Annotated in this window: 71 protein-coding genes, 1 pseudogene and 1 riboswitch; of the genes and pseudogenes, 39 read left to right on the top strand and 33 right to left on the bottom strand. The window is 69.2% G+C overall.

What is annotated here, in order from left to right; all coding sequences use genetic code 11:
• Positions 1–158: 158 nt before the first annotated feature.
• Entirely contained in the window at positions 159–3,827 is a 3,669-nt protein-coding gene (locus ACIRGA_RS27580; protein ID WP_400945998.1) for a hypothetical protein, read from the bottom strand.
• A gap of 93 nt (positions 3,828–3,920) precedes the next feature.
• Here ACIRGA_RS27580 and ACIRGA_RS27575 point away from each other — a divergent pair, with 93 nt between their 5' ends.
• Positions 3,921–4,550, top strand: coding sequence for a response regulator (locus ACIRGA_RS27575; protein WP_400945996.1), 630 nt, complete (start codon positions 3,921–3,923; stop codon positions 4,548–4,550).
• On the opposite strand, the gene ACIRGA_RS27570 is transcribed toward ACIRGA_RS27575, so the two are convergent.
• The 3 genes from ACIRGA_RS27570 to ACIRGA_RS27560 are packed head-to-tail and all read right to left on the bottom strand — an operon-like array spanning position 4,541 to position 7,742.
• Positions 4,541–6,046, bottom strand: a complete 1,506-nt coding sequence (locus tag ACIRGA_RS27570) for a precorrin-2 C(20)-methyltransferase (RefSeq protein ID WP_400945993.1) — start codon at positions 6,044–6,046, stop codon at positions 4,541–4,543. The genes ACIRGA_RS27575 and ACIRGA_RS27570 overlap by 10 nt on opposite strands.
• Positions 6,043–6,666, bottom strand: a complete 624-nt coding sequence (locus tag ACIRGA_RS27565) for a precorrin-8X methylmutase (protein ID WP_016332061.1) — start codon at positions 6,664–6,666, stop codon at positions 6,043–6,045. Before ACIRGA_RS27565 ends, ACIRGA_RS27570 begins: the two co-directional genes overlap by 4 nt.
• Positions 6,663–7,742: a precorrin-3B synthase gene (locus ACIRGA_RS27560; RefSeq protein ID WP_400945991.1), complete on the bottom strand. Its 1,080-nt coding sequence runs from the start codon at positions 7,740–7,742 to the stop codon at positions 6,663–6,665. Before ACIRGA_RS27560 ends, ACIRGA_RS27565 begins: the two co-directional genes overlap by 4 nt.
• Positions 7,743–7,840: 98 nt before the next feature.
• Here ACIRGA_RS27560 and ACIRGA_RS27555 point away from each other — a divergent pair, with 98 nt between their 5' ends.
• From ACIRGA_RS27555 to cobN, 13 genes and pseudogenes are all read left to right on the top strand, one after another.
• Complete coding sequence (locus ACIRGA_RS27555) at positions 7,841–8,746, top strand: ABC transporter ATP-binding protein (protein WP_400945989.1); 906 nt, start codon at positions 7,841–7,843, stop codon at positions 8,744–8,746.
• Entirely contained in the window at positions 8,743–9,594 is an 852-nt protein-coding gene (locus ACIRGA_RS27550; protein ID WP_400945987.1) for an ABC transporter permease, read from the top strand. The genes ACIRGA_RS27555 and ACIRGA_RS27550 overlap by 4 nt, the downstream gene beginning before the upstream one ends.
• A 3-nt stretch (positions 9,595–9,597) precedes the next feature.
• Positions 9,598–9,843, top strand: coding sequence for a helix-turn-helix transcriptional regulator (locus ACIRGA_RS27545; RefSeq protein ID WP_400945985.1), 246 nt, complete (start codon positions 9,598–9,600; stop codon positions 9,841–9,843).
• Positions 9,840–10,499, top strand: a complete 660-nt coding sequence (locus tag ACIRGA_RS27540) for a Clp protease N-terminal domain-containing protein (RefSeq protein ID WP_400945983.1) — start codon at positions 9,840–9,842, stop codon at positions 10,497–10,499. Before ACIRGA_RS27545 ends, ACIRGA_RS27540 begins: the two co-directional genes overlap by 4 nt.
• A gap of 247 nt (positions 10,500–10,746) precedes the next feature.
• On the top strand, positions 10,747–12,000 hold the full coding sequence (locus ACIRGA_RS27535) for a DUF222 domain-containing protein (protein WP_400945980.1): 1,254 nt from the start codon (positions 10,747–10,749) through the stop codon (positions 11,998–12,000).
• Between the two features lie 173 nt (positions 12,001–12,173).
• Positions 12,174–12,281, top strand: a pseudogene (locus tag ACIRGA_RS27530) (transposase); the annotation flags it as partial.
• 16 nt (positions 12,282–12,297) lie between these two features.
• A complete protein-coding gene (locus tag ACIRGA_RS27525) occupies positions 12,298–12,480 on the top strand; it encodes a hypothetical protein (protein WP_400946009.1) in 183 nt (60 codons plus the stop codon).
• A gap of 92 nt (positions 12,481–12,572) precedes the next feature.
• Positions 12,573–14,018 carry an SLC13 family permease gene (locus ACIRGA_RS27520; RefSeq protein WP_400945978.1) on the top strand — a complete coding sequence of 482 codons (1,446 nt, stop codon included), beginning with the start codon at positions 12,573–12,575 and terminating at the stop codon, positions 14,016–14,018.
• A gap of 17 nt (positions 14,019–14,035) precedes the next feature.
• Positions 14,036–15,190 carry a glycerate kinase gene (locus ACIRGA_RS27515; RefSeq protein ID WP_400945976.1) on the top strand — a complete coding sequence of 385 codons (1,155 nt, stop codon included), beginning with the start codon at positions 14,036–14,038 and terminating at the stop codon, positions 15,188–15,190.
• Positions 15,191–15,246: 56 nt separating this feature from the next.
• A complete protein-coding gene (locus ACIRGA_RS27510) occupies positions 15,247–15,492 on the top strand; it encodes a hypothetical protein (RefSeq protein WP_400945973.1) in 246 nt (81 codons plus the stop codon).
• Complete coding sequence (locus ACIRGA_RS27505; protein ID WP_400945971.1) at positions 15,476–16,918, top strand: sensor histidine kinase; 1,443 nt, start codon at positions 15,476–15,478, stop codon at positions 16,916–16,918. Before ACIRGA_RS27510 ends, ACIRGA_RS27505 begins: the two co-directional genes overlap by 17 nt.
• Positions 16,903–17,580, top strand: a complete 678-nt coding sequence (locus ACIRGA_RS27500; RefSeq protein WP_400945968.1) for a response regulator transcription factor — start codon at positions 16,903–16,905, stop codon at positions 17,578–17,580. Before ACIRGA_RS27505 ends, ACIRGA_RS27500 begins: the two co-directional genes overlap by 16 nt.
• A gap of 52 nt (positions 17,581–17,632) precedes the next feature.
• Positions 17,633–17,705: riboswitch (cobalamin riboswitch) on the top strand.
• A 53-nt stretch (positions 17,706–17,758) separates the two neighbouring features.
• Positions 17,759–21,340 (top strand): cobaltochelatase subunit CobN, encoded by a 3,582-nt coding sequence (cobN, locus tag ACIRGA_RS27495; protein ID WP_400945966.1) that lies wholly within the window; start codon positions 17,759–17,761, stop codon positions 21,338–21,340.
• 204 nt (positions 21,341–21,544) lie between these two features.
• Here the strand turns inward: cobN and ACIRGA_RS27490 are convergent, their stop codons facing one another.
• Entirely contained in the window at positions 21,545–22,633 is a 1,089-nt protein-coding gene (locus tag ACIRGA_RS27490) for a dihydrofolate reductase family protein (RefSeq protein WP_400945964.1), read from the bottom strand.
• Between the two features lie 410 nt (positions 22,634–23,043).
• Between ACIRGA_RS27490 and ACIRGA_RS27485 the strand changes: the two genes are divergently transcribed.
• A complete protein-coding gene (locus ACIRGA_RS27485; protein ID WP_400945962.1) occupies positions 23,044–24,282 on the top strand; it encodes a DUF222 domain-containing protein in 1,239 nt (412 codons plus the stop codon).
• A gap of 128 nt (positions 24,283–24,410) precedes the next feature.
• On the top strand, positions 24,411–25,976 hold the full coding sequence (locus ACIRGA_RS27480; RefSeq protein ID WP_400945959.1) for an ABC-F family ATP-binding cassette domain-containing protein: 1,566 nt from the start codon (positions 24,411–24,413) through the stop codon (positions 25,974–25,976).
• Between the two features lie 4 nt (positions 25,977–25,980).
• On the opposite strand, the gene paaE is transcribed toward ACIRGA_RS27480, so the two are convergent.
• Genes paaE through paaZ form a run of 6 tightly spaced genes read right to left on the bottom strand, consistent with a single transcriptional unit; the run spans position 25,981 to position 31,658 of the window.
• The gene (paaE, locus tag ACIRGA_RS27475; RefSeq protein WP_400945956.1) at positions 25,981–27,066 is read right to left on the bottom strand and encodes a 1,2-phenylacetyl-CoA epoxidase subunit PaaE; all 1,086 of its coding nucleotides are present in this window, start codon (positions 27,064–27,066) and stop codon (positions 25,981–25,983) included.
• A 1-nt stretch (position 27,067) separates the two neighbouring features.
• Positions 27,068–27,556 (bottom strand): 1,2-phenylacetyl-CoA epoxidase subunit PaaD, encoded by a 489-nt coding sequence (paaD, locus tag ACIRGA_RS27470; protein ID WP_400945953.1) that lies wholly within the window; start codon positions 27,554–27,556, stop codon positions 27,068–27,070.
• The gene (gene paaC / locus ACIRGA_RS27465) at positions 27,550–28,407 is read right to left on the bottom strand and encodes a 1,2-phenylacetyl-CoA epoxidase subunit PaaC (RefSeq protein ID WP_400945950.1); all 858 of its coding nucleotides are present in this window, start codon (positions 28,405–28,407) and stop codon (positions 27,550–27,552) included. The genes paaD and paaC overlap by 7 nt, the downstream gene beginning before the upstream one ends.
• A 1-nt stretch (position 28,408) precedes the next feature.
• Complete coding sequence (paaB, locus tag ACIRGA_RS27460) at positions 28,409–28,693, bottom strand: 1,2-phenylacetyl-CoA epoxidase subunit PaaB (RefSeq protein ID WP_005168080.1); 285 nt, start codon at positions 28,691–28,693, stop codon at positions 28,409–28,411.
• The gene (gene paaA, locus ACIRGA_RS27455) at positions 28,693–29,631 is read right to left on the bottom strand and encodes a 1,2-phenylacetyl-CoA epoxidase subunit PaaA (protein WP_400945948.1); all 939 of its coding nucleotides are present in this window, start codon (positions 29,629–29,631) and stop codon (positions 28,693–28,695) included. Before paaA ends, paaB begins: the two co-directional genes overlap by 1 nt.
• Entirely contained in the window at positions 29,628–31,658 is a 2,031-nt protein-coding gene (gene paaZ, locus ACIRGA_RS27450; RefSeq protein WP_400945946.1) for a phenylacetic acid degradation bifunctional protein PaaZ, read from the bottom strand. Before paaZ ends, paaA begins: the two co-directional genes overlap by 4 nt.
• A gap of 206 nt (positions 31,659–31,864) precedes the next feature.
• Here paaZ and paaI point away from each other — a divergent pair, with 206 nt between their 5' ends.
• From paaI to ACIRGA_RS27435, 3 genes are read left to right on the top strand one after another with little or no spacing between them, the layout of a single operon-like run.
• Entirely contained in the window at positions 31,865–32,248 is a 384-nt protein-coding gene (gene paaI / locus ACIRGA_RS27445) for a hydroxyphenylacetyl-CoA thioesterase PaaI (RefSeq protein WP_400946005.1), read from the top strand.
• Positions 32,245–33,534 (top strand): phenylacetate--CoA ligase PaaK, encoded by a 1,290-nt coding sequence (gene paaK / locus ACIRGA_RS27440; protein ID WP_400945944.1) that lies wholly within the window; start codon positions 32,245–32,247, stop codon positions 33,532–33,534. Before paaI ends, paaK begins: the two co-directional genes overlap by 4 nt.
• Positions 33,531–34,124, top strand: coding sequence for a TetR/AcrR family transcriptional regulator (locus ACIRGA_RS27435; protein WP_400945941.1), 594 nt, complete (start codon positions 33,531–33,533; stop codon positions 34,122–34,124). Before paaK ends, ACIRGA_RS27435 begins: the two co-directional genes overlap by 4 nt.
• Positions 34,125–34,223: 99 nt before the next feature.
• On the opposite strand, the gene ACIRGA_RS27430 is transcribed toward ACIRGA_RS27435, so the two are convergent.
• Positions 34,224–34,502 carry a hypothetical protein gene (locus ACIRGA_RS27430; protein ID WP_400945938.1) on the bottom strand — a complete coding sequence of 93 codons (279 nt, stop codon included), beginning with the start codon at positions 34,500–34,502 and terminating at the stop codon, positions 34,224–34,226.
• Between the two features lie 125 nt (positions 34,503–34,627).
• Between ACIRGA_RS27430 and ACIRGA_RS27425 the strand changes: the two genes are divergently transcribed.
• Positions 34,628–35,293 (top strand): TetR/AcrR family transcriptional regulator, encoded by a 666-nt coding sequence (locus ACIRGA_RS27425; protein ID WP_400945935.1) that lies wholly within the window; start codon positions 34,628–34,630, stop codon positions 35,291–35,293.
• On the opposite strand, the gene ACIRGA_RS27420 is transcribed toward ACIRGA_RS27425, so the two are convergent.
• Positions 35,220–36,248 (bottom strand): AraC family transcriptional regulator, encoded by a 1,029-nt coding sequence (locus ACIRGA_RS27420; protein ID WP_400945933.1) that lies wholly within the window; start codon positions 36,246–36,248, stop codon positions 35,220–35,222. The two genes, ACIRGA_RS27425 and ACIRGA_RS27420, sit on opposite strands and share 74 nt — an antisense overlap.
• 80 nt (positions 36,249–36,328) lie before the next feature.
• On the opposite strand from ACIRGA_RS27420, the gene ACIRGA_RS27415 reads away from it, so the two are divergent.
• The 4 genes from ACIRGA_RS27415 (at position 36,329) to ACIRGA_RS27400 (ending at position 45,625) form a co-directional block, all read left to right on the top strand.
• Complete coding sequence (locus tag ACIRGA_RS27415) at positions 36,329–37,432, top strand: winged helix DNA-binding domain-containing protein (protein ID WP_400945931.1); 1,104 nt, start codon at positions 36,329–36,331, stop codon at positions 37,430–37,432.
• Positions 37,433–37,554: 122 nt separating this feature from the next.
• The gene (locus ACIRGA_RS27410; protein ID WP_400945929.1) at positions 37,555–42,423 is read left to right on the top strand and encodes a tetratricopeptide repeat protein; all 4,869 of its coding nucleotides are present in this window, start codon (positions 37,555–37,557) and stop codon (positions 42,421–42,423) included.
• A gap of 80 nt (positions 42,424–42,503) precedes the next feature.
• Positions 42,504–43,961: a flavin-containing monooxygenase gene (locus ACIRGA_RS27405; RefSeq protein WP_400945926.1), complete on the top strand. Its 1,458-nt coding sequence runs from the start codon at positions 42,504–42,506 to the stop codon at positions 43,959–43,961.
• Positions 43,958–45,625 (top strand): GMC oxidoreductase, encoded by a 1,668-nt coding sequence (locus tag ACIRGA_RS27400; protein ID WP_400945924.1) that lies wholly within the window; start codon positions 43,958–43,960, stop codon positions 45,623–45,625. Before ACIRGA_RS27405 ends, ACIRGA_RS27400 begins: the two co-directional genes overlap by 4 nt.
• Before the next feature lie 137 nt (positions 45,626–45,762).
• On the opposite strand, the gene ACIRGA_RS27395 is transcribed toward ACIRGA_RS27400, so the two are convergent.
• Positions 45,763–47,259 (bottom strand): chitinase, encoded by a 1,497-nt coding sequence (locus tag ACIRGA_RS27395; RefSeq protein ID WP_400945922.1) that lies wholly within the window; start codon positions 47,257–47,259, stop codon positions 45,763–45,765.
• Positions 47,260–47,420: 161 nt separating this feature from the next.
• Here ACIRGA_RS27395 and ACIRGA_RS27390 point away from each other — a divergent pair, with 161 nt between their 5' ends.
• Complete coding sequence (locus ACIRGA_RS27390; RefSeq protein WP_400945919.1) at positions 47,421–49,799, top strand: Tex family protein; 2,379 nt, start codon at positions 47,421–47,423, stop codon at positions 49,797–49,799.
• Between the two features lie 66 nt (positions 49,800–49,865).
• Here ACIRGA_RS27390 and ACIRGA_RS27385 read toward each other — a convergent pair whose 3' ends face one another.
• Both ACIRGA_RS27385 and ACIRGA_RS27380 read right to left on the bottom strand, forming a co-directional pair.
• Positions 49,866–51,596: an acyl-CoA dehydrogenase gene (locus ACIRGA_RS27385; RefSeq protein WP_400945917.1), complete on the bottom strand. Its 1,731-nt coding sequence runs from the start codon at positions 51,594–51,596 to the stop codon at positions 49,866–49,868.
• A gap of 25 nt (positions 51,597–51,621) precedes the next feature.
• Positions 51,622–52,959 carry a serine hydrolase domain-containing protein gene (locus ACIRGA_RS27380; RefSeq protein WP_400945914.1) on the bottom strand — a complete coding sequence of 446 codons (1,338 nt, stop codon included), beginning with the start codon at positions 52,957–52,959 and terminating at the stop codon, positions 51,622–51,624.
• Positions 52,960–53,231: 272 nt separating this feature from the next.
• On the opposite strand from ACIRGA_RS27380, the gene ACIRGA_RS27375 reads away from it, so the two are divergent.
• Positions 53,232–54,872, top strand: a complete 1,641-nt coding sequence (locus tag ACIRGA_RS27375; protein ID WP_400945912.1) for a DEAD/DEAH box helicase — start codon at positions 53,232–53,234, stop codon at positions 54,870–54,872.
• Between the two features lie 182 nt (positions 54,873–55,054).
• On the opposite strand, the gene ACIRGA_RS27370 is transcribed toward ACIRGA_RS27375, so the two are convergent.
• The 4 genes from ACIRGA_RS27370 to ACIRGA_RS27355 form a co-directional block, all read right to left on the bottom strand.
• Positions 55,055–55,987 carry an acyl-ACP desaturase gene (locus ACIRGA_RS27370; protein WP_400945910.1) on the bottom strand — a complete coding sequence of 311 codons (933 nt, stop codon included), beginning with the start codon at positions 55,985–55,987 and terminating at the stop codon, positions 55,055–55,057.
• Between the two features lie 90 nt (positions 55,988–56,077).
• The gene (locus tag ACIRGA_RS27365) at positions 56,078–56,962 is read right to left on the bottom strand and encodes an ABC transporter permease (RefSeq protein WP_400945908.1); all 885 of its coding nucleotides are present in this window, start codon (positions 56,960–56,962) and stop codon (positions 56,078–56,080) included.
• A complete protein-coding gene (locus ACIRGA_RS27360; RefSeq protein ID WP_340685061.1) occupies positions 56,949–57,731 on the bottom strand; it encodes an ABC transporter ATP-binding protein in 783 nt (260 codons plus the stop codon). The genes ACIRGA_RS27365 and ACIRGA_RS27360 overlap by 14 nt, the downstream gene beginning before the upstream one ends.
• A 16-nt stretch (positions 57,732–57,747) precedes the next feature.
• Positions 57,748–58,809: an ABC transporter substrate-binding protein gene (locus ACIRGA_RS27355; RefSeq protein WP_400945905.1), complete on the bottom strand. Its 1,062-nt coding sequence runs from the start codon at positions 58,807–58,809 to the stop codon at positions 57,748–57,750.
• A 216-nt stretch (positions 58,810–59,025) separates the two neighbouring features.
• Here ACIRGA_RS27355 and ACIRGA_RS27350 point away from each other — a divergent pair, with 216 nt between their 5' ends.
• Complete coding sequence (locus ACIRGA_RS27350) at positions 59,026–60,546, top strand: sensor histidine kinase (protein ID WP_400946002.1); 1,521 nt, start codon at positions 59,026–59,028, stop codon at positions 60,544–60,546.
• Here the strand turns inward: ACIRGA_RS27350 and folP are convergent.
• Complete coding sequence (gene folP / locus ACIRGA_RS27345) at positions 60,543–61,409, bottom strand: dihydropteroate synthase (protein WP_400945902.1); 867 nt, start codon at positions 61,407–61,409, stop codon at positions 60,543–60,545. The genes ACIRGA_RS27350 and folP overlap by 4 nt on opposite strands.
• Before the next feature lie 236 nt (positions 61,410–61,645).
• On the opposite strand from folP, the gene ACIRGA_RS27340 reads away from it, so the two are divergent.
• Positions 61,646–62,806 carry a glycoside hydrolase family 105 protein gene (locus ACIRGA_RS27340; RefSeq protein ID WP_400945899.1) on the top strand — a complete coding sequence of 387 codons (1,161 nt, stop codon included), beginning with the start codon at positions 61,646–61,648 and terminating at the stop codon, positions 62,804–62,806.
• Positions 62,807–62,950: 144 nt separating this feature from the next.
• Positions 62,951–63,955, top strand: coding sequence for a winged helix-turn-helix domain-containing protein (locus tag ACIRGA_RS27335; protein ID WP_400945897.1), 1,005 nt, complete (start codon positions 62,951–62,953; stop codon positions 63,953–63,955).
• Between the two features lie 98 nt (positions 63,956–64,053).
• Here ACIRGA_RS27335 and ACIRGA_RS27330 read toward each other — a convergent pair whose 3' ends face one another.
• Together ACIRGA_RS27330 and ACIRGA_RS27325 are read right to left on the bottom strand one after the other, a co-directional pair.
• Complete coding sequence (locus tag ACIRGA_RS27330; protein ID WP_400945894.1) at positions 64,054–65,625, bottom strand: alkaline phosphatase D family protein; 1,572 nt, start codon at positions 65,623–65,625, stop codon at positions 64,054–64,056.
• A gap of 43 nt (positions 65,626–65,668) precedes the next feature.
• Positions 65,669–66,325 carry a hypothetical protein gene (locus ACIRGA_RS27325; RefSeq protein ID WP_400945892.1) on the bottom strand — a complete coding sequence of 219 codons (657 nt, stop codon included), beginning with the start codon at positions 66,323–66,325 and terminating at the stop codon, positions 65,669–65,671.
• 142 nt (positions 66,326–66,467) lie between these two features.
• Here ACIRGA_RS27325 and ACIRGA_RS27320 point away from each other — a divergent pair, with 142 nt between their 5' ends.
• From ACIRGA_RS27320 to ACIRGA_RS27310, 3 genes are all read left to right on the top strand, one after another.
• Positions 66,468–69,419, top strand: coding sequence for a BTAD domain-containing putative transcriptional regulator (locus ACIRGA_RS27320; RefSeq protein WP_400945890.1), 2,952 nt, complete (start codon positions 66,468–66,470; stop codon positions 69,417–69,419).
• 134 nt (positions 69,420–69,553) lie between these two features.
• Positions 69,554–70,780 (top strand): hypothetical protein, encoded by a 1,227-nt coding sequence (locus ACIRGA_RS27315; RefSeq protein WP_400945888.1) that lies wholly within the window; start codon positions 69,554–69,556, stop codon positions 70,778–70,780.
• 159 nt (positions 70,781–70,939) lie between these two features.
• On the top strand, positions 70,940–72,160 hold the full coding sequence (locus ACIRGA_RS27310; RefSeq protein ID WP_400946000.1) for a glycoside hydrolase family 88 protein: 1,221 nt from the start codon (positions 70,940–70,942) through the stop codon (positions 72,158–72,160).
• A gap of 127 nt (positions 72,161–72,287) precedes the next feature.
• Here ACIRGA_RS27310 and ACIRGA_RS27305 read toward each other — a convergent pair whose 3' ends face one another.
• Complete coding sequence (locus tag ACIRGA_RS27305) at positions 72,288–72,767, bottom strand: DUF4396 domain-containing protein (protein WP_400945886.1); 480 nt, start codon at positions 72,765–72,767, stop codon at positions 72,288–72,290.
• Positions 72,768–73,005: 238 nt separating this feature from the next.
• Here ACIRGA_RS27305 and ACIRGA_RS27300 point away from each other — a divergent pair, with 238 nt between their 5' ends.
• Complete coding sequence (locus tag ACIRGA_RS27300; protein WP_400945884.1) at positions 73,006–74,022, top strand: autoinducer 2 ABC transporter substrate-binding protein; 1,017 nt, start codon at positions 73,006–73,008, stop codon at positions 74,020–74,022.
• Position 74,023: 1 nt separating this feature from the next.
• Here ACIRGA_RS27300 and ACIRGA_RS27295 read toward each other — a convergent pair whose 3' ends face one another.
• Together ACIRGA_RS27295 and ACIRGA_RS27290 are read right to left on the bottom strand one after the other, a co-directional pair.
• Positions 74,024–75,238 carry a DUF6923 family protein gene (locus ACIRGA_RS27295; protein WP_400945881.1) on the bottom strand — a complete coding sequence of 405 codons (1,215 nt, stop codon included), beginning with the start codon at positions 75,236–75,238 and terminating at the stop codon, positions 74,024–74,026.
• A 4-nt stretch (positions 75,239–75,242) separates the two neighbouring features.
• Entirely contained in the window at positions 75,243–76,007 is a 765-nt protein-coding gene (locus ACIRGA_RS27290) for a hypothetical protein (RefSeq protein WP_400945879.1), read from the bottom strand.
• Between the two features lie 455 nt (positions 76,008–76,462).
• On the opposite strand from ACIRGA_RS27290, the gene ACIRGA_RS27285 reads away from it, so the two are divergent.
• Positions 76,463–77,488: a family 2 encapsulin nanocompartment cargo protein polyprenyl transferase gene (locus tag ACIRGA_RS27285; RefSeq protein WP_400945877.1), complete on the top strand. Its 1,026-nt coding sequence runs from the start codon at positions 76,463–76,465 to the stop codon at positions 77,486–77,488.
• A 57-nt stretch (positions 77,489–77,545) separates the two neighbouring features.
• On the opposite strand, the gene ACIRGA_RS27280 is transcribed toward ACIRGA_RS27285, so the two are convergent.
• Complete coding sequence (locus ACIRGA_RS27280; protein ID WP_400945875.1) at positions 77,546–78,676, bottom strand: CapA family protein; 1,131 nt, start codon at positions 78,674–78,676, stop codon at positions 77,546–77,548.
• A gap of 297 nt (positions 78,677–78,973) precedes the next feature.
• Here ACIRGA_RS27280 and ACIRGA_RS27275 point away from each other — a divergent pair, with 297 nt between their 5' ends.
• The 4 genes from ACIRGA_RS27275 to ACIRGA_RS27260 are packed head-to-tail and all read left to right on the top strand — an operon-like array spanning position 78,974 to position 83,149.
• The gene (locus ACIRGA_RS27275) at positions 78,974–79,948 is read left to right on the top strand and encodes a substrate-binding domain-containing protein (protein ID WP_400945872.1); all 975 of its coding nucleotides are present in this window, start codon (positions 78,974–78,976) and stop codon (positions 79,946–79,948) included.
• A gap of 20 nt (positions 79,949–79,968) precedes the next feature.
• Positions 79,969–81,510, top strand: a complete 1,542-nt coding sequence (locus tag ACIRGA_RS27270; RefSeq protein ID WP_400945869.1) for a sugar ABC transporter ATP-binding protein — start codon at positions 79,969–79,971, stop codon at positions 81,508–81,510.
• A complete protein-coding gene (locus tag ACIRGA_RS27265; protein ID WP_400945867.1) occupies positions 81,507–82,505 on the top strand; it encodes an ABC transporter permease in 999 nt (332 codons plus the stop codon). The genes ACIRGA_RS27270 and ACIRGA_RS27265 overlap by 4 nt, the downstream gene beginning before the upstream one ends.
• A complete protein-coding gene (locus ACIRGA_RS27260) occupies positions 82,502–83,149 on the top strand; it encodes a FadR/GntR family transcriptional regulator (protein ID WP_400945865.1) in 648 nt (215 codons plus the stop codon). Before ACIRGA_RS27265 ends, ACIRGA_RS27260 begins: the two co-directional genes overlap by 4 nt.
• Here ACIRGA_RS27260 and ACIRGA_RS27255 read toward each other — a convergent pair whose 3' ends face one another.
• The 6 genes from ACIRGA_RS27255 to ACIRGA_RS27230 all read right to left on the bottom strand — a co-directional run bounded on the left by ACIRGA_RS27255 (position 83,150) and on the right by ACIRGA_RS27230 (position 88,762).
• A complete protein-coding gene (locus tag ACIRGA_RS27255) occupies positions 83,150–84,466 on the bottom strand; it encodes a DNA polymerase IV (RefSeq protein WP_400945863.1) in 1,317 nt (438 codons plus the stop codon).
• Positions 84,453–84,776, bottom strand: a complete 324-nt coding sequence (locus ACIRGA_RS27250) for a transcriptional regulator (protein ID WP_034320046.1) — start codon at positions 84,774–84,776, stop codon at positions 84,453–84,455. The genes ACIRGA_RS27255 and ACIRGA_RS27250 overlap by 14 nt, the downstream gene beginning before the upstream one ends.
• Positions 84,773–85,399, bottom strand: coding sequence for a hypothetical protein (locus ACIRGA_RS27245; RefSeq protein WP_400945861.1), 627 nt, complete (start codon positions 85,397–85,399; stop codon positions 84,773–84,775). The genes ACIRGA_RS27250 and ACIRGA_RS27245 overlap by 4 nt, the downstream gene beginning before the upstream one ends.
• Positions 85,400–85,419: 20 nt before the next feature.
• Positions 85,420–86,151: an ABC transporter permease gene (locus ACIRGA_RS27240; protein ID WP_400945859.1), complete on the bottom strand. Its 732-nt coding sequence runs from the start codon at positions 86,149–86,151 to the stop codon at positions 85,420–85,422.
• Positions 86,148–87,050 carry an ABC transporter ATP-binding protein gene (locus ACIRGA_RS27235; protein WP_400945856.1) on the bottom strand — a complete coding sequence of 301 codons (903 nt, stop codon included), beginning with the start codon at positions 87,048–87,050 and terminating at the stop codon, positions 86,148–86,150. The genes ACIRGA_RS27240 and ACIRGA_RS27235 overlap by 4 nt, the downstream gene beginning before the upstream one ends.
• 143 nt (positions 87,051–87,193) lie before the next feature.
• The gene (locus ACIRGA_RS27230; RefSeq protein ID WP_400945854.1) at positions 87,194–88,762 is read right to left on the bottom strand and encodes an alpha/beta hydrolase; all 1,569 of its coding nucleotides are present in this window, start codon (positions 88,760–88,762) and stop codon (positions 87,194–87,196) included.
• Between the two features lie 290 nt (positions 88,763–89,052).
• On the opposite strand from ACIRGA_RS27230, the gene ACIRGA_RS27225 reads away from it, so the two are divergent.
• Positions 89,053–90,225, top strand: a complete 1,173-nt coding sequence (locus ACIRGA_RS27225; RefSeq protein ID WP_400945851.1) for a macrolide family glycosyltransferase — start codon at positions 89,053–89,055, stop codon at positions 90,223–90,225.
• Positions 90,226–90,400 lie beyond the last annotated feature (175 nt).

The following is a 90,400-nucleotide window of genomic DNA, read 5'->3' as shown; positions in this document are numbered from 1 at the left end:
AAACACGCCCCCGTTTCTGTAGTGGTGGGCGGCGGGGTCGAGGGTGTGGTCCCTCAAACCCTTTTTGGGCCTGGGCCGCCCCCCCTTGTGGTGGTCCCCCCACGCCGTACCCTGCCGTCCTTCGTGGACTGTTCCGGGCGAGCCTTCGCGGCAGTCGCTCATCCACACGGTGGCGCGTATTCGAGCCCCGGGAAGTACCTCTCCCACTCTTCCCTGGTGATCCTCGGCGTCGCCAGCGCGCAGATCTCCTCGCTCACCCGCGCGGTGTCCGTCTGCCACAGCTGGACGCCACTGCTCCCTATCGCGAGCGTATGCCCGTCGTCCCGGTACGCCAGCGAGTTGACCGTCGCGGCGAAGCCGGTGAGCTGCGCCGTCTCCACCGGTTTCCGCGGGTCGGCCAGCGCCCAGACCCGCACCGTCCGGAAGGCCGACGCCGCCAGCTCCCGGCCGTCCGGGCCGAACGCGAGCGGTCCGACGCCCTCGGGATTGCCGCCCAGTTTCGCCAGCCGCACGGCGTGCGCGGGATCGGCGACGTCCCAGAGATAGACGTTCCGATCGCTGCTGCCCGCGGCGATCGTGTGGCCGTCGGGGCTGAGCGCCAGCTTGAACAGGGCGCCGCCGTCGGGTCGCAGGGTCGAAGCCAGGCTCGGCCGCCGAGGGTCGGCGACGTTCCACAGGGTCACCGCGGACGAACCCAAGCCCTGGCTCGCGACCAGCGTCCGCCCATCGGGGGTGAACGCGAGCGACCACACGGTGCCGTCGCCGACCGGGAGGACCCGGGGCTCGGCGAACCGCGTGGGATCGCTGACGTCCCAGAGCTGGATCGGCCCGTCGTCGTGGCCGGAGGCGAAGGTCTTCCCGTCCGGGCTGAACGCGAGCGAGTAGGTCGGCCAGACACCGGTCGACGCGAGCAGTTTCGGCGTCTTCGGATCGCTGATGTCCCAGCGCTGGAGCACGAACGTCCCGGCGACACCGGCGCCGTCGTGCGCGGCCAGCGCGAGACTTCGCCGGTCCGGGCTCACCGCGACCGCGGTGACGGTCGCGGGGCCGGGAAGCTTCGCGAGCTGCCTCGGCGCGCGGAGATCGTCCATCGCCCAGAGCCGCACGTCGTCCCCCGCGGTGACGAGGATCCGCCCCTGTTCGAGGAACGTGCCGACGGTCCAGCCCGCGCTCGAGGCCAGCGCGAGTTCGCCGACGTCCTGCAGCCGGACGGTGTGGTCGGCGCTGGTGGACACGATGGTCTTGCCGTCCGGGGAGAACGCCGTCCACCAGATGGCGTTCGTGTGCCCGGACAACGGCGGCAGTTCCTTCGCCTGCCCCGTGACGTCCCAGATACGCACGGACTGGTCGTCCCCCGCGGTCACCACCAGCCTCCCGCTCGGGCTGAACCCGGCCGCCCAGACCACGGCCGGGGTGGTCAACGTCGACAGCGGCCGCGGCGCCGCCGGATCGGCGACGTCCCACAGCTTCGCGGTGCGATCCCAGCTGGTGGTGAGCAGCCGCCGCCCGTCCGGGCTCCACGACGGGGTGAGCTGAAGGTCCTGGTGTCCGGAAAGGACGGAGCGCCGTCGTGGTGCGGAAAGTGTGGTGACGTCCCAGAGCTCCGCCGTCCAGTTCGTGTTCGTGATCGCGAGCAGCCGGCCGTCGGGGCTGAACGCGGCTCGCGCGAGCTGCCCGTCCGGCGTCCCGCCGAGCACCACGAGTGGTTTCGGCGCGCCGAGATCGGCGACGTCGGTGAGCCGCACGGTGCGGTCGTCGGATCCGGTGACGAGCGTGCGGCCGTCGGGGCTGAAGTCTGCGGAGATCACGACCTCCCGGTGCCCGGTGACGTCCGCCTTCCGCACCGGACGCCGCGGATCGGTCAGATCCCAGAGCCGGACGCGGTGGTCCTGGGTGGTCGTCCCCAAAGCGCGCCCGTCGCGGCTGAACGCCAGCGGCCCGCGGACCTCCTCCGAACCGGGCAGCGTCGACAGGAGCGCCGGATGCCGCGAGTCGGCGATGGACCACACCTGCGTCGCGCGGTAGGAATCGGAAGTGATCATGAGCTGGCCGCTCAGCGCGACGGTGACGTCACCGGGGTCGAAGGTCATCCGCGTGGCGAACGGCGCCGCCATGGACGTGAGCAGGCCGTCGTGGGTCTCCTGGATCGGCGCGAGCCGGTACGCGGCGAGACTGAGCTGGGTCGACAGCGCCGGATTCGACTCCCGCAACGTTTTCGCCTCGACGACGGCCTTGCGCGCGAGCGCCTCGTTCCGCTGGTCGGTCGCGGACCGGCCGGCGTCGACGGCGTACCCGACGGCGACACCCGCCAGGAGCAACAGGACGCCGAGGAGCGCGACAAGTCTTCGCAGCCTCCGCGTCCGTTTGCGGCCGACAGCGGTCTCCTCGGCTTCGGCGTCGAGCCCGGCCTGAAGGAACCGCCGCTCGCGCGCGCTCAGCGCGTCCGGCTCCCGGTCCGCCCATTCCGCCGCGAGCCCCAGCCGCGTGCCGCGATAGAGACTGCCCTTGTCGCGATCGAGCGACTCCCACAGCTCGGTCGCCTCGGCCAGTTGCCGGTGCAGGCGGTGTCCTTCGCGGTCCTCCGCGAGCCAGTCGCGCAGCCGCGGCCAGCCGCGGATCAAAGCCTCGTGGGCGATCTCGACGCCGTCGCGATCGAGGACGAGCAGACGCGCGTCGGCAAGACGTTCGAGAACCTCCGTCGTCGCCGGGTCGTCGTCGAGTTCGCGCCGGTTGAGACGGCGCTTCGTGTCTTCGGTGCCTTCGCCGAGCGCGGTCAGGCGCAGGAAGATCTGCCGCACGACGCGCTGTCTGTCCGGCTCCAGATCCGTGTAGACGGTCTCCGCGGTCCGCGCGATCGCGTCGAGGATCCCGCCCGCCGCCTCGTACGCCGCGCTGGTCAGCGTGATCCCCTGGCGCCGCCGCCAGGTCTCCAGCAACGCGTGCGACACCAGCGGCAGTATCGCGGGCTGACCGGTGGCGTCGGCGACGAGCGTCGTGACCAGCGCCGCCTCGACCCGGCAGCCCGCGCGGACGGCGGGTTCGACGATCGCGGTCCGGAGTTCGTCGGCGGTCATCGGGCCCACCATCACCTGCGCGTCGGTGAGCGCCTCGACCAGACCGGCGTGACGGCAGAGGTGACCGTAGAAATCCGCGCGGACACCGAGGACGACCCGCGTGCCGTGCTCGTCGCGGGAGAGTTCGAGCAGCGCGTCGACGAACTTCTCGCGTTCGGCCTGGTCCCGGCAGAGCGTGTAGACCTCCTCGAACTGATCGACGATCAGCAGCCGTCCCTCGGCGTCGAGGTCCTCTTCGAGCGGATGCGCCCCTGGGGTGCGAAGGACGACAGGGCGTTCGCTCGCCGCGGCCAGCCCGGCCCGCAGGACGGACGACTTTCCCGAGCCCGAAGCGCCGAAGACACCCACGAGCCGTCGTTCCGCGAGCTTGCCGGTCAGCTCGGCGACCAGCCGCTCGCGCCCGAAGAAGCGGGCGGCGTCGGCCGTCTGGAACGCGGCCAGCCCGAGGTACGGGAGTTCGGTCTCGTCGCGTTCGCCCGCGGTCGCGGCGAGCCCGGCGGCGACCGTGCGCCAGCGTTCCTCCCACGCCGGGACGTCGCCGCCGCACGCGGCGACGTACGCGGTCGTCACCGCGAGCCCCGGGAGCTTTCGTCCGCCCGCGGCTTCGGAGAGCGCGGCGGCCGAGTAACCCGCGCGGGTCGAAAGCTCGCGGTACGTCGGCCCGCCGGCCTTCTCGCGCAGCAGGCGAAGATCCGCCGCGAAGCTCACGACGACGTCGTCGCCCGGCCCCAGCGGTCGCTCGCGTCTCGGCACCAGGCCCCCCTGATCGTCAAGCGTTATCGAATGGACATTGTTCACCGAAAACGGCCGGACACTGTACAAAAGTTCTGCGCTACAACCGATGGCGTGCCGATTCGAACCCCAGTGGTGAGCGTGGTCTTCGCCGGCGTCCCCGCACCGCCCGCGTCCGCGGACCTCGAAGTGGTCGCCCATACCCCCGACGAACGCGAAGCGGTCTGGCACGCCACCGTGCTGCGGCCGGACGTCCTCGTCCTGTCCGTTCACCCGCCCGCGCTGGACGGGCTCGCCATCACGCGCGAAGTGGCTTCACGCGTTCCGGGCACCGCTGTCCTGGTGCTGACGCCGCCAGGCGACGGCGAACTCGTGGTCGCCGCGATGCTCGCGGGCGCACGCGGCGTCCTGTCCCGGAGCGCGGGCCACGACGATCTGGTCCGCTTCATCCGCGGGGTGGCGGCGGGCGCGGTCGTGTTCGGCGAGCGCGCCGCGGATCGGCTTTACGGCCTGCTGGCCACTTCGCAGCCGATGCGGGCGTTCCCGCGGCTGACCCCACGGGAGCACGAGGTGCTCGACCACCTGGCGGGCGGCCTGGCGATCCCGGCCGTCGCGCGACAGCTGGGGTTGGCGCCCAAGACCGTGCGCAACATCGTCACGTCGATCCACGCCAAAGCCGGCACGGACGACCGGGAGGTGCTGCTCGCCCAAGCCCGCAACGCGGGCCTCGGGCATCACTCGTAAGTGCGCGGCGTCCAGACGATCCCGTTCTCGGCGCGGGTCTTCGACGAGCCCACGATCAGCAGGCAGCGCATGTCGACACTGGCCGGATCGAGCGTGCCGAGGGTGACCACGCGGATGTCCTCCTCGGGTCCGCCGACGTCCCGGGCGACGACCACCGGCGTCTCCGGCGCGCGGTGCCTGAGCAGGACGTCGCGGGCCTGCGCGAGCTGCGTGGTGCGCGTGCGGGACGCCGGGTTGTAGAGCGCGAGCACGAGATCCGCCGCGCCCGCCGCGTCGAGCCGTCGTTCGATGATCTCCCACGGCTTGAGCCGGTCGGACAGCGAAAGCACGCAGTAGTCGTGGCCCAGCGGCGCGCCGACCCGGGACGCGGCCGCCTGCGCGGCGGTCACGCCCGGCACGATCCGCACCCGTGCGCCCGCGCCGTGTCCGGCCGCGACCTGCTCCAGCACCGCCGACGCCATCGCGAAGACGCCGGGATCACCCGAAGAGACCACCGCGACCTTCGCGCCGTTCGCGGCCAGCTCGAGCGCTTCGACGGCGCGGTCGGCCTCGACGCGGTTGCCCGACGCGTGCCGCTGCTGGCCCGCGCGCTGCGGCACCCGCGCGACGTACGGGCCGTAGCCGACGATGTGCTCGGCCGCGGCCAGTTCCTCGGTCGCTTCGGGGGTCAGCCAGCCCGGACCCGCCGGGCCGAGGCCGACGACCACGACTTCGCCGCCGGTGTGCGTTTCCTGCTCACGGGTGACTTCGGGTTCGTCGGCGAGCCGGGACGCGTAGGCCGGGCTCGGCAGCAGCGCCAGCGAGAAATACGGCACCGATTCCGGATCGACGTCGGCGAACGGCTCGACTCGCTGCGCCTGCCAGGTCGCGCGTTCGATGTAGAAGGCGTCGTCCAGTTTCCCGGCCTCGGCCAGCGCCTCGCGGACGTTGCCGAACGTGCGGCCGAGTTTGAGCACCGCCGCGGCCTGTGTGTCGGCCAGTCGTCGCGCGAGCTCCGGCGCGGGCAGCGTGCCGGGCAGGATGGTGAGGACCTCGTCGCGCTGCACGAGCGGGCGGCCGAGCACCGAGGACGCCGCGCTGACCGACGTCACGCCCGGCACCACGGTCGCCTCGTAGCGGTCGGCGAGCCGTTCGTGCATGTACATGTAGGAGCCGTAGAAGAACGGGTCGCCTTCGCAGAGCACGACCACGTCGCGTCCGGCGTCGAGGTGCTCGGCGAGCCGCTTCGCGCTCAGCTCGTAGAAATCGGCGATCGCGCCTTCGTAACCGCCGGGATGGTCGGTGGTCTCGGTGGTGACCGGGTAGACCAGCTTCTCCTCGATCTGCCCGTCCCGCAGGTACGGCTCGGCGACCGAACGCGCGATGCTCCGGCCGTGCCGCGCGCTGTGATACGCGATGACGTCGGCCTCGCCGATCAGGCGCGCGGCCTTGACCGTCATCAGCTCGGGGTCACCCGGTCCGAGCCCGACACCCCAGAGTTTTCCGAGCCCGCTCATTCGACCTCACTCGCCATCGCGTTGATCGCGGCGACGGCCATCGCGCTGCCGCCGCGTCGTCCGTGCACCACCAGGTACGGGGCCGGGGCCCGCTTCGCGAGCTCCACTTTGGACTCGGCGGCGCCGATGAAGCCCACCGGGACACCGATGATCGCCGCCGGCGCGCCGACCCCTTCTTCGAGCAGTTCCAGCAGCCGGAACAACGCGGTGGGCGCGTTGCCGATCGCCACCACGGAACCGGGCAGCTTGTCGCGCCACAGCTCCAGCGCGGCCGCGGACCGGGTGGTGCCCATCCGCTCGGCCAGGCCGGGCACCTTCGGGTCGGACAGCGTGCACAGCACCTCGTTGGCGGCAGGCAAACGTTTGCGGGTGACCCCGGAGGCGATCATGTTCGCGTCGCACAGGATCGGCGCGCCCGCTTCGAGCGCGGCGCGGCCGGATTCCACCACGTCCAGGCTGTAGCGGAGGTCGTCGACCAGGTCGACCATCCCGCAGGCGTGGATCATCCGCACGGCCAGCACCGCGACGTCGTCGGGCAGGATCGCGAGATCCGCCTCCTCACGGATGGTGGCGAACGAATGCCGGTAGATCTCGGCCCCGTCCCGGATGTAGTCGATCACTGTGTTCCTTTCTCCGCCAACGTTCTCGTCAGCTCGCCGACCGGGACGAACGCCCCGTCGACCAGATAACCGTCCTCCGTCGCGAGCACGTCGACGTGCTCGCGCGCGGGTTTGCCGCAACGCCGTTCACAACCGGCGAAATGGACTCTCGGGGTCCGCCCGACCCGCGCCGCGTCGGCCCGCACGTCGGCGAGCGACTTCGCGCAGCCCGGATACCCGATGCAGGCACTGATCCCGAGCGACGGCGCGCCCGGATCGGTGATCAGTCCCGTGTCCGCCGCCAGGGGGCCGAGGACCAGGATCGATCGCCACGGGGTGACCACGGCGTTCCCGGCCGTCGCGATCGCGCGGGCCTGAGCCGAGGTGAGCCTGCCGAAGACCGGGGCGACTCCGATCGCTTCCCCGATCGGTCCGATCGGAAGGCCGGGGTTCACTTCGAACCTCTGCGGCTCCCTTGTTTCGCCTGGGATGCCCCTGAGCAGCGGTTCCGTGTCGGGCAGTTCGCTGACCCGCCAAGCTGTTCCTCGCGTTCGGAGAAACGCTTGCGCGACCGCGAGCAGCGTCTCGACGGCGTGCTCGGCGGTGACGCGCAGGCCGGTGTCGTCGCCGGCGAGCAGCACGGCGCCGTCCCGCCAGCAGACGTCGGCGCCCTCTCCGGCGACATCGCCGCGGCCTCCGTCGAGGGCGAACAGGAAGCGTCCCGGAAGTTCGGCCAGCCCGGGAACCGCGCACAGCGCCTTGTCGAGAGCCGAAGCCAGCTTTTGCGCGGTGTCGCTCAGTGGCGAAGCGAGGATGTTGCGGACGCGTTCGTGCGACGGCGAAGGCAGGAGCCCGGCCGCGGCGAGCCTGCCCGCGAGACCCGGCCGGGTGACGCCGCGCAGCTGCACGTTGCCGCGGGAGGTCAGGTGGAGGGCGCCGTCCCCGAGGTCGTCGGCGGCGTCGGCGAGTGCCCTGAGCTGGTCCGCGGTGATGGCGCCGCCGGGCAGCCGGACCCGGGCGAGCGGACCGTCGGCGGCGTCGTGCGTGGCGAAAACACCAGGGCACGCGTCGGCTCGGACACGTGCGCTCGTGGACATGCGCTCACTGTAGATGGCCGTCTCACGCCAGAGTATGTCTCAGATCATATGTAGTAGGTGTGCTACATTCGATCGCAGCACTGAGATGGGGGTGACCAATGAGAGATCCACACGACGTGATGATCTCCGTCCAAGATCTCCGGATGCGGTACGGGACGAACGACGTCCTCCACGGCGTCGACTTCACCGCGCACCGCGGCGAGGTGATCTGCCTGCTCGGTCCGAACGGGGCGGGCAAGACCACGACGATCGAAATCCTCGAAGGCTTCCGGATGCGCTCGGAAGGCGAGGTCAGCGTGCTGGGCGTCGACCCGGCACACGCCGACGAGGACTGGAGGGCGCGACTGGGGGTCGTCCTCCAGGCCTGGCGCGACCACGCGAAATGGCGGGTGCGTGAGCTGCTGGAGCACCTGGGCGGCTACTACGCGCCGTACTCCACGGATCGCATCGAGCGGCCGTGGGATCCGGACGAACTGGTGGCCGCGGTCGGCCTGACCGAGCACGCGAACAAGAAGGTCCGGATGCTCTCGGGCGGGCAGCGGCGACGGCTCGACGTCGCGATCGGCATCGTCGGCCGTCCGGAGCTGTTGTTCCTCGACGAGCCGACCGCCGGGCTGGACCCGGAGGCGCGGCGCGAGTTCCACGAGCTCGTGCACCGGCTGACCGACGACGACGGCACGACGATCCTGCTGACCACGCACGACCTCGACGAGGCCGAGAAACTGGCCGACCGGATCCTGATCCTGAACCACGGCCGCATCGTGGCCGACGGTTCGGCCGACGCGCTGAGCAGGCAGATCGCCGGCGAGGCCGAGGTGCGCTGGACGCTGGACGGCCAACGGTTCGTCCACTCGACCACGGAATCGACGAAGTACGTGCACGAGCTGTTCAAACAGCACGGGGACGCCGTCGGCGACCTGGAGGTCCGGCGGGCGTCGCTCGAAGACACCTACATGACCCTGGTCCGCAAGGCCGAATCCCTCGAGGCGGTGGGCGCGCGATGAACGCGATTCAGCACAGTGTCCGGCTGGGTGTCCGGCGCGGCTGGCTCGAAGGCCGCCAGATGATGACCAACCGGGAAGACCTCTTCAACACCTTCCTGTTCCCGGCGATCTTCGTGGTCGTCATGTTCTTCATGCGCGGCGCGAAACTGCCGGGCACGGAGTTCTCGCTCGGCGCCGCCACCGTGCCGAGCGTGCTGGGCGCGTCGATCGTGTTCAGCGGCATGCTCGGGATGGCGGGCGTCCTCGCCGTCGAACGCGAAGACGGCACACTCCTGCGTGCCAAGGCCACGCCGAACGGCATGATGGGCTACCTCGTCGGCAAGGTCGTCACGGTGTCGATGAACACCGTCATCGGGATAGTGCTGGTGCTGATTCCCAGCCTGTTCCTGTTCGACGGCATCGCGCCCGGCGGGCTGACGTCCTGGCTGGGCCTGCTGTGGGTGCTGGTGCTCGGCCTGCTCGCCACCATGCCGATCGGCGCGATCTTCGGCTCGCTGACCACGAACGCGCGCAGCCTCGGCCTGATCATGCTGCCCACCATGGGAATCGGCGCGATCTCCGGGATCTTCTACCCGATCACCGCGCTGCCCGAATGGCTGCAGTACATCGGACAGGTGTTCCCGATGTACTGGCTCGGACTCGGCATGCGGTCGGCGCTGCTGCCGGACTCGACGGTGATGGTGGAGATCGGGCAGTCCTGGCGGCCTTGGGAGACCCTCGGCGTGCTGAGCGTCTGGGCCGTGATCGGATTGACGCTGGCCCCGGTCGTCCTGCGGCGCATGGCGCGGCGCGAGTCCGGGTCCTCGGTGGCGGCACGACGGGAAAAGGCGATGCAGCGAATTGGCTAGTTCATGAGCGAGGTCGTTTACAACCGGATCGCGATGTTGCGGGCGGAGCGGGGCATTTCCCGCCGCGAACTCGCCGATGCGCTGGGCGTGCATTACCAGACCATCGGCTACCTCGAACGCGGCGAGTACAGCCCGAGCCTCTACCTCGCACTGCGGATCGCGAAGTTCTTCGAGGTGGCGGTGGAGATCATCTTCTCCACCGCGCCTTTCCCGCGGATCGGGGACACTTCGTCGGAGCGATCGGCGTGAGCCTGCTGGAGCAGGCGCACGCCCACGCGGTCCGGCTGGGACACGATCGCGTCGGAGGCGAGGAACTCCTGCTCGCCGTTCTCGACGACGGCGTCGGGCACGCACTCCCTGACGCCCTGGGATTCTCTCGCGATGTCCTCGTGTGGCAACTGGAGAAAGCGGCTTCGTCGCCAGCCGCCGGAAGCATCGACGGCTATCCGGTCACGGCCGAAGTCCTTGACGTTCCCCGATTCTCCGGCTTGGTGGAAGTGGTCGTCGGCCTCTTGGCCGCCGGGGGCGGAGCGGCTCGTGTCCTGGGCGAACACGGCGTGACCGAGGAGCGGATACGGGAGGCCCATGCCCGGATTCTGGCTCCCTTCCTCGACGAGAACGCCGTCTGGGGAGGTTCCGTTGTACGCGGTGTCGTTGGCCCTGCCGACCCGCCTGTCGAGATCGACGTGCTGACTTCCCAGATCGCCGATTTACGGCGACGCAAGGAAGCGGCCATCGATGCGCAGGAGTTCACGCGGGCGGGCCTCATCCGCAACGAGGAGAAAGAGGTCGTCCGGCGGCGGTCCGAGCTCATCCGGGAATGGGCCGCGACCGTCGATCCGGTGGATCTCGCGGAAGCGGTCGTTTCACTGCGAGAGCAGATTACCGCCCTTCGCCGCCATTAGTCGACTAATTGCGACGACACCCGGGATGAATCGGCTTGGCGACCGGTTCGACCTTTGACCAACTGTGGCGCCGCCTCCGATCCGCGGCGAAGCTCAGGCAGTGAGGACAGGTCTGCGCCTGGCTCTCTCGACTCACTCAGGGCGAATCAGCTTTGCGGCCGATTCACCCTTCAGTGTTGTTGGCGCATTTCGCCGGTCGCTTAAAATTACGAACACATGTTCGACTGGATTGCGGTATTATTGAGGGGTGCCCGAGACCTTCCTCCCCGAACTGCCGCAGGAACTGTGGCGCGCTGGCAAGCTGGAGCTTGCCCAGGGCGTGCAGCAGTCCCTGCAGGTGATCAGGATGGCCACCGCTGCTTTGGGGCAGTTTCTGGCGGAGATCGAGGCTCGGGGCGCGAAAGACTTGTACGGCTACGGGCGGACGGCTGCCTGGTTCGCCGATATAGCGGGATTGTCGGCCGGCGAGGCGGGTGCGGTGGTGAAGCGGGCCCTTGCCCTGAACCCCACCCGCGCCTTGGACGGCACCGAGCTTCCACCTGTCGCTCCCGCCACCGCCGCGGTCGCCGCCGAGGGGTTGGTCGGGAACGAACGGATCGATCAGATCCTGGAGATCTTGAAGAGACTTCCCGCCGACACCTCTGCTGAGGATCGGGAGAGTGCGGAGAAGATCCTCGCCGACCTGGCCCCGAATGCCGGTCCCCGCCAGCTCGCCGACGCCGAGGCGAACCTGCTGGGCTGGCTCGACCCGGACGGCAAGGAACCCAAAGACCCCGAACCCAAAGAGCCGCGCCGCGAGATCACCCTGGAGCGCCGCAAGGACGGCTTCTGGAAACTCACCGGCCTCCTCGACGACGAAACCGGTGCCCGGACGGCGGCTGCTCTGGAGGCGTACGCCCAGCCACGGCCGGTCGACGAGTTCGGCCAGGCCGATCTGCGGATGAAGTGCGAACGCATGGGCGACGCCTGGGTCGACATCCTCGATCTGGCGATCGCGTGTCCCGATCAGCCGGGCACCAGCGGCTACCGCACCCTCCTGCATGTGACCATCGGGCTCGACGAGTTGAAGTCCGGTCTCGGGACCGCGTGCCTGGATTTCGTGGGGACGATGACCGCGCGGGAAGCCCGGCTCGCGGCCTGCGACTGCTTGATGTTGCCCGTGGTGATGAGCACCGCCGGTGAACCCCTCGACGTGGGACGGCTCCGACGGTTCGTCACCCCCGGCCAGCGACGCGCGTTGAACATCCGCGACGGAGGCTGCGCCTTCCCCGGATGTCACCGGAAGCCCAAGAATTGCCACGCCCACCACATTCACCATTGGGCGGATGGTGGACCCACGGATCTTCGGAATCTCGTGCTGCTGTGCGGTTTCCACCATAGGTTGATTCATCACGGTGACTGGGAAGTCTGCATGGCGGCAGATGGGCTACCGGAGTTCATCCCACCCCAATACCGGGATCCGCTTCGAAAACCCCGCCGCAACACCCTGCACCACGTCTGAACACCGAGGAGCCCGCCAGCCACCCAGGCGACGGGCCCCTCGTCATGCCCGCAGGCCCCGCGCCCCAAGAAGCCCACCGGCGAAGAGCCCGACATGACTTAGCCCCTGTCGAACCCATGATCCGGGTCGCCGGGTTCGATGGCATCGAAGGACCGCTGACAGGGACACGGCCTGTCCTGCTCGGGATCGGCGACGCGTCCGGCTTCGAGTCCTCCGGACACCTCGCCGCCTACGCCGGGACCGACCCGGCCACCCGACGCTCCGGCAGCAGCAGCTACGGCGGCATAGCATCGCCAGGTGATGGAGCTCGACCTCGCCCAGTTCGTCGCGGCCGTCCATGCCTACGCACCGAAGTGGGAAGCTGCCGCGATTCAACGGCAACTCACTCTCGGCCCTGACAACGAGAAGAGTGCGGCCTGGGTTGTCTGCGAGACGCAGAAGAACTCAATGCCCGCCTGGACGATCTCACCCGCGGGCTGACCGAGCAGACCTGACCAATCCCCAAGCCAACATGAAGACCTCCTCATCCGTCCTTAACGGACGATTCAGGAGCACGCCACAGGCTGATCACCGTGACCGCCTACACCTACACGACCAGCCCGCCCAGAAAGCCCAGCAAGCCCAGCAAGCCCGGAAAACCCAAGCACACCAAGGCTTGGCTGATCCCCGCCGCAGCCATCCCAGCGCTCACCACCGCGCTCGTACCTGGCGGACCGGGCTGGCAGGGCGCACTGGTACTGGCCGTCTTCACCGCGGCCGTAGGCGCATGGGTCCTGACGAGCCTCGACGACACGTGGATCGCGCTGGCGGCGGTGGCCGTCCTTGCCGTGGCTGGGGTTCTGGCGCCCTCCGATCTCTTCGCCACCCTCGGCGCGGATCTCGTGTGGCTGCTGATCGCGGCGTTCGTGCTGGCGGCCGGGCTGACCGGTTCGGGGCTGGTCGACCGGTTCGTGGCCATGGTCCCCGCGCGGGCGCGATCGGTGCGGGGGCTGGCGCATCTGTCGACGGTCGCGTTGGTGGTCTCGTCGCTGGTGGTTCCGTCGACGTCGGGCCGGGCGGCGCTGGCGGTGCCGGTGTTCACCGCCTTGGCAGGCGCGCTCCCGCGGATGGCCAAGGCGCTCTCGGTGCTGTTCCCGACTGTGGTGCTGCTGTCCGCGGTCTCGACGCTCATCGGCGCCGGCGCGCATCTGGTGGCCGACCAGCTCCTGCGTGAAGCGACCGGCGACGGAATCGGCTTCCTGCGCTGGTTATTGCTGGGCCTGCCGCTGGCGGTGGTCTCGTGCCATCTCGCGGCCGAGGTCGTCTTGTGGCTGTTCACCACCCGTGACGACCGCCGTGAACGGTTCGATCTGCGCACACGGTTCCCGCCGCGAGGGCCGTGGACGCGGACGGAGCGGTTCGCGGCGGTCACCACCGGGGTCGTGCTGGTGCTGTGGTGCACCGAGCCGTGGCACGGTCTGCCGCCCGCGCTCGTCGGGCTCGTCGGCGCCTTGGCGATGTGCGTGCCGCCGCACCGGGTCACCACGGGTACGGCGCTGAGGACCGTGCCGGGGTCGTTGCTGCTGTTCACCGCCGCGACTGCCGCGCTGGGCGGCGCGCTGGTGGCGTCGGGCGCGGCGGCGTGGCTGGCGGACGTGGCCTTGGGGCCTGCCCGGAACGCGCCGGCGTGGGTGGTGCTGGTGGTGGTGATCGTGGTGAGCACGGCCGCGCATCTGGCGGTGCAGTCCCGGTCCGCGCGGTCTTCGGTGCTGGTGCCGGTGGTGATCCCGCTCGCGGCGGCCACCGGGCTGGCCCCGGCCGCGGCGGTGTTCGCCTCCACCGCGGCGGCGGGCTTCTGCCACACCCTCACCTCGTCCGCCAAACCTGTCGCGCTGTTCTCCGGCATCGACGGTGTGCCGACCTATTCGTCCCGGGACCTGCTCCGGCTTTCGAGAGTGCTCGCGCCGCTGCACGTGGTCGTCGTCGCCGTCTTCGCCTTGCTCGTCTGGCCGTGCCTCGGCCTTTCGCTCGTGCCGTGAACCATCAGGAGGAAGTCATGCGGATCGTCGTCGCCCCCAGTGGGTTCAAGGAAAGTCTCGGCGCCGAAGCCGCCGCCGACGCCATCGCCGAGGGTGTGCTGCGGGTCGTCCCGTTCGCGGAGATCGACCGCGTCCCGCTGGTGGACGGCGGCGAGGGTTCGGCCGCGGCCCTGGCCGGGAGCACCGGAGGGAAGATCGTGGACACCGTCGTCACCGGTCCGGTCGGGCTGCCGGTGCGCTCGCATTTCGCGATTCTCGGCGACGGGTCGACGGCGGTGGTCGAGATGGCGGCGGCCGCGGGGCTGCGCCTGGTGCCCGCCGACCGCCGCGATCCCGGTCGCACCACCAGCCGGGGCGTCGGCGAGCTGATGATCGCCGCGCTCGACTCGGGCTGTTCCTCGGTGCTCGTCGGCTGCGGCGATTCCGGGGTGTCCGACGGCGGCGCCGGGGCGCTCCAGGCGCTGGGCGCTCGGGTGCTCGATCGCGCCGGTCAGGAGGTGGGCCCCGGAGGGGCGGAGCTGGCGCGGGCCCGGCACATCGACGTGTCCGGGCTGGATCCGAGGCTCGCGGACACCGAGCTCCGGCTGGCGGTCAACCCGCACAACGTCCTGTGCGGCCCGCGCGGCGTGGCCAGGGTGTTCGGCCCGCAGAAGGGCGCCACTCCCGAGCAGGTGGAGCGGCTGGCGGCGGCGCTGGACAACTGGGCCGACGTACTGCGCCGCGACCTGGGCGACGACGTCGCGCTCGTCCCCGGATCCGGCGCGTCCGGCGGTCTCGGCGCGGGACTGTGCGCGGCGCTGGGCGCCCGGCTGCTGCCGCGGTTCGAGGTGCTCCTGGACCACGTCGACCTCGACGCCAGGCTGGCGGCGGCCGACCTCGTGGTCACCGCCGAGGGCACGATCGACGCCCAGACCCCGCACGGGAAGGTGCCCGCCGAAGTCGCGCGCCGGGCCAAGGCGCATGGCAAGCCGGTGGTCGCGCTCGCCGGGCGGATCGGCATGGACGCCGACAGCACCTACGCGGTCGGCATCGACGCCTTCCAGGCCATCCAGCCCGGTCCGGTGGCTCTGGACGAGGCGATCCTGCGCGGCGCCGAGTTCCTTACCGACGCCGCCGAGCGGATGCTGCGGATCGTGCTGGTCGGCACCCGGCTGTCCGCATCCGTTATGTGAAGATTGCTTCATCTTGTCCTCATCTTCGCCACATCGACGACCAGGAGGGTGGAGCCATGGCCCGCTCGCGTATCGCCCTGCTCGCCGCCGCCGTGGCGCTCCCGCTCGGCGCGGCGGCGGTCACCTGGGCCTGGCCGGAACCGCCGGCACCGCGGGCTCCGATCGAGGTGAAGCTGAGAGAGCACCCGACGCCGGCCACCCAGCCCCCACCGCCGAGCGGTTCCACACCGGTGGTCGTGCCACCACCCCCGGTGGTCCCGCCGGGAGACGACCAGGACGACGACGGTGCCGACGACGACTGAATCCAGGACGCGGGCGATCCCCGCGCGGATCCGGATCATGGGCTGGCTGCTGCTGCTCGTCGCCGTGGTGACGGTGTCGACGACGCTGGTCACGTACAACCTGCTGCTGCGCGAGGTCGACAGCGACGTCAACGCCGCGCTCGAACAGGAGGCCGCCGAGCTGGGCCAGGTGCTGGCCGAGGGTGTCGACCGCGCGACCGGGCAGCCGTTCCCGGACGTCCGGTCCGCGCTGTCGGCGCATCTGCGGCGCCAGTACGTCGACGACGACGAGGTCGTGCTGGCCTGGACGCCGTCCTCCGGGCCGATCCTGCAGGACCGCGAGGAACCCTTCCGGCTGGGCGAGAGCCCGGCGATCCTGGATCCGATCCTCGCCGACCCGGCGCGCAGCGGGACCGCGCGGACGCCCGCCGGGGAGATGCGCTGGATCCGCGTCGACGCGTCCGGCACCCGCGAGGGTGACAGGGGTTCCTTCGTCGTCGGCTACTTCGTGGACCGCGACCGGGCAGAGATCGCCGCCACCGTGCGGACTCTGCTGTTCGTCGGATTGCTCGGGCTCGTCCTGGCCGGGGCCTCGGCGTGGCTGGTCGCCGGGCAGATCCTCGCGCCGGTGCGGCTGGTGCGCCGCGCCGCCGCCGAGATCACCGAACACGATTTGACCCGCCGCATCCCCGTGGACGGCTGCGACGACGTCGCCGCGCTCGCCGAACAGTTCAACGCCATGCTCGACCGGCTCGACCTCGCGTTCGCCACACAGCGGCGCTTCCTCGACGACGCCGGTCACGAACTGCGGACGCCCATCACGATCGTGCTCGGCCACCTCGAACTGCTCGACGACGATCCGATCGCGCGGGCCGAGGCGATCCGGCTGTGCGTCGACGAACTGGACCGGATGAACCGCATCGTCGGCGATCTCCTGCTGCTGGCCAAGGCCGAGCAGCCCGATTTCGTCGCACTCGCCCCCACCGACGTCACCGAGCTGACCAGCGATCTCTACGCCAAGGTCCGCACCATCGGCGATCGCCGCTGGCGGCTGGAGGCGCTCGGCGAAGGCCAGGTGCCGCTCGACGAGCAGCGCACGACCCAGGCCGTGGTGCAGCTGGCGCAGAACGCCGTCCAGCACACCGAAGACGGCGACGAAATCCTGATCGGCTCGGCCGTCTCCGAGGACACCGTGTCGTTCTGGGTGGCCGACCACGGCCCAGGGGTGCCGCGCGAAGAGGCCGAGCGGATCTTCCAGCGGTTCAACCGGGGCCGGCAGGGCGGACATCGGAGCGGGGCCGGGCTCGGGCTGGCGATCGTGCGCGCCATCGCCGAGGCCCAGCACGGCCTGGTGCGCCTGGAATCGGCCCCCGGCCACGGCGCCCGGTTCGCCATCGAAATCCCTGTTCACGCCGTCGAAGGAGACACGCCGTGGCCCGTATCCTGATCGCCGAAGACGAGGAGCGCATCGCCTCGTTCGTCCGCAAAGGACTTACCGCAAACGGCTTCACCACCACCGTGGTCGCGGACGGTGAACAGGCCCTCCAGTACGCCCTCGGTGACGGCTACGACCTGCTGGTGCTCGACCTCGGCCTGCCGTCCCGCGACGGCCTGTCCGTGCTGCGGACGCTGCGCGAACACCACAACACCACCCCGGTGGTCATCCTCACCGCGCACGATTCGCCGCAGACCACCCTGGCCGGTCTGGAGGGCGGCGCGGACGACTACATGGCCAAACCGTTCCGCTTCGACGAGCTGCTGGCCAGGATCCGGCTCCGGCTGCGCCGCACCGAGCTCGTCGCCGAGACCACCGTGCTGCACGCGGGCCCGCTGTCGCTGGATCTGCGCACGCGCCGCGCGGACGTCGACGGCGCCGGGGTCGACCTGACCTCGCGCGAGTTCGCCCTCCTGGAGCTGTTCATCCGCCACCAGGGACAGGTGCTGACCCGCGAGCAGATCCTCTCCCACGTCTGGGGGTACGACTTCGACCCGGGTTCCAACATCGTCGACGTCTACGTCCGCACCCTGCGCCGCAAGATCGGGGCGGGCCACATCCGCACCGCGCGCGGCATGGGTTACGCGTTCGACCCCGGTCGCACATCACCTTGACTCCCGCCGGACCGCACCGGAGAGTGAACTCCGACCCATGCGACGGCAGAGGGAGGAACCCGGTGAGAGTCCGGGGCGGTCCCGCCACTGTCACCCTCCCGGCCAGGGAGGGGAGCCAGGAACTCCGGCCGTCGCGACCACACGACCCGGGGCGCGGACACCCCGAGTGAGGACTGCCGTGATCCTGCTTCTGTCCACTTCGGACACCGACCTGCTCAGCGCCCGTGCCGGCGAGGCCGAGTACCGGCTGGCCAACCCGGCCCGCCTCGACCTCGCCGAGCTGCCCGCCCTGCTCGACGGCGCCCCGATCGTCGTCGTCCGGATCCTCGGCTCCGAACGCAGCTGGCAGGAAGGGCTCGACACGGTCCGCGCGAGCGGCGCGCACGTGGTGGTCCTCGGTGGTGAGCAGACGCCGGACGCGCAGCTCATGAAGCTGTCCACGGTCCCGGCGGGCACGGCGGCCGAAGCGCACGCGTACCTCGCGCAGGGCGGGCCGGAGAACCTCACCCAGCTGCACCGCTTCCTGAGCGACACGCTCCTTCTGACGGGTGACGGCTTCGAGCCGCCCGCCGTGCAGCCGCTGTGGGGTGTCCTGGAGCGCGAGCCGAAGAGCACCGAGGGTCCGGTCGTCGCGATCCTCTACTACCGGGCGCATCACCTGTCCGGGAACACCGAGTTCGTCCACGCCCTCTCCGACGCGGTCGAGGACGCCGGGGGCCGCGCGCTCCCGATCCACTGCGCCTCCCTGCGCACCCGCGAGCCCGAGATGATGGCCGAGCTGGCCAAGGCCGACGCGCTCCTGGTCACCGTGCTGGCCGCCGGCGGCACCCGGCCGTCCGAGGTCGGCGCGGGCGGCGACGACGAGGCGTGGGACGTCGCCGAGATGGCCGCGCTCGACATCCCGATCCTGCAGGCGCTCTGCCTCACCAGCGACCGCGAGACCTGGTCGGCCAACGACGACGGCCTGTCCCCTCTCGACGCGGGCAACCAGATGGCCGTCCCCGAGTTCGACGGCCGCCTGATCACCGTCCCGTTCTCGTTCAAGGAGATCGACGACGACGGGCTCCCCAAGTACGTGCCGGACGCCGAACGCGCGTCGCGGGTCGCCAAGATCGCGCTCGCGCACGCCCGCCTGCGCCACACTCCCCCGCCGGAGCGCCGTATCGCGCTGATGCTGTCCGCGTACCCGACGAAGCACTCGCGCGTCGGCAACGCCGTCGGCCTCGACACGCCCGCGTCCGCGATCGAACTGCTGCGCCGCATGCGTGACCAGGGCTACGACCTCGGCGAGGACCCGTTCCCCGGCGTCGAGCCCACCGGCACCGACCAGCCCGACGGAGACGCGCTGATCCACGCGCTCATCGCCGCGGGCGGCCAGGATCCGGAGTGGCTCACCGAGGAACAGCTGTCCGGCAACCCGATCCGTGTCCCCGCCGACAAGTACCGCCAGTGGTTCGCCGAGCTGCCCGCGGAACTGCGCGAGGGGATGGAGGAGCACTGGGGCCCCGCGCCCGGCGAGCTCTACGTCGACAACGGCGACATCGTCCTGGCGTCCCTGCAATCGGGCAACGTCATCCTGATGATCCAGCCGCCGCGCGGCTTCGGCGAGAACCCGGTGGCGATCTACCACAACCCGGATCTCCCGCCGAGCCACCACTACCTGGCCGCGTACCGCTGGCTGGAGGAGGAATTCGGCGCGCACGCCGTCGTCCACCTCGGCAAACACGGTTCGCTGGAATGGCTTCCCGGCAAGACCGCGGGTCTGTCGGATTCCTGCGCGCCGGACGCCGTCCTGGGCAATCTGCCGCTGATCTACCCGTTCCTGATCAACGACCCCGGCGAGGGCGCGCAGGCGAAACGGCGCGCGCACGCCACGATCGTCGACCATCTGATCCCGCCGATGGCCCGCGCCGAGAGCTACGGCGACATGGCGCGCCTGGAGCAGCTTCTCGACGAGCACGCCAACATCGCCGCGATGGACCCGGCGAAGCTGCCCGCCGTCCGCGCGCAGATCTGGACGCTGATCCAGGCCGCGAAACTGGACCACGACCTCGGTGTCGAAGAACGCCCGCACGACGCGGAATTCGACGACTTCCTGCTGCACATCGACGGCTGGCTGTGCGAGGTCAAGGACGCGCAGATCCGCGACGGCCTGCACATCCTCGGTGCCGCGCCGGAAGGCGAGGCGCGGATCAACCTCGTGCTCGCGATGCTGCGTGCCCAGCAGATGTGGGGCGGCAAGCAGGGCGCCGTCCCCGGTCTGCGTTCCGCGTTGGGGCTCAAGGAGAACAGTGACGCACCACTGTCCGAAGTGGACGCCATCGAGCAGACTGCCCGGTCGCTCGTCGAGGCGATGGAGGCCAGGGGCTGGTCCCCCGCCGCCGTCGCCGAAGTCGTCGCCGAAGTGCCGGAGCATCAGGAGGTCGCCCGCGTGCTGACCTTCGCCGCCACCGAGATCGTGCCGCGCCTGGCCGGCACCGGTGCCGAGATCGACGCCGTGCTCCACGCGCTCGACGGCGGCTACATCCCGGCCGGGCCCAGCGGTTCTCCCCTGCGTGGCCTGATCAACGTGCTGCCGACCGGCCGCAACTTCTACACCGTCGACCCGAAGGCCATCCCGAGCCGTCTCGCGTGGGAGACCGGGCAGGCACTCGCGGACTCGCTTCTCCGCCGCTACAAGGAGGACACGGGCGACTGGCCGCGTTCGGTCGGTCTCTCGGTCTGGGGCACGTCGGCCATGCGCACATCGGGTGACGACGCGGCGGAAGTCCTTGCCCTGCTGGGTGTCCAGCCGGTCTGGGACGAGGCGTCGCGACGGGTCACCGGGATCGAAGCCATCCCGCTCGCCGAGCTCGGCCGTCCGCGGATCGACGTCACCGTGCGGATCAGCGGGTTCTTCCGCGACGCCTTCCCGCACGTGATCACCCTGCTGGACGACGCCGTGCGCCTGGTGGCGAACCTCGACGAACCGGACGAGCAGAACTTCGTGCGCGCCCACACCCGCGCGGATCTGGCCGCGCACGGTGACGAACGCCGGGCCACCACGAGGATCTTCGGCTCCAAGCCCGGCGCGTACGGCGCGGGCCTGCTGCCGCTGATGGATTCCGGGAACTGGCGTGACGACAAGGATCTCGCCGAGGTCTACGCGGTCTGGGGCGGCTTCGCCTACGGCCGCGACCTCGACGGCAGGCCGGCGCGCGAGGACATGGAGAACTCGTACAAGCGGATCGTGGTCGCGGCCAAGAACACCGACACCCGCGAGCACGACATCGCCGACTCCGACGACTACTTCCAGTACCACGGCGGGATGATCGCGACGGTCCGCGCGCTGACCGGCACGGCGCCCGCGTCCTACGTGGGCGACAGCACCACCCCGGACGCCGTCCGCACCCGCACCCTCGGCGAGGAGACCGCCCGCGTGTTCCGGGCCCGCGTGGTGAACCCGCGCTGGCTGGCGGCGATGCGCAAGCACGGGTACAAGGGCGCCTTCGAGCTGGCGGCGACCGTCGACTACCTGTTCGGGTTCGACGCCACCGCGGGCGTGGTCGGCGACTGGATGTACGAAAAGCTCAGCGAGTCCTACGTGCTCGACGAGGTGAATCAGGAGTTCCTGCGCCAGGCCAACCCGTGGGCGCTGCGCGGCATCATCGAGCGCCTGAACGAGGCGGCCGATCGGGGGCTCTGGGCCGAGCCGGACGCCGATCTTTTGGCTCAGCTGCGCGAGGTCTACCTATCGCTGGAGGGCGACCTCGAATCGTGACGTCACCCGCTGGAGCGGCGCCATGGCACTCCCGGCGGTACCACTGTCGTATGCGCAGAACTTAGCGTGACAAGGGCGGTGGGATGGAAACGATCGGGAGGACAGCGATGATCAAGCGTCTGTTGAAGGTCGTGCTTCGCCACGGTTGCTGCTCGGCGTGCACCGGTCAGGGCTGCGGCTGCTGCGACGCCTGCAAGTAAGGATTCAGAGGTGGACACCCGGTATGTGGGTGTTCGCGCGGCGGACGTCGGCGGCGAGGGCGGGTACCTCGATCACCCGGCGTCCGGCCGCCTCCAGTGTCTCGGCGCCGACGCAGTCGACGAACACCGACGGCTCGCGCCAGGCGAATACGACGCGCGGGATGCCGGCGTCGAGGATGAGCTGGGTGCAGCTTCGCGGATGTGACGTCCGCGAGCTGCACGGCTCCAGCGACGTGTACATCGTCGCCTCCGCCAGCCTCGGATCTCCCGGTTCGAGCTTGGCGAGGGCGGCTTCTTCGGCATGGTTGGCGGGATCGCCGTCGCCTGAGAAACCGGTGGAGAGCACTTCGCCGTCGGCGGCGGTGATCACCGCGCCGACGCGGAAAGTGCGCGGCGGGCACTTCTCCGCCAGCGCGATGGCCTCACGCAGCCGCAGGATGTCCACATCGGACGGTTCCGGCGTCGCGTGGTACTCCAGGACGGCGATGTCCCCCAGCCGTGTGTTTTCGACCAAGGTCAGCGCTCTGGGGAAAGCGCCCGGGCCGACGAAGCGCGGCGCGCGCGGGTCGCCGACGAAGAACGGCGCGACGGCCAGATGCAGTTCGTCGACCAGGCCTTCGGTGAGAAACTGCGTGTGGATCGCGCCGCCGCCTTCGACCATCAGCCGCCGGACGCCCCGCGTGTGCAGGTCGGCCAGCATTTCGCTCAGGCCGGACAGTTCGACGACGGTCGCCTTCACTCCCGTGACGACGCCGGGCGGGGCGTAGACCAGCTTCTCCGCGTCACCGACGGTGAAGAACTGAGCCGCCGGATCGAGTGACCCGCTCCGCGTGAGGGTGACCTTGACCGGTTGCTCAGGGCGTCCCTCCGCGACCCTTTTCGCGACGAGCTCCGGCGAGCGGACCAGAAGGCGCGGATTGTCCGCGCGCACCGTGTTCGCGCCGACGAGGATCGCGTCCGACGCGGCGCGCAGCCCGTCCACGCGTGCCCAGTCCTCCTCGTTGGACAGCACCAGCCGGGTGTCACTCGCGTCGTCGAGGTAGCCGTCGAGGGAGACCGCGGCGGACAGCAGGACATGAGGGCGTTCGGTCACGCCCGCCAGTATGCCCCGGCCGGTCGGGGGTCGCCGAGGTGATGGGCGTGGCTGGGGGTGGGGGGTTGGGGTGGGGGTTGTTGTGCTCGTTGCCGGAATTCGGCGACGGTTGCCTGTGGGATCCGAAGAACGACCCGAAGCCACGTGACCGCACTCGACACACCCCCGCAAGCCACGGTGCACCCACACCGCGCGACAACGTTCGACACACCGACGACCATTACCCGGCAATACGAGGACCCTGATTCCAAGGCCGGCGATCAAAGATCCTGTCAGCGCACCGCTTACCGCTACCGAGCGAACACGCACACCCGAGATTTCCCTTGCCACACCGGCATTACCGAATATCGGCGACGGTTCCTGCAGCCACATGATCCAGAATTGTCGGTGGGTCGTTGTAGGTTCGTCGGGTGGACACTTACCGAGCCACCGCAGTGGCGCTACTCGAAGAAATCACCAGCCCCGACAACCTTAAGACCATCAATGCCGCCACGGATTCGTTGGACGACAACGAATCCGTCGCGCTCGCGAAAGCGGCGTCAGCGGGGATCGCCCGGCTGGAAGCGATCCGTTACCGTGCCTTGTCCCAGCTGAACCGGCATCGCGAAGGCGCGCGTAGCGTCGCTCAGGAAGTCGCGTTCGCGCTGTCGGTGGGCGACAAGTACGCGGCCGGGCTGGTGGCCGCCGCCGACGCGCTGACCACCAGGCTGCCCCGCACCCTTGGTTTGATGGACAAGGGCCAAGTGGACGGGTTCGGCGCGATGAAAGTCGTGACGGCCACAGCGTGGCTGTCCGACGAGAACGCGCTCGCCGCCGACGCCTTGCTGGAGGACCGATTGCCCGGTAAGAACGCCGAACAGATCCGCAAGGCGGCGAACCACGCGGCGTCGACCGTCGATCGTGAGGGCGCGGACAAGCGCTGCGAGCAGGCCCGCGAAGGCCGACGGCTCGTGGTAAGCCAGGGTGAGGCGGGCGTGGCCTCGCTGGAGATCGAGGACGGCCCGGTGGAGAAGGTCGCCGCCGCCTACAACCGGATCAACCGGGAGGCCCGCGCGCTCAAGACCGGCGACGAGACCCGCACGCTGGACCAGCTTCGCGCCGACGTCGCCCTCGACCTCCTGTTGGGCGGCAGCGGCGGGAAAGGTGAACGCGCCGAAGTATTCCTCTATATGGACCTCTTCACCTACCTCGGCCTCAACGACGACCCGGCGGAAATGGCCGGACACGGCCACATCCCGGCGTCACTGGCGCGGCACATCGCGAGCGGACCGAACACTGTGCTGCGGCGGATCATCACCGACCCGCTGTCAGGTCAGGTCGCAGATCTCGGCCGGGACCGATATCGCCCGACGGCCGGTCTCGACGAGTTCGTCCGGGTCCGTGACCGCGAATGCCGAAGACCTGGTTGCCACCGGCCCGCTCAGGCCTGCGATCTCGACCATTCCATCCCGTGGCAGTTCCAGGGGAACACCGACGCCGGCGACCTCATCGACTTCTGCCGCCGCGACCATCGGCTCAAGGACGAACCCGGGTGGATCTACCGGCTGGCACCGGACGGCACCCTGACGATCACCACACCGACCGGCCAGACCTACGACAGCACGCCTCCGCCGCTGCACACACCCCGAACCGAGGAACCACCGTTCTGACCCCGTTGCCACGAAACGGCGACCGGCCGGAAAATCGATCGCCACGCGGCCACGCACGGGCTAGCCTGTCGCGGTGATCTTCTGAGACGAACCTGCGCCCTCATCCCACCTCCTTCGCAGGGAGTCTCATGTCTTCTTCCTTGACGCTGTCCGACGTCACCTTCACCTGGCCCGACGGCGCCGGAGTGTTCGAGCGCCTTTCGCTCACCCTCGGCACGGGCCGCACCGGCTTGGTCGGCACCAACGGGTCCGGTAAGTCCACGCTGCTCAGGCTGCTCGCCGGCGAGCTGCGGACCACCACGGGCTCCATCACCACACCGGCTGAACTCGGCCACCTGCCGCAGAACCTCGTCCTCGACACCGGCCGCCGCGTCGACGACGTGCTCGGCGTCACCGCGATCCGCGCGGCGATCAGGGCCGTCGAGAACGGTTCCGCCGCCGAAGAGCACTTCGCCACCATCGGCGACAACTGGGATGTCGAGGAACGCATCCGTGCGATCCTCGACCGGCTCGGCCTGAGCTCCGTTCGCCTCGACCAGCGGGCGGGCGAGCTGTCCGGCGGCGAGCTCACGCTGCTCGGGCTTGCCGCGCTGCTCCTGCGGCGTCCCGCCGCGCTGCTGCTCGACGAACCGACGAACAACCTCGACCTGCGGGCGCGTGAACTCGTGCACCGCGAGGTGGCGAGTTGGGGCGGGATCCTCGTGGTCGTCTCGCACGATCGCGAGCTGCTCCAGCTGGTCGACCGGATCGCCGAGGTCCGCGACCGCGAGGTCACCCTGTACGGCGGCAACCTCGCGGACTACGAGCACGCCGTCGAGGTCGCTCAAGAGGCCGCGCGGCGGCACGTGCGCGCGGCGGAATCCGATGTCAAACGGCAGAAGCGCGAGCTGGTCGAGGCGGGGATCAAGCTTGCCCGGCGCGCCCGTTACGGCCAGAAGATGTGGGACACGAAACGCGAACCCAAGGGGCGGATGCGCAAACGTCAGGAGGACGCGCAGATCGCCGCGGGCAAGTACCGGAACCTGCACACCGATCGGCTGGAAGGTGCCGTCGAGGCGCTGAAAGCCGCCGAGGAACTGGTGCGGGAGGACGCCGAGATCCGCGTCGAGCTGCCGGAGACGACCGTCGCCCGGGGCACGGACGTGCTCCGGATCGACGCCGTTCCCCACTTCGGCCCGCCGGTGGACCTGCACGTCATGGGCCCCGAACGGATCGCGCTCGTCGGCCCGAACGGTTCGGGCAAGACCACCCTGCTGCGGACGATCACCGGCGAGCTCCCGCCGAAATCGGGCGAGGTGGGGCTGTTCGTGCCCGCGCGGCTGCTCCCCCAGCGGATCGACGTGCTCGACGACACACTGTCCATTGTGGACAACGTACGGCTCGTCGCGCCGTCGCTCACGGACAACGAGATCCGCGCGAGGCTGGCCCGGTTCCTGTTCCGGGGCAAGACGGCCGACCGTGACGTGGCGTCGTTGTCCGGCGGGGAACGGTTTCGGGCGGCGCTGGCGACGTTGCTGCTGACCGAGCCCACGCCTCGGCTCCTGCTGCTCGACGAGCCGACGAACAACCTCGACCTGGCGAGCGTCCGCCGGCTCACCGAGGCACTGCTGGCCTACCGGGGCACGCTGATCGTCGCGAGCCACGACCGGCCGTTCCTGAAGGACATCGGCATCACAAGGTGGCTGGAGCTGTGAGTCCCTAGGCGTCGAAGTCGACGGTGACCTCGTCGGAAACCGGCACCGACTGGCAGGTGAGGACGAAACCGGCGTCGACTTCGGCCTTCTCCAGGGCGAAGTTGCGCCGCATGTCCACCTTGCCGTCGCAGATCTTCGCCCGGCAGGTGCCGCACACGCCGCCCTTGCAGGCGAACGGCAGGTCCGGACGGTACTTCTGCGCGCCGTCGAGCAGGGAGGAACCACGCGGCAGCGTCATCGTGGTCGACCGGCCGTCGAGGACCAGCGTGACCTCGCTGGACGCCCCCACCACGGCCGGGTCGATGTGGTGCACCGGCTCCGGCGGAGTGTCCACATAGAACAGTTCCTGATGGACGCGCTCGTCGGCGACGTCCAGCGAGCGCAGGAGTTCCTGCGCGCCGGTCACCATTTCGAACGGCCCGCACAGCCACCAGTGCGAGACGTCCTCGACCGGGATCAGCACGGTGCACAGGCGCCGCAGCTTCTCGACGTCGAGCCGCCCGGTGAACAGTTCGGCCTCGCGCGGTTCGCGGGAGAGCACGTGGACGAGCTCGAGCCGGGCGGGGTAACGGTCTTTGAGATCCGCGAGATCGTCGGCGAACATGACGGTATCCGTGCGGCGGTTGCCGTAGAGCACGGTCACCGTGGCCTCGGAGTCGCTGAGCAGCGAGGACGCGATCGACAGCACCGGCGTGATCCCGGATCCGGCCGCGATCAGCACATGATGCCCGGCAGCTGCCAAATCGGGACTGAAGCTGCCAGTCGGCGGCGCGACCTCGATCTCGTCGCCGGGTTGCACGTCGCGCACCAGCCACGACGAGAACAGCCCGCCCGGCACCTCCCGGACGCCGACCCGCGGCGCCGCGCCGGCGGGCGCGCAGATCGAGTACGAACGGCGTTCGTCACGGCCATCGATCTCGCGGCGCAGGGTCAGCGACTGACCGGGCTTGAAGCGGAAGGTGTCCGCGAGGTCTTCGGGGACGTCGAAGGTCACCGCGACGGCGTCGTCGCACAGGCGCTGGACGTCGGACACCGTGAGAGTGTGGAAGCCCGTGCGGCGCTGCGTTGTGACAAGAGATGTGGCGGTCACGCTAGATCTCCTTGACGTGTTCGAACGGTTCGAGGCAGTACCGGCAGCGGCGCAAGGCCTTGCACGCCGTCGCGCTGAACCGGGACTGTTCCTCGGTGTCCGCGGAGCCGCAGTGCGGGCAGCGCACGGACGACACCGGCGGGCTCAGCGTGAGCGGGATCGGACCGGTCCGCCGCGGCGCGGCACCCGGAGGCGCGATCCCCGCCTCGGCCAGTTTCCGTTTGCCGTCCTCGGTGATCCAGTCGGTGGACCAGGCGGGCTGGAGCACCGTGCGGACTTCGACCTCGCCGTACCCCGCGCCGGTCAGCGCGTGCACGAGGTCGTCGCGCATGGTGTCCATCGCCGGGCAGCCGGTGTAGGTCGGGGTGATCGCGACGACCACCCGACCGTCCTCTTCGGACACTTCACGCAGCACGCCGAGGTCCGCGAGCGTCAGCATCGGCAGTTCCGGATCGGTGACCGTGGCCGCCACGGCGTACGCGGTCACCATGTCGCGTCCGGATGTTCCCTGGCGACGCTCTGCAGGGTCGCCAGCAGGAAGCCCATCCGCTCGGTGTGCACGCCGTCGCGGCCCATCCGGCCGGAAACCCCGGCGATGGCACCGATTTCGGGCCGCTTCAACTTCGCGACGGCCAGCACCTGGTCCAGGATCGCGTCGAACTCCGGTCGCAGCGACGGCGACTCGACGAACTCGGCCTCGTGCGCGGCGAACAGCTCGTCGACGTACGGCCAGACCGAGTCGAGACCTTCCTGCATCCGCTCATGCGAAAGTTCGGTGCCGTCGCCGAGACGTACGGCCCACTGGGCGGCGTAGTCGCGGTGGTACGCGACCTCCTTGACGCCCTTGTCCGCGATGGCCGCGAGCACGGGGTCCACAGAAGACTGAAGGCGCTGCAACAAAGCGAGCCGCCAGATCGAGAACACCAGCAGCCGCGCGATCAAGTGCCCGAAGTGGCCGCCTTCGAGCTCGGCCAGGCGGACGTTCCGGTACTCCTGCTCGCTTCGGAAGAACGCGTAGGAATCCTCCGAACGCTCGCTTCCGTCGGCCTTGCCCGCACGAGCCAGCAGCAGCCGGGCCTGCCCGAGCAGGTCGAGCGCGATGTTCGCGATCGCGACCTCGTCTTCGAGTTCGGGCGCGTTCGTGCACCATTCCTGCAGCCGGTGCGAGAAGATCAGCGCGTCGTCGCCGAGCATCAGGCAGTAGGCCGCGAGCCGGGCACCGTCCACACCGGACGGGACCGTCGTGTCCACACCGGACAGTGGATCCTCGAACCCGGTGCCGAAGGCCCAGCGGGAGTCGTTCTCCTCGGTGATCGCCTCATAGGCGTTGTCGAAGCTCATGTCAGATGTGGGGAACGTTGTCGGGGATGTCGTAGAACGTCGGGTGCCGGTACACCTTGTCGCCGCTGGGCGCGAAGAACGGGTCCTTCTCGTCCGGCGAAGACGCCGTGATGTCCGACGCGCGCACGACCCAGATCGACACGCCCTCGTTGCGGCGGGTGTACAGATCCCGCGCGTGGTGCAGCGCCATGTCGTCGTCGGCGGCGTGCAGCGATCCCACGTGCACGTGGTTCAGGCCGCGCTTGCCCCGGACGAACACCTCGTACAACGGCCAGTCGTGTTTCATCACGAACCCTTCTTCGCTGCGTGCGCGGCGGCGGCTTCCCGCACCCACGCGCCGTCTTCCTGTGCCCGCCGCCGGTGCGCGATGCGCTGGGCGTTGCAGGGGCCGTTGCCCTTCAACACGTTCTTGAACTCGTCCCAGTCGACGGCGCCGAAGTCGTAGTGCCCGCGCTCGGCGTTCCACTTCAGGTCCGGGTCCGGGAAGGTGACGCCCAGCGCCTCGGCCTGCGGAATGGACATGTCGACAAAACGCTGGCGCAGTTCGTCGTTGGTGTGCCGCTTGACCTTCCACGCCATCGACTGCGCGGTGTTCGGCGAATCCGCGTCCGGCGGGCCGAACATCATCAGCGACGGCCACCACCAGCGGTTCACCGCCTCCTGCACCATTTCCCGCTGCTTCTCCGTGCCGCGCATCATCGTCATCAGCAGCTCGAAACCCTGCCGCTGGTGGAAGGACTCCTCCTTGCAGATACGGATCATGGCGCGCGCGTACGGCCCATAAGAGCTGCGGCACAAGGGAACCTGATTGCAGATCGCCGCGCCGTCGACCAGCCAGCCGATCACGCCGACGTCCGCGAAGGTCAGCGTCGGGTAGTTGAAGATCGACGAGTACTTCTGCTTGCCGTTGATCAGCTTGTCGGTCAGATCCGCGCGGTCGGCGCCGAGCGTGGCCGCCGCCGAGTACAGATACAGCCCGTGCCCGGCCTCGTCCTGCACCTTGGCGAGCAGGATCGCCTTACGCCGCAAGGAAGGCGCGCGGGTGATCCAGTTGCCTTCCGGCTGCATGCCGATGATCTCCGAATGCGCGTGCTGCGCGATCTGGCGGATCATCGTCTTGCGGTAGCCCTCGGGCACCCAGTCGCGCGGCTCGATGCGCTGATCACGCGCGATGGTCGCCTCGAAATGCCGTTCGAGGTCTTCTTCGGGCAACGTAGCCGTCATGACTGCTCCTTCGCCACCAGGGTGAGCACGTCGTACTTGGCGACCGAGTCGCCGTCGGCGTTGGTCACGTCGGCGTCCCAGCGGACCTCGCCGTACTCCTGGTCGATGCGCGGGGTGATCTGCTTGGCGGTCAGCGTCACGGTCAGCGAGTCGCCGACCTTGACCGGGGTGAGGAACCGCAGGTTCTCCAGGCCGTAGTTCGCCAGCACCGGGCCGGGCTCCGGCGAGACGAACAGGCCCGCCGCGAACGAGACCACGAGGTACCCGTGCGCCACGATCCCGCCGAACAGCGGGTTCGCCGCCGCTGCCTCGGGATCGGTGTGGGCGTAGAAGGTGTCGCCGGTGAACTCGGCGAAGTGATCGACGTCGGACTGCAGGACCTCGCGCGGCCCGGCGACCACGGAGTCACCGATCTTCAGCTCCGCCAAGGACTTCCGGAACGGGTGGACGTCACCCTCGGCGCGCGGCGCTCCGGTGACCCAGCGGCCGGTGACCGTGCTGAGCACCTTCGGGCTGCCCTGGACGGCGGTGCGCTGCATGTGGTGCAGCACGCCGCGGACGCCGCCCATCTCCTCGCCGCCGCCGGCGCGGCCGGGGCCGCCGTGCACCAGCTGCGGCATCGGCGAACCGTGGCCGGTGGACTCCTTGGCGTCTTCGGCGTCCAGCACCAGCAGGCGACCGTGATACGGCGCGACGCCGAGGACGACCTCGCGCACGAACTCCTGGTCCGCCGAGACGACGGAACCCACGAGGCTGCCGCCACCGCGGGCGGCGAGCTCGATGACCTGCTCGGTGGAGGTGTAGGGCAGCAGCGTCGACACCGGGCCGAACGCCTCGACCTCGTGCGGCTCGGAGCGCTCCGGGTCGGCCTTCAGCAGGACGGGTGAGATGAACGCGCCGCGTTCGGCGTCCGCGCCGACGACCTCGACCTGCTCCGGGTCGCCGAAGACGACCGTGCCGACGTCCAGCAGCGCCTTGAGCGATCGCCGGACCTCCTCACGCTGCTCCAGGCTTGCCAAGGCGCCCATCCGGACACCCTCGGCGGTGGGGTTGCCGATGGTGGTCTTCGCCAGCCGCGCGCTCGCGGCCTCAGCGACGTCGTCCAGCAGGTCGGCGGGCACGAAGGCGCGGCGGATGGCGGTGCACTTCTGGCCGGCCTTGACCGTCATCTCGGTGGTCAGCTGCTTGACGAAGAGATCGAACTCGGTGGTGCCGGGTTTGGCGTCCGGGCCGAGGATCGACAGGTTCAGCGAGTCGGCCTCGGCGTTGAACCGGACGGAGTTGCGCACGATCGCCGGATGCGCGCGCAACTTCTGCGCGGTCGACGCCGAGCCCGTGAACGAAACGAGGTCCTGCGCGGTGACGTGGTCGAGCAGGTCGCCGACGCTGCCCGCGACGAACTGCAGCGTGCCCTCGGGCAGGATGCCGGATTCGATGATGAGCTCGACCAGCCGCGCGGTGAGGTACGCGGTCTGGCTGGCGGGCTTGATCAGGCTCGGGACCCCGGCGAGGAACGCGGGCGCGAACTTCTCCAGCGGACCCCAGACGGGGAAGTTGAACGCGTTGATCTGGACGGCGACGCCGCGCAGCGGGACGGCGATGTGCTGGGCGACGAAGGTGCCGCCCTTGCTCAGCGGCTCGACGTTGCCGTCGACGTAGACGGTGTCGTTCGGCAGTTCGCGTTTGCCCTTGCTGGAGTAGGCGAACAGGACGCCGATGCCGCCGTCGATGTCGACCATCGAGTCGCCCTTGGTGGCGCCTGTCCTCGCCGAGAGCGCGTACAGCTCTTCGCGGTGTTCGCGCAGGTGGGAGGCCAGCGCCTTCAGCAGCGCGGCACGCTGGTGGAAGGTCAGCTCGCGCAGCGCGGGGCCGCCGACGCGGCGGCCGTACTCCAGGGCGGCGGCGAAGTCGATGCCCTCGGACGAGACCCGGGCGACCTCCTCGCCGGTCGAGGCGTCGTGCAGCGGCACTCCGTCACTTTCCGCCGTGTGCCACCCGCCGGAGACGTAGCTGCGCAGCAATGCCATGAGTCGACCCTTCACCATGGTGGATTAACAGACCGTCCGTTCAGTAATTCACTGTAGCTCGCGTCCGGGGTCTTGCAAACCCCCGGACGGCGGCGGATCCTTGACATCCACCCGGAAGCGCGCTTTTACTTGCGGCACCCTTTAACAACCGTCCATTCGGTCAGTAACCAGGTGGTCTCGTAATGACTGGCAACGCCGCGCACACGATGTTCGCCGACGACCGGGCGTCGAAGGCTCTGGGCATCGAGCTGATCGAGGCCGCCGAAGGGCACGCCGTCGCCACCATGCGGATCACCGAGACGATGGTGAACGGCCACGACATCGCCCACGGCGGCTACGTCTTCCTGCTGGCCGACACGACGTTCGCCTGCGCCTGCAACAGTCATGGCCCGGTCACCGTCGCGTCCGGCGCAGAGATCTCCTTCGTCACCGCCGGCAAACTCGGCGACCACCTCATCGCCACCGCCACCGAGCGGACCCGCTACGGCCGCAACGGCATCTACGACGTCACCGTGCACCGGGAGACCCCCGACGGGCCGGAGGTCGTCGCCGAATTCCGCGGCCGCAGCCGCACCATCCAGAAGGCATGACGATGACTTTCAGCGACGACGCCGAGAACCTGACCATCGACGAGCTCCAGGCGCTGCAACTGAAGCGCCTTCGGTGGACGCTGCGGCACGCGTACGACAACGTGCCGTTCTACACCAGGAAGTTCGACGAGGCGGGCGTTCACCCGGACGACTGCAAGGCGCTGGAAGATCTGGCGAAGTTCCCCTTCACCACCAAACAGGATCTGCGCGACAACTACCCGTTCGGCATGTTCGCCGTGCCGGAAGCGCAGGTGAGCCGCATCCACGCGTCCAGCGGCACCACCGGGAAACCGACCGTCGTCGGCTATACGTCCGAAGACATCGACACCTGGGCGACGGTGATGGCGCGCTCGATCCGCGCCGCGGGCGGGCGACCGGGCGACAAGGTCCACGTGGCCTACGGCTACGGCCTGTTCACCGGCGGGCTCGGCGCGCACTACGGCGCCGAAAAGCTCGGCTGCACGGTGATCCCGGCGTCCGGCGGCATGACCGCGCGCCAGGTGCAGATCATCACCGACTTCAAACCCGAGATCATCATGGTCACGCCGTCGTACATGCTGACGCTGCTCGACGAGTTCGAGCGGCAGGGCATCGACCCGCAGACGAGCTCGCTCAAGGTCGGCATCTTCGGCGCCGAGCCGTGGACCGAGCAGATGCGCGCCGAGATCGAGGACCGCGTCGGCATCGACGCCGTCGACATCTACGGCCTGTCCGAGGTGATGGGCCCCGGCGTCGCGCAGGAATGCGTCGAGACCAAGGACGGGCTGCACATCTGGGAGGACCACTTCTTCCCCGAGGTGATCGACCCGTTCACCGAGAAACCCACCGATGCCGAGGGTGAACTGCTGTTCACCTCGCTCACCAAGCAGGCGCTGCCGATCATCCGGTACCGCACGCGCGACCTCACCCGGCTGCTGCCGGGCACCGCGCGGCCGGCGTTCCGGCGGATGGAGAAGGTGACCGGGCGCAGCGATGACATGATCATCCTGCGTGGCGTCAACGTCTTCCCCACGCAGATCGAGGAAGTCGTGCTGGTGACCCCCGCGCTCACGCCGCATTTCCAGCTGATCCGGTCCACGAAGGGCCGGATGGACCATCTGACCGTCCGCGTCGAAGCGCGTCCTGACGCGACCACCGAGCAGCGCGCCGAGGCCGCCGCCCGGCTGATCGCCGGGGTCAAGGACGGGGTCGGCGTGAGCGTCGGCGTCGAGGTCGTCGATCCGGACACGCTGGAACGCTCGCTCGGCAAGATGCGCCGCGTCCTCGACGAACGGGACCGCGGTTGAGCACCCCCGCGCGCCGGGGCCGCCCCGGCTACGACCTCGAGTCGCTGCTGCAGGTCGCGGTCAAACTGTTCAACGAGCGCGGCTACGACGGCACCAGCATGGAGGATCTCTCCCGCAAGCTCGGCATCACGAAATCCGCGATCTACCACCACGTGCCGAGCAAGGAGGAGCTGCTGCGGCTCGCCGTCGACCGCGCGCTGAACGGCCTGTTCGCCGTCGCCGCCGAGACGGAATCCTTCGAGGGCAGGGCGATCGAGAAGCTGGAGCACCTGGTGCGGGGCAGTGTGCTCGTGCTGGTCGACCAGCTGCCGTTCGTGACGCTGCTGCTGCGGGTGCGCGGCAACACGAAGATCGAGCGGGCGGCGCTCGCGCGGCGGCGCGAATTCGACCGGCTCGTCACGGAACTGGTGAAACAGGCCGAAACCGAGGGCGACGTGCGGCCGGACATCGATCCCGCGGTCACCGCGCGGCTCCTGTACGGCATGGTGAACTCGCTGATCGAGTGGTACCGGCCGCGGCGAGGCTCGGCGGGGACGGAACTCGCGGACGCGGTGTGCAAGATCGCCTTCGACGGCCTGCGGACCCCCTAACCGGATCTCGCGTGATTGGAGCCGTAACTCACGTGTCTGGAGGCGTATCTCGCGTGTCTGGAGCCGGTCCGGCTTCAATCACGCGAGTTACGCCTCCAATCACGTGTGTTCAGTCTTCGGCGGTCGCCGCGCCTGCCAGATCAGCGCGTCGCGCAGCTGCTGGATGAGCTGTTCGTCGTCGGCCTCCGACGGATCGACCCCGAGCGGGATCCAGCGTTCGCCGACCTCGGCGCCGTTCTCGAAACTCGTGATCACGATCCCCGCGTAGGAGACGGATTCGGCCCCGCTGTCACCTTGGATCCGGACGTCACGATGCTGCAGCCGCACACTGACCCACCGTCCGGTACGGCACACCGGCTCGCGTTCGGCACTGGCCATTCGTCCCTACCCATGACGCCCGGTCCCCCCGCCCCGAACGTCGCCTTGAAGGCCCCAGGGGTTACCGAGCGGTTGTTCCGAATGAGTAACGGCAGGTGGTCGCGTGAAACGGTTACGCTCGGCCCATGAGCACCGATCCGGAAGCCCCGCGGCGCCGCCTCGAACCGGCCGCCCGGCGCGCCGAGATCCTGACCGCGGCCCGGCGGCTGTTCGGCGCGGGCACGTACGCCTCGGTTTCGACCTCGGACATCGCGAAGGCCGCCGGCGTGGCCAGGCCGCTGATCAACCACTACTTCGGCGGCAAACGGGAGCTGTACCTGGAAGTCGTCCGGCAGATGATGATCGTCCCGGCGCCGGTGATCGAGAACCTGCCGGAAACGACCGCCGAGGAGCGGCTCGAGATCAGCGTCCGGCACTGGATCGAGGTCGTCGAGCGCAACGAGCAGGCGTGGCTGACGGCGATCGGCCCGGAGGCGGTGGGCCGCGACCCGGAGATCGAGCGGATCATGCTGGAGGGTGACGAGATCGCCGCCGATCGCGTGCTCGCGGCCGCGCTGATGAGCGACGTCACCGAGGGTCGCGAGGAACTCCGCGCGATGATCCGTTCGTACGGCGGGATGCTGCGCGCGGCGTCGCGCGAATGGCTGATCCGCGGCACGCTCGGCCGGGAGGAACTGCGGGTGTTCCTCACCGAGTCGATCCTGCACCTGCTGCGGGTCACCTACCCGGCCGTGCTCGCAACGCGTTCCGCCGGGCGTAGGCCGCCGGCGTCATCCCCTTCCAGCGTTTGAAGGCGTAGATGAAACTCGACGCCTCCGCGTAGCCCAGCCGCAGCGCGACGTCCTCCACGCTGAGCGCGCCGGTGTCGAGCATCTCCTCCGCCAGCGCCTGGCGGACCTCGTCGAGCAGGGCACGGTAGCCGGTCCCGGCCTCGAACAGCCGTCGCCGCAGGGTCCGCGGGCTGACGGCGAGCTGCCGCGCGACCTCCTCCATGCCCGCGTCGACCCCGCCGAGCCGCACCAGCCTTTCCCGGACCTGCTGGGCGATCCCGGACCGCTCCCGTTTCCGCGACACCAGCAGCTCGCATTGCGCGGCGCAGACCGCGACGGTCTGGTCGTTGGCCTGCGGCAGCGGTCTGTCGAGGAGGAGCGAGTCCAGGGTGGCGACGTGCGACGGCGCGGAGAACGACGGCGCCAGGCCGAAGGTCCGCACGTATTCGTCCACAGTGGAGGGTTTCTCGTGCCGGAAGGCCAAGGAGCGCAAGGAGATGTCCGGCAGGATGTCACGCATGACGGTGTGGATGGCGCCGAGGTCGCGCAGCAGCAGGAAGCGCGCGACGTCGCCCGGCACACGGCTGTCGTCCATGGCGAGCGCGAGCCGTCCCGCCTCGACGGCCACGTGCGGGATGCAGAAGGTGAAGCTCAGGTCCAGGTAGCGCAGGGCGAACCGCATCGCGTCCCCCAGCGTCGGGCTGCTGATGCACGCGAAGCCGAAGATGCCGAACGCGCTGACGCGGTATCGCCTGCTCAGCCGTAGCGCGAGGGCGTCCTCGCCGCCGAGACCGCGGACCAGGGCCCGGACCACCGCGAGTTCCTGACGCGCGTCCACCTGGCCGTCCACGGGGGCGTGCTCGTAGGACTCCAGCCCCTTGACGCCGTTCTCGGCGGCGAAGCGGGCCATGAGCACGATGCTCGCCGTGCCGCGCGGGTAGTCCCAGTCCCGGATCACCGGCGGCGGTATTTCCATGGCCGGGATTATGGATCCCTGGGCGCCGATCGGCGCATTGAGGACCGTAACTGTCCTTGATCCCGTTTAAGGTGAGCGGCATGTCCGACACGTTGAGCAGGCGCGCGCTGAACCGCGCCATGCTGGACCGGCAGCTGCTGCTCCGGCGTTCGAAGATGACCGCGCTCGAAGCGGTCGAACATCTGGCGGGGCTGCAAGCACAGGCGCCGAACCCGCCGTACTTCGCGCTGTGGACCCGGCTGGACGGCTTCCGCCAGGAAGACCTGGCGAACCTCTTGCTGGACAAGAGCGTCGTGCGGATCGCGCTCATGCGCGGCACGGTCCACCTGGTGACGCCGTCGGACGCGCTGGCCTGGCGGCCGATCGTGCAGCCGCTCTACGACCGCGCGGTCACCGGCAACACCCAGTTCGGCCCGGACATCAAGGGCCTCGACCATCAGGAGATCGCCCGCACCGCCCGCAAGCTGCTCGGCGAGCGGCCGCTTTCGGCGGCGGGCCTCGGCGCGGAACTCGCGAAGTGCTGGGAGGGCGTCGCGCCGTCGTCGCTGATGCACGTCGCGCGGGCGATGCTGCCGCTGGTGCAGATCCCGCCGCGCGGCGTCTGGGGCAAGTCCGGGCAGCCGACGTACCAGACCACCGGGGATTGGCTGGGCGCGGAACCGGACGCCACGCCGTCGCCGGAAGCGATGTTCCGGCGCTATCTGGCCGCGTTCGGGCCCGCCAGCGTGCAGGACGCGCAGGCGTGGGCCGGCATCACGAAACTCGGCGACGTCGCCGAGCGGCTGCGGCCGGAACTGCGGACGTTCCGCGACGAGAACGGCCGGGAACTCTTCGACCTCGAAGACGCCCCGCGGCCGGACCCGGACACCCCGGCGCCCGCCCGGCTGCTGGGACCGTTCGACCAGACCGTCCTGTCCTACGCCGACCGCACCCGGGTGATCAGCGACGAGCACCGCAAGGTCGTCATCACCCAGAACGGCCTGGTCAAGGGCACCATCCTGATCGGCGGGTTCGTGAAGGGCTTCTGGGAGCTCAAGACGGTGAAAAAGGCCGCTTCGGTCGTGATCACGCCGTTCGAGCGCGTCCCGAAGCGCGATCTGGACGCCCTCGAGAGCTCCGCCCACCGGCTCCTGACCTGGGCTCACCCGAAGGCCGAGTCGCACTCGGTGCGTTTCGTCCTCTGAATGCGAGACGAAAGGGCACCGCCTGAAGCCCTTTAGGGCGCCCGGACGCGATAGCGGCGCGTAGACCGAACGGACCACTGTGATCCCTGCACGACACAACCGGGGACAGGGTGGCGAAACGCATGACGATCTCAGCGGCAAGAGGAATCACGTCCGACGTCCCGGTGCCGGCCGACTACGACGGCGACGGAACGGTCGACGAGGCGACCTGGCAACCCGCCGCCGGTATCTGGCGGATCACCCCGTCCTCATCCGGGCGCCCGGTCGAGGAACAGTGGGGTCAAGTGGGCGATCTGCCGGTACCCGCGGCCTACGACGGGAAGTTCGACCTCGCCGTCCTTCGGCCCGCCGACGGGCTGTTGTACGCCCGGCCCTTCTCCGGCGGGCCGGGCTGGCAGCGCCCGTGGGGCGGCACCGGTGGCACCCCGCCGCCGGAGGATCACCCCGGGATGTCCGCCGTGGTCTCGGCACTCGACGGCTTGGCCTCCCGGCTCTCCCAAGCGGGCCGGTACGCCGAGGCGGTCGAACCGGCGCGGCACGCCCGCGACGTCGCGCGGCGGCTGGCGACCGCGGATCCGACCTCGTTCAGGCCGTCGGCGGCGTTCAGAGCGGTGATGCTCGGCGCGCACGCGGTCAACGCCAAGCTGTTCGACGAAGCCATCACCGCGACCATCGAAGGCGCCGACATCTACCGCGCGATCGGCGACCAGGCCCAGCTCGCCTGGGCACTCGACAACCTGGCCATGCGCTACTCCGCCGCCGGCCGCTACCCCGAAGCCGTCATACCCGCAAGGGAAAGCCGCGACATCTCCCGTGGACTGGCCGAGACCGATCCGGCACAGCGGACAGGCTGGGCACATGCCGCGGTCATGCTCGGCGCGCACGCGGTCAACGCCAAGCTGTTCGACGAAGCCATCACCGCGACCATCGAAGGCGCCGACATCTACCGCGCGATCGGCGACCAGGCCCAGCTCGCCTGGGCACTGGAGAACCTGGCCATGCGCTACTCCGCCGCCGGCCGCTACCCCGAAGCCGTCATACCCGCAAGGGAAAGCCGCGACATCTCCCGCGACCTCGCCGAGCACGACGCGGCTCATCAGGTCTCTTGGGGCCGTGCGGCGGTCATGCTCGGAGCACACGCGGTCAACGCGAAACTCTTCGACGAAGCCATCGAGGCGACCAAGGAGGGCGCGCAGGTCTTCCGGCGGATCGATGACCGGCCGAATCTGGCCTGGGCGCTGGAAAACCTCGCGATGCGGTATTCCGGCGCGGGCGAGTACACCGAAGCGGTCCGGCCCGCCCGCGAATGCCGGGACATCTACCGCGAACTCGCCGAGACACATCCGGCTCACAAGCCATCGTGGGGGCACGCGGCGGTCATGCTCGGAGCACACGCGTCCAACGCGAAACTTCCCGACGAAGCCATCCTCGCGACACAGGAAGGCGTAGCCGTCTTCCGCGAACTGGACAATCAGCCGTCACTCGCTTGGGCGCTCGACAATCTGTCCATCCGGTTCGCCGGCGCGGGCCACGCCGCGGAAGCCGTCGCCCCGCAACGGGAATGCCGCGACATCTACCGGAAACTCGCCGAAGCCGAAGGCGGCGCCGCACACAAACCTTCCTGGGCGTACGCGGCGTTCATCCTCGCGCACCGGCTCATCGCGGCGGACCGGCGTGGGGAAGCGCTCAACGCCGCGTTGGAAGCCGTGCGGCTGTACGAACTGCTTGTCCGGCTCGACCCGGTTCGCTTCACCAGCTTGCTCGAGGCCGCGAAACAGCTGCTCGCTTCGTTGCAGGGCCTCGCCGAGCCGGGAGCGCTGATCGCGACGGTGACCGCCCCGGCCACGACCACGCCGGGCGGTGCCGTTCAGGTGACCGTCACGCTGAAGCCGGACGCCGAAGCCGGGACGAGGGTGACGATCAACGGGTTGGAGGGTTTCGACCTCCGGCTCCAGTCGTCACCCAAACCCGGCGTCTGGCGCGTACCGGTCACAGCGACCTCGGGAACGCTGCGGGAGGAAAGGGCGCTGCTGATCGAGATCGCCGGAACGCCCGCGGTCCCCCTGCTCGACATCGCACAGAACCCGTTCAACCCGCTCGCCGTATTCATCCGCGCCGTCGAGGTCGATGACGCGAATCCCGTTCTGCGGCAAGGAGATTCCTTCCGGTGGCAGATCGGGTCGGCCGGGTACACCACCTCGGAACCGGTGTTCGGCGGCGAACTGGGCTCCGATGTCGACCATGCGCGGGCGTGGACGCCGGTCCGCGTCCGGCTCGATGTCACCCACGCGGACGGTACTTCCCTTTCCGTGGAACGGACCCTGGTGCTGGGCAGCTCGTACCGGGTGCTCCGCGACGAACTGGCGCAGATCCGCCCGCCCGTGCGGACCGACGGGCAGGCGGTGCAGATCGCCGATCGCGACTCGCACTACCGCGGTGCGTTCACCGTGACCAATCTCGAGCCGGTGGAGATCGCGTTCGATCGCCGCCGGATCGAATGGACCGCCGACGACGACGAAACGACCCCGCTCGGGCCGGACGAGGCCATCGACGTCACGGTCCTGCCCGGTGCCTCGGTGTCCGTCGACGTGACCCTCGATCGGAGTCTCGGCCACGGAGCACACGGCGCGGTCGTCCATCTCTTCGGGAAGACGCTGGACGGCACCGATGTCCATACGAGTGCGGCGTTCTCCCTGGTCCGGCCGCCGAGAGCGCAGCTGACGCAGCATCCCGGCTTCCTCTTCGCCGAGGCGGGAACCGGTGACTGGCGAGAGCGGTTCGCGACGATCGTCAACGACCGGCCTACCGGCCCGGTGTCCGTCCGCGTCGAGGATTCCGGCGCTGTCAAGGTCCTCGCGCCGCAGGGTCTCACCCAAGAGCACCTCTGGGACCTGCGCTACGCCGCCCGGGTGGCGCGGGACGGGGAAGACCGCACCGTGGCGGGCCGGAACTGGTACTCGGGGCTCGAAGTCACCCCGCTGGCGGCGCCGGGGCCGGTCGTCCAGGACGGCTTGTGCGACCCGGACGATCTGCCGGCTGAGATCCCGGAGAACTTCGCCTGCCAGTTCACCGGCGACTTCGGCCACGAACGGATCCCGCCGAGGATCGCGAACGCGCGCAAGGGCGACCTCGTCCTGGTACCCGGCGGGAACGGCGTCATCGGCGGCCTCCTCTCCCAGGTGAGCCCGGCCCAGCGCTACGCGCACTGCGGGATCATGACGAAGAACCACACCGAGATCTCCCATTCCACCGCGTCCGAGGAATGGCTCTCGAAGGGACACCCTCGCGGCGTCCATCCCGCCGGAGCCGATCAGGAGGCGCCGACGGACGGTTTCGAACCCGACTCCGCACGGTTCCAATGGCCGGGCGGCATCACCCAGAGCGTCGAGGACGCCTACGGTTCCGACGCCGACGAGGCCAAGTTCGTCGACGCGGAGCAGAAGAAGTACAAGATCTCGGCGTTCAACCTGGTCGATTCGGCCATGCTCGACGGGCGGTGGCAGATCATCGAACCGATGGTGATCAAACCGCATCCGCTGGCCGAACAGGCGGATCCGACCATCCGGCAGCGTCTGCACAAAGTGGCAGACGAGGCCAGGAGCCTTTGTGTCACAGCGCAGGACACCCGCGAGGGACGCCAGTCGAAAGTGCACTACCGGTTCTACTGCTACACCGACTCGGCGGTCGCGATCCGCCCAGGACCGGGCGGCGTGCTCGGCCCCGCGCCCGACAGCGCGGGCTGGGCGGCCGGGACCCTGCCGACGCAATGCGCGTCGTTCCTCTGGTTGGCCGCGAGGCGGGCCGGGATCAAGCTGGAGGGCCCGGACGTCGTCACGAAGCAGGCCGACCTCGAACTGACCGATCTGCAGGCCGGAGCGCAGACCGACGACCAGACGCTGGACGGGCTGTACTTCTACAGCGAGGACGAGCGCCGCACAGCGGCGAGATGGTTCGTTCCGTTCCTCGAAGAGAAGATCTTCCGCACCGCGCGGGACGAAGGCAACAGCTGGGTGGAGGTCTCGTTCAACGAACTCTTCTCCGACATGGGCGACGACTGCGCCAACCAGCTCGCCAACACCTTCGCCTTCGACTGGGCCGACGGCGACGCGAAGAACTCCGACCGCTGGGAGAACCCCGGCCCCGGACGCGCGGTCAGTCCCGACAACCTGCTCCTCTGGGATCGGCCGGAGGAGACCGGCTTCGGCCTGTGGGGCTACGCCGAACCGCTGGTACACCACCTCGCCCGCCTGGAACCGGTCCCGGTCACCAAATGGCGCAAGACGGACGGGCCGGCGCTGCTCAAGGGAACGGTGACCTTCGACGGCACCCCGGTGGCCGGGGCGCAGGTGAACGCGGGTTCGGTGGTCTTCACCGATGGGCAGGGACGCTTCGAAGTGGACATCTTCGAGGGGCGATATCTCGTCAAGGCGTCGAAGTTCATCAACCGGGAGGTGGGCATCGCGGCGGGGGAAGTGGAGCTCCTCGCGGAGAAGGGGAAGGTGTACACCATCGAGGTCGGGCTCAAACCGCCGCCGGAACGGTATCGGCTGGTCCGGATCGAGGCGCGGATCGAGATGCGTGACGACGAATTCAGCGCCAACCCGTTCGAGGACGACCCCGACGAGTACTTCCACGACCGCAAGTACTGGGAACTACGGGTGGACCCGGTCAATCCGGTGGACGGCACCGGATACAAGAACGGCTGGGGTGGCGAACTCCGGGTCGACGCGACGATCAACGCGAAGTTCCTTCCCGACGACCTGAGCGTCGAGCTCGAGATCTTCGGCACGCTGTTCGAAGGGGACAGCGACCAGACCAACGACTACGGCGGCATGGGCTCGGACAAGTTCGTCATCCCCGCGGGCGCGGCGGGCGTGGTCAAGGACAAGTACGGCCGGGACCTGAAGCTCTTGATCTGGAACAGCCAGGACGACACCCCGGACGACAAGATCGAGTTCTTCCTGACCGTCACCAACCGGGCCCAGCTGTAGTAGCTCGTGGCCGAAAATCTCGATTGAATGGCCGGTCGTGTACTTCCACCCCGGGTGACCGCTGGGTAACTTCGCTCGGCATGGGCGATACGAGCGTGCTGATCGTAGGGACGGGCTTCGGCGGGGTCGGGACGGCGATCGAGCTCAAACGCGCCGGGTTCGACGACTTCACCATCCTGGAGAGCGCCGGCGAACCCGGCGGCGTCTGGCGGGAGAACACGTATCCCGGCGCGGGCTGCGACATCCCGTCGCCGCTGTACTCGTTCTCCTACGAGCCCAATCCCGACTGGCCGAAGCGGTTCTCGCTGCAACCGGACATCCACGAATACCTCAAGCGCGTGGTGCGCCGCTATGGCCTCGAACCGCATATCCGGTTCGGCACCCGCGTCACCGGCGCGGCCTTCGACGAGGAGCGCGGACTCTGGCGGGTGGAGACCGCGGGCGGCGAGACCTACGAAGCGAACGTCTTCGTGCCCGCCGTCGGCCAGCTTTCGCGGCCGGTCCAGCCGGACATCCCCGGCCAGGAGACCTTCGAAGGCGCCAGTTTCCACTCCGCGCGCTGGGATCACGACGTCGACCTGCGCGGTAAGAAGGTCGCGGTGATCGGCACCGGCGCGAGCGCGATCCAGTTCGTGCCCGAACTCCAGCGCCAGGCGGGCGAACTGACCGTGTTCCAGCGCACCGCGCCGTACATCATGGCCAAACGGGACACCCGCTACCGGCGCTGGCAGCAGCGGCTGTTCCGGCATCTTCCGGCCACCCAGCTGCTCGGCAGGCTCCGGATCTTCCTGCTCGCCGAATACGCGACCTACGCGATGACGAAGCATCCGTTGCTGGCCAAGGTGTTCGAACTGCGGACGGCCCAGCTGCGCCGCCGCCACATCAAGGACCCGGCACTGCGCGAGAAGCTCACCCCGGACTATCCGCTGGGCTGCAAACGGATCCTGTTCACCAACGAGTACCTGCCCGCGCTGGCGCAGCACAACGTCGCCGTGGAGACGCGGCGCATCAGCGCGATCACCCCGTCCGGCGTGCGCACCGAGGACGGCGTCGAACACGAGGCCGACGTCATCGTCTACGGAACCGGTTTCGCGGCGACGGACTTCCTCGGCGAACTCAAGGTGGAGGGGCTCGGCGGAAAGTCGCTGTCCGACGCGTGGAAGGGCGGCGCGCGGGCGTACCTCGGCATGACCGTGCCGGGTTTCCCGAACCTGTTCTGCGTCTACGGCCCCAACACGAACCTCGGCGCGGGCTCCATCATCTACATGATCGAACGGCAGGCCCGGTACATCCGCCAGGCCGTCGAACACCTCGCCAAACCGGAAGTGTCCTATATGGACGTCGTCCCGGAAGTCGAGCAACGGTACGACGACGAGATCCAGCGGCGGCTCGGGCGCAGTGTCTGGACGACCTGTGCCAGCTGGTACCGCCAGGAGAACGGCCGCGTGAGCACGAACTGGCCCGGTCTGGTCACCGAATACGACCGGCGGACGAAGACGCTCGACCTCGGCGACTACCGGACGGCGGGAGTGCGATGAACTACGACGTGCTGGTGATCGGCTCCGGCTTCGGCGGCAGCGTGACCGCGTTGCGGCTCACCGAAAAAGGCTATCGCGTCGGTGTGCTGGAGACGGGCCGCCGGTTCGCCGACGACGAGTTCGCGAAGACCTCGTGGCGGCTGCGGAAGTACCTGTGGGCACCGAAACTGGGCTGCTACGGCATCCAGCGGCTCACCCTGCTGAAGAACACGTTCGTCTTGAGCGGCGCGGGCGTCGGCGGCGGCTCGCTCGTCTACGCGAACACGCTCTACGAACCCCCGGACACCTTCTACGAAGACCCGCAGTGGGCGCACATCACCGACTGGAAGGCCGAACTCGCCCCGCAGTACGACCAGGCGAAACGGATGCTGGGCGTGGTGGAGAACCCGCTGGTCACCCCGGCCGACCAGGTGCTGCGCGAGGTCGCCGAGGACATGGGCATCGCGGACACCTACCGGCCGACCCCGGTCGGCGTCCACTTCGGCAAGCGCGACGTCGACCCGTTCTTCGGCGGCGAAGGCCCGCTGCGGAAGCCGTGCACGCACTGCGGCGAATGCATGACCGGCTGCCGGGTCGGCGCGAAGAACACGACCGTCAAGAACTACCTGTACCTGGCGGAGAAGGCGGGCGCGGAGGTCCATCCGCTGACCACCGCCGTGTCGGTCCGGCCGATCGACGGCGGTTACGCGGTCGACACCGTCCAAACAGGACGGTGGGTCCGCAAGCGCAAGCGGACCTTCACCGCTTCCGAGGTCGTGTTCGCCGCCGCTTCCCTGGGCACGCAACGGCTTCTGCATTCGCTGAAGGACTCGGGCACACTGCCAGAGCTGTCACCGCGCTTGGGCTTGCTCGCCAGGACTAACTCCGAGGCCGTGCTCGCCGCGCGGTCCCTGCGGAAGGACACCGACTTCACCCGCGGTGTCGCGATCACGTCGTCGATCCACCCCGACGCCGTCACGCACGTCGAACCGGTGCGCTATGGCAAGGGCAGCAACTTCATGGGCCTGCTGACGACGGTGCTCGTCGACGCCGAGCCGGGCAAACGCCGGTGGGTGCTGGGCGCGCGGGAACTGTGGCGGAACCGGCGGCGGCTGGTGCGGCTGCACAACCCGCGGCGCTGGTCGGAGCGGATGGTCGGGCTGCTGGTGATGCAGACGCTGAACAATTCGGTGACCACATATACGAAACGCGGCCTCTTCGGCCGCCGGATGACCACGAAACAGGGCGTCGGCGAACCGAACCCCGAGTGGATCCCGGCCGGGCACGAGGTCACGCGGCGCGTGGCGGACAAGATCGGCGGGCTGGCGCAGGGCGCGTGGACGGATCTGGCGAACATCCCGATCACCGGGCATTTCATCGGCGGCTGCGCGATCGGCGACAGCGCCGAGACCGGCGTCGTCGATCCGTACCAGCGGGTGCACGGCTACCCCGGGCTGCACATCGCCGATGGCTCGGCGATCTCGGCGAACCTCGGGGTGAACCCTTCGCTGACCATCACCGCGCAGGCGGAACGCGCGATGTCGTTGTGGCCCAACAAAGGCGAGCCCGACCCGCGGCCGCCGCTCGGCTCCCCCTACCGGCGCCTGTCCCCCGTCGCCCCGCTCAAGCCCGTCGTCCCGCCGCATGCCCCCGGCGCCCTGCGCCTCCCCCTCACCCCGCTCTGACCCCCTGCGTTCAGTCCTCTGGATGCGGTAGTTCGCCCTGCCAACTACCGCATCCAGAGGACTGAATGCGGGCAATGGAAAGGGCGGGGCACCGTCGCCCGCGCGACGACGGTGCCCCGCCCCGGTCTAGCGGGTCATCACGGGAGGCCGGCCAGGCCCGCGCTCACCGTGTTCGACCAGGCGTAGCCCTGCGAGGCGTCCCAGTTGATCGACCAGGTCATCGCGCCCCGGATCGCCGGGTACGTCGTCGAAGGCTTGAACGAGCCGCAGCTCGTGCCCTTCGCGAGGCAGTTCAGCGCGTTGACCGTGTTGCCGGGCGCCTGGTAGCCGCCGCCCGCGGCCGAACCGGAGGCCGGCAGGCCGAGACCGACCTGGTCGGCCCGCAGCCCGCTCTGCAGCTGGATGCACGCCAGCGCGGTGAGGAAGTCGACCGTGCCCTGCGAGTAGACCTTCTGGTCGCAGCCGAGCATCGAACCGCTGTTGTAGTACTGCATGTTGACGATGGTCAGGATGTCCTTGACGTTCAGCGCCAGCTTGAAGTACTCCGCCGCCGGGCTCTGCATGTCGATCGTCTGCGGCGCCATGGTGATGACCGTGCCGCCCGCCGCGTGGATGCTGCGCAGCGCCTGCGCCATGTACGTCGAGTTGACGCCGTTCTCCAGGTCGATGTCGACGCCGTCGAAGCCGTAGCTCGCGATGAGCGACTTCATGCTGTTGGAGAAGTTCGTCGCCGCGGCCGAGGAGTCGACGCGGATCGTGCCCTTCTCACCGCCGACGGAAAGGATCACCTTCTGCCCGCGTGCCTGCGCCGTCTTGATGTCGGCCTTGAACTGCGCGTCGGTGTAGCCGCCGAGCTGGCTCGACAGCCCCGAGTCGAGGGTGAAGGTGACCGCGCCCGGCGTAGCCGTCGCGTCGGCGAAGGACACCGCGATGATGTTGTACTTCGTCGGGACGTCGGCGAGCTTGAGCGCCTTCGCGCCGTTGTAGAAGTTCTGCCAGTAGCCGGTGATCACGTGCTTCGGCAGGTTCCCGGTCGGCGGGGTGCTCGTCGTGGTCGTCGGCGGGTTGCTGGTGGTGGTCGTCGGGCTCGTGGACGTCGGTGTGGTCGGGGTGGTCGGCGTCGTGGTCGGCGAGCCGCCGGGGCCGTCGAGGTTGACGTCGTCGGCGAAGTACGCGGGCTGGCCGTACCAGCCGTGCAGGTAGATCTCGACGCTCGTCGTGGACGCGCCGGTGGTGAAGCTCAGCGAGAGCTGCGACCAGCTGCCGCCACCCGGGGTCCAGGTGTTCTTGTCACCCGTCCCGGTGCCGGTGACACCGAGGTAGGTGTAGCTGCCCTGCACCCACGCCGAAAGCGTGTACGCGGTGTTGGCCTTGACCGGCACGCTCTGCGAGCAGCGGGCGTTGTCCTGACCCGCCGGGGTGGCACTGAGCGCGCGGCTGCCGGAGTGGACCGGCGTGGTGACCACCGAGGACGCGCCGGAGCAGGTCCAGCCACTCGTGGTCCCGAGTTCGAAGCCCGGATTGGTCAGGATATTGGCGGCCGAGGCGTTCCCCGAGACCGCGAAAGTCACCCCCAGGCACACGGCCAGTGACGACAGCAGGGCGAGGAACGCGTGTTTCGGCTTCACTTTCACGACTGGCCTCCACGAACGGGTGATGTCGGCCACATCAAAATGGTACAGACCAATACAACTGTCAAGGGTTCGGTTAGGGGAGGCCATACGAAAGTCGGCTCGGCGCGAGCGGCAGAATGCAGGGTCCGAGAGCACCCGAGGGCGGATTCAGGAGCGTGGGAGTGAGCGTGCAGGGCCTGCAGACAGTCGAGCAGAAGATCGCCGAAGAACTCGGTGTGCGCGAAGGGCAGGTCAAGGCGGCCGTCGACCTGCTGGACGGCGGATCGACCGTGCCGTTCATCGCCCGGTACCGCAAAGAGGTCACCGGGATGCTGGACGACACCCAGCTCCGCACCCTCGAAGAACGCCTCCGTTACCTGCGGGAACTCGGCGAGCGCAAGGTCGCGGTGCTGGAGTCGATCCGCAGCCAGGGCAAGCTGGACGAGGCGCTCGAAGCGTCGATCATGGCGGCCGACACCAAGTCCCGCCTCGAGGACATCTACCTGCCGTACAAGCCCAAGCGGCGGACGAAGGCGATGATCGCCCGCGAGGCCGGTCTGGAGCCGCTCGCCGACGGGCTGCTGAGCGACCCGAACACCGACCCGCAGGCCGCGGCCGCGGTGTTCGTCGACGCCGACAAGGGTGTGGCGGACGCGCAGGCCGCGCTGGACGGCGCCCGCGCGATCCTCGTCGAGCGCTTCGCCGAGGACGCCGACCTGATCGGCGAACTGCGCGAGAAGATGTGGGCGGAAGGTCGCCTGGCCTCGAAGGTCCGCGACGGCAAGGCCGAAGAGGGCGCGAAGTTCTCCGACTACTTCGACTTCTCCGAGCCCTACACCAAGCTTCCCTCGCACCGGATCCTCGCGATGTTCCGCGGTGAGAAGGAGGAGATCCTCGACCTCACGATGGAGTCCGAGGAGCCTTCGGAAGAGCCGAGGACCGGGCCGACCGAGTACGAGAACCGCATCGCGCACAAGTTCGGCATCTCCAACGAAGGCCGCCCGGCCGACAAGTGGCTCGGTGACACCGTCCGCTGGGCGTGGCGCACGAAGATCCTGCTGCACCTGGGCATCGACCTGCGGATGCGGCTGCGCCAGTCGGCCGAGGACGACGCCGTCCGCGTGTTCGCCGCGAACCTGCGCGACCTGCTGCTCGCCGCCCCGGCCGGCACCCGCGCCACGATGGGCCTCGACCCGGGTTTCCGCACCGGCGTCAAGGTCGCCGTCGTCGACGCCACCGGCAAGGTCGTCGGCACCCACGTGATCTACCCGCACCAGCCCGCGAACAAGTGGGACCAGTCCATCGCCGAACTCGCCGCGCTGTGCGCCCGGCACAAGGTGGACCTGATCTCGATCGGCAACGGCACCGCGTCGCGCGAAACCGACAAGCTGGCCGGTGAGCTGATCAAGAAGCACCCGGAACTCAAGCTGACCAAGGCCGTCGTTTCGGAGGCGGGCGCGTCGGTCTACTCGGCGTCGGCGTTCGCTTCGCAGGAACTGCCCGGCATGGACGTCTCGCTGCGCGGCGCGGTCTCGATCGCGCGACGGCTGCAGGACCCGCTGGCGGAACTGGTGAAGATCGACCCGAAGTCGATCGGCGTCGGGCAGTACCAGCACGACCTGTCGGAGATCTCGCTGTCGCGGTCACTCGACGCGGTGGTCGAGGACTGTGTGAACGCCGTCGGCGTGGACGTCAACACCGCGTCGGCGCCGCTGCTGACCCGCGTTTCGGGTATCACGACGACGCTGGCGGAGAACATCGTCGCACACCGTGACGAGAACGGGCCGTTCAAGACGCGCAGCGGGCTCAAGGAGGTCGCGCGGCTCGGCCCCAAGGCGTTCGAGCAGTGCGCGGGCTTCCTCCGGATCCCGGACGGCGACGACCCGCTCGACTCGTCCTCGGTGCACCCCGAGGCCTACCCGGTGGTGCGGCGGATCCTGTCCTCGACCGGCACGGACATCCGCTCGCTGATCGGCAACGCGCGGACCTTGCAGGCGCTGAAGCCCACGGAGTTCGTCGACGAAACCTTCGGTCTCCCGACGGTGACCGACATCCTCGCCGAACTCGAAAAGCCGGGCCGCGACCCGCGTCCGGCGTTCAAGACCGCGACCTTCGCCGACGGCGTCGAGAAGATCGGCGACCTCAAGCCGGGCATGCGGCTGGAAGGTGTCGTGACGAACGTGGCCGCGTTCGGCGCGTTCATCGACGTCGGCGTGCACCAGGACGGGCTCGCGCACGTCTCGGCGTTGTCGAAGAACTTCGTCAAGGACCCGCGTGAGGTCGTGAAACCGGGCGACATCGTCAAGGTGAAGGTGCTGGAGGTCGACGTGCCGCGCAAGCGGATCTCGCTGACCCTGCGCCTCGACGACGAACCCGGCAAGCCTGCTCGCGAGCAGGGCGGTGGCGGTGGCGGTCGCGACCGCGGCCAGGGCGGTCAGCGTCAAGGCGGCGGTCAGCGTGGCGGCCAGGGCGGTCGCGGCGGCGGCCGGGACCGCGGCGGCAACTCCGGTGGCGGCGGCGCCATGGCGGACGCGCTCCGGAAGGCCGGTTTCGGCAAGTAGGACTCAGAAGTCCGTGAAGGCCTCCTTCCCTACCTTGAGGGTAGGGAAGGAGGCCTTCACGGATCTTTACGGGTTCATCGCGTAGGCGCCGGAGAGGTCCCGGACGAGGGACCACACGTGGTCGAAGCGGGCCGCGTCGACGACCGGCTTCCGGATCGAAGCCAGCGCGAGCGCCTGCTGTGCCTCGGTCGAGGACGACTTCCCGTGCAGATCGATCGCGGTGAGGCTGAAGTCCTGCACCAGGATGGCGAAGATCTGGTCGACGACCTCGGTCTCGATCCCGGTGATCTCCGCCTGCTCCAGCACCAGCTGCCCGTAGACGACCAGCGTGAACAGCTCGGTCAGCGCGAGGCCGAAGTCGATGTCCTGCTGCTGCGCCTCGTCCGGGGCCGCGTCGGTGAACAGCTTCACCAGCGCCTCGGCCTGCTCGGTGAACCGCGCGACGTTCGGGATCGCGGACGCCTTGGCGTAGGCCTCACGCCAGTCGTGGAACCGCACCTTCGACAGGCCGCGCGCGGGGCCCTGGCGGAACAGGAACTCGTCGTCGGCCGCGTCGGACCGGGTCGGTACCGGCTCGTAGGCCTGCGGCGCGAACAGGTACGCGGGCACGAACTTCGCGATCAGCGCGAGGTTCACCGCCACCGTGCCTTCCAGTTTCGGCAGGCCGTCGATGTCGTTCTTGGACATCGCGAGATAGGTGTCGGCCTCGAAACCCTTGGCCGCCACCACATCCGCGACCAGGCCGATGACCTTCTGCGCCTCGGTGGTCACCTTCATCTTGGTGATCGGGTTGAACAGCAGGTACCGGCGGTCGTCCGCGTTCGCGCTGCGGAAGTAGTCCACGGCGCGGTCGGAGAACAGCTTCATCGCGACGAGCCGCGCGTACGCCTCGACGAATTCCCGGCGCACGTGCGGGAAATCGGTGACCTTCTTGCCGTAGAGCACCCGGTTGTGCGCGTGCGTGATCGCCTCGTACAGCGAGTGCGTCGACATGCCGATGCCGCCGAAGCACAGGTTGAACTTGCCGATGTTGACCGTGTTCAGCGCCGCGGAGAACGCGTCGGCGCCGACGTGCAGAATGTCCTCTTCGGACACCGGGTAGTCGTTGAGCTCGAACTCGGCGACGTACATCTGCGACGGCACGACGTTCTTCACCACGCGGTAGTTCGGGTGTTCCGAGTCCGCGTAGAAGAAGACGTACTGGTCCGGGCCCTCGACACCGTCGATACGGCCGAACACCGACACGGTCCGCGCGCAGTTCCCGTTGCCGATGTAGTACTTCGACCCGTTCGCGCGGTAACCGCCCTCGCCGTCCGGGGTGAGCACGAGGTCCGACGAGTAGATGTCGGCCCCGTGCTCCTTTTCGGACAGTCCGAACGCGGCGACGCCGCCGGCCGCGAGCGAGTCCGCCGCGCGTTTGCGGGCGGCCTCGTTCGCGCTCTGCCACACCGGGCCGAGGCCCAAGATCGTGACCTGCCAGGGATACCAATAATTCAGCCCATAGAAACCGAGGATTTCCGAGAGGGCAGCGACCCGCGCGGTGTCCCAGCGCTTGTCGGGATTCCCGTCGGCGTTGGCGCCGGGAGTGAGGAACGTCGAGAACAGGCCTTCCTTGCCCGCGAACTCGATGAAGTCCGCGTAGAAGGTCCGGTCGTGGTAGTCCTCGACGAGCTTGCGCTTGCCACGCTGTTCGAACCACTCGATGGTGGCACGCAACAGGCGACGCGTCTCCGGGTCGAACTGCTGGGGGTCGTACCCACCCGGGTTCAGCAACAACGCGGTCGCCTTTTCGCTCATGGTCACTCCTGGTCAGCCGAAGTTACTACCCGGTAACCGTAGCGCCTCGCTTCGCCGTCCGGCCACCGAACTCGATCGAAGTCACCTCCCCGTGGTCGTTCCGCAGGAAGCGTCCGGTGGGTTTGCGGGTGTCCGCGGCCGGCGCGATCGCGTCCGCGCCGACGAAAACGGCTTCGAACGGCGGCGGCGACGGGAAGTCCTCGATCTCGGCGACGAGCTGGGCCCAGAGCACACCGTCCCGGTCGCTGATCACGAACGTCAGGTCACCGGTCCGGTAGTGACCCAGGTACTCGGCGAGGTCCGGCTGGGGCACCGGCTGCGGGCTCGCGAGCGGAGGCAGCCCGACCAGGTGCTCCAGGCACCAATCGACGATCTCGGCGCCCAGCGCGGACCCGCCCGCGCTGTTGGTCAGCACCGTGACGGCGAAATCCTCCTCCGGCACGGTCACGAACTCCGACAGCTGCAGGTTGCTCACGTTGCCGCCGTGCCGGACCAGCCGGGCCGCGCCGTGCGTCGTGTGCAGCCAGCTCAGCCCGACCTCCTCGAACCGCAGCGCGGCCCTGCGCTGCGGCGCGCGCATGAGGTCACGGGTGGCTTCGCTGATCGGCGGCTCGCCCTCGGCCTCGCCGGTCAGGAAGAACCGCGCCCACTTCAGCTGGTCGCCCGCCGTCGACCACAGCCCGCCGCTCGCGCTGTCCGCGCGGGTCAAGCCCACGGTGTGTTCGACGGCCGGTTCGCCGTCACGCAGCACATGCCCGACGGCGTGACGGCGGGTGAGCACTTCCCACGGCAGGTAATACGACTCGGTCATGCCGAGCGGTTCGAGCAGCCGGGTGCGGACGACGTCCTCGAAGGGTTCGCCCGCCCCCACCTCGACGACCCGCCCGGCCAGCTGGAACCCGGCGTTGCAGTAGGAGAAGACCTCGCCGGGGGCGAAGTTCTGCGGCAGGTCGCCGAACTTCGCGATCGCGAGGGCCAGCGCGTCGTCACCCCACCCGGTGGTGAAGTCCACGTCGCCGAGGAACCCGGCGGAATGCGTGAGCAGATGGCGCAGGGTCACCGTCTTCCGTGCCACCGGATCCGCCAGCGGGAGCTCGGGGAGGTACTCGACGACCGGCCTGTCCAGGTCCAGCACGCCGTCTTCGACCAGCGTCAGCACGGCGGCCGCGGCGAAGGTCTTGCTGGTGGAGCCGATCATGAACAACGTGCCGGGATCGACCGGGAGCCCGGTGTCCACACTGGACACTCCGGTGGCGAACACCGACTCCATGCCCCGGTACGTCACCCCCACCACGGCTCCGGGGACGCTCGCGCGACGCGCCTCCTCGTCGAGCACCCCTTGTAGTTCCTGAACGTCCGACACCCGTGTCCCCTTTCGTCCGGTCAGGCCAACGTTTCACCGCGACGCCGCGCGCGGCTTGTCCGAACCGACGAACATCGGCGGGCCGGTGCGGGCGATATCACGTAGCCGGGGAGATCACGACCCAGTACACTGGGCTTGCGGTCCGCTCAGTTCTGCCTCGGGCCGCGTTTCGTTGTCGAAGACCACGCGCCGCGGCCCCCGAGGTCTGCGCCGGGCAGGACAACCCTTTCTATCCTTACGGAGATACCAGGGCGCCCCGCGCCCACACGCTTATGAGCACACCTACTTTCACCGAACTCGGCCTGCCCAAGACCCTCGTGGACTCGCTCGCCGAGCAGGGCGTCACCAGCCCGTTCCCGATCCAGGCCGCCACGCTGCCGCATTCGCTGGCCGGCCGCGACGTCCTCGGCCGCGGCCGCACCGGCTCCGGCAAGACCTACGGCTTCGTGCTGCCCGTCCTCGCCCGGCTCGCCGACGGCCCGACCCGGCGCCGCCCCGGCCGCCCGCGCGCGCTGGTCCTGGCGCCGACCCGCGAGCTGGCGACCCAGATCGAGGCGTCGTTCCTGCCGCTGGCCAAGCCGCTCGGCCTCAAGGTCACCACGATCTTCGGTGGCGTCAGCCCCAACCCGCAGATCACCCGGCTGCGTGACGGAGTCGACATCGTCGTCGCCTGCCCCGGCAGGCTCGCCGACCACATGCGTTCGGGCGAGGCGAAGCTCGACCACGTCGAGATCACCGTGCTGGACGAGGCCGACCACATGGCCGACCTCGGCTTCCTGCCCGACGTCCGGCGCATCATGGCCGAGACCCCGGAGCGCGGGCAGCGGCTGCTGTTCTCCGCGACCCTCGACGCGGGCGTCGACGTGCTGGTCAAGCGCTTCATGCACGACCCGGTGACGCACAGCGTCGACTCGGCCCAGTCGCCGGTCTCGACCATGAAGCACCACGTGCTGCACCTGGAGGAGACCCACCGGTTGCCGGTGCTGATCGACCTCACCGCCGCCCCGGGCCGCACGCTGGTCTTCACCCGCACGAAGCACCGCGCCAAGCAGCTGACGCGCAAGCTCATGGCCTCCGGCGTGCCGGCGGTCGAGCTGCACGGCAACCTCGGCCAGACCGCGCGGACGCGCAACCTGGAGGCGTTCGCGTCGGGCGCGGCGAAGACGCTGGTCGCGACCGACATCGCCGCTCGCGGTATCCACGTCGACGACGTCACGCTGGTCATCCACGCCGACCCGCCGGTCGAGCACAAGGCGTACCTGCACCGGTCCGGCCGGACCGCGCGGGCCGGGGCGTCCGGCACCGTCGTCACGCTGATGACCGACGCTCAGGTCGGCGACGTTCGCGACCTCACCCGCAAGGCGGGTATCAAGCCGACCACGACGCAGCTCGGCCCCGGCCACCCGCTGCTGTCGGAGCTGGCGCCCGGTGAGCGTTCGTTCACCGCGTCGCCGCGGCGGCCGATCGTGGACACGCGGCCGAAGCGGGTCAGTGCCAGCGGTGAAGCCATCCCGGGCAAGGGCGAAGACGAAGACCGTCCGGCGAGTGGTGGACGTGGCGGCCGCGGTGGACGCGGCCGAGGCCCCTCCGCCGGCGGCCGTGGCGCTTCCGGTGGCGGCCGTCGCAGCGGCTCTTCCGACGGGCGTTCGCGCCAGCCTCGCTCCGAGGGCGACCGTCGCGGCGCTTCCGCTGGTCAAGGCCGTCGCGCGGCCGAAAGCACCGGACGTCGCGAAGGCGCGCCCAAGGGTGGCGGCCAGGCCCGTCGCGGTTCCGCCGAGTCGCAGCCGCGCCGCGGTTCCGGTGCCGCCAAGTCGCAGTCCTCGCGGAACCAGTCCGGCGGTGCTCCGGCCCGTCGCGGCGGTGCCGCCGCGTTCTCCTCGGGGACCCGGGCCGGCTCGCGCCGCTCGCGCTAGCCTCTCCGGCTTCCTTCACGCGAGTTACGCCTCTGAACACGCGAGTTACGCCTCTAGTCACGCGAGTTACGCCTTCCGTCCCAGCACGGCCGGCCCGACTCAGCGTGCTTGGAGGCGTAACTCGCGTGTTCGAGTGCGTAACTCGCGTGATTGGGGGCGTAACTCGCGTGATCGGGGGCGGATCACGCGTGTCGGGCGGCGGCGCGGGCTTCAGCGGCCGCGCGACGCTCTTCGAAGCGCGAAGCTTGCGTATCGAGGGCCTTCAGGAACTGGTCGAGTTCGTCCCGCGCCTTCTCCCCCACCTCGCCGAGCCCTTCGAGCTCGAAGATCTTCCACTGGCGCAGCAACGGCCAGATCACCTCGTCGTGGTGGATCCGCAGGTCGTAGATGCCCGCCTTCGCGATCAACGCGGCCTTCCGCACGAAGCTCGGGATCACCGCGCCCGGCATCGCGAACCGGACGACCTCGTCGGTGATGGCGCGCATCATCGCGTCGGGGGAAAGCTCCAGCGACGCCTGCACCAGGTTCCGGTAGAAGAGCATGTGCAGGTTCTCGTCCATCGCGACCCGCGCGAGCAGCTTCTCGCACAGCGGATCCTGCGTGTACTTCCCGGTGTTGCGGTGTGAGATCCGGGTCGCCAGCTCCTGGAACGACACGTACGCGAAGACGTTCAGCAGCGGCTTGTCGCCGCTGTCGTAGCCGGCCTCCATGGTCTGCATCCGCATGCGCTCCAGCTCGACCGGATCGACCGCGCGCGTCACCAGCAGATAGTCGCGGATGCAGATGCCGTGGCGGCCCTCCTCCGCCGTCCAGCGGTGCACCCAGGTGCCCCACGCGCCGTCGCGGCCGAAGGCGCGCTCGATCTCGCGGTGGTAGCTCGGCAGGTTGTCCTCGGTGAGGAGGTTGACCTCCAGGGACGTCCGCGCGATCGGCGACACCCGCGACTGCTCGGGATCCCACGCCTCGCCGCCGAGGTCGGCGAAGTTCCGGCCCTCGTCCCACGGCACGTACTCGTGCGGCATCCATTCCTTGGCGACCGAGAGATGCCGGTTGAGGTTCTCCTCGACCGTCCCCTCGAGCTCGAGCATCAGCCGGGTGGTTTCGGGGACCGCCATGCGTCTCGTCCTTCCGGGACAACGGAAAACGCCTACCTACGACACCGTAACTTACGGTGTCGTAGGTTTGCCACCTCCGGAAGGTGAACGCTAAAGCGAGGCCGTCAGCCCCCGTGCCCGCAGGACCGACCGTTCGAGCGGGCGGAACACCAGCAGCTCGATGCCGACGCCGACCAGCAGGATCAGGAAGATCGCCGAGATCACGCCTTCCATGCTGTTGAACGACGAGCCCTCGTTGAGGTACGCGCCGAGGCCCTTGCCCAGCGCCGGCGACAGCGCGATCAATTCGGCGGCCATCAGCGAACGCCACGAAAACGCCCACCCCTGCTTGAGCCCGGCCAGGAAACCGGGCAACGCGGCGGGCAGCAGGATGTGCCGCGCCGACGAAAGCCGGTTCGCCCCCATCACCTGTCCGACGCGCGGCAGGATCGGTGGGATCTGGTCGATGCCCGAGACTAGACCGTTCGCGATCGAAGGCACCGAACCCAGCAGCACCACGAAGTAGATCGAAGCGTCGTTCAGCCCGAACCACAGGATCGCCGCCGGCACCCAGGCGACCGACGGAAGGCTTTGCAGCCCGGTCAGAAACGGCCCGACCGCGGCGCGCACGATCCGGACCTTCGCCACCAGCAGCCCGAGCGGGGTCCCGATGACCACGCCGATCAGGAAGCCCAGCGCGGCCCGGTGCACCGACGTCCAGACGAATTCGAAGATCTCACCGTCGACGGTGATGCCGACGAGTTCGTCCCACACCGCGAGCGGCGACGGGAGCATGGCCTCCGGCCAGAACGCGGCCGCCCACAAGGCCTGCCACAGCGCGATCAGCAACGCCAGGAAGACCACCGGCGGCACGAAGCCGCGCAGGAACCGCTTTCCCCGGCTTTCCCGGCGTTCCCCGGTGGGGGTGTCGAGCGAGTCGAGGCCCGCTCCGACGGCTTCGTCCGCCGCTGTTTCGGGGCGGTCAAGCCGCGGCATGGGTACTGATCACCTCCCGGAGATGGCCGGTGATCTCCAAGGTGAGCTCTTCGGCGTCGGAAGCCTGCACGTCGCGCCATTCCCGCACGACCCGGCCGGGCCGCGACGAAAGCAGCACGACCCGCTGGCCCAGCCGGACGGCTTCGCGGACGTCGTGGGTCACGAACAGCACCGAGGTGCCGGTGCTGCGGTAGACGCGCAGCAGTTCACCCTGCAGGACGTCGCGGGTGATGGCGTCGAGCGCGGCGAACGGCTCGTCCATCAGCAGCAGCGACTGCTCCGGGTCACCGCCGACGCGCAGGGTCGCGGCCAGGGCCCTGGCGAGCGCGACGCGCTGCCGCATCCCGCCGGACAGCTCGTGCGGCCGCTTGTCGCCCGCGCCGCCGAGGCGGACGAGTTCGAGCAGTTCGGCCGCCTTCTCGCGGCGCTCGGCCCGGCCGAAACCGGCGAGCCGCAGCGGCAGTTCCACGTTGCGGGCCGCGGTCAGCCACGGCATCAGCGCGGCTTCCTGGAACATGACCGCGGGCCGGGAGGTCTCGAGGGTGATCGAGCCCGACGTCGGCCGGTCGAGACCGGCGACCAGGTTCAGCAGCGTGCTCTTGCCACAGCCGGAGGCGCCGAGGAGACAGACGAACTCGCCGGGGGCGACCGTCAGGTCCATCCCGTCGAGGGCCACGACGGCGCGGCCGGTCGGCCCGAACGCCTTCCGGACCCCGTCGAGGCGCACGGCGACACCGGTGGACAGGCCGGGCTCCAAGGTGGTCGTCATCGCTGATCCCCTCCGGTCACTTCGTCAGCCCGGGCGCGTTCACGCCGGGCTTGCCCTGCTCTTCGAGCACGGCGTTGAGCGGGCCGAAATCGGCGAACCCCTTGAGGTCCACCGCGGACTTCACCACGCCCGCGGTCACCGAGTCCTGCGCGAGCTGGGTGAAGGTCGACGCCACCGGGTCGATGCCGAGTTCGATGCCGGAGAACGCGCGGTCGAGCACGGCCTCGCTCAGTGTGCTGCCCGCGAGCGCCTTGAGTTCTCCGTTGACCACCTTCTTCGCCTCGGCGGGGTTGGTCTTCGCCCAGTCGATCGCGGCGAGTTCACCCTTGAGGATGGCGGTGACGGTCTCCGGGTGCTGCTGCAGGAACTCGCTGCGGACGATCACGACCGTGGTCGGGAACTTGCCTTCCGGCCACAGGTTCTTCTCGTCCACGAGGACCTTCGCGCCCGCGTCCAGCACGAGCCGCGACGACCACGGCTCCGGCAGCCAGCCGCCGTCGAGTTCGCCCTTCTTGAAGGCGTCGAACGTCTTCGGGTTGTCGAGGTTGGTGACCTTGACGTCGGCCAGCTTTTTCTCGGCGACGAACTTCTTGAGCGCGACGTCCTGGGTGTTCGCCAGCGACGGCGTCGCGATGTTCTTGCCGGTGAGCTGCTCGGGCGCGGCGATCTCGGGCTTCACGACCAGCTGCGCGCCGCCGGTGACCGCGCCGGAGACCAGCTGGATGGCGCCCTTGGACTTGGTGAAGGCGTTGATCGCGGGCCCGGAGCCGATGAAGGCTACGTCGAGCGAGTTGCCGAGCAGCGCGTTGACCTCTTCGGGGCCGGCGTTGAACGTCTGCGTGGTGAGCTTCGTCGAGCCGAGTTCCTTGGCGAAGAAGCCGTTCTTGGCCCCGATGAGCGCCGGGGCGTGCGTCACGTTGGGGAAGTACCCGACGCGCACTTCGGCCGCGGCACCCTGGCTCTTCTGCTCCGCCGGAGCGGCGCCGCTGTCCGCGCGTGAACACCCCGCGATCCCACTGGCCAGAGTCAGGGCGGCGAAGGCCGCGGCCAGCGAACGGGCTTTGTGGTGGGTGCGCACGGGAGGTCGCCTTTCGGAGGATACGACTCGGCTCGGGTGGTGGCGCGAGAGTCGCATGTTCACCCACGTGCCTGCATCGCCATCCGAATGACGGGAAAGATGCTGAGAATCCTTGACACCTGGCGGAACTGCTGTTCCACATTTCAAGACCGGTGTAACGGTTCAGGCCGAACGGGCGAATCACGCTTAGTGGTGACGCACCCTCGGACCGTCGCGATGGCGGGCGTGCTGACCGCCGGGATCGGCATGGGCGTCGTCGCGTCGACGCTCAAGATCGCCGACGGCACGCACTCCGTGCTCGACATCACCCTCTCGGCCACGACGGGGTTCCTCTTCCTCCTCGCCGGCGCCGTCGCGCACGTGCGCCGGGCCTCGAATCCCATCGGCCTGCTCATCGCGCTGGCCGGGCTCGCGTTGTTCGCCGAGGATCTGCAATTCGCCGGTGACGCCGTCACGCACACCGTCGGACTGGCGCTGGCGGCCGCGTCCAGCCCGGTGATCGCACATCTCGTGCTTGCCTTCCCCCACGGGAGACTCGGGTCACGCTGGGAACGAGCGCTCGCCTTCTCCGCGTACGCCGTGGTGTTCGGGTCGGCCGTTCTCGGCCTGCTGGTCAACGACGATCCGAAGAACCTCGCCGCGGTCGCCGCGTCGCCGGAGGCCGAACAGCTGGTCAAACGGCTGCTGGAGCTGGTCGGCGCGCTGATCGGCGGCGGGGTCGTGGTGGTGCTGCTCTACCGCTGGCTCACCGGACGGCTTCCGCAGCGGCGGCTGCTCTCCCCCGTCCTCGCGATCGCCGTGGTCGGCGCGGTGAGCACGACGGTCGGCAGCGCGCTCGGCTCCGGGCACCCGTTCTCCGAACCGCTGCTGGACGTCTACCGGATCTCGTTCTGCCTGTGGCCGCTGACGTTCCTGATCGGGGTGCTGCGGGCGCGGGTCGGCAACGCGGAGATGATCCGGCTCCTGCTGGAACGCGACGGCTCCGGGCTGGCCGCGCTCGTGCAGGACGACGAGGTGTGGAAGGACAGCCGGTCGATCGACGCGCTCAACGCCGCGGCCGGACTGGTGCTGGACAACCAGCGGCTGGCCGCGGAACTGGAGGAGCGTCTCGTCGAGGTCCAGGCCTCCCGCGCCCGCATCGTCGCCGCCGCGGACGACGAGCGCAGGCGGGTCGAGCGGGACCTGCACGACGGGGCACAGCAACGCCTGGTCAGTGTCGTGCTGCTGCTGCGGATGGCGGAACGACGGCTCGGGGACGACCTCACCCCCGCCGTCGCGACCCTGCTGAGCGGCACGATCGACGAATTGCAGGCCACCGTCACCGAACTGCGCGAACTCGCGCGCGGGCTCCGGCCGCCGATCCTCACCGAGGCCGGGCTGATCCCCGCGGTGCGGTCGCTGCTGGACCGGGTGCCGATCGCCGTCGACCTCGCGGGGGCGGACGTGCCCCGGCTGAGCGGCGCTGTCGAGGCGACGGCCTACTTCGTCGTCTCGGAAGCGGTCACCAATGCCTTGAAACACGCGCGGGCCCAGCAGGTCCGGGTACGCATCCGCGTCGAGGCGGACGGCCTGCGGGTGGACGTCCACGACGACGGAACCGGCACGGCCGATATCGACGGCGGCTCCGGGCTGCACGGCCTTCGTGACCGGGTCCGCGCGCTCGGCGGCGAACTGACCGTCGCGAGCGAACCCGGTTCGGGCACCACGGTTTCGGCCGTCATCCCGCTGGACGGCTAGGCGAGCCCGCGGATCGCGCGCGCGGGCGGCCGCACCCCCTGGATCGACGCGACCATCTCCAGTACCTGCCGCGTGCGCCGCACTTCGTGAACCCGGAACACCTTCGCCCCTTCGGCCACCGCCCAGGCGGTCGCGGCGAGGGTGCCATCGACGCGATCCGCGAGTTCCACGCCGAGCGTCTCCCCGACGAAGTCCTTATTGGACAGTGCCATCAGCACGGGCCAGCCGGTGTCCGCCAGCTCCCGCGCGTGCCGCAGCAGCGCCAGGCTGTGCCACGTGTTCTTGCCGAAGTCGTGCGTCGGGTCGATCAGCACCCCTTCACGCGGGACACCGAGCGCCACGACGGCTTCGGCGTGGGCCGTCGTCTCCTCGACGACGTCCGCGACGATGTCCGGGTATCGCACCCGGAACGGGCGGGTGCGCGGGACGGCGTTCCCGGTGTGCGAGCAGACGTAGCCGGTGCCGAACTCCGCGGCGACTTCGGCCAGTTTCGGATCGGCTCCCGCCCAGGTGTCGTTGATCAGGTCCGCGCCCGCCTCCGCCGCGCGCCTGCCCACTTCGTGGCGCCAGGTGTCGACGCTGATCACCAGGTCGGGGTGCAGTTCGCGGATCCGCTCGACGAACGGGACCACCCGTCGGATCTCTTCCTCGACATCGACGTCCGCGCCGGGGCCGGCTTTGACCCCGCCGATGTCCACGATGTCGGCGCCGTCCGCCACGGCCCCGGCGACGGCGGCGAGGGCGTCCGGATCCGAGAAGGTCGCACCCTTGTCGTAGAAGGAATCGGGGGTCCGGTTGACGATCGCCATGACCAGGGCACGGTCCCGGACGACGCGGCGCCCGCGGAAGGTCAGCTCGTTCACGCACCGATCGTAAGCGAGCGGACGCCACACCGGAGAGTGCCGCCCAGCGGGACCGTCCCGGGGACCGGGAGCGCCCATTCGGGTGGCGTATCTGATATATGACGTAAGAGATCGGATCTCTCTTGACTCGTCGGCGAAGACCCCGGTAGACGTTGTTCAGCCGGGATGGCGACGGACGGCGGATCGGCATCCCGGCCACTCACTCCCCCGGTTTACCGGCGCAGGAAGGACCTCGAATGTCACCGGATCCTCTTCGCGCGGCCCGGCTTTCGCGGCGCACCGTACTGGCGGGAACCGCGGGCGCCCTCGGCGCGCTCACCCTGCCCGGTGTGGCCGCCGCGGCCCCGGTGGACTGGTCGCGGGCGATCGTCGACTCGACGATGAAGCGGTTCACCCCGGCCACCCTCGGCGGCTGGGGCTACACGCGCGGCCTCTACCTCTACGGCCAGTACCTGGTGTACCGGCGCACCGGCGAGAAGTCCTACCTCGACTACATCCTCGCCTGGTACGACCGGTTCGTCACCGAAAGCGGGATCTCGAACGGTTTCACCAACCTGGACGCGATGCGCTCAGGGCAGATGTTCCCCTTGCTGTACACCGAAACCGGGCAGGCGAAGTACAAGACCGCGGCGGAGCAGCTGCGCGGCCGTTTCCCGTCCTATCCCCGGACGTCCGACGGCGGGATGTTCCACGCCACGAGCAAGGTCGGGCAGCTGTGGGCGGACGGCGTGTACATGGCGCAGCCGTTCCTCGCCCTGTACGGCAAGACCTTCGGAGATGCCGCGTACTGCTACGAAGAGGCCGCGAAGAACGTCAGCGTTTACTTCGACCACCTCAAAGAACCCGCCAAGGGCCTGCTGTACCACGCCTACGACGAAGACGGCTCGGAAGCGTGGGCTTCGGGCCCCGGACGGCATTCGAAACACCACTGGGGCCGGGCGATCGGCTGGCTCGGGATGACGGCGATCGACCTCCTCGAAATCCTCCCCCGCGACCATCCGCGACGCCGGCGCCTCGTCGACGTCGTCAAGTTCCTCGCGGCCGGCTACACCCGCTGGCAGGACCGGGCTTCCGGCCGCTGGTTCCAGGTCGTCGACCGGGGCGGCGACAAGGACAACTGGCTGGAGACCTCGGCTTCGGCGATGTACACGTTCCTGCTCTCCCGCGCGGTGGAACGCGGCTACGTCGGCCCGGAGTACGGACCTGTGGCCGCGAAGGGCCACCGCGGCGTCTTGTCCCAGGTTTCGACCGGTCCCGACGGATTGACCGATATCGCGAATATTTCCGAGGGCACGAATGTCGGCGACACGGCGTATTACTACGCGCGTAAACGCAACACCAACGATTTCCACGGTCTCGGCGCGTTCCTCATCATGAATGAGCAACTCGCCCACTGAGGTCGCCGCACCGGCCGAAGGGCGCCTTCCCCGCTTCCGACCTGGGGAAAGCGCCCTTCGGCCGTTTTCCGGGCGGGTGCCGGGTATTGACGGGAGGCGCTAACATCGCGTGCTGCGACGCCCACTCCCAGGAGGGACGACCGGATGCGCGAGACGCCGCCCCCGGCTTCTTATACCCGGCTCGAACTCGGTGACACCGCCACGATCCCGGTCGGTGTGACCGTTTCCCCGCATATCTCACTGGTTTCGATGCTCGTCGAGGTCGTCGGGGGGTACGACCGCGGCCTGCCCGCCGCCTGGCGTCGTCAGGTGGGCTCGGCGATCCCCGAGCAGGGATACCGCGCGGCGAGCGCGCTCGCCCGCCGCGGCACCTCGGTGCAGCCGGACTTCATCGTCCCGATCAGTCCCGGTGAGGACTCTTCCGCCGCCGCCCAGGCGGAAATGCTGCGCGAACTGCCGGAAGCCGACGTCCTGAAAGGCCTCGAAGAGGTCTTCGGCGACCGGCTGCCCGCGCAGTGGCGGCAGGCCGCCGACCATCCGAGACGCTGGGTCGCCTCGCTCGCGGACGCCTTCATCGCGACCAGGCTGGCGACCGAGAAGCTCTGGACCAAGGCCCGTCCCCTGCTCGACCGCGAGATCGAACGCATCGGTGTCGCCTCCGTCCGCGGCGGGACCGACGCGGTACTCGGCCTGCTGCGGCCCCATTTCCGGTTCAGCAACGGCTGTCTTCTGCTGCCCGACGCCGAACCGGCGCGGTACACCACCCGCGGCCGCAAGCTGATCCTCGTCCCGATGCTCGCGGGCAGCCGCTCGGTGGTGTCCAACTTCGACGAAGAGGACGCCATCTGGATCGGCTACCCGCTGCCGGGGCTCGACGGCCTGCTCGACAACGGCAGGCCCGAACCGGCCCCCGGGGTCGACGGGCTCGACCTGGTGGTCGGCGCCCATCGCGCGAAACTGTTGCGGCACTTGGGAAAGCCCGCCCGGATGGGCGAGATCGCGAATCTGCTCTCCTGCGCCGCGAGCACCGCGACCTACCACTGCGAACAGCTCGTTTCGGCGGGTTTGATCCAGCGGCACCGCGAGGGTCAAGTCGTGCTCGTGGTCCGGACTCCCCGCGGCGACGCGCTGGTGGACCTGCTCTCCTGACCCGATGCGGTGGTGGGCTGAAAGCGCCCTTCACCGCATCAGATGCGACGAAAGCGTCCTTCACCGCGTCAGACGAGGTGAAGGACGCTTTCAGCCCACTAGACCCGCTGCAGCCCCGGCTTCCCCGCCTCGACGACGTAGGACCGGTCCGCCGCCAGGGTCACCTTCGAGAAGTCGTACTCCGTGGTGTTCGAAACCGTCATGAAATCCGCCCGCATCTGCGTTTGCGACGCCGTCACCCGGACATAGCCGCGCTTTCCCCGGCAGTACTTGATGTGCGGGTTGTTCGAGAGCCACGTCGACGACGGGTCGGTCGCGGTGTCGCTGTTGCTCGTGACCGAAGTCGTCACGAGTTCCGAACCGAACACCGGGTCGCTGTGGTTGAAGTAGTCGCGGCGCAGATCGGCCGCCCAGTGCCGGTGGACGTCGCCGGTCAGCACGATCGGGTTCGGCACCTTGCGGTCCACGATGCCCTTGGCGATCCGGTCGCGCGAGGCCTCGTAACCCTGCCAGGAGTCGGGGCTCTCACACGTCGCCTTGTTGCCGTCGCCGTCACGGGTGGCGAAGAAGACCTGCTGGCCGAGGAAGTCCCACTTCGCCGGAGCCGTCTCCAGCGCCTTCAGCAGCCACGCTTCTTGCGTGGTGCCGAGAATGCTGCGCGACGTCGACCGCATGTCCGTGCACGCCGGTCCCGCCGAACCGGACGGGTCGGGCACCTGCGCGTTGCGGTACTGACGGGTGTCGAGCATGTGGAACCGGGCGAGGTTCCCCCACGCGAACTGCCGGTACAGCCGGATCGTCGAGCCGCTCGGCTTGGCGGTGGACCGGATCGGCATGTTCTCGTAGAACGCCTGGAAGCCGGCGGCCTTGCGCTCGGCCGTCGCGGGACTGGTGGTGCCGTTCCAGTTGTTCATCACCTCGTGGTCGTCGAAGACCACGATCCACGGCGCCATCGCGTGCGCGTTCTGCAGGTCGGCGTCGGTCTTGTGCTGGGCGTGCCGGGCGCGGTACTGGGCGAGGGTCGTCACGTCCTCGCTGAAGGCCAGTCTGCGCGGGTTCAGCTCGGCGGCGGCGCGGCCGGACTTCCGCTCGTACATGTAGTCGCCGAGGAACAGCACCAGTTCCGGGTTGTCGGCGAGCATGCCCTTGTACGAGTGGTACCAGCCTTCCTCCCAGTGCTGGCAGGAGGAGAAGCAGTACTTCAGCTGATTCACCGCGGCACCGGCCGCGGGTGCGGTCCGGGTCCGGCCGACCGGCGAGATGTAGCCGCTGGTCTTGAACCGGTAGAAGTACTCGCGGCCCGGCTGGAGCCCGACCGGCTCGATGTGCACGCTGTGCCCGGAGGCGCGGGTCGCGGTCGCGTTGCCGCTCTGGACGACCGAGGAGAACGCCTGGTCGTTCGCGATTTCCCAGTCCACTGTGTACGAAGCGTCCGGCATTCCGCCGAAACCGTCGGGGTTCAGCGGGGCGGGAGCGAGCCGCGTCCACAGGACGACGCTGTCCGGCAGCGGGTCGCCCGAGGCGACACCGAGCTGGAACGGATCATGGATGGCGGGCGCCGCCGCCAGCGTTCTGGCGTTCGCCCACGAAGGCACCGTCGACGATATCGCCGCCGCCGAAACCGCCGCGGCTCCACCGAGGAGTACCGCCCGCCGATTCACCTGGCCCATGAAAATTCAACCTTTCGAAGTGGGGAAAGAACGGGGAGGGATTTCACGCGGCGTAATCGGTGATGCCGCCACTGCAGGCTTCGAGCGTCGGATTGGCGGCGGCGTTGGCGACGCAGACCTTGTAATAGACCCAAGATCCCTTCGCGACCGGCACGGCCTTGTCGACGTGGGTGCCGTTGCCACCGGAGGCCCAGACGTAGAACGGGCCCGCGCCGCCCTTCAGCCAGTAGGCGACCACGGCGGACTTGCCGTCGGCGTCCTTGTCGTAGACGAGGAAATGAGCATCCGATGAACGGAACTGCCCCTCACCCGCGCAGACGCCGGTGGAACATTCGGCGCTGCCGGAACCGACTCCGCAGTCGGGTGCGATCCGCTGATCGGATCCGGTGTAGACGTAGCCGTCCGAGATGTAACCGCCGAGCGCGGGAACGTAGTCCCACAACGTCGTGGTCCCCAGCGGGCCGGCGACCGAGGTCCCGATCGTCTGGCAGTCGATGGTCACCGTGGCGCCGTTGGCCACCGTGCGCACCGCCGTCGAGGTGGTGCTCGGGGCGCGGCGGACGTTCAGCGGGTCACCCGCCGTCTTCACGGTCCCGGTGGCCGCGGCCAGTGCGGGAGTGGCTCCGGCGAGGCCCAAGGCGCCCGCCGTCACCAGCACGAGAAAGAAACCGGCGAGCCGCCGGACACTTGAACGCTTCATGGCTTCAGCGTCGAGGGGCGTCGTACACATCACGTACAAACCGGACGGCCGTCTGCACATGCATGCGAATGGATCTAGCCAACCATGGCGGGACGGCAATATTATCGGCGGATATGGGGCTCCTGCCGTATTGGCGGTTTAGGTGACTATTCTCGGGTTTCGCGTTCTCGGTCCGCTCGAAGTGGCGGTGGACGGGCAGGTGGTGCCGCTCGGCGGCCCCAAACCACGTCTGCTTCTGGCGGCTCTCCTGCTCCAGCCCAACGTCGTCGTCTCCACCGAACTGCTGATCGAGGTCCTGTGGCCTTCGTCGGCTCCCCGTTCGGCGGCCGCGAACATCCGCACCTACGTCCATTCACTCCGCAAACGCCTCGCCGACCACGACCCCGGGCTCGGGGAACGCATCGGGAGCCGGGCGTCCGGATACATCCTCAAGGCCACGCCCGAAGAGATCGACCACATCCGCTTCGGCGAGCTGGCCGCCCGCGCGCAGGACGCGCTCAGCCGCGGCGAAGCCGAATCAGCTCTCGACCTGCTGGATCAAGCCGAAGCACTGTGGCGCGGCGAAGTACTCGAAGGCCTCCCCCACGACCACGGCTGGGGCGCGACGGTGGCCCGCCTGTCGGAATTGCGGCTGGCGGTCCAGGAACAGCGGCTGCGGGCGAGGATCGAACTCGGCCGGACCGCCGAAGCCGTCGCCGAACTGCGCGGCCTGGTCACCGAGCATCCGCTGCGCGAGGAGCTCTGGCAGCAGCTGATCGTCGCGTTGCGGGCCGACGGGCGCACGACCGACGCGATCGAGGCCTACGAAACGGCCGAGAAGGTGCTGGCCGACGAACTCGGCACCGAACCGGGCCCGCGGCTGAGGGAGCTGCGGGCCTCGCTGATCGTGGCACCGCGGGTGAGCTCGGACCCGGTGGCCGCCGCCCTCGCCCGACCGATGGCGCCGGTCTGCCAACTTCCGCTGGACCTGCCCGATTTCACCGGCCGCGACGACGTGGTCGCCGAACTCGTCGGCCTCTTCCGCGAGCGCCGTGAGCAGGGAAAACCGGCGATCGCGGTGCTTTCCGGGGCGCCGGGGATCGGCAAGTCCTCCGTCGCGATCCGGGTGGCGCACGCGGTCCGGGACGAGTTCCCGGACGGCCAGCTGCACGTCGACCTCGCCGGGACGTCGTCCTCGCCCCGGCCCCCGATGACCGTGCTCGCCGAGCTGCTCCGCGCGCTGGGCGTCCCCGACGCGGGTCTGCCGCGCGATCTTCCCGAACGCGCGGCGCTGCTGCGGTCCCGGCTGACGACCCTGCGGATGTGCGTCGTCCTCGACGACGCCGGCAGCGCGGCGCAGGTCCGCCCGCTGCTGCCCGGCGCCGGCTCCTGCGCGGTGCTGATCACCAGCCGGATCCGGCTGCCGGATCTGGCCGGGGCCACCCCGGTCGACGTCGAGCTCCTGCCCGAAGCCGAGGCCGCGAAGCTGCTCGAAGGCATCGTCGGTACCGAGAGGGTCGCCGCGGAGCCGGAGTCCGCGGCCGCGATCCTGCGTCACTGCGGGTACCTGCCGCTGGCGATCCGGGTCGCCGGGGCGAAGCTGACCCATCGGCCCGGCTGGACGCTGCGCGTGCTGGCGGACCGGCTGCGGGACGAAAGACGAAGATTGGACGAACTCCGCGTCGGCGATCTCGCCGTCCGCGCCAGTGTCACGCTCAGCTACGACCTCCTGCCCATGTCGGCGGCGACGGCGTTCCGCGGCCTCGGCGGGCTCGGCTCGGTCCAGTTCCCCGGCTGGGTGGTCGCGGCCCTGCTCGGCCGCGAGCACGGGGACGACGTCCTCGATGTGCTGGTGGACGCCCATCTGGTCGAACTCGGCGGCTCGGACACCACCGGCGAGCCTCGCTACCGCCTGCACGACCTGCTGCGGTGTTACGCCCTCGAACTCCGCGCGCAGGACGTCCCGGCGAAGGCGCACGACGCCACGAAACGGGTGCTGGAGGGCTATCTCGCGCTCGCGGTCGAGGCCGCGGATCGGATGCCGATCCACTTCTTCGGCCTCTACCGGGACGACACCGCGGCCCAGCCCGCTCTCCCCCGGGGGACCGCCCACCTCATCGAGGATCCGGCCGCGTGGTTCGCCGCCGAACGGCACACCTGTGTCGCCGCCGTCTCGCTGGCCGCCGACCTCGGCTTCGACGCGCTGGCCTGGCGTCTCGCCGCCGCGCTGGCGCCGTATTTCGACCAGCGCGGTCACCAGGACGACTGGCTGCACACGCACGCCGTCGCGCTGGCCGCCGCCCGCCGGTCCGGCGAGATCCGCGGCGAGGCGATCATCCAGCGCAACCTCGGGCAGATCCAGCTGTACCAGGACAGTTACGCCGAAGCCCTCGTCGCGTTCGAGCAGTCGCAACTCCTGTTCGACAAGGTCGGCGACGCGCGAGGCGCGGCGATCGCGCTGGCCGGGCTCGGCACCGTGCTGCGGATCAAGGGTGAGGACACGGTCGCGCTGGAACACTGTCACGCGGCGCTCGACCAGTTCTCGGCGGCCGGCGATCCGCACGGCGAGGCCGTCTCGCGGATCGCGATCGGCGCGGTGTGGCTGGCGCGGCGCCGGTTCGCCGAAGCGGAACGCTGGTTCACCGAAGCGCTCGAACAGTCCGCCCGGATCGGAGACCGGCATCGCGAGGCGCACGCGTTGAAGCGGCTCGCGATGCTCCGGCAGCATCAGGGCAACCTGGCGAGCGCGCGGGAGCAAGTCGACCGCGCCATCGCGATCTTCAACGAACTCGGCGACGACCACTGCGTCGGCTACGCCAACCAAAATCTCGGCGAGCTGTACCTGCACAGCGGCGACCTGGCGCACGCGCAACTGCTGCTGGTCAATTCGCTGAGCGTGCACCGGCGCAACGGAGACCGCCGCTCCGAGGCCGAGGTGTCGCAGTTGCTCGGGGAACTGCACGAGGCGCTGAGCCAGCCCGAGCGGTCACGGACCTATTCGGAACGCGCGCTGGCCCTGTGGCGGGAACTCTCCGCGCGGCCACAGGAATCCGCCCTCGCTTCGCGCCTTCAGGAGTCGGCCGAAGCGTCCTACGACGACTCCGCGAGCGCCTGACCTTTCCGTCTTTCGGCACCTGATCACGGGTTCACCCACCGCGATCAGGTGCCGATTCGCGTTTGTATCGATCGTGTACAGGTCCCGGCGAAGCTCCCTTCATAGCAACCGAGAGTGCTCGAAGGGAGACCGGAATGGTCCGGACCGTGAAGGCCCGCCGGGTGATGGCGGCCGTGCTGGCCGCGGGGGCGGTCACCGCCTTGGCCGCCAGCCCCGCGAACGCGGCGCCCGAAGGAAGCTGGCGCGCCGACCTGTCCACTGTGGACGGCGACGACGTCAACGTCCGCAGCGACGGCGGCGTGCTCAGCCTGGAAAACGCCGCCTGGCACAGAAAACCCGACTCCATCGGCAGCCAGGGCTACCTGGTGCTGGCCGAGCAGCAGCTCGGGAAGCCGGTCAACCGTGTCACCGCCCAGGTGACCGCCGACGCGCCGAAGGGCACCGAGGTCGAGGTCGACGTCCGCGGCAAGCTCACCTCCCAGGACTGGACCGAGTGGACGCCCACCGAAGGCGGCGCCGCCCAGCTGTCCGCTTCGGTCTCCACGGTCCAGGTCCGCATCGGACTGCGCACGGTGACCGACGGCGTGACCGCGAAGGTCAGCGACGTCACCCTCCAGGGTGATCTCAGCCCGCAGGTGAACGCGATCGGCGCGGCCGCCGCCCCGCTGACGTACAAGGTCTACGGCACCCGCGAAGGCCTCGTGGGCGGCACCACCGCCAACGGGCACGTGATCAAGTCCCGCGACCACTTCGTCGCCCTCCCCTCGGGCCGCGGCCTGGCGCCGAAGAACACCGGCAACTACACCGTGCGCATCTGCCGCACCGACAACACCCGCTGCGAATACGCGCCGGTGTGGGACGTCGGCCCGTGGAACACCAAGGACGACTACTGGAACCCGTCGGCCACCCGCCAGATGTGGAAGAACCTGCCGCAGGGCAAGCCCGAGGCGCAGGCCGCGTACCAGGACGGCTACAACGGCGGCAAGGACGAGTTCGGTCGCAGGGTGGCCAACCCGGCGGGGATCGACCTCGCGGACGGCACCTTCTGGGACGGCCTGAAGATGACGGACAACGGCTGGGTCAACGTCTCCTACCTGTGGACCGGCTCCGGCCCGACCGGCGTCGTCAGCACGGCGGGCGACCCGATGAACGTCCGGGCCTCCGCGAGCACCAGCGCGGCGATCAAGGGCCTCGCGGCGAACTACGCGAAGGTCAACATCGAATGCTACGTCGAGGGCGAGACCGTCACCGGCAAGTTCGGCACCAGCAACATCTGGGACCGGATCGGCCCGGGGCACTACATCTCCGACACCTACCTGCAGACCGGCTCGGACCTGCCGGTGGCACCCAAGTGCTCGTGACCCCCTGAGCGCGAAGGCCCGGCGTACCCCATAACGCCGGGCCTTCGCTTTTGTTCCTTTGATCGGCACAGTTATTCACAACCATGAATGGTCTTCACAAGTCCGTAATCGTCGTGCGAAACTCCCGTGACGCATTCCCACTGACGAATGGCGGGCATCGTGAGCGTTTCCCGGCGAACCCTGTTGACCACCGCAGCCGGTGCCGCCGTCGCGGCGACGACGATCACCCCTGCCGCCGGCGCGGCCGGGGAAGAAGCCGACGGGCTAAGGACTTTCCGCCGAACGGCCGACTACGCGGTGACCAAGCTGCGAGCCGTCGCACCCGGCGTCACGGCCTTTCCGGAGATCACCCGATTCGAGAAATGGACCTATTCGCAGAACGGCGGCTGGATCGGCGGATTCTGGCCGGGCACTTTGTGGCTCGCCTCGATCTACAGCGGTGATCCGCGATTCCGCACCCTCGCCATGACGTCGGCGGAAAAGCTCGCGCCGCGCCAGCACGAGACGCGGGACCACGATCTCGGATTCCTGTTCTATCCGTCGTGGGTGACCGGCTGGCGGCTCACCGGTGACGAGAAGTGGCGCACCGGCGCGCTCAACGCCGCCGCGTCGCTCATCCAGCGCTACAACGAAAAAGGGAAGTTCATCCGGGCGTGGGGCGCGCTCGGCACCCCGGGCAACGCGGGCCGGGTCATCGTCGACACGATGATGAACCTGGATCTGCTGACCTTCGCGAGCGAGCAGACCGGGGACCGGAAGTACCTCGACATCGCCGTCTCACACGCGAAGACGACCGAGCGGGTCTTCCTGCGCCCGGACGGTTCGACCCCGCACGTGTTCGATTTCGACCCGGACACCGGCGCCGAGATCGGGCCGAACACCGTGCAGGGCTACAGCCCGACGTCCTGCTGGTCCCGCGGCCAGGCCTGGGCGATCTACGGATTCACCACGATGTACCGGCGTTCCGGCCACCCGCTGTTCCTGCGGACCGCGCAGCGCCTGGCCGACTTCGCGCTGCGCGCCCTCACCCCGGACAACGTGCCGGTGTGGGACTACCTCGCACCGCAGGCGCCGCACGACATCAAGGATTCCTCCGCCGGCGCCGTGATGGCGTGCGGCCTGCTCGACCTGGCGAAGGTCGCGAACCGGCCGCAGTACCGCGAAGCGGCGATCCGGATCCTCACCGCGCTGTGCGACACGTGCCTGACCACGAAATCCACGCGCGCCGAGGCGATCATGGCACGGGGAACGCGCAACCGGCCGTCCGAGGACGGCGTCGAGATTTCGTTGCCGTACGGCGACTACTACCTGCTGGAGGGCATTCTGCGAGTGCTGATGCCGAAGGAGATCGACGAGGCCATCGATCTGTCGAGCGTCTGAGCTCACGACCGCCTGGCCACACCTCCGCGCGCCAGGAAAGGACCTTTCCTGGCGCGGGCAGGTCCGTGAAGGCCTCCTTCACTACCTTCAGGGTAGGGAAGGAGGCCTTCACGGACCTCCGCCCGGCTCAGTGTGCGTGGTGCCCCTCGTGACCGCCGTGGTGCGCGTGGACCTTCGCGTGCCCCAGCCCGCGCCCGATCATCCACTTGTTCACCGGCACCGTCAGCACGAACGCGACGGCCAGCGAGAACGCCAGCGTGCCCCAGAACAGCAGGCTCCCCAGCCCGGCGTCCATGGCACCCGGCACCACCAGCATGACCCCGTTGTCGACGATCTCCATGACCGCGATCGACACGGTGTCGGCGGCCAGCGCCACCTTGAGCGCGGTGCCGAACCGCAGTCCCGACTTCAGCACGCCGCGCATGGTCAGCGCGTAGCCGAAGACGAAGGCGAGCGCCACCGAGAGGATGACCGTCGCCAGGTTGCCGAGGCCGAGCCCCGTGCCGATGACCATGCCCAGGACCTCACCGATCGCACAGCCGGTGAGGCAGTGCAGCGTCGCCGTCGCCGCCATCGACCAGCTTGCTCCATGCCGCGTCTCGCTCATACGGGAGACCATACCCCCCACCCGTATGTTTGTCGCGGTGACCCCGGTCTCGCCGGTCGCTCACCGTCACCCCTATCGGCCGATCCGGTAATCAGCCCTGGTCGATGAACTCACTTCCGTAACCCTTTGCGCTCATCCGGTTGACCGGGGTAACCGGAGACCCCTAGTTTCGCCGGAGGTCTCCACCGCGCGTAGACCGATCGGCTGGTTCAGGTAGTTCCGTGACTATGGGGTGGAGATGCGAGGGCCGACGAAAACGCTCGTCGTCGCCACTGTGCTCGTTTTGGGCATGGTGTTCGGGCTGACCGGCTGCGGCGGCGAAGAGCCGGCCGGGATGGCGGCCAAGCCGATCAGGATCGCGTTCGTGCCGAAGGTCGCGGGCATCCCGTACTTCGAGGCGATGAACACCGGCGGGCAGGCCGCGGCCAAGCAACTCGGTGTCGAATGGACCTCGACCGGTCCGGTCACGGTGGACCCCGCTGCGCAGGTCTCGATCGTGCGCGGCCTCGTCGACCAGCAGGTCGACGTCATCGCGATCGCGCCGAACGACCCCAGGGCGATCGCGCCCGCGATCACCGACGCGCGGGCCAGGGGCGTCCGAGTGATCACTTCGGACACCGACGCGCCCGGCACCGATCGCGAACTCTTCGTCAATCAGGCGACTCCGCAGGGCATCGGCAGGGCGCTCACCGACGCGCTGATGAAGAAGATGGGCAACGCGGGCAAATACGCGATCGTCTCCTGTGGCGAGACCGCCGAGAACCTCAACGCGTGGATCGCCGTTCAACGGGCCTATACGGCTACCCAGTACCCCCATGCTCAGCTCGTCGAGACGGTCTACGCCGGCGAAGACAAGGACAACGCCACCGCGCTGGCCAAACAGCTGATGACCAAGTACCCGGACCTCACCGGCTTGGTCGGCGAATGCACGACGTCGGCGCCCGGCGTCGCCGAAGCGGTCCGCTCGCAGCAGAAGATCGGCCGCGTCTTCACCGTCGGCGTCGGGACTCCGCAGGCGATCAAGCCGTACCTGCTGGACGGTTCCGCGTCGCTCTCGGTGCTGTGGAACGTCGAATCGCTCGGCTACCTCACCGCCTGGGCGGGCAAGCAGATCGCCGAGGGCAAACGGCTCGGCCCGTCCAACAAGGTCAACCTCGAACTCCCCTCCATCAAGTACGAGGAAGCCACGAAGACCCTGCTGCTGGGCGACCCGCTCCTGATCACCCGCGAGAACGTCGACCAGTTCAAGTACTGACTCACCGGGCCCGCCGGACGGCACCGGCCGCCGCGCCACCACCGAGGATCAGGACCAGCGCGGTCAACCCCCACCGCCGTTTCTCCTTCGTGCGGGCATGGGAATCGACCTCCGCCGCCTCTTCCTTCCGCTCCCTGGGCGCCGCCGAACGAGACGGCTTCGGCAGTGAAACGGGCGGCTGCGGCATCACCCGAGGAGCGGAGGTGGGCGCCGGGCTCGACGACGACGGTGTCGGACTCGGACTGGGGCTCGGTGTCGGGCCCGGTGAAGAAGACGGACTGGGCGACGGCGAAGTAGGAGTGGGCGTCGGTGTGGGGGTAGGCGAAGGCGTCGGAGTAGGGGTCGGTTTGGGTGGTTCAGGCTTGGGCGGTTCGGGTTTCGGCGGCTCGGGCGCGGTGAGGCAGCCCGCGGCGTCCGAACCCGCCAGCGGTGGTCCCGAAAGTACGACCGTCACCTGCCCGCTTCGATCCAGCCGATAGAGCACGCTGCGCCCGCCGATCCGGTTCGCCGTGGCGTACAGGGCACCGTCGCGGCCAAGCACGACCGAGCCGTAGACGTCGGCGGGCGGGAACCGCGCGTCTTCGGCTTCACGGACCTTGCCCGACTCCGGATCGATGGTGATCACGGCGCCTTTTCCGCGCCAGGTAGTGGAAACGCCGTAGAGCAAACCGTTGTGGTACGCGAAATCGTTGACGTCGTGGGCGAGGGTGATCGGCCGCAGGAACACCGTCCTGATCACCCGCAGGTACCGCTCCCCCGGCGTCAAGTCCACTGTGTACAGTGTGCCGTTCCTGAGCAGGTACCAGGAATTCCCGCCGATCGCGCCGGCGGTCACCCCCGCGACGGGGCTCCACACCGGCAGCCGGTTCCCGGCGCGGGTGATCGGGCCGAGGTCCTGGGTCTTCCCGGCTCGATCGATCGTCACCGCGTGCGTGCCCTTGCTGAGCCCCTCGGCGACGCCGAAGACCAGATCCCGCGTCGCCGAGTAGCCGAGCGCGTTGAGCCGGTAGCCCGGATCGGTCACGCGTGACGTGGTCCCCGAACCGACGTCGAGCCACCGCAGTTTCGACGGCCCGTACGACCCGGTCTCCGCCCGCACCACCAGGCAGGACTCGGCGGCTCGCGCGGCCATCGGCGCCAGGAACGCCGACGCCCCCACCAGCCCGGTGACGGCCACCGTCGCCGCCGCCCGGGTCACCCGGTCCACAGTGCTCACCGGCTCAGGAGATCCTCGCCAGCGCGGACGTGAAGGCGTCCGGCGGGATCCGCACCCCACCGCCGAACGGGTTCTGGAGCTGGTAGATCGCGAACAGCAGCAACGTGACCGTGCCGGCCAGAGTGGACACGATCACCAGGTGCGCGGCCAGCCGGGTACCGCCGAACAGGTTGGGCAGCAGGGCCGAGACGAGGCTGCCGAGAATGAGCGCGAACCACACGACGCCGCCGACCCGGCCGCCCACGACCGCGTTGAGCCGGTTCTGCCGGGCCTCGTAGACCTGCCAGAGCTGCGTGTTCGCCTCGGTCTTGCGCTCACGGAGCCAGTCGTCGTCCGTCGGCGCCTTGTCCACCGCCTTGCGCAATTGGTCCAGCTGCGTCCAGCCGGCGTCCGGGAGGGTCGTCTGGCCCCCGGCCATCAGCGGCCACTCCTTCTGTTCGACCGTGGTCATGTACTCCGCGCTCAGCTTCCGCACTTCGTCCTTGACCTCGGTCCCCAGCGAATCGGCGGCCCAGACGGCGGCGACCAGGCTGTCCGCCTCGTGGTACGAGCCTTCGCGCGCCGCGCTCGCGGAGTCGAAGAGGGAGATCAGGATGAACGCGACCAGGACGGCGTGCAGCCCACCGACGATGGTGAACACCTGCCCGGCGGCGTCGTTGTTGTCGGGCCGTCCCTCGTCCCAGCCGAACCTGCGGACGAGGTAGCCGACGAGTCCCGCGAGGGCCGCCGCGCCGACGACCCAGGCGATGCCGGTCAGGTAAATACCCATTCGAGTCCTTCCAGGCGGAGACTGCTGAAACTAGTCACGCATCGACGAGTGGAAAAGACCGGTTGAATCAATTCATACCAGCGGCGGAGGAGCACCGGTCGATCATCACCGGCTCGGCCCAATTTCTCACCACTCGAAACACTTTTCGATACACGCAGGAAAGGCCCGTCACCGGTCGGAGAACACGGCTTCACGACCGAGTGAGCGGCCACCACGAGACGTCACCGACCCCGGCCGAACCCGGCATTTCGCGCAGCGTCGGCGCCCGATCGGCCGCCTCCTGGTCGCGCGTCCGGCCCAGTCCGGCAAACAGGTGAACCTCTCCGCAGACCCGATCGAGTTGTTTGTCCGGGCATTACCCCTTGCTATGTTGACTTTGCGCCCGCCCCCACTCGAATGGGTATCCGAGAATTGCGGAAAACAGCAGTTCACCGGGTCGACTGAAAGGGAGTCCGTTGACGACCATCGAGACCCATACCGGCGCCCGGCCCGCCGGTGAAGTACTGACCTGGAGCCGGAATCTCCTCGACCCGGCGCTGCGTGAAGCCGTCGACGGACTGCCCGAATCGATGCGGCTCATCGCCGGCTACCACTTCGGCTGGTGGGACGAACACGGCCGTCCGTCCACTTCGGACAGTGGGAAGGCCTTGCGGCCCGCGCTGGCGCTGTTGTCGGCCCAGGCGGTCGGCGGGGACGCCGAAATCGCCGTCCCGGTGGGCGTCGCGGTGGAGCTGGTGCACAACTTCTCCCTGCTGCACGACGACGTGATGGACTCCGACACCACGCGGCGGCACCGTCCGACGGCCTGGACCGTTTTCGGTACCGGCGCGGCGATCCTCGCCGGGGACGCCCTGCTGTGCCGGGCCTTCGAAGTCCTGTCCCCGTTCGGGCAGACCGCGCTGCGGGTGCTCAGCACCGCCGTGATCGATCTGCTGGAAGGGCAGAGCGCCGATCTGAAATTCGAGGAACGCGGTGACGTCGACACCGCCGAATGCGTACGGATGGCCGAAGGGAAGACCGGCGCGTTGCTCGGGGCGTCGTGCACGCTCGGCGCTCTCGCCGGGGAAGGGAGGGAGGATCAGATCGACCGGCTGACCGAGTACGGGAGGGCACTCGGGCTGGCGTTCCAGCACATCGACGATCTCCTCGGGATCTGGGGCGATCCGGCGGTGACCGGGAAACCGGTCCACTCGGATCTTTCCAACCGGAAGAAGTCCTTGCCGGTGGTGGCCGCGCTCCACTCCGGGACGGACGCCGGTCGAGAGCTGGATGCCTTGTACCGCAAGGAAAACCTCGAAGCCGCGGAATTGCCCCACGCGGCGGAGCTGGTGGAACGGGCGGGCGGCCGGAGTTGGAGCCAGGAGCAGGCCGACGCGCTCCTGACCGGCGCGCTGCACCATCTCGCCGTCTCGAACCCGGTGCCCCGCCCAGGCGCCGAGCTCGCGGCCCTCGCGAAACTGGTGGTGCGGCGACGATATTGAAGACGGGCGCGGTGAGGCAGGGGTGGGCGGGGAAGAGCCCACCCCTGTCCCCTCAAATCAGCGGCCGGGACGGGTCAAGCCCTTGTCGCCGGCACCGCGGCTGAGGACGACCTCGTCGGTGGCCTTGAGCGCTTCCGCGCCGGCGGCCCCGGCCTGCCCCGCGGTCAGGTCGAGCAGCCGGATCGGCGGGCCGAGCTGGACCAGCGTCGGAACGTATTCGGCCTTGTCGACCTTCCAGCGTTCGCCGTCCCGCACGAACCGGAACCGCGCCGCCGCGCCCTGTTCGGTCGAGCCCTTCGGCTCCGAATGCCGGGCGACGCTGTTGCCGAGGCCGTAGGCGACCCACTTGCCGTTGATCTGTTCGAAGGGCTGCACGACGTGCGCGTGGTGGCCGATGATCAGGTCGATCGAGTCGTCGCCGAGGAGTTTCTTCGCCAGCGCGCGTTGTTCGGCGGTCGCGTCGTGCTGGTATTCGGTGCCCCAGTGCAGGCTCGCGAGGACGACCTGGGCGCCCGCCTTCCGCGCGGCCTTGGCCTCGGCGATCACGGCGTCGGCGTCGATCTGGTTGACCAGCCAGGTTTTGCCCGTGGGCACCTTGATCCCGTTGAACCCGTAGGCGAAGGAGATCTGGGCGACCTTGACGCCGTTGACGTCGACGATCAGCGGCTTCTTCGCCTCTTCGGCCGAACGTGCCGAACCGGTGTGCTTGATCCCCGCCTCGTCGAGCTTGTCGAGGGTACGGGTCGCGCCGTCCACGCCCTGGTCGATCGTGTGGTTCGACGCCGTCGAGCAGTTGTCGTACCCGGTGTCCTTGAGCGCGTCGACGATCTCCGGCGGCGCGCTGAACGACGGGTAACCGCTGTACGGCCCGCCTTTCGGTGCCAGCGGGGTCTCGAGGTGGCAGATGCCGAGGTCGGCCCCGGAGATCAGCGGTTTGATCCCGGCCAGCAGCGGCCGGTAGTCGATCTTGCCGTCGCCGTCCTCCTTCGCCTGGTCGGTCAGCGCCGGGTGGATCAGCACGTCGCCGGTCGCGACCACGGTGAACGCCCCGTCCGGAGCCTGGCTCGCCTGCGGCGCTCCGGACGCCGCGGGCGGCGGCTGTTGTTGTTCAGGGGCGCCGCTGCACGCGGCGAGCAGGACGGCGGCGCCGAGGAGGGCGGTGGTCTGGCGGACGCGGGAGCTGAACATCGATTCCCTCGATCGGGTGATAAGCCTCCTTCATCCTGCCTTACTCCGATCGGGTACGACACTCAACCGAAGTCAACAAGAACGATCGGACAAACTTCGGACAAGTTCCACAGGATCCCCCGTGCTCCTGACAGGCGATTAGTACGACCAGAGCCGACGTTCGTGACCGGATCGCGCCTTGACGTCACCCGGAAGAGTGTTTAGTAATACGAGTCACACTCTTCCGCTTCGTCCTGGGAGCATTCGATGTCCACAGCTTCGCACAGGTCCCTGCCCTGGCGCATTGTTGGTTCTTGTTTGATTGCCGGTGTCGTACTGACCGGCTGCTCCTCCGGAAAAGAGGCCGCCGCACCACCGCAGCAGGCGCCCGCGAGCGGCAAGGTCACCTTGTTCTACCTGCAGAAACAGGGCGATCAGCAGTACTTCGTCGAGCAGGCGCAAGGAGCACAGGAGAAGGCGAAGGAACTCGGCGTCGAGCTCAAGGTCGTCAACCTCGGACAGGACGCCAACAAGGCGATCACCGAACTCGACGCCGCCCTCGCCCAGGGTGCCAACGGCATCGCGATCGTCGTCCCGGACCAGGCCATCGGCCCGCAGGTGCTCGACAAGGCGAAGAGCGCGGGCATCCCGATCATCGCCTCCGACGACGTGATCAAGGACGGCGGCGGCACCAAATCGCCGTTCGTGGGCTTCAACGGCTCCCAGATGGGCGACTCGGTCGGCAAGGAGGCCGCGAAGCTGTTCAAGGCGGCGGGCTGGACCGCGGCCGACACCAAGATCATCAGTGCCTACAAGCAGGACCTGACCGTGTGCAAGGACCGGGTCACCGCCGCGAAGGCCGCGTTCGACAAAGACGCTGGGGCACAGGTGCCGGTGATCGAGGTCGGCACCGACAACACCCCGGTCGACGCGCAGAACCGCACCGGCGCGGTGATCGGCTCGAACCCGGGCGTCAAGCACTGGGTGGTCTGGGGCTGCAACGACGAGAACGAGACCGGCGCCGTCACCGCGCTCGCGAACTCGGGCGTCGCCGCGAACGACATCATCGGCGTCGGCCTCGGCGCCTACCTGACCTGCAAGGACTGGGCCGCGGGCAAGGACACCGGGAACAAGGCGGCGCTATTCATCTCCGGCGCCGAGGTCGGCCGCACGGCGATCCAGCTGCTCGTGGACAAGGTGAAGAACTCCAAGGAGCTTCCCCCGGAGACGATCGCGAAGACCCAGATCGTCACCAAGGACAACTACAAGCAGGCCGGCGTCAACTGCATCTGATCCCGCGTGGAGGCGATTCCATGGCCACATCCGAACCCGCGGCGGTGCTGACCGCCGAAGGGATCAGCAAACGGTTTTCCGGGGTGACCGCGCTCGACGGCGTCACCCTGGACTTCCGGCCCGGCGAGGTCCTCGCGCTGATGGGCGAGAACGGCGCCGGCAAGTCCACCCTGCTCCGCGTGCTCTCCGGCGACCACGGTCCCGACGACGGGCACCTGGTGATCGGCGGCGCGCCGGTGACGTTCGACAGCCCGCGCGCCGCGATGGCCGCCGGGATCCGGGTGATCTACCAGGAGCCGGAGATCATCCCGCACGTTTCGGTGGCGGAGAACGTCTTCGTCGGCGAACTGCCCGCACGGGGACGGCTGGTCAACCGCCGGACCCTGCACCGGATGACGCGGGAAGCGTTGCGGGAGTACGGGTTCGAAGGTGTGCTGCGGCCGGAGACGCTCGGGAGCAGGCTGTCGCCCGCGCAACGGCAGCTGGTCGAAATCCTGCGGGTGCTCACCGCCACGTCGCCGCCGAAGGTGATCGCGTTCGACGAGCCGACGTCGTCGCTGTCCGAGCACGAGGTCGACGCGTTGTTCGCGCTGATCCGACGGCTGCGTGACAGCGGCGTCGCGGTCGTCTACGTCTCCCACCGGATGAAGGAGATCTTCCAGCTCGCCGACCGGGTCGCCGTGCTGCGCGACGGCGCGCTGATCGGCGTCGAGGACGCCGGCGCCACTGACGAGAACCGCTTGGTGCGCATGATGATCGGCCGAGATCTGTCCACTTTGGAGCACCGGACGACGCAGGAGACCGGCCGGGTGGTGCTGCGGCTCGACCGGGTCACCACCGACGACGTCACGGACGTCTCGCTGGAGGTCCGTGCCGGTGAGGTCGTGTGCCTCGCCGGGCTGGTCGGCGCCGGGCGTTCGGAACTCGCGCACGCGATCGTCGGCGACCTGCCGGTGCGCTCGGGCACCGTCGAACTGGACGGAAAACCGTTGCGTGCCCGCACTCCCGGCGACGCCGTCAAGGCGGGGATCGGGTTCGCGCCGGAGGAACGCAAGACCGACGCGTTGCTGATGCAGCGATCCGTGCGGGACAACGTCTCCATCGCCGTGCTGGACCGGCTGCGCCGGTTCCGGGTGGTGCGACGGGCCAAGGAACGCGAACTCGTCGCCGAATACGTCCGCGAACTGCGCGTGCGGACGCCGTCGATGGAGCAGGAGGTCCGCAAGCTCTCCGGCGGCAACCAGCAGAAGACCGTCCTCGCGCGCTGGCTCGCGCGGCGCCCGAAGCTGCTGATCCTCGACGAGCCCACCCGCGGTGTCGACGTCGGCGCGAAGGCCGAGATCTACCGGATCATCGACGGTCTCGCCGCCGAAGGCATCGCGCTGCTGGTGATCTCGTCCGATCTGCCCGAGGTGCTGAGCCTCGCCGACCGGATCGTCGTCCTGCGCGCGGGCCGGGTCGCCGGCGGGCTCGACCGTGCCGACGCGACCGAAGAAGCCGTGCTGACCCTGGCCATCCCCGCCACCGAAGACGTCGCAAACACTGAGGAGATCGCCTCGTGACCACCATCGCCCACCCGGTGTCCCCGTTCCGCCGGACGGTGACCGCGATCGGCGTGCAGAACTCGAGCCTGCTGCTCACCCTGATCGCGCTGGTGATCCTGATGAGCTCGCTGAACGAGAACTTCTTCCGCACCAACAACCTGCTGCTGATCGGCAGCGCGATCACCATCATGGGCCTGCTTTCGCTGGTGCAGACCCTGGTGATCATCCTCGGCGCGCTGGACATCTCGGTCGGCTCGATGGCCGGGCTCGCGTCGGTGGTGTCGGCGATGGTGTTCACCTCGACCGGGAGTTCCGCGGTCGGCACCCTCGCCGCGATCGGCGTCGGCGTGGTGTGCGGCCTGGTCAACGGCATGATCATCATCTTCGGCCGGGTCAACCCGGTGGTCGCGACGCTGGCGATGCTGGCGACGTACAAAGGCATCGCGCAGGTGATCTCGGACGGCAAGGCGCAGGGCTACACCGGCGCCGACGACCTGTTCATCTTCCTCGCCAAGGGCTCGATCGCGGGCCTGCCGACGCTGGTCTGGGTGTTCCTGATCGTCGCGGCGATACTGCATTTCCTGTTGCGCTACACCGACATCGGCCGCAACATCTACGCCATCGGCGGCAACGACACCGCCGCGCGCCTGGCCGGGATCAACATCAACCGCTACATCATCGGCGTCTACGCCCTGGTCGGCGTGGTCGCGGCGATCGCGGGATTGCTGATCACCGCGCGCACCGGCTCCGGGCAGCCGACGTCCGGCTCCGAAGGGCTCGAACTGCTCGCCGTCACCGGCGCCGCGCTCGGCGGCACGATGCTCAAGGGCGGCAAGGGATCCATCGTCAGCACCGTGCTGGCGGTGATCATCCTCGGCGTGCTGAACAACGGGATGTCCGGGCTCGGCGTCAACCCCTTCTGGCAGAACATGGCCACCGGGACCCTGCTCGTCGTCGCCGTCGTGCTCCAGCAGGTCCGCGGCGGGGAACGCCGGGTCGGTCTGCCCGTATGACCCGGCATGCCCGGATCGTCGACGAGCTGGGCAGGCTGATCGTTTCAGGTGTCTTCGGGGCGGGGCAGCCGATCGTCCCCGAAGATCTCGGGCGCCGGTTCTCCGCGTCGCGCACGGTGGTGCGGGAAGCGTTGCGGGTACTGGAATCCAAGGGCATGGTCGCGGCACGGCCACGCGTGGGCACCTGGACGCGGCCGCCGGAGCACTGGGACGCGATCGATTCGGACGTCATCGCCTGGCGGGTCGACGGCCCCGGACGCGCCCGGCAGCTGGCGGAACTGGGCGAACTGCGGCGGGCGATCGAACCGCAGGCCGCGAGAATGGCCGCGTGGCATCGGCGCCCGGACGAACTCGCGGTCCTCGTCGCGGCGTATGGGTTGATGGAGGACGCCGCCGACGTCCGGGCTTTCCGGGAGGCCGACAGCACCTTCCACGCGGCCCTGCTTCGCGCGTCCGGCAATCCTTTGATCGCGCGATTGCACATCCCGGTCGTCGCGGCGCTGGACGAGGTTCCCGGCGAGGACGTGCTTTCCGCGCATTCGCTCGTCCTGGCTGCGGTGCTCGGGAAGGACGCCGACGGGGCGGAAACGGCGTCGCGGCGCTTACTGGACATCGTCACGCCTGATCTGGGCGCACTCGCGTGATCAGGCCAGGCAGTCGCCGGGCTCTCCCCTGCGCAGCGCCGGATCCTCCTGCGGGAACGTCCGCGCCACACCCGGCCCGCTGGATTTCGTCTCGAACCGGACGGTCACCCGGCCATGCCCGGCGCCCTGCACCCACCCGGTTCCGAACTCGTCGTGCACGACGTCGTCACCGGGCCGCCAGCTCGACGCCACCACGGGCACCGGCGCGGGGGCGTGCGAAATCACCGGCACGTCCGGAGCCGGGACGGAAAGCGTGAACAGCGGATCCTGATGCGGCACCGAAAGCCCGGACAACGCGACACCGGCCAGCCGCACGCCGCCGAACTCGGTCGGGTCGATCAGCAGCCGTTCCGCCATCGCGGCGAGCTGGTCGAATTCGTCGGTGGGCGACGCCATCGTCTCCGAACGCGTCACCGTGCTGAAATCGGTGTGCCGCAGTTTCACCACCACCGTCCGCGCGACCCGGCCTGCGTTGACGAGCCGCCGGTGCGCGTGCACGGCGAGGTCGCGGACCTCGCGCCGCAGGCTCGGCAGGTCGATCAGGTCGCGGTCGAAGGTCGTCTCCGCGCTGACCTGCTTGAGCTCGGCGCGGTCGGACACCGGCCGGTCGTCGACGCCGGTGGCCAGCCGCCGCAGGTCCCGGCCGACCACACTGCCCAAAGTGGACACCGCGTCGGCGTCGGAGAGCGCGGTCAGCTGCCCCAGCGTCCGGACGCCGATCGCCCGCAGTTTCCCCTCCGCCACCGGGCCGATCCCCCACAGCACCCTGGTCGGCAGCGGGGCGAGGAAATCGCGTTCGGTGCCCTGGTCGACGACGAGCAGCCCGTCCGGTTTCGCCAGATCCGAAGCGACCTTCGCGACCTGTTTCCCCGACGCCGCCCCGATCGATGCCACCAGGCCGATGTCGGACCGGATGTGCTCCCGCAGGCGCGCACCGAATTCCCGCACGTCGTCCGACGTGGCCCCGGCCAGTGAAGGCGGCTCCGCGAAGGCCTCGTCGAGGGAAATCCGTTCCAGCACCGGCGCGTACGTGGCGACGAGGTCGAACACCCGGGTGCTCAGCAGTTCGTACAGTTTGAACCGCGGCGGCAGGATGACGCCGTTGGGCGGCAGCAACCGCCGGGCCTGCGACATCGGCATCGCCGATTTGATCCCGTGTTCGCGCGCCTGGTAACTCGCCCCGGCGACCACGCCGCGCGGGCCCGCGCCGCCGACCAGGACGGGACGGTGTGCCAAGGTCGGCCGGGTCAGCTGTTCACAGGAGGCGTAGAACGCGTCCATGTCGAGGTGGATGACCCACCGGTCATGCCCGCCCATCGCCCGGCACCTCGAGAAGACGATGCAGGGCCTTCGTGTACTCCTCGAACGCGGCCCGGCCCCGGGTGGTCAGCTCGACCAGCGTCACCGGCGTGCGATGTTCGAAGGCCTTGGTGATCTCGACGTAGCCCGCGTCCTCGAGTTTGCGCAGATGCGTCGACAGGTTGCCCGGGGTCATGTCCAGCAGTTGCTGCAGCCGCGGGAAGGTGATGCTGTCCCCCGGCCCGAGGCTCGACAGGGCCACGGTGACCCGCAACCGCGCCTGCGCGTGGATCACCGGGTCGAGCTGGGGCAGCCCGTCTTCGCTCATCGCGCCCGCACCAGGAAGGCCAGGGACGCCACCAGGAAGCCACCACCGCCCGCGAGGCTCAGCACGAGGAAGTTGTGCGGTCCCCCGGCCAGCACGCTCGCCGCGCCGCACGCGATGATCCATCCGCCGAGGCCGTACTGCAGCTTGCTCTGCCACAGCATTCCGCCCGCGAGATACATCAGGCCGGTCAGGATGAGCGAGGTCCCGGACCACAGCAACGGGATCAGCTCGGTGTCGAGGCCGAGCCGGATCAGCGCGGTGTTCACCACCGTCAGCCCGCCGAACGCGATCATCCAGCTCCACCCGTACATCGCCCCGACGAGCCGGGACGGGCCGCGTACGCCGCGCCCCGCGCGGATGCCGTAGATCGCCGAGTACGCCATGGCCCCGACGAAACCGACGACGGTGATCACGGCGGCGATCCACAGCGGCATCAGGGCGGTCGGCGGAGCCGAGACGTAGATCAGCCCGAAACCGAACAGCCACACCAGACCCCAGACGGCGAGCAGCACGGCCGGATTCGGCCCGATCTCGCGCCGGGTCTTCTCCGACTGCGTGGCGATGAGCGCGAGCGATTCCTCGGGGGTCATCGGCCGCTCGTCGTCCCGTTCATCCTCCACCACTTCGGAAAACTAACACGGGCTCACAGTCTCGCCGTGTCGAGCCGGAACCTGGCCATCACCACGAGCGCGGGCACCACCAGCCACGCCGCGAGCACTCCGGCGGCGGTCAGCGTGCCCGAACCGCCGAGCACCGGCGCGCGGCCGATCTCGCCGAGCCAGTACGTCGGCATGAGATGCCCGGCGGTGTTCATCCAGCCGGGCAGGACCTGCAGCGGGATCCACAGCCCGCCGAACATGCCCAGCGGCAGCATCAGCGCACCGGTCACGGCCTGGACGGTGTCGCCCTTGCCGAACAGGCCGATCATCAGGCCCAGCACGGCGAAGGGCAGCGCGCCGAGCCACAGCGTGCCGAAGATCGTCAGCCACTGCCCGGTTTCGAGCCGGATGCCGCGGATCATCCCGGCCGCGAAGATCACCAGCAGGACGGGCAAAGCGACGAACAATCCGGCCGACACCTTGACCATCAGGTAGCCGGGCGCCCGCATCGGCGTCAGCCTCAGGGTGCGCTGCCAGCCGTCGGTGCGCTCGGTGGCGACGCGGGTGCCGGTGAACAGCGCGGCGGTCATGGCACCGTACGCGGCCATGTTCACCATGGTCACCGTCGCGGTCGAGATCCCCGGAGCGATCTCGCGGGCGCCGAAGATCCCGCCGAACAACAGGAACATCGCCAACGGCATGCCGATGGTGAACAACGCGAACTGCGGGCTGCGGACGATGCGCTTGATCTCCAGCGCGAGGTAGTTCAGGTTCATCGCAAGGCTCCTTCGGCATGGTCCGTGGTGAGCGCGATGAAGGCTTCTTCCAGTCCCACAGCGGTGATTTCGATGTTCACGGCGAGCGGGAACTCGCGCAGCAGGCCGCGGATGGCGGCGTCGGAGTCGGCGCAGTTCAGTTCCGCGTGCCCGGCGCGCAGGACTGCTCGCGAGACGCCGGGCAGCGCGGCGAGTGCCGCTTGGTCGGCATCCGGGACGACGGCGCGCAGTACCCGCCCGGCGACCGCTGCCCGCACCTCGCCGACGGGACCGTCCGCGACGACCCGGCCGTGCCGCATGAGCACGACGCGGTCCGCGTAGTCCTCGGCCTCGGCGAGGTAATGCGTCGCGAAGAGGACGGTGCGGCCCGTCGCGGTGTACTCGCGCATCGACGCCCAGAAGCGGCGCCGCCCGTCGACGTCCATGGCCGCGGTGGGTTCGTCGAGTACCAGCAGGTCGGGATCGCCGACCAGCGCGAGCGCGAACCGGACCCGCTGCTGCTCTCCGCCGGAGAGTTTCCCGCAGCGGCGGTTCGCGTATTCGGTGACGCCGGCGCGCTTGAGCACCTCGCGGACCGGCAGCGGATTCCGGTGCAGCGAAGCGAACAGGCCGACGAGTTCGGCGACCGTCGCGTCCCGCAGCAACGTCCCGTTCTGCGCCATCGCGCCGACCATCCCCTGGTCCATCGCCTCGGCCGCGCTCAGCCCGGCGACCCGCACCTGACCCGAATCCGGCCTGCTCAGACCGAGCAGCATGTCGATGGTGGTCGATTTGCCCGCACCGTTCGGCCCGAGCAGCGCCACCACCTCCCCCGGCGCCACCCGCACACTGACGTCTTCGACGGCCAGGACGTCACCGAAGCGTTTGACCAGCTCTTCGAGGCTGAACGTGTCCGCCATGACTTTCCCCCTTCGAGCACTCTGAACTACAAAGCTCACTTCCACTTTGTAACACAAAGTCCCCTGTTGCGGAAAGCCTCAAGTCCGTGAAGGCCTCCTTCCCTACGCTCAAGGTAGGGAAGGAGGCCTTCACGGACTTCTAGTTAGGCGGGCACCCGGGAGGTGGCCGCGTCAGGGACCGACGAGGCCGAAGCGGCGGGGGCCGGCGGCGGCACCGGGAGCGGCAGCGGCGCGCATTCGACGTCGGCCGTGCGTCCCGGCTTGCGGTCGGGCAGTGCCCCGGTCGCCAGGTAGTCGGCGATCCGGTTGTCGACGCAAGCGTTTCCGCGCGGGGTGATGGCGTGGCTCGTCCCGCCCGGCTCACCGATCAGGCGAGCGCCGGGGAACCGGCTACGCACCTCGAGGCTGCCTTCGTACGGCGTCGCCGCGTCGAGCGTCTCACCGATCATCAGCACACTCGGCACCTTCGAGCCGTCGACCTTGACCGGCTTGGCGGGTTTCGCGGGCCAGTACCGGCAGGGCGCGTTGAACCAGGCGTTCTGCCACGTGAAGTACGGCGCCTTCTGGTAGGTCCGCCAGTTGTCGTGCTTCCACTGCTGCCAGCTCTGCGGCCACTTCACGTCCGTGCACTGGACCGCGAGGTAGACGGCGTACCCGTTGTCGTCGCCACGTCCGCCGAAGGCCTCGAACAGGCCCTTCATCGTCTGCCAGTCGCCCTTGTTGACGAATTTCGCGAGCGCGTCACCGAGCAGCGTCCAGCGCAGCTGGTAGTACGAGGCCTGCTGGAAGACGTCGAGGAGCTCGTCCGGCCCGATGACACCGCCCGCCGGGACGGTGGCCGCCTTCTTCAGCTGCTCGTCGAAGACCTGCTTCACCGCGGCCTGCGTCTTGCCGAGGTGATAGACGTCGTCGTGCTGCGCGACCCAGCCGAACCAGATGTCGATGTTGACGTCGAACGCGACATCCTGGTTCAAGTTGGCCTGGTACCAGACGTTGCGGGGGTCCACAGTGGAATCGAGGACCATCCGCCGGACGTGCTGCGGGAACAGCGTCCCGTAGACCTGGCCGAGATAGGTGCCGTAGGAGTACCCGTAGAAGTTCAGCTGCTCCACGCGGAGCGCCTTGCGGATACTGTCCATGTCCTTGACCGTGTCGGTCGTCTTGATGTTCTCCAGCAGCGCGCGGCTGTTCTTCTCCGCGCACGCGTCGGCGTAGGACTTCGAGCGCCGCAGCCAGGTCTTCTCCAGCTCCGGCGTCGTCGGCACGTAGTTCGGCCGGTTGTAGTCCATGTAGTCCGGGATGCACGAGAGCGCGGGCTTGCTGGAGCCGACGCCGCGCGGGTCGAAACCGACCCAGTCGTAGGCGTCGCCGGCGTGGTTCGGCACGCGCGGCCCGCGGGTCGCGAGCAGCAACCCGGAACCGCCGGGCCCACCGGGGTTGGTGAGCATGACGCCCTGGTACTGCGCCTCGGGCGTCTTGTGTTTCACGCGGCTGAGCGCGAGCTGGATCTTTTCGCCGCGCGGCCTCGAATAGTCCAGTGGAACGGACAGGTAACCGCATTCGGCGCCGGCGTTGATCAACGTCGGGTCGGTGCACGCTCCCCAGGTGATCGTCTCGACGGGCTGTGCCGTCTCCGCCGCGCCGGCGGGCGCGGTCACCGCGACCGACGCGAGCGTGGCCGCGGTCAGCGCGGTGATGAGAACACGTCTCAAGGTTTCTCCCTTTCCCTCCAAAGGTGAAAGCCCCGAAACCCTATCCACGTCCATGACCTGCGGAAGCCTTCCGGCGAAGGTCCCTACCAACGGCGGGTCCCGATCGCGGCAAACCGGGCAACCGGTTAATCGGTTGGGACGCCTCGCGCGGCTCGCTAGGATGTCGATCATGATCTGCCACATCCGCATGCGCACCGCCTGAGACGGCGTGACCGCAGGGCCGCCCGCGATCGGGTGGCCCCATTTCTGCGCGCCGTCTGACGTTCCTTCACGAATTCAGACAGGACATCATGCAGAAGCAGCACATAGCCATGATCGGCAGCACCGCGCCGAGCCATATCTACCCTTCGCTGGCCGTCATCCGTGAGCTCGTCGCTCGCGGGCACCGCGTCAGCTACGCCGTGGGTGAACCGCTCACCGGGTTGATCGAACCGACCGGGGCCGAGGTCGTCCCGCATCCGTCGATCCTCCCGCTCGGCGACCAGTCGGGGTGGCCGGAAGACCCGGCGTCGCAGATGCGGGTCTTCCTCGACGAGGGCATCCAGGCGATGCCGGTGCTCACCGATTTCTACGACGAGAACCGTCCGGACCTGTTGCTGTATGACATCGGCGGGCTCCCGGCGCCCCTGCTGGCCAGGCGTTACGGCGTTCCGGCGGTGCAGCTTTCCCCGACGTACGTCGCTTGGGAAGGCTACGAGGAGGACATGGGCGAGATCCTGACCGCGATCCGGACCTCACCGTCCGGAAAGGACTATTCCGCCACTTTCACCCGCTGGCTGAACGAGAACGGCATCGAGGCCGACGCCTGGGACTGGATCTCCCATCCGGAGCAGGTGCTCGCGCTGCTGCCGAGGGCGATGCAGCCGAACGTCGAACGGGTGCCGTCGTCGGTCCGGTTCGTGGGCCCGGCGCTGGACCCGGAACGCCTGGCCGATCGGAGCTGGACCCCGCCGCCGAGCGGCAAGAAGGTCCTGCTGATGTCGCTCGGCACGGCGTTCACCGATCAGGTCGACCTGTTCCGCGCTTGCGTGGACGGGTTCCGCGACTCGGACTGGCACGTGGTCATGTCGATCGGCCAGACCGATCCGGCCGCACTCGGGCCGCTGCCCGAGCACATCGAGGTCCATCAGTTCGTGCCGCAACTCGCGGTGCTGGAGGCCGCGTCGGCGTTCATCACGCACGCCGGTATGGGCGGCAGCACGGAATCGCTGTGGTACGGCGTGCCGACCGTCGCTATCCCGCTGGCCACCGACGGTTTCGGCAACGCGGCGAAACTGGCCGAACTCGGCGTCGGTGAGCAGCTCCCGGCCGACGAGGTGACGGCCTCGACGCTGCGCGCCGCCGTCGAGCGGGTGGCCGGGTCGCCCTCGGTGGCCGCGCGGCTCGCCGAGGTCCGGGCCGAGACCCGCGGGAACGGCGGGATCGCTCGGGCCGCCGATGCCGTGGAGTCGTTCCTGCGCTAACCCTCGTGAGTGGTAAGGGCGGTTCTATTGAGCCGACGGTCAAACGTGGCGTGTTCTCGGGCGGCCCGATGATGGGATGAAGGCTCCCTTCGCCGCGTCTAATGCGGTGAAAGGAGCCTTCGGCCCTGGTCAAGCGCGGGTCGTGAGTGGCGTTTCGGGTTAGAACCCGAAACGC

Source organism: Amycolatopsis sp. NPDC102389 (genome assembly GCF_044765885.1).
In the GTDB taxonomy this organism is placed as follows: Bacteria; Actinomycetota; Actinomycetes; order Mycobacteriales; family Pseudonocardiaceae; genus Amycolatopsis.
The sequence above is the reverse complement of the archived record's forward strand: the minus strand, read 5'-3'. Positions and strand labels throughout refer to the sequence as shown.

Coding starts and splice junctions, on each gene's coding strand:
- ACIRGA_RS27570 (WP_400945993.1), bottom strand. CDS start 6,046: ATGAGCGGGCTCGGAAAACTCTGGGGTGTCGGGCTCGGACCGGGTGAC.
- ACIRGA_RS27560 (WP_400945991.1), bottom strand. CDS start 7,742: ATGTCCACGAGCGCACGTGTCCGAGCCGACGCGTGCCCTGGTGTTTTC.
- ACIRGA_RS27555 (WP_400945989.1), top strand. CDS start 7,841: ATGAGAGATCCACACGACGTGATGATCTCCGTCCAAGATCTCCGGATG.
- ACIRGA_RS27550 (WP_400945987.1), top strand. CDS start 8,743: ATGAACGCGATTCAGCACAGTGTCCGGCTGGGTGTCCGGCGCGGCTGG.
- ACIRGA_RS27545 (WP_400945985.1), top strand. CDS start 9,598: ATGAGCGAGGTCGTTTACAACCGGATCGCGATGTTGCGGGCGGAGCGG.
- ACIRGA_RS27515 (WP_400945976.1), top strand. CDS start 14,036: ATGCGGATCGTCGTCGCCCCCAGTGGGTTCAAGGAAAGTCTCGGCGCC.
- ACIRGA_RS27510 (WP_400945973.1), top strand. CDS start 15,247: ATGGCCCGCTCGCGTATCGCCCTGCTCGCCGCCGCCGTGGCGCTCCCG.
- ACIRGA_RS27480 (WP_400945959.1), top strand. CDS start 24,411: ATGTCTTCTTCCTTGACGCTGTCCGACGTCACCTTCACCTGGCCCGAC.
- paaD (WP_400945953.1), bottom strand. CDS start 27,556: ATGGTGACCGCGTACGCCGTGGCGGCCACGGTCACCGATCCGGAACTG.
- paaC (WP_400945950.1), bottom strand. CDS start 28,407: ATGAGCTTCGACAACGCCTATGAGGCGATCACCGAGGAGAACGACTCC.
- paaB (WP_005168080.1), bottom strand. CDS start 28,693: ATGAAACACGACTGGCCGTTGTACGAGGTGTTCGTCCGGGGCAAGCGC.
- paaA (WP_400945948.1), bottom strand. CDS start 29,631: ATGACGGCTACGTTGCCCGAAGAAGACCTCGAACGGCATTTCGAGGCG.
- paaZ (WP_400945946.1), bottom strand. CDS start 31,658: ATGGCATTGCTGCGCAGCTACGTCTCCGGCGGGTGGCACACGGCGGAA.
- paaI (WP_400946005.1), top strand. CDS start 31,865: ATGTTCGCCGACGACCGGGCGTCGAAGGCTCTGGGCATCGAGCTGATC.
- paaK (WP_400945944.1), top strand. CDS start 32,245: ATGACGATGACTTTCAGCGACGACGCCGAGAACCTGACCATCGACGAG.
- ACIRGA_RS27430 (WP_400945938.1), bottom strand. CDS start 34,502: ATGGCCAGTGCCGAACGCGAGCCGGTGTGCCGTACCGGACGGTGGGTC.
- ACIRGA_RS27425 (WP_400945935.1), top strand. CDS start 34,628: ATGAGCACCGATCCGGAAGCCCCGCGGCGCCGCCTCGAACCGGCCGCC.
- ACIRGA_RS27420 (WP_400945933.1), bottom strand. CDS start 36,248: ATGGAAATACCGCCGCCGGTGATCCGGGACTGGGACTACCCGCGCGGC.
- ACIRGA_RS27415 (WP_400945931.1), top strand. CDS start 36,329: ATGTCCGACACGTTGAGCAGGCGCGCGCTGAACCGCGCCATGCTGGAC.
- ACIRGA_RS27410 (WP_400945929.1), top strand. CDS start 37,555: ATGACGATCTCAGCGGCAAGAGGAATCACGTCCGACGTCCCGGTGCCG.
- ACIRGA_RS27405 (WP_400945926.1), top strand. CDS start 42,504: ATGGGCGATACGAGCGTGCTGATCGTAGGGACGGGCTTCGGCGGGGTC.
- ACIRGA_RS27400 (WP_400945924.1), top strand. CDS start 43,958: ATGAACTACGACGTGCTGGTGATCGGCTCCGGCTTCGGCGGCAGCGTG.
- ACIRGA_RS27385 (WP_400945917.1), bottom strand. CDS start 51,596: ATGAGCGAAAAGGCGACCGCGTTGTTGCTGAACCCGGGTGGGTACGAC.
- ACIRGA_RS27375 (WP_400945912.1), top strand. CDS start 53,232: ATGAGCACACCTACTTTCACCGAACTCGGCCTGCCCAAGACCCTCGTG.
- ACIRGA_RS27370 (WP_400945910.1), bottom strand. CDS start 55,987: ATGGCGGTCCCCGAAACCACCCGGCTGATGCTCGAGCTCGAGGGGACG.
- ACIRGA_RS27365 (WP_400945908.1), bottom strand. CDS start 56,962: ATGCCGCGGCTTGACCGCCCCGAAACAGCGGCGGACGAAGCCGTCGGA.
- ACIRGA_RS27360 (WP_340685061.1), bottom strand. CDS start 57,731: ATGACGACCACCTTGGAGCCCGGCCTGTCCACCGGTGTCGCCGTGCGC.
- ACIRGA_RS27350 (WP_400946002.1), top strand. CDS start 59,026: ATGGCGGGCGTGCTGACCGCCGGGATCGGCATGGGCGTCGTCGCGTCG.
- ACIRGA_RS27340 (WP_400945899.1), top strand. CDS start 61,646: ATGTCACCGGATCCTCTTCGCGCGGCCCGGCTTTCGCGGCGCACCGTA.
- ACIRGA_RS27335 (WP_400945897.1), top strand. CDS start 62,951: ATGCGCGAGACGCCGCCCCCGGCTTCTTATACCCGGCTCGAACTCGGT.
- ACIRGA_RS27330 (WP_400945894.1), bottom strand. CDS start 65,625: ATGGGCCAGGTGAATCGGCGGGCGGTACTCCTCGGTGGAGCCGCGGCG.
- ACIRGA_RS27325 (WP_400945892.1), bottom strand. CDS start 66,325: ATGAAGCGTTCAAGTGTCCGGCGGCTCGCCGGTTTCTTTCTCGTGCTG.
- ACIRGA_RS27315 (WP_400945888.1), top strand. CDS start 69,554: ATGGTCCGGACCGTGAAGGCCCGCCGGGTGATGGCGGCCGTGCTGGCC.
- ACIRGA_RS27305 (WP_400945886.1), bottom strand. CDS start 72,767: ATGAGCGAGACGCGGCATGGAGCAAGCTGGTCGATGGCGGCGACGGCG.
- ACIRGA_RS27300 (WP_400945884.1), top strand. CDS start 73,006: ATGCGAGGGCCGACGAAAACGCTCGTCGTCGCCACTGTGCTCGTTTTG.
- ACIRGA_RS27290 (WP_400945879.1), bottom strand. CDS start 76,007: ATGGGTATTTACCTGACCGGCATCGCCTGGGTCGTCGGCGCGGCGGCC.
- ACIRGA_RS27280 (WP_400945875.1), bottom strand. CDS start 78,676: ATGTTCAGCTCCCGCGTCCGCCAGACCACCGCCCTCCTCGGCGCCGCC.
- ACIRGA_RS27270 (WP_400945869.1), top strand. CDS start 79,969: ATGGCCACATCCGAACCCGCGGCGGTGCTGACCGCCGAAGGGATCAGC.
- ACIRGA_RS27260 (WP_400945865.1), top strand. CDS start 82,502: ATGACCCGGCATGCCCGGATCGTCGACGAGCTGGGCAGGCTGATCGTT.
- ACIRGA_RS27255 (WP_400945863.1), bottom strand. CDS start 84,466: ATGGGCGGGCATGACCGGTGGGTCATCCACCTCGACATGGACGCGTTC.
- ACIRGA_RS27250 (WP_034320046.1), bottom strand. CDS start 84,776: ATGAGCGAAGACGGGCTGCCCCAGCTCGACCCGGTGATCCACGCGCAG.
- ACIRGA_RS27240 (WP_400945859.1), bottom strand. CDS start 86,151: ATGAACCTGAACTACCTCGCGCTGGAGATCAAGCGCATCGTCCGCAGC.
- ACIRGA_RS27235 (WP_400945856.1), bottom strand. CDS start 87,050: ATGGCGGACACGTTCAGCCTCGAAGAGCTGGTCAAACGCTTCGGTGAC.
- ACIRGA_RS27225 (WP_400945851.1), top strand. CDS start 89,053: ATGCAGAAGCAGCACATAGCCATGATCGGCAGCACCGCGCCGAGCCAT.